Genomic DNA, 110,860 nt, shown 5'->3' with positions numbered 1-110,860 from the left:
CTGCGAGGCGGCATCGAGACCCACCGTCGGTTCATCGAGAAGCCATAGCACGCGCTTCACGGCAACGAGACGCGCCAGCGCCAATCGGCGTTTCTGGCCGGAGGAGAGAAGCCCCGCGGGATAGCCTTCGAGGCGCGTGAGATCGAAGGCGCCGAGCGCCTTGTCCACATCGCCGCCGCCCAGAAACGCCGCCCAGAAATTCAGGTTCTCGCGCACCGTCAGCGCCGTTTTGATCGCTTCGGCATGGGCGATATAATGCGCATGTTGCCCCACGGTGAGATCGGCATTGCCGCCATCGAGCGAAAGCCGGCCGGAGAGCGGCTGGTTGAGGCCGGAGATCAGGCGCAGCAGCGATGACTTGCCCGACCCGTTGGGGCCGGTGAGCGCCAGCATCTCGCCGGGCGCAATCGTGAAACCCACATTCCGGAAAACAACCCGTCCGCCCCGTTCGCAGGCAAGCTGTTCTCCGCGCAAGTTCATGAGAGAAAAGCGTGCCTACATCATATACTGCCCGCCATTGGCGGACAGGGTGGAGCCGGTGATGAAGCTCGCCTGATCGGAAGCGAGGAAGACAACGGCGCGGGCGATCTCATCCGGCTCGCCGAGGCGGCCCACCGGGATCAGCGGCAGGATGCGCTTCTCGATCACCTCGGGGGCGATCTTCTTCACCATCTCGGTGGCGATATAGCCGGGGCAGATGGCGTTGACGGTGATGCCCTTGGCCGCGCCCTCCTGGGCCAGCGCCTTCACGAAGCCGATGTCGCCCGCCTTGGCGGCGGAGTAATTGGCCTGTCCCATCTGGCCTTTCTGGCCGTTGATCGAGGAGATGCAGATGACGCGTCCGAAATTGCGGTCGCGCATGCCGCCCCACACCGGCTGCGTCATGTTGAAAAGCGAGGTGAGGTTGGTGTTGATCACCTCGTTCCACTGGTCCGGCGTCATCTTGTGGAACATCGCATCGCGGGTGATGCCGGCATTGTTGACCAGCACTTCTACTGGTCCCAGATCGGCTTCCACCTGTTTCAGCCCCCCGGCGCAGGCCTCGTAATTCGAGACATCCCATTTATAGACGGATATGCCGGTTTCGGCCTTGAAGGCCGATGCCGCCTCATCATTGCCCGCATAGGTGGCGGCCACCTTGTAGCCCTCTTGCTTCAGCGCCCTTGAAATCGCAGCGCCTATGCCGCGCGACCCGCCTGTGACCACCGCTACGCGTCCCATTGCCTTGTCCTTTCCCCGGTTTTAGGAATTGTTTTCCCGACCATAACAGATCGTTCGCGGGGCGGAAGCCGGAAAAGCTTTTGCGCTGCAGCCAAGGAGAACAATGGCCAATCACCGCCTGTCCCGCATGTCCGGACGCGACCTTCATGAATCGCACCGTGTCTCGACGCCGCTCGAACTTCTTTTCGATCTCACCTTCGCGCTGGCCTTCGGGCTGGCGGGCACGCAGGTGGCGCATGTGCTGGCGGAGGGGCATTTCCTCACCGCCCTTGCGGGCTATGCCTTCGCGGCCTTCGCCATCTGCTGGGCGTGGGTGAATTTCTCTTGGTTCGCCTCCGCCTATGACACCGATGACTGGATTTACCGCATCCTCACCATGATCCAGATGGTGGGCGTGCTGGTGCTGGCGATGGGCCTCAAGCCGGTGTTCGACAGCATCGACCATGGCACGGTGCTCGACAACCGAATCCTCGTCATGGGCTATGTCATCATGCGCCTTGCGCTGGTGGCGCAATGGCTCAGGGCTGCAAAGCAGGATCCCAAGCGCCGGCGCGTGGCAATGACCTATGTGGTGACGCTGCTGATTGCCCAGGTGCTGTGGGTGGTGATCGCGCTGATCGACCTTCCCATAATTCCGACGTTCCTGCTGATGCTGGTGCCCTATGTGATCGAGCTCTCAGGGCCTTTCCTTGCCGAACAGAAAGATGGCGGAACGCCGTGGCATCCCCATCACATCGCCGAACGCTATGGGCTTCTCACCATCATCGCGCTGGGCGAATGCGTGATCGGCACGCTGGCCTCCGTCTCGGCCTTTGTCGACAGCGAAGGATGGAACGCCGACGCCATCCTGCTCTGCGTGGCGGGGCTGGGCCTCACTTTCGGCATGTGGTGGATCTATTTCGTGGTGCCGGCCGGCGAACTGCTGCACCGCCACCGCGAGCGTTCCTTCTTCTGGGGCTATTTCCACATGGTGATCTTCGCCGCCATCGCCGCCACCGGGGCGGGGCTGCATGTGGCGGGCCTCTATATCGAGCACGAGGCGCATATCACGGCGGTTGAAACGGTGTTGACCGTGGCGGTGCCGGTGGCGCTTTACGTGGTGTCGCTGTTCATTCTCTACATGCGCCTTACCGCCAGCAACGATCTCTTCCATTTCTATCTTTCGCTGGGCACCATCACCGTGCTGGCGCTGTCGGTCTTGCTCGCCTATCTCGGCGTTCCCATGACCTATTGCCTCATCGCGCTGATGTGCGCGCCCGCCGTGACGGTGCTGGGCTATGAGCTCAGGGGCTACCGCGACGTGGCGCGGGTGACGGGAGAATCCGTACACTGACGAAAAAGGGGCGGCATCACTGCCGCCCCTTTCATGCCCAATTGCGAAGCGTTTACCGCTCCACGCACATGGCAACGCCCATGCCGCCGCCGATGCACAGCGTGGCGAGGCCCTTCTTCGCGTTGCGGCGGCCCATTTCGAACAGCAGCGTGTTGAGCACGCGGGCGCCGCTCGCGCCGATCGGGTGGCCGATGGCGATGGCGCCGCCGTTCACGTTCACGATGTCCGGGTTCCAGCCCATGTCCTTGTTGACCGCACAGGCCTGCGCCGCGAAGGCCTCATTGGCCTCCACGAGATCGAGATCCTCAACCTTCCATCCCGCCTTCTTGAGGGCGGCGCGCGAGGCGGGGATCGGGCCCGTGCCCATGATGGCCGGATCGACGCCGACCGACGCCCATGAGGCAATGCGGGCCATCGGCGTCAGCCCGCGCTTTTCCGCTTCCCTGGCCGACATCAGCAGCACCGCCGCCGCGCCGTCATTGATGCCGCTCGCATTGGCGGCGGTCACCGAGCCGTCCTTGGCGAAGGCGGGCCTGAGCTTGGCAATCGAGTCGAGCGTCACACCCTTCTTGATGTATTCATCGGCATCCACCGTCACGTCGCCCTTGCGGCCGGCAATGGTGACGGGGGTGATCTCGTCCTTGAACTTGCCCGCCGCCTGCGCAGCCTCGGCCTTGTTCTGCGATTTCACCGCGAATTCATCCTGCTGGTCGCGGGTGATCTGCCACTGCCTGGCGACGTTCTCGGCGGTGGTTCCCATGTGATAGCCGTTGAAGGCATCCCACAGACCGTCCTTGATCATCGAGTCGACCATGGCCCAGTCGCCCATCTTCACGCCGTCGCGGAGATGCGCCACATGCGGGGCCTTGCTCATCGATTCCATGCCGCCGGCCGCCACGATCTTTGCGTCTCCGCTGGCGATCTGCTGCATGCCCAACGCCACGGCGCGAAGGCCGGAGCCGCAGAGCTGGTTCATGCCCCAGGCCGGGCTTTCCTTTGGCACCCCGGCATTGATCGCTGCCTGGCGCGCCGGGTTCTGGCCCTGGCCCGCCGCCAGCACCTGGCCCAAAATCACCTCATCCACTTCGCCCGCATCCACCTTGGCGCGCTCCAGCGCGGCCTTGAGCGCCACGGTGCCGAGTGCCGAGGCAGCAAGGCTCGACAGTGCGCCATTGAAGGAGCCCACCGGCGTCCGCGCCGCCGAAACGATCACAATCCCATTGTCCGAACCAGCCATGGCTGTCTCCTGTTCTGATTGCCTTGATGTTCTGATGGCGCCCTCATAGCACCTTTTGTGCGCCGCCACATAGTTACCGGCGGCAAATTTTTGCGCTTGCAATTGTGCAATGCGCAGCGCAGTTTTCGCAGTGCAAATGGCCCCGTTGGGCGTGTTGTGGAGGGCGATCCGTTGAGCGACGAAAAACCGGCCCAGAACGCCGTGGTGATCAAGAAATACGCCAACCGGCGTCTCTACAACACCGCCACCAGCACCTATGTCACGCTCGACGACCTGTCCTCGATGGTGAAATCGGGAACCGATTTCGTGGTGTTCGACGCCAAGACCTCGGAAGACATCACCCGCTCGGTGTTGACCCAGATCATTTTTGAGGAAGAGAACAAGGGCACCAATCTGCTGCCCATCAATTTCCTCCGCCAGCTGATCCGCTTCTACGGCGATTCCATGCAGGCCTTCGTGCCGGGTTTCCTTGAGTTCTCGCTGGAAAATCTCGGCAAAGAGCAGGAAAAATTCCGCTCGCAGCTGATGGAAGCCTGGGGGGCCGATCCCTTCAAGGCCATGCAGGACCAGGCGGCGCGCAACATGTCGATGTTCAGCGATGCCATGCGGGTGTTCAATCCCTTCGCCTCCACCATGGGCGGCGGGGGATTTCCGGGCACGGCTTCAAAGCCTGCCGCTGCTCCGGCGAAAGACGATCTGCAGGCGCTGAAGGATCAGCTTTCCGCCATGCAGCAGAAGATCGATACGCTCGCCAGCAAATAGCCTCAGCCGGTTTTCCTGTCGGTCACCAGGTCGGCAAGACTCGGTTCAGGCGGGGCTGAGCGGCGGAAGGCATTGTCCAGCGCCGTGATGGCGGCCCTGAGCTTGCCGATTTCGCCGGAAATGGCGTTCTCGAAAACGTCGGCGGGGGCAGGCTCTGCGGCAAGCTCCGGCACCTGCTTTTCTTCAACCGGCGCGGCAGCGGGCTTTTCCGGGTGCCGGTCCATTGCCGGTTCATCCCATGGCGCATCGAGCAGCGCTTCGCCGAAGAAGTTGCCCTGCATAAAATCGACGCCCCAGCCTTTCAGCAGGTCGGCGTCCTCCTCCGTCTCAACCCATTCCGCCACCGTCTCGAGGCCGAAGGTCTTCGCCATATCGATCAGTGAACGGACGAAATACTGGTTGTCGGGGTTGTTGACGAGATCGCGGCAGAACTCGCCGTCGAGCTTGAGGATATTGACCGGCAGTTGCCGGAGATGGCGGAACGATGTGTAGCCCGCGCCGAAATCGTCGATGGCGACGGAACAGCCCAGTTCCCGCAACTCCTCCACGAAACGCCGGGTTTCGGACAGGTCGCTCAGCGCCACGGTTTCGGTGATCTCGATGATCAGCCTCGGGGTCACGTCGCGATTGGCTGAGAGCAGGCGGGTGATTTCGGGATACCAGCGCGGATCGGTGGCCGTGGTGCCAGAAAGATTGAGCGACAGGCGGGCCGCGGGATGCTGTTGCAGGGTGGCGATCGACATCTGCACCACGGCGCGATCAATCAGGCGCACGAGGCCCAGCTTCTCGGCAATGGGAATCAGATGCGCGGCGGCGATCACCTCGCCCGCCGTGTCGGTCATGCGCAGCAATGCCTCGTGAAACACCGGGCGGCCCGACGGCGAGACCACGGGCTGAAAGGCGAGGCGGAAACGGTTGTCCTTCAGGCAGTGCACGATCTCGGTGGCGCTATGGGCATTGAGTTTCCGCTCGCTGCTGCGTTCATAAGAGGGGCGGTAAATGACATAGCCGTCCGAGGGCAGGCGGCGCGCTTCGGTCAGCGCCTCCTCGGCGCGGGCAATGGCGCTGTTCACATCCTCGGCATGTTTCGGCAGCACCAGGCCGCCGATCGACAGCAGCACCCAGACGGGGCCATGGCTGGTGTCGATCACGCCCTCGCGCGCCACGTTCATAAAGCGTTCGGCGGCGATGGCGATGTCTTCGTCGCTGCACTGGTTGAGGATCAGCCCAAACTTGGCGCCGGAGTAGCGCGCAATCGCGTCGCCGGTGCGCACCACGTCGCGCAGCTTGCGGGCGATGGCGACGACGACCTCGTCCGCGACGTCAAAGCCATAGGCCTCATTGACGATGCCGAGATTGTTGATGGCGGCGATCAGGAAGGCGCAGGAGCCTTCCTCATGCTGGGCCACATCCATGGCCTCGCCCAAGGCTTCGGCCATGCGTCCGCGATTCATCATGCCGGTCAGCGGGTCGCAGTTGCCGAGAAACAGCAGATGCTGGTCATGGCGGTGGCGCTCGTCGATGCGGCGCACGGTGCCGCGCACTTCCGCCGGGCGGCCTTCCACGCCGGCAAACCAGGTGCCGTGGTCCTCGACCCAGATGCCCGGCGTGCCGCGCCCGTCGGGCGTCAGTTTGTATTCGATGCGGAACATCACGCCCACGCCATCGTCGATGGCCTGCGAGCGCATCACGGTGTCGTAGCGGCTGGTGAAATTGTCATTGTCGAGCAGCGCCGCATAGGCCTTGCCCGAGGCGATTTTCGCCGGCTCGCAGCCCAGGACGTCCGCCGCATTGGCCGACCAGGTGATCTCGTCGGTGGCGATGAGCCAGCGATAGGCGGCAGCGCCCGCCGCGGACAGCACTTCCTCAAGCGGCGCCGGCATCGCCTGCTGCTGCTCTTCAACAGCCGCCGAAACGGAAAGGCTGTCCGGCGTCATGCTGAAAGGGTCCTGATCTTCAAACTGGCTCACAAAGCCTCCGGTCGGCAAACGTCAAAATACGCGTCCGGAAAAGACGCGGCGGATCATTCTTTTCTACCCGCCGCGCCTTAAGAAATATAGGAACGACAATGATTAACGGCCGCTTCAAAATCCCAGTGCAATGCCATCTTTCCGGCCATCCGATCCGCCGGTCAGCATGCCCGAGGCTGAATCAATCATCACGGCCTGGCCGCCGCCCAGCGGGCGTTCGGCGGTCACAATGTGATGGCCCAGCGCGGCAAGGCCCGCGCGCACCGGCTGTGGCATTCCCTGTTCCACCGTCACCTTGCCGTCCATGGGCAGGTAACGTGGCCAATCGATCGCCTCCTGCGGGTCCATGCCATAGACGAGATGGTTCACCATCACCGTCATGTGGCCCATGGGCTGGTAGTCGCCGCCCATCACGCCGAAGCTCGCCGTCACCCTCCCGTTCTTGCGCGCCATGCCGGGGATGATGGTGTGGAGCGGGCGCTTGCCCGGCCCGATGCAATTGGGGTGGCGGGGATCGGTGACGAAACATGCGCCGCGGTTCTGCAGCGCGAAGCCCGCCTTTGGCAGCACGATGCAGGAGCCGAAACTCTCATAAACCGAATTGATGAAGGAGATGGCGAGGCGGTTCCTGTCGACCACCGAGAGGTAGATGGTATCGGTCTGTTCCATGCGCGGGCTGATCCGGCTGGCGTGATTCATATTCACCTGCGCCGCCAGACGCTCCGTGGTCTTGTGCGACAGCAGCTCCGCCACCGGCACTTCGGCGAAGGCGGGATCGGCGATGTGGCGGTTGCGGATGGCCCAGGCCTGCTTCATCGCTTCGATCTCGATGTGGTGGCGCTCGGGGCTTTCCGCATCATGGCGGCCGATCTCCAGCGCCGCACAGATGTTGAGCGCCACAAGGGCGGTGAGGCCCTGGCCATTGGGCGGAATTTCGAGAATTTCCGAGCCTGCGAAGGCTGTGGCGATGGGCTCCACCCAATCGCTGCGGGTGGCGGCGAAGTCTTCCTTGGTGAGAAGCGAGCCGCGCTTGGCGAGATGCGCCACGGCTTCTTCCGCAATGGCGCCTTCGTAGAAGGCATCACGGCCCTCGCGGGCGATGAGGCGCAGGGTCCTGGCCAGCGCCGGATAGGCCATGATCTCGCCCACGCGGGGAGCCCTGCCGTCTTTGAGAAAATGCAGGCGTCCGCCTTCATCGGCGGCGAGCAGCGCCTCCGCGTCCGGCCAGTCATAGGCGACGCGCGGCGTAATGGGCACGCCGGTTTCGGCCAGCGCAATGGCAGGCGCCAGGCAATCGCCGAGGCTCATCGTACCATGGCGGTTCAGGAGCGCGTCCCAGGCGTCGATGGTGCCCGGCACGGTCACGGAGTGAATGCCGCGTTCGGCGATTTCTGTGAGGCCCGCGTGCTTCAGCCAATCGGCATCGGCGCGGGAGGAGGCGCGGCCCGAGCCGTTCAGCCCTTCAACCCTTCCATCGGGCAGGCCCGCCAGCACGAAACAGTCGCCGCCGATTCCCGTCATGGCCGGTTCCACCACGCAGAGCACGGCGGAGGCGGTGACCGCCGCATCGGCAGCATTGCCACCCGCCCGCAGCACGTCCAGCGCGGCGAGCGTGGCCAGAGGACAGGAGGTGGCGGCCATGGCGGATTGTGCATAGGCGGCCGAGCGGCCGGGGAGCTGGAAGTTTCTCATGCCGTCATTCTCCCCGTGCCAATTTCTCTCAAACCTGTCGCAACCAGCATGGCCCGGCAGGGGTCAATCAGGCAAGAAGCGCCTCACGCCGATGGACAGCGGCAGGCGGTTTTGCTAGTTCCTGCCGGGAATAAATTTTTCATATGGGGAAGGATATCCTGAGATGACCGTCAAGAGCGACATCGAGATTGCACGCGAAGCGAAGATGAAACCGATCATGGAGATCGGCAAAGGCCTTGGCATTCCCGAGAAGGACCTGATCCCCTATGGCCACACCAAGGCCAAGGTGGCGCTCTCCTATATCGACACGCTGAAGGCCAAGAAGAACGGCAAGCTCATCCTCGTTACCGCCATCAACCCGACGCCGGCCGGCGAAGGCAAGACCACCACCACGGTGGGCCTGGGCGACGGCCTCAACAAGATCGGCAAGAAGGCCATCGTGGCGCTGCGCGAACCCTCGCTCGGCCCCTGCTTCGGCATGAAGGGGGGTGCTGCCGGCGGCGGCTATGCGCAAATCGTGCCGATGGAAGACATCAACCTCCACTTCACCGGCGATTTCCACGCCATCACTGCCGCGCACAACCTGCTCTCGGCGATGATCGACAACCACATCTACTGGGGCAATGAGCTGAACATCGACACGCGGCGCGTGGCATGGCGCCGGGTGATGGACATGAACGACCGGGCGCTGCGCGAAATCGTCTGCTCGCTGGGCGGCGTCGCCAATGGCTATCCGCGCGAGGCGGGCTTTGACATCACGGTGGCCTCCGAGATCATGGCCATCCTCTGCCTCTCGACGTCGATCGAGGATCTGGAGCGCCGCATCAACCAGATCGTCATCGGCTACAAGAAGGACAAGACGCCGGTGCTGGCGAAAGACATCAAGGCGGCGGGCGCCATGGTGGTGCTGCTCAAGGATGCGCTGCAGCCCAACCTCGTGCAGACGCTCGAAAACAATCCGGCCTTCGTGCATGGCGGCCCCTTCGCCAACATCGCCCATGGCTGCAACTCCGTGATGGCCACGCAGACGGCGCTGAAGCTCGCCGACTATGTGGTGACGGAAGCGGGCTTCGGCGCCGACCTGGGCGCTGAAAAATTCTTCGACATCAAGTGCCGCAAGGCGGGGCTCACGCCTTCCGCCGCGGTGATCGTGGCGACCATCCGGGCGCTCAAGATGCATGGCGGTGTGGCCAAGGACGATCTCAAGAAGGAAAACATCGAGGCCCTCAAGAAGGGCTGCGCCAATCTTGGCCGCCATCTCGAGAACATGAAGAAGTTCGGCGTGCCAATCGCCGTCGCCGTCAACCACTTCATCACCGACACCGATGCGGAAGTGCAGGTCATCAAGGATTTCTGCAAGGAGCACGGTGTTGAGGCCTTCAAGTGCACGCACTGGGCCGAAGGCTCGAAGGGCACCGAGGCGCTGGCCGCCCATGTCGTGACGCTGGCCGAGAAGGGCGCGCAGTTCAAGCCGATCTATGGCGAAGAGATGCCGCTGTTCGAGAAGGTCCGCACCATCGCCCGCGAAATCTACCGCGCCGACGATGTGGTGGCCGACAAGAGCGTGCGCGACCAGCTCAAGGCTTGGGAGGCCATGGGCTATGGCAAGTTCCCGATCTGCGTGGCCAAGACGCAATATTCCTTCACCACCGATCCCAACATGAAGGGCGCGCCCACCAACCACGTGGTGCCGATCCGCGAGGTGAGGCTTTCGGCGGGCGCCGAATTCATCGTGGTGGTCTGCGGCGACATCATGACGATGCCCGGCCTTCCCAAGGTGCCGTCGGCGGAAGTCATCGGCCTCGACGCCAAGGGCCAGATCGCCGGGCTGTTCTGATTTTACTTTTCGAGCCCACGCGGTATGCTTCCGGTCGAGGAGCGATCGCGTGGGCAATTTTTATGTGCACTTCACGGCCGAAACCACGGACCGTGATATGGTCGAGCAATTGCTTGCAGGCCGCAACAGCTGTTATTTTCAGTCTGGCCGCTATATCGTGATTGCCGATGAGCTGGCCGATTCCCAGCTTGATTTTGCCGTCATCGCCTTAGCGCAGTATCTGTCCGCTCATCTCAATACGCCAGTGCTGGCCGTTCGCAATCATGACGACGATATTCTGGACTATTGGCTCTATGGCCACGGCTCGTTGCTTGACCGCTATGATTCCACGCCCAATTATTTTGAGAAAACAGCCGATTCAGATTTGCCACTTGGCGGCAACGCCTCTGTTCTCTGCCTCACTTATGGCTGCGAAAAGAGCGGCGCAGTCGAGCATGTCCTGCGCGCGGATTCGGACCACTATCTGCTGGCGTTCAAGCGGCACAGGGATTTGGCCAAACTTCTCGAACTGCCGGAGGGGTCCGTGGGGTTCTGCTACCGTTATGCCCAGGAGAGGAGCCTTCCCAAGACGATCAAGCAAGAGGATGTCGTCTTCATCAAGAAATAAATTTTGCCCAAGCCGGAAAGTTGCTTGAGCAAACCCATTGAGGAGAATTGATTATGGCCGATACCGTGTTCCGCTTTCCCGCCCCGGGGCCCGATCCCGTCACCGCCGATCTCGACGGCTGGAAGAAGGTCGAGGGCAATCCCACCATGAAGACCTGGGTGCAGCACACCTCAGCCGATGGCGGCGTGATCTCAGGCACCTGGGAGGCCACGCCCGGCACATGGCATGCGACCTATGATGCCTATGAATTCGTGCATCTGATGGAAGGCGAGATCGTCATCACGCAGGATGGCGGCAAGCCCGTCACCGTGAAGCCGGGTGACGGTTTCGTCGTTGAAAAGGGCTTCGCGGGCACATGGAAGATCGTCAAGCCGGTGCGCAAGCATTTCTGCATCAAGCTGTAGGGTTTTCCCGGTCAATGGGCTTGCGCAACAGCGCGTGGCCCTTGCTGGCCGCCCATGACAATCTTGCCATGCAGCGCTTCTCGAACAGATGCCAGGTGAAATAGCCAATCGCCGTGGCGATGGCGAGCGCCGTGAGGAGCGATGGCCAGAAGCCGGGAATAAGCAGGATGCAGAACTGCTGCACCGGCCAGCCATAAATATACATGCCATAGGAAGCATCGCCTCCCTTCGCGAAGAAGGCGAAGATGGCCAGCGATCCAAGCGGGATGACGATCAGGGCCAGCGTCAGGCCGTTCAGCGCGCTGTCGACGGGCATGAGATATTTGACCGCGGCACAGGCCAGAAGGCCTAAAGCCAGAAGTGCCGGGGCATGAGGCGCAAGCCTTTGCCAGAACAGGGCCAGCAGCGCACCGCTGAAGAAGAAGCAGGCCAGCCGGCTGTGCTGATAGAGATCGAAGGCGCGGTAATGAAAATTTGAGCCCATTGCATAAGGCAGGCTGGCCAGCGCCAGCAAGGCGATCATCGCGGCGGCCAGCCAGTGCCGCTGCCTGAAAATCCAGAACAGGCAAAACAGCAGGATATACATGTGGATTTCGGCGGGCAGACTCCACAGCGGCCGGTTCACGTCGGGATAGCGTGACTGCTGGAACACGCCGGGGATCACATAGTCCACGTCGCGGATGAACATGAGGAGATTGCGCGCCACATATTTCAGATGGTCCTTCCAGTGCCCGTAATTGGCGAAGAACACCATGGTCACCAGCGACGTGCTGAGGAGCGCGGCCAGCAGGTTGGGATAAACCCGCAAGATGCGGGCGAGAAAGAAGCGGATGGGATCGCGCGTGCGCTGGAGCGACAGGCAGATCAGAAAACCGCTGAGCGTGAAGAACACTTCCACCGCCAGCTTGCCGAAATCCTCGCCATAGACGGGAACCGGCGGTTCGGCGAAGCCCGAGATCGCGAAGTGATGGCTGACGATCACCGCCGCGGCGGCGCAGAAGCGCAGCAGGTCATAGCTGTTCGCCCGCCGCTTCTGATCGGTTGCGGAAGTCCCGTCACTCATGGCGTTGCGGATTTACGGAGAATCGCGGGTGTCAGCACGGGTGCGATGATGAAACAACGCCCGCTCTGCATCAACATTCAAGTGCCGGGTCAGGCTGGTGTCTGAAGAGCGGTAGCGACCCGCGTGAAGGTTTGCATGAGCTGGCGGCGCAATGCTGAATCTTTGGTGGTTTTTGCCAGCGCCATGTCCATGCAGGCGAGCCATGACTGCGATTCGATAGGGCTGATCTTTAAGTGTTCGTGCATCTTGCGCACGTTGGAATGACGGAATTGTTCGGCATAAAGCTGCGGACCGCCCAGAAAGCCCGACAGGAACAGGAACTGGGCATGGCGCGCGTGGGCAATACCGTTCCCTTCATTGTGCAGAAGCACCAGCGGCGCGCCTTCAGGGGCCGTCTCGACGAGATCATAAAAGGTCTCGACAAGCCGCCGCACGCCCTCAGCGCCGCCCAGGCGGTCATAGGGTGTCTGGAATTGCGCCTCGCCCATGAAAATTCTCCCGACAGCCACATTAGGCCCGGCGCTGCACGAATTTCAGGCTGAACTGCCGCATGCGACACCGTGCCGGAGAACCGGCAGCGGCAATCGTGCAATCCCGCGCCAGGCATTGACCAAGTCTTATGCAGAAATGGCATGAAACGGGGGTAAAGTCGGCCGGAATTCCAGATTTTGACCATTGAAACGGCAGTGCAGCATCCGATTTCATCATGATGAACGGAATGTAAACGGTTGAAAAATTTCACCGAATTATAGGTATGCAAAAATTGCATTTCTCATTTTGTTGCAGCGCACCTAGATTGTGCGGTGCAAAAGCAACCAAAGACCCGTCAATCCAAAGGGGAATGACAATGTTGAACTCTCTGAAGTCCCGTTACAGCCGCTGGCAGCGTTATGCCCGCACCGTCGCCGAACTCGATGGCCTGAGCAATCGCGATCTGGCCGATCTCGGCATCAACCGTGTGGATATTCCGCGCCTCGCCCGCCAGGCCGTTCAGGGATGATCCTGTTCTCCGGCCTTGCTGAGCTGATCGAGCGCGGCCGCCGGATGCGGGCCTATACAAAAGCCCGCAACGAAGCCGAGGCGATGACGGACGCGGATCTCGCGGACGCCGGCCTCAAGCGCTGGCAGCTGGGTCATGTGACCCGCGTCAGGGTGCTGCGCTAAGCCCGCATCACCGTCAGTCGAATTCACGAAACCCGGCGGCAAAACCGCCGGGTTCGTTATTTTCAAGCCTTATTTCGGCTCCTTGTGGCCGCCGAATTCAAACCGCATGGCGGAGAGGAGTTTCTCGGCGAAGGTATGATCGCGGCGCGAGCGGAACCTCGTGAACACCGCCGCCGACAAAACTTCCGCCGGCACCGCCTGTTCGATCGCCGCCTCCACCGTCCAGCGGCCTTCGCCGGAATCCGCAACCTCGCCCGAGAAGGCGTCGAGCTTTGGGTCCTTCGCCAGCGCGATGGCCTGCAGGTCCAGCAGCCAGGAGGAGATCACGCTGCCGCGCCGCCACACCTCGGCCAGATCGCCGATGTTGAAGCTGTAGCGCTGGCCTTCGGGAATCGCCGGGTCGTCGCGCGTCTGGAGAATGTTGAAGCCTTCGGCATAGGCCTGCATCAGGCCGTATTCGATGCCGTTGTGCACCATCTTGGCGAAGTGACCGGAGCCAACCGGCCCGCAATGCATATAGCCATTGGCGACACGCGGATCGCTTTTCTCGCGGCCCGGCGTTTCGGGGATCGTGCCCTTGCCCGGCGCCAGCGTGGCGAAGATTGGATCAAGATGGTCGACGGCCCATTTGTCGCCGCCGATCATCATGCAATAGCCGCGCTCCAGCCCCCACACGCCGCCCGACGTTCCGACATCGAGGAAGCTGATGCCATGGCCCTTCAGCATCTCGCCATGCGCCACGTCATTCTTGAAGAAGCTGTTGCCGCCGTCGATCAGGATGTCGCCTTTGGAGAGAAGGCCAGACATGGTGGCGATGGCGTCGTCGGTGATCTTGCCGGAGGGAAGCATCAGCCATACGGCGCGCGGCGGCTTCAGCGCCTTCACCAGCGCCTCGACGGAGGCAACACCCTTGCCGCCATCGGCTTCCACGGCGGCGATGGCCTTGGGATCGCGGTCATACACCACGCAGGAATGGCCGCCCTGCATGAGGCGGCGCGCGATGTTGGCGCCCATGCGCCCCAGTCCGATGATGCCGATTTCCATGATGTCTTCCTGCTCCTGCGGTTGTGCTGCCGGTTGGTGCCGCATCATGCGCGAAAACCACTGTCATCCAGAAGCGAAATCCGCCATGCGATCACAGTTGCGTGGGCCAATGCCCTGTGTTACGCACGCCCGCGCGGCGGGGCGGGGGCTCCGGAAGCGCAATACCAGACCTTTGCTTGAACCGGTGCGAAAGAGAACCCGTGGCAACCACAGACCAGACAGTTTCAGGCGTAACCGGCCGCTATGCGCAGGCCCTTTTCGATCTCGCAGGCGAGGAAAATGGCGTTGAGCGCATCGGCGCTGAACTCGCCAGCCTGAAGCAGGCTCTCCTCGACTCTCCCGAACTTTCGCGCATGGTGCGCTCGCCCACCTTCAAGGTGGCCGACCAGACGGCGGCGCTCGACGCCATCGCCGCCAAGGCCAAGATCGCCGGCACCACGCTGAATTTCCTCCGCCTCATCGCCAGGAACCGCAGGCTGTCGCAGCTCTCCGGCATGATCTCCGCCTTCGAGACGCTGGCCGCCACCGCCAAGGGCGAGATGACGGCCGATGTCGTTTCGGCGGAAAAGCTCTCCGCCCAGCAGATCAAGGACCTCAAGGCCGCGCTCAAGGACACCACCGGCCGTGACGTGACGCTGAATGCCTCGGTCGACAAGTCGCTGCTCGGCGGCCTCGTCGTCCGCATGGGCTCGCGCATGATGGACAATTCACTCAAGACGAAACTCGCAAATCTCAAGATCGCCATGAAGGGAACCGCCTGATGGACATTCGCGCCGCTGAAATTTCGGCCATTCTGAAAAAGCAGATCAAGGACTTCGGCAAGGACGCCGAAGTTTCGGAAATCGGCCAGGTGCTGTCGGTCGGCGACGGCATCGCCCGTGTCTACGGCCTTGACAATGTGCAGGCCGGCGAGATGGTGGAATTCCCGGGCGGCATCCGCGGCATGGCGCTGAACCTCGAAACCGACAATGTCGGCATTGTGATCTTCGGCTCCGACCGCGACATCAAGGAAGGCGACACCGTCAAGCGCACCGGCGCCATCGTCGAAGTGCCGGTGGGCAAGGAATTGCTCGGCCGTGTGGTCGATCCGCTCGGCAACCCCATCGACGGCAAGGGGCCCATCAAGGCCAAGCAGCGCCAGCGCGTGGACGTGAAGGCGCCCGGCATCATTCCGCGAAAGTCCGTGCATGAGCCGATGTCGACCGGCCTCAAGGCTGTCGACGCGCTGATCCCCATCGGCCGCGGCCAGCGCGAACTCGTCATCGGCGACCGCCAGACCGGCAAGACTGCCATCATCCTCGACACCATCCTCAATCAGAAGCCCATTCATCTGGCCGGCCCCGAGAAGGACAAGCTCTACTGCGTCTATGTGGCCTGCGGCCAGAAGCGCTCGACGGTGGCGCAGTTCGTGAAGACGCTGGAAGACAATGGCGCGCTGGAATATTCGATCGTCGTCGCTGCCACGGCATCCGACCCCGCACCGCTCCAGTATCTGGCGCCCTTCACCGGCTGCACGATGGGCGAATATTTCCGCGACAACGGCATGCATGCGCTGATCGGCTATGACGATCTTTCCAAGCAGGCCGTGGCCTACCGCCAGATGTCGCTGCTGCTGCGCCGCCCGCCGGGCCGCGAAGCCTATCCGGGCGACGTGTTCTACCTGCACAGCCGCCTGCTCGAACGCGCCGCCAAGCTTAACGATACGATGGGCGCGGGCTCGCTCACCGCGCTTCCCGTCATCGAGACGCAGGCCAACGACGTGTCGGCCTATATCCCCACCAACGTCATCTCGATCACCGACGGCCAGATCTTCCTTGAAACCGATCTGTTCTACCAGGGCATCCGCCCGGCGGTGAACGTCGGCCTCTCGGTGTCGCGCGTCGGTTCTTCGGCGCAGACCAAGGCGATGAAGCAGGTGGCCGGCAAGATCAAGGGCGAGCTCGCGCAGTACCGCGAAATGGCGGCATTCGCGCAGTTCGGCTCCGACCTCGACGCCGCCACGCAGCGCCTCTTGAACCGCGGCGCGCGCCTCACCGAACTGCTCAAGCAGCCGCAGTTCTCGCCGCTCAAGACGGAAGAGCAGGTGGTGGTGATTTATGCCGGCGTGAACGGCTATCTCGACGCGCTGCCGGTCTCGAAGGTGCGCGCCTTCGAGGATGGCCTGCTGCGCAACGTGCGCGACAAGCATGCCGATATTCTGGATGCCATCCGCACAGAGAAGGCGATCTCCGACACCACCATGCCCAAGCTCAAGGCGGCGGTTGACGCCTTCGCGAAGAGCTTCGCGTAACATGGCCTCACTCAAGGACCTCCGCAACCGGATCGCCTCGGTCAAGGCGACGCGCAAGATCACCAAGGCCATGCAGATGGTGGCGGCGGCGAAGCTGCGCCGCGCCCAGGAAGCGGCGGTAGCGGCGCGTCCCTATTCCGAGCGCATGGCGAGCGTGCTCGCCAATCTCTCCGGCGCCATGCACGGGCAGGCGGGTGCACCCCGCCTTCTCGCCGGCACGGGTGACGACAATGACCACCTGCTGATCGTCTGCACCGCCGAGCGCGGCCTGTGCGGCGGCTTCAACTCCTCGATCGCCAAGCTGGCGCGCGAACATGCCGACCGGCTGATCGCCCAGGGCAAGACCGTCAAGATCATGACGGTGGGCAAGAAGGGCAATGACGCGCTGAAGCGCCTCTATGGCAAATATATCGTGGAGGCCATCGACTTCCGCGGCCAGAAGAATGTGACGTTCGCCGATGCGCAGAAGGTGGCGCAGCGGGTGCTCGACATGTTCGCCGACATGCAATTCGACGTGGCGACGCTGTTCTTCGCCGAATTCAAGTCGGTGATCTCGCAGAAGCCCACGGCGCTGCAGATCATCCCGGCGGCGGTTGAAGACGCGAAGCCCGCCGAGCTTGGCGGCGCTGTCTATGAGGCCGAGCCCGAGGAAACAGAAATCCTCGCCGATCTCATGCCGCGCAACATCGCGGTGCAGATCTTCCGGGCGCTGCTCGAAAACGCCGCCTCCGAACAGGGCGCGCGCATGAGCGCCATGGACAACGCCACGCGCAACGCCGGTGAAATGATCAACAAGCTGTCGATCAAGTACAACCGGCAGCGGCAGGCGCAGATCACCAAGGAACTCATCGAAATCATTTCGGGCGCCGAGGCGCTCTAAACGAACGGCAAGGGATCAGAACTCATGGCAAAGAAAGCAGCTTCCAGCGCGGTTGGCCGCATCACGCAGGTGACGGGCGCCGTCGTCGACGTCGCCTTCGATGGCGGCCTGCCGGAAATTCTCAACGCGCTCGAGACCGACAATGGCGGCAACCGCCTCGTCCTCGAAGTGGCGCAGCATCTGGGCGAGAACACCGTGCGCACCATCGCCATGGACTCGACCGAAGGCCTGGTGCGCGGCCAGCCGGTCACCAATACGGGTTCGCCCATCATGGTGCCGGTGGGCGATGAAACGCTGGGCCGCATCATGAATGTCATCGGCCAGCCGGTGGACGAAGCGGGCCCCATCAAGGGCGCGGCGATGCGCGCCATCCACCAGCCCGCCCCCGATTTCGTCGAGCAGTCGACGGAAGCGGAAATCCTCGTGACGGGCATCAAGGTCGTCGACCTTCTGGCGCCTTACGCCAAGGGCGGCAAGATCGGCCTGTTCGGCGGCGCCGGCGTGGGCAAGACCGTGCTCATCATGGAACTCATCAACAACATCGCCAAGACGCATGGCGGCTACTCGGTGTTCGCGGGCGTCGGCGAGCGTACCCGCGAAGGCAACGACCTCTATCACGAGATGATCGAGTCGGGCGTGAACAAGGACCCGAAGGAGGGCAGCATCGCCGGCTCCAAGGCGGCCCTCGTCTACGGCCAGATGAACGAGCCGCCGGGTGCGCGCATGCGCGTGGCGCTGTCGGGCCTCACGGTTGCCGAGCATTTCCGCGACCAGGGCCAGGACGTTCTGTTCTTCGTCGACAACATCTTCCGCTTCACGCAGGCCGGTTCCGAAGTGTCGGCGCTCCTGGGCCGCATTCCCTCCGCCGTGGGCTATCAACCGACGCTCGCCACCGACATGGGCGCGCTGCAGGAACGCATCACCACCACCACCAAGGGCTCGATCACCTCGGTGCAGGCCATCTACGTGCCCGCCGACGACCTTACTGACCCGGCCCCCGCCACCTCCTTCGCGCATCTTGACGCCACCACCACGCTGTCGCGCTCGATTGCCGAAAAGGGCATCTATCCGGCGGTGGACCCGCTCGACTCGACGTCGCGCATGATGGACCCGCGCATCGTCGGCGAAGAGCACTATAGCGTCGCCCGCCAGGTGCAGCAGATCCTCCAGCGCTACAAGGCGCTGCAGGACATCATCGCCATTCTGGGCATGGACGAGCTTTCGGAAGAGGACAAGATGACGGTGGCGCGCGCCCGCAAGATCGAGCGCTTCATGTCGCAGCCGTTTGACGTGGCCGCCGTGTTCACCGGCTCGTCGGGCGTGCAGGTCAAGCTTGAAGACACCATCAAGGGCTTCAAGGGCCTCTGCAACGGCGACTATGACCATCTGCCGGAACCCGCCTTCTACATGGTGGGCACCATCGAGCAGGCGATCGAGAAGGCGCAGCGCCTCGCCGCCGAGGCGGCGTAACGATGGCCGGCCTTCACTTTGAACTGGTGAGCCCGGTGAGGCTTCTGTTCTCGGGCGATGTCGACCAGGTGATCATACCCGGCACGGAAGGCGAGATGACCATTCTCGCCAGCCACGCACCGGTGCTGTCGACGCTGAAGCCCGGCGTCGTCACGGTGCAGGCGCAGGGCCAGGCGGACCAGCGCATCTTCGTGCGCGGCGGCTTTGCCGAAGTGAACCCGGCGGGCCTCACGGTTCTGGCCGAAGTGGCGATCCCGATGAGCGAGCTTGATGCCGGAGCGCTTGCCGCGCAGATCAAGAACGCCGAGGACGACGTCGCCGACGCGCGCTCCGATGAATCGCGTCGCAAGGCTGCCGAGAACGTGGCGCATCTGAAGGAACTCCAGGCGGCGCTCTGAGATCATCCGCCTGCGGAATAAAAGCCCGCCCGTCACACGGCGGGCTTTTTATTGACTCTTCAAGCACGGCTGACGGCGAATTGACTTCGCCTTTTCTTCTTCCTACCATGCGCCGATGACGGCGGAACACACTCCCGAAACCTATCCCTATCCCCCGCGCAATCCGTGGGGGCTGGTTGCCATCGCCCTCCTGCTGGGACCGGCATCTCTCATGTTGTGGCTGGGGCGCTGGCGGCTCGCGCTGGTCTATCTGCTGGCCGAGTTCGCGTGGTTCGCCGCCTACATCTTCGCTTTGCTCAAGGGAATTGATCCAGTTCTTTTGCTTGGCGTTGCCGGGGCCGAATGGATTTTCATCGGCGCGGCGTGGCTTCCCAAGATTATCGGCCTCTTGCATGGGCTGCAAATCCGCACCACCGCTGTGCAGCGCCCCTGGTATTCGCGGTGGTATGTGGCTTTTCCCGCCGCTTTCCTAGCCGCGTTGCTTGTTGCGTTCTTTATCCGCACGTTCCTGTTTCAACCCTTCAACATCCCCTCGGCCAGCAATGAACCAAGCCTCATGGTTGGCGACTATGTGCTGGTCTCGAAGCGCGCCTATGGGCCGGGGCATCCACCGCAGCGTGGGGACATTGCGGTATTCCGGCATCCCCACGATCCGAAGATCGACTACGTGAAGCGCGTGATCGGCCTGCCCGGTGACCGCATCAAGATGATCGGCGGCGTTCTGAATATCAATGGCGTGCCGGTGAAGATGGAGCCGGTCACGCTGCCTGACGTGTTCAAGACCGAGAGCACCGAAACATTCTTCCGCGAGACGTTGCCCGGCGGGCCATCCTATGCCATCGCCAATCTGACGGACGAGGGCGGGGCTGACAACACGCCGGAATTTCTCGTACCTCCCGGGCAATATTTCGTGATGGGCGACAACCGCGATAACTCACAGGACAGCCGCTACATGGAACTGGGCATGATCCCGGAAGAAAACTTCATCGGCCCTGTCGTGCTGCTGTGGTGGAACAGCGAGGGTGTGCCGCTCACCGGGCGCGAGGGTGAACTCCGAAAATAAAAAACCCACGGAAATCGCTTTCCGTGGGCCTTTGTTCAATCTTGCAGGGGCTTAACCCTCGGCGCGCGAACCCTTGGCGGAGACCTGCTGCATCCATGAGGGCTTGCCGCCGTTGCTGCGCTTCGGCGCGCCCGAACCGCCATTGGGGCGGTTGTTGCCGCCGCCGTGATTGCGGTTGCCGCCCTCAGCCTTCGGGCCACCCTTGAAGCCGGGCTGGCCGCGGTGCGGGCGCTTCTGGCCCTGCGGCTTGCCCGAGGGCTTGCCGCCCTTGCCGCCCATGGGATTCCAGCCATGGTTGGGGGCGAGCTGCGGCACGTTCTTCATGGCCAGCTCATGCTCCATCACCGGCACCGCCTGACGGATGGTGCGTTCGATGTCACGCAGCAGCGGGCGCTCTTCCGGCGTGCAGAAGGCGATGGCCGTGCCTTCCGCCCCGGCGCGCGCCGTGCGGCCAATGCGATGCACGTAGCTTTCCGGCACGAAGGGCAAGTCGTAGTTCACCACATGGCTCACCGCATCCACGTCGATGCCGCGCGCCGCAATGTCGGTGGCGACGAGAGCGAGGATCTTGCCGTTCTTGAAACCGGCCAGTGCGCGCTCGCGGTTGTTCTGGCTCTTGTTGCCGTGGATGGCGGCGGCGGAGAAGCCGGCGTTGGAGAGGTGCTTCATCACCTTGTCGGCGCCGTGCTTGGTGCGCGTGAAGATCAGGGTGCGCGTCATGTTGTTGTTCTTGAGCAGTTCGCTCAGGAGTTTCGCCTTGTTGGCAGGTTCGACATGGATGACGCTCTGGTTCACGCGCTCGGCCGTGGTGGCAACCGGGGCCACTTCAACACGCACGGGATCGGTGAGAAGGCCAGCGGCCAAGCCTGCGATCTCCTTCGGCATGGTGGCCGAGAAGAACAGGTTCTGGCGCTCCTTCGGCAGCATGCCGGTGATCTTGCGGATGGCGTGGATGAATCCGAGATCGAGCATCTGGTCCACTTCATCGAGCACGAAAATCTCGACATTGGCCAACGTCACGGCGCGGCGTTCGATCAAATCCACCAGGCGGCCCGGCGTGGCGACCAGCACGTCAATGCCGCCGCGCAGGATGTCGATCTGCTTGCCCAGCGATACGCCGCCAAACACCACGGCGCGCGAAATCTTCAGGTTGCGGCCATAGGCCTTGAAGCTGTCGCCGATCTGGGCGGCCAGCTCGCGGGTGGGAGACAGGATGAGGGCGCGGCAGGTGCCCTTGGCGGCCCGCTTTCCGTCGGCGCTCAGGCGCTGCAGGATGGGCAGCGCGAAGGCCGCCGTCTTGCCGGTGCCGGTCTGGGCGATGCCCAAGAGGTCGCGGCCCGCCAGAAGCTCGGGGATGGCGCGGGCCTGGATGGGAGTGGGGGCTTCATAGCCTTCCGAGGCCAGTGCCTTGAGAAGGGGGTCGATGAGATTCAGTTCAGCAAAAGTCGTCACTATAGTCTTTCATTTCGGAACAATGGGAGCAGCGCAAGCCTGTCCGAAGCGGCCACGCGCGATGATTCGCACGCTGGCCTGGGCTCAAGCGCTGAAACCTTCCCACGTGACAGGAATGTTCGGGATTTCGCGGCTGGCCGGACGGGCTGCACCTTGCGTGCGCCTCACGTCGTCAATGGATGACCGGCCGCGATGTGCGCCATATGGGCGTGTTGCGGTGCAATGTCAACTGGCTGCCGTGACAAGGCCCGGCAAATCCGCCATCTCCGCGAAGATGGCGCGCGCACCCGCCGCCTTCAGCTTCATGCCGTGTTCCTCTGGATGCGCCCAGGTGCCGGTGAAGCCCAGCACCGTGCATCCGGCGCGCACTGCCGCCGTCACGCCGGTCACGCTGTCTTCCACGACAAGGCACTCCTGCGGCGCGACACTCATGCGCCGTGCCGTTTCGATGAACACGTCCGGCGCGGGTTTGCCGTGTTTCACATCCTCAAAGGAGACGATGCGGCTGCCGAAGAAAGGTTCAAGCCCGGTGATCGCCAGCGCCACGCGCACGCGCTCCGCCGGGCTGTTGGAGGCGCAACTGTAAGGGGCGCGGTTGATGGCTGTCAGCGCCTCATGTACGCCCGGCACGGCGCGCAGTTGGGTGGCATAGAGGTCAAGCAGGCGGCGGTCCTTCTCCGCCGAGGCGGACGTGGGAAAGCGCGTGCCGGTTTCGGCCTCGACCTCGGCAATCATGGCGGCAAAGGTCTTGCCCACAAATCGGCGGTGCGCTTCGGCCACGCTCATCGCAACGCCATGCTCGGCGAGGATCGCCACATCGAGCTGCATCGACAGCGCCTCGCTGTCGACGAGCACGCCGTCGCAATCGAAAATGATATGTTTAAACATCACGCGCCCAGATGACGGAAGTCGCGGATCACTTTTTTATACACCTCGCGCTTGAAGGGCACGATGATATCGAGAATGTCATCCATCTTCGCCCAGCGCCACTGGTCGAACTCCTGCTTGTGGCCGGGCGGCGCAAGGTTGATCTCGCTGTCGTCGCCGGTGAATTGCAGCGCGAACCATTTCTGCGTCTGGCCGCGGTACTTGCCGTTCCAGCTCTTGCCGATCAAATGGGCGGGAAGATCGTAATTGTACCAGCGCGGCGCTTCGGCGATGACATGGGCGGAGGTCACGGCGGTTTCCTCGGCGAGTTCGCGCAGCACGGCATCTTGCGGATTTTCGCCCTTGTCGATGCCGCCCTGCGGCATCTGCCACCAGTGCCCCTTGCCCTCGTCATTCTGCTTGTCGAAACGGCGACCGATCCACACGAGGCCCTGCGCGTTCAGCAGCATCACGCCCACGCAGGGGCGGTATTGGGTAATCGCGTCCGGTTTCGCCATCAGCTCATGCGGCCCCTGTAAACCGCGCTGATCGGCACCAGCACGATGCCCTTGCTTTGCAATTGCTTGGCCCAGTCCGCCACCGCATCGATGGTCACGTCGAGGCCCGCGCCCGTGCCGACCGCAATGCCGTTCTGCTTGGCCGCCGCTTCAAGCTCTCCCAGCCTGGCGGTGATGGCGGCGGGATCGGGATCGGCGTCGATGACAAGTTGCGCCTTGGCAAATTTCACGCCCGTCGCCTTGGCGGTGACGAGAGCCGTGCTGACGGCGGAGCCCTGGTCTTCCAGGAACAGGAGACCGCGCGCATTCAGCTCCTGCATGACGGGCTGCAGGCTTTTCGCGTCAGCGAGGAAGCGGGTGCCCATGTAGTTCACGACGCCGGTGTAACCGGCGAAACGGCTCATGTTCCAGCGCAGTGCCTTCAGATTGTCAGCGTCACCCGAAGCCGTCACCAGCGTGTTGGGGCCGGGGTTGTTGCCGGGATAACCCACCGGCTCCATCGGAAGCTGCAACATCACTTCATGGCCCTGGGCACGGGCCCTGTTCACCTGCGTCTGGAGATCGTCGCCATAGGGCGCGAAGCCGAAGGTGATGTCGGCAGGGAGATCATTGGTCGCCTGCGTGGTGAGCTTGGCATTGAGGCCCATGCCGCCCAGCATGATGGCGATCTTGGGCTGGTCGATCGATGTGTAAGCAATCGGCACTGTTTGCGCATAGACGTCTGATGGCCGTTTGCCGCCAGCGCCGATGCGCGGCAGGGGGCCATCGGCGGATTTCTCACTGACGCTGGCGATCGGCGCGGCCTTCAGGGGGCGCTTGCCCACTACGATGATGCTGCTCGCCTCTTGATAGGAAGAAGGATCAATGGCCGGAACCGTTTCGGTGACAGCCGCATCATCAGGCTGAGACGTATCGCCCGTTGCCGTATCATCGGCATCCGCCGTGTCCGGCGCGGGCGTCGTGGATGCCGTTTCCTTCACCACCTCAACCGGCGGTATGATCATGCTGACAACCGGTTCCCCGGCCATCGGATAGGGCAGGCGCGACAGCCAAATGCCGCCAGATACAAAACCCGCCACCGCAAGACCGCTGGCCAGCGCCAACGCGCCGGGGCGCTTTGCCCACAGCCGTTCCTTCAGGCTGCGTTTCCTCAGGGGCTGGCGCAATTCATCGCGGGCCATGACGCTTCAATCCTCATGATTCGACTTCCGCACACATTGGGCGGGCAAGCGTTAATGCGCTGTTAACCATGCAAAACAGAAAGGCCGGGCTTTTGACCCGGCCTTTCCGTCAAATCTTGCGCCTGTCAGTTCGGCGTCGGCGTGGCAACGGCGCTGCCGCCGTTCGCGCCATTGGTGGTGTCCACCGGCTTTACATTGGTGACGACCTTGACGCCGTGCAGGAAGTCGATGGCGGCCTTGAGCTGCACATCCTTCGACTTGTCGTCGGGCACATAGGCCGAGGAGCCGCCGCCTTCATTGCCGCCCGCTTCGTTGGCGAGGTGGCCCTTGAGGCCCGCCTCGCCTTCGGTCGAGACGTTCTTGCCCTGAAGTTCGGGCGGCAGCGGTTCTTCGATCACGATATCGGCGTCAATGCCCTTGGCCTGGATGGAGCGGCCGGACGGCGTGTAATAACGCGCCGTGGTGAGGCGCAGAGCGCCTTGTCCCGGCATCGGGATGATGGTCTGCACCGAGCCCTTGCCGAAGCTCCGCGTGCCAATCAGCGTGGCACGCTTCTGGTCCTGCAACGCGCCAGCGACGATTTCGGACGCCGAGGCCGAGCCGCCGTTGATCAGCACCACCACCGGCTTGCCGTGGCCCATGTCGCCCTTCTGCGCCGTGAAGCGCTGGGTTTCATCGGCATGGCGGCCGCGCGTCGAAACGATCTCGCCCTTGTCGAGGAAGGTATCGGATACCGAGATCGCCTGATCGAGCAGGCCGCCCGGATCGTTGCGGAGGTCGATGATATAGCCCTTCACCTTGTCGCCAAGCTGCTTGTCGAAGTCGGCCATCGCCTTGTCGAGGCCGTCCTGCGTCTGCTGCGAGAAGGAGGAAATGCGGATATAGCCGATGTCGCCGCTTTCGACATTGTACTTCACCGACTGCACCTTGATGCGGTCGCGCACCAGCTTCTGGTCGAAGGGATCGGCATTGCCGCGCTGGATGGTGAGGGTGATGGGCGCGCCCACGGCGCCGCGCATCTTGTCCACGGCATCGTTGAGGTTCATGCCCTGCACCTGCGCGCCGTCGATCTTGACGATCAGGTCATTGGCCTGCAGGCCAGCCTTGGCGGCGGGCGAACCATCAATTGGGGAAACGACCTTCACCAAGCCGTTCTCCATGGTGACCTCGATGCCGAGGCCGCCGAACTCGCCATTGGTCTGAACGCTCATGTCCTCATACTGCTTGGCGTTCATGTAGGAGGAGTGCGGGTCGAGCGAGGCCAGCATGCCGTTGATGGCGGCCTCGATCATGTCCTGCTCGTTGGGCTGTTCCACATAGTCCGAACGCACGCGGTCGAACACATCGCCGAACAGGTTCAGCGCCTTGTAGGTGTCGGCATTGGAGGCGGCATCGGCGGTGCCGAAGGCATGCCAGAGCACGCTGGCCGAAACGGCGCCTGCCAGAACCAGTCCAATGCTGCGATACTGTGACTTCACTTTCATCCTCGTGCCTCTTTCATGCCGCCGATCCACCATGGACCCGAATCGATAGCGTCGCTGTTGTTACGGAACTCTATATACAGGACAGGTCTCTTGTCCTGCATGACATCACCCAAAAGTGTGACCGAAGAGGGGCCGGATCCCATGTGGCCGACAGGTTCGCCCGCCCGCAGGAATTCGCCCGTCACCGCCGTCACATTATCGAGCCCGGCCAGCAGGATATGATATCCGCCCCCCGGATTCAGAATTAAAACCTGTCCATAGGACCGGAACGGCCCGGCAAACTCCACATGGCCGTCAGCCGGGGCCGTGACCTCGGCTCCGGTGCGGGTGGCGATGGCCAGGCCATGCAGCGTGCCCCCCAGCCCGTCATCGTCGCCGAAGCGGCGCAGGATGGCCCCCTGCGCGGGAAAGGCCAGCTTACCATGGGCATCGGCAAAGGCCAGGCGCGGCTGCTGAAGGGCGGCTTCTCGGGCTTTCTTCGCGGCATCGGCGGCGGCAAGGCGGGCGGCTTCTTCCGCCTGCGCCTTCTTGCGGGCGGCGTCGAGGCTGGCCATTAGCTGCTGCATGCTCTTGGCCCGGCTGGCGAGGTCGGCGGCGCGTTTCTGCTCATCCGCCAGTTGGGCGTTGCCGGAAGCGACAAGCTGTTTCTTGGCGAGGATCAAATCCTGCAGGTCGCGGCTGTCGGATTCAAGCGCGGCGATTTCCTGGGTGATGGCGGTCTTGCGCGTCTGGATGGAGGTTTTCAGATCTTCCAGCCGCTGCAGGTCGGCCACCAGCCTGTCGGCTTCGCCCCTCAGTTCCGGCACGATGGTGCCGAACATCATGGCACCGCGCAGCGCCGAGAGCACGTCATTGGGGTCGACCACAAGTGCGGGCGGCGGGTTCTGCTCCAGCCGCTGCAAGCCGGCCAGAAGCTCGGACAGCACATCCTGCTTTTCCGCCAGCCTCGCCATGATCACCACCTGCTCCTTGTGGAGCTTGAGGAGATCGGCCTCGCTGCCGGTGATCGAGGCTTCCGCCGCCTGCACTTTGGCCGAGATGGCGATGAGCTTGCTGGAAATTTCTTCCTGCGCCGCCTGCGCGGCGGCGACATCGGCGGCCAGTTTCTGCTGGTTGGCACGCGACTGGTCGAGCTGCTCTTCCACCTTCGACAGGTCACCCGTCACGTCCGCGTCCTGGGCCAGGGCGGCGGAGGCGAACAGCAGCGCCAATGCGGCAGCGGCAAACGCGGGCGGGCGGCAGTGAAGCATTGAAACCAGTGTTATCGGCGGTGAGTGGTGGAATTGCGGCCCGATTCCGGGTGAGGGATCATTAACCACAATTGTCACCGGGGCGTTAACGGCCCTATCTTGCGGCCCGGGGGGCGCCATGCTGATTTCACTGCTGCTCGGTATCGGATTTATTGCCGGAACGATCCTGCTCATGCTGGGCGTTTATTGGGTTACGCGGCGCGCGGCAGGCGAAAGCCACGACAGCCACACGCGCGACCTCGCAGGCTCGGTGATGACCCGCGTCGCTACCTTGCACGGACTGATCCTGGCGCTGGTCTTCGCGCAGGAAATGGTGGGCTATGTGCAGGTGCGGAGCATCAGCATCAATGAGGCCGATGCGGTCGCTGATGTCTATTATGACGCGGGCCGTTATGGCGGCAATTCCGCCAAAACGATTCAGGACGCGCTCTATTCCTATGCGTCGCTTGCGGTCAGCCCGGAATGGCAGCAACTGGGCGCCACCGGAGATCTGTCGCAGGAGGCGTGGAATGCGTGGGACAAGGCCTATGATCAGGTGCTCGATCTCGCGCCCGCGTCCCCGCGCGAGGCGAGCCTCCGCGATCACATGCTGCAGCAGATCCACCAGATATCCACGGCTCGCGTGGCGCGCGGCAATCAGGATGACGAATCTATCAGCGGCCTGTTCTGGCTCGCGGCCATCGCCGGGGTGGTGTTCATCGCCATCGCCTACCACTCCTATCCGCCCACGAGGCACAATCTTGCCTTCATCGCCATCCTCGGCGCCTATACCGGCATCATCCTGTTCTTCATCTATGCCTTCTCCAACCCGTTCAGCGAACCCGGCGCGCTGAAGCCACACGCCTTTGAAAAGCTGCTGCTGGAGCTCAGCCAGTCCCGCTCCGGCTGATGCAAACGTCTTGCCGCGCGGGGCGAGTTGACTGATGGTGTGGCTGTGATTCGCTTATGGGTTGCCGCGTGAAAGTTCTGGCACAGGCCGCCGTCCTGATGCTTGTGGCGCTCGCCTCGGCGCAAGCGGTGCAGGCGCAATCCTGCAGCTTCGATTTCACCGACATCAATTTCGGCACCGTCACGCCGCCGCTGGGCACCGCCTTTGATTCCACCGGCACCTTCACCGCCACCTGCACCGGCACGCGCAACAGGGTGGTGCGGGTGTGTCCCAACATCGGCTCGGGCACCGGCAACAACAATGCATCGGCCAGCGAGCGCTACATGCTCAACGGCGCGACGCAGATGAAATATAATTTCTATCAGGATGCCGCGCGCATCACGGTGTGGGGATCGTTTGTCTGGCCCTATGCGCCCACCGCGCCGACCATCGACATCACCATCGGCACGTCCGGTTCAGGCACGGCCAGCGCCACTGTCTATGCGCGTGTGTTTCCCGGTCAGCCGGCGTTGCCGCCCGGCACCTATCAGTCGAATTTCAGCGGCAATCACACGCTGGTGGCCTTCCAGTACCGCAACACGGTGGCGCAAAGCTGCGATACCATCAATACCACCAATGGCGTCACCACGCCATTTCTGGCCAGCGCGGTGGTCGCGCCCTCATGCTCCATCTCCGCCACAGTGCTCGATTTCGGCCAGGCCTCATCGACGGGCGTGGCGATCGACGGCAGCAACACAATTTCCGTCACCTGCACCTCCGGCACGCCCTATACCATCGCGCTCAATGGCGGGCTTGCCAATGCCACCAATCCGGCGCAGCGCCGCATGACGGCCACCGGCACCACCGATTACGTGCAGTATGGCATCTACCGCGACGCGGCGCGCAGCCTCGCTTGGGGCAGCGCATCCGGCACCACGGTGTCCGGCACCGGCACCGGTTCGGCGCAGAGCTTCACCGGCTATGGGCGCACCACCGCGCAGGCCACGCCTGTGCCGCGCGATTATTCCGATACGGTGGTGGCGACCGTCACCTACTGAGCGCGGCAAGGGCGCATTTACAGGCAGGCCACCGGCCCTGCCGCCGCCTGCCCGTCCGCCGATGGCGTATATTGAAATTGCGCCGTGCAGTCGCCGGTGGAGAGATGCACGGTGATGCTGTTGTGGCCTTCCGCGCCGGTGACATAGACCTCGCCGTCATAGCCCACGACAAAGCTGTCGCCCTGGTTGTTGAGCAGCGCTTCCGATCCGGCGGGGATTGCCTTCCCGTCGGGCCCTGTGAGCGTGACGATCACGCCCGCCATGTCGGTCTTGACGCCGAAATCGACGACGACGCCCGCGCCGTCTCCCGGCACCACGATCTGTTCGGTGGAGCTTGCCTCGGCGTCGAGCGGAAGATCATTCACGTCGATGGCGATCCTGTTTTTCTGGAAGGAGCGCAGGCCGGGCAGCAGCAGCTTGCCGTCACCGCGGGTTTTCCCGGCGTAGCGGTTCTCGTAGCTCACTCCCACGCCCGGGGTCCGCGTATCAACCACCGCGAAGGAATCCATGATCGTGTCGCTGGCAAAGACGCTGTCGTCGGCCACCACGAAGGCGCCGGAGAAGCTGGCGTTGCCCGACACCTGTTTTCCGCCCTGATAGATCGAACCATCGGCCACGCCCACGCTGGTGCGGTAGGATGCCCCGGCGGTGGTCGATTGCGCATCACCCTGCTGGCGGTTCACGCGCCAGCCGTAGTCGCCCGCGTCCACGCCCAGCGGGCGATAGGCATCGGCGGTGGCGTAGATGCTGTGATTGGTGACCGACATGCCGCCCGACATCATCGTCCTGGCGCCCAGCGGCCAGGACACGCCCACATAGCCGCCGAAATCATGGTCATCCTGGGTGTCGTAATAGGCGGAGGCGAAAAGCGTTGGCCCGAAGTCGAAGGTCTTGGTGGCGCTGCCGCTGATGAGATAGGAGACCTTTCCATCGCCATCCTCCTGGTGGATGAAGCTCAGGCCAAGGCCGGTGTTGTAATCGGGAAGGCTGTAGCCGATCGACACCTGGTCCAGCGCCTTCGGCACATCGCTGTAAAAGGGAAGATCGGGATCGGGCGCGCGGGTGGCGGCGGCAATATCCCAATAGGTGCCGAGCGTGCGCGATGTCGACGCGTTGAGCGCCAGGCGGCCATATTGGGCACTCCACGACGCATACATGAGCAGGCCCTTGTCGCCGTCATGGGCGCTGGCCGATACCGCACCGCTGAACAGCCCGAACTCTCGCGCGCTCGCCACCGCGCCCACGCCCGCGTTCACGAGATCGAACATCGCCTCCCCATGGGCCTCGCCCGTCACGGCATCGGTCACGCCATAGCGGGCGCTGCCGGAAAAGGCGGGATTGCGGTCATAGTCGAACGACTCCGTTCCATAGTTGCGGCGCGCGAGACCCAGATCGGCGGAATAGTCGAGCAGCCCTTTGGCAAGCAGTTCCGGCGAGGTGAAGAAATCGGCCTCCGTCGCCACCTGCCGTCCCGAGGCATCGGTCAGCACCATGCGCGCCGTGCCGGAATTGGTGAACACCGGCAGGTTGTCGATGCTGAAGGGACCGGGCTGGACGTCGGCGGAATAGGTGCGGATATTGTCCTGATAGACTTCGAGCGTCGAGGGCACGGCGGCGGAGCCCGAGAGATGCGGCAGCGGCATGGTGATGAGGTCTGGCCTCAGCCCGAAGTTCCGTTCGATCTGCCCGCCGCCCATGCGTACCGGCCTTGTCCAGCGCAGGCCGCCGCTGATGATGTCGCCCAGCCGGTAGGAGAGCATGCGCTGCTGGTCGGAATAGGCCCAGGTCGTGTCAAGCCTGAGCGCCTTCACGTCATCGAAGGCGGTGGTGCCGAGCAGGCCCGACTGCCTGAGCGTGCCGAAGCGCGAGAAGGCTCTCGCATCCAGCGTCACGTTGGCGCCGCTGAAATCCGCATCCTCGCCGGGAATATCGTAATTGCCGGCGCCGAAGGCGGTGTAGTTCACCAGGAGGCCAGTGCCCGGCGATGCCCTGGCAAAATCATCCGCAAACGGATTGTTTCCCAGTGATTTGGCGATGCGCGAGGAATTGGGAAGCTCAAGCGCGATCGATTGCGTGTCGGGATCGTAGACATAGGAGAGGCCGGGGATGGTGTTGAGCTGGATGATGTCGCCGGGCGGGCCATCCGGCACCGCCACGCCAAGCTCCTTCAGCTCGCTGCGCGGTGAGGCCATATGGCCATCCGGCATCTGCCGGAACGCGGCGATGAGATTGGACGGATAGCCGTTGATCCTGACGTCGAGCTGCAGGTCGGTTCCCTCTGCGCCCGCCGAATCGGCCCGTGCCGGCTGAATGGCCAGCAGCAGGACGATCAGCAGGCAGACAAGGACCTTACTTTGCAGCAGCCAGTTTGGCCGTCGCCTTGATTGGTCCATTGTCTCCCTCGGCGCTCACGGAAACTGTGGTGCCAGGTGAAAATTTCGCGGTATTCTTGATGGTCCAGATTTTGTCGGCGCCCTGCAGCACATAGCCCGCGAGCCCTGAGCTCAGCGTGATGGTCTTGCCGCCATTGTCGATATGCAGGTTGGCGAGGCGGACGTGGCGGCCGCCGCTGTTGGCGGCCTTGAGCGTGATCTGGCTGCCCGCGGCTGACGCGCTCCAGGCGAGCGCGGGCGGAGAGGCGGCAGCGCCGGTAAAGAAGACGGGAAGCGAGTAACGCAGCGAAATGCCGACGCCGACGTTCGATTCCGTGGCGTTCTTCGGCAGTTCATCCACCACGAGGCGATAGGCCTCTTCCTGCGGCACCAGCGATTTCACCAGCCGCACGATGCGCACGACATTTTTCGCGCCGGGCGCGAGCTTCAGGAAGGGCGGGCTGGCCACCACTTCCTTGGTCGGGGTCAGCACATCCTGCCCGTTCACTTGGGTCCATTTATAGACCCGGATCTGCGAGGTGATGGCATCCGTGCCGGAATTTTCAAGCGTGAGGGATGAGGTCGCTCCCGGCGCCGCCACCTGGATGCTGACGGGGGAGACCGACAGCGAGGAGGCGCGAGCCATGGCCGGCGTCAAGCCAATCACGGCAGCAAACAGGAGAACGGCGGTCCGGGAACGCATCATCTTAGCCTCAAGCCTCAGAACACGACGTAGACGGTACGGCTGTCCGAGTAGTTGCCCGGCGACGGCGTGTTCTGCGCGTCCACGGTGCCCTTCATCGTGAAGGTCTGGTCGGCGCCCGAGCCCACGCCGGTGGGCGTGGTGGTGAAGGCGATCTTGTAGGTGATCGATTCGAGCAGCTTGCTCATGCTGCCGGAATAGGTCGTGGTCGCCAGCAGCGGATCGGTGACGTTGGAGAGCGACAGCGAATAGGCCGTCGTCTTGGTGCAGCGCACCGTCACCGTCGAGTTGGCGGTTTCCGTGCCGGCGATAATCGTCGTATCCGGGAAGTTGATGTCGCCGGCCGAAATATTGCAGCCCGCGACGATCTTGATCTTCGAGGAAAAGTTGGCGCCGACGTTGGCGGCCATGGCGGGGCCCGCCATGGCAAGAACGGCAGCCGCAGCCGCCGGGAGAATATACTTACGCATGGGATTACCTTTGTTTGTGTTGCCGTTGGTCGAGCCGCCACCCGCAGCACGCATCATCTGCATGTGCTTTTGATTGCTCCACGTAATGTAGCTAAGTGATTCAAATTTAAATCGAAGTGCAGAAACATTCTTAAACCTGCAATAAGCAGGCGTCCGATTCTGAATCACATTCCAAAATCATTGAATCGATTCAAATATTTGAATCGCTCGCCCGGAATGGCCAGGCCGCGGCGGCTTACCAACTAAATTTCACAACTGCACATAAAACGCTGCGTCAGGCGCGGTGATACGGATGATTCACCATGATGGTCAGGGCGCGGTAGATCTGCTCGTACAGCATCACGCGGGCCAGCCGGTGCGGCCATGTCATGGCGCCGAGCGAGAGGAGAAGGTCCGCGCTGTCACGCGTCGCCTGCGCATGGCCGTCCGGCCCGCCGATCAGGAAGGCAACATCCGGCGTGCCGTTTTCAAGGTGACGGCGGAGCATGGTGGCAAAGGCCGGACTGGTGAGAGTCTGCCCGCGCTCGTCGAGCACGATGGTGAATGTCTGGGGCTTCAGCGCCTGCATGAAGAAGCGCGCCTCGTCTTCCATGCGCGCCAAGGGCGTGGACTGTTGCGATTCCGCCTGGTCGGAAACCGTGAAGCGGGTGATCCCTGCCTTGCGGCCCAGCGCCTCGGCGCGCTCGCGGTAGGTGTCGGCAAGAGTTCTTTTCCGGCCCCGCCTTCAGCCTGCCGATGGCGAGAACGGAAAGGCGCACGGCGTCAGACGGCCAGGCGTTCCTGCGGCGCGTGTTCCGACCACAGCTTCTCGAGATTGTAGAAACCGCGCACTTCGGGCCGGAAGACATGGACGATCACGTCGCCCGCATCAAGGACGATCCAGTCGCACTGCGGCATGCCGTCAACGCGGAGATTGGTATAGCCCTGCGCCTTCAGCTTCTCGATGAGCTGGTCGGCGATGGCGCCGACATGGCGGTTCGAGCGGCCCGAGGCCACCACCATGTCATCGGCGATGGCGCCCTTGCCATTGAGGCTGATGGTGACGATCTCCTCCGCCTTGGCGTCGTCAAGCTGCGCCAGCACGGCGGCCAGAAGGCCGGGTTTCACCTGCTTTTTGGGTTTTACGGCCTTGCGCGGCTTTGGCGCGGCTGGCCTGGCGGACCTGGCCGGAGCGGCGTTGGCCTTGGCTGCCGGTTTTTTGGCAGGCTTCTTCGCCGGTTTGGCCGCGGATTTTGCCTTCGCCGCGCTCTTACGCGCAGCGGTTTTCTTCGCTGGAGCTTTCAGGGGTGTGATCCTTTTGTAGCACGCAGATCTTCATGCAGACTGCTGGTCATGTCCCAATGGCTGACGGCCCAAAATACGGGGTTTGGCCCCCTCATTCAAGAGGCAGCGGATGAAGATGCGATGACGGCTTTCCGCCCCTTCCGGATGGCGGTCGAACTCTCGGGGCGGAGCGGCATGGGAATGAAGCACCAGGCGGGGGGCGGCGTTGTCACCAGCCGGGGTGCTAGATGCACGGGAATCTGGAACTGGTCGAGCCGTGTCGCGGCAGGGCCGCCCAAGGCACGCAGCGAATAGCCGGGCCTCGCCAAAATTGCCATCGGCAGGCGTTCGGCAATCTCCACCCAATTGTGCCAGTGGTGGAAGCTCGCAAAACTGTCCGCGCCCATGATCCACACGAAATGGCCGCGCCGCAAAACCGGCTCCAGTTTCCTCAGCGTCTCCGCCGTGGTGCGCGTTCCCAATTGCTGTTCGATGTCGGTCACGACAAAGCGGGGATGGCAGGCGACGGCGCGGGTGGCCGCCATGCGGGTGGCGTAAGCGCCGGTCTCTCGCGCGTCCTTCAGTGGATTCTGCGGCGAGACCAGCCACCACACCCAGTCGAGCTTCAGCGTCTTCAGGGCATAGAGCGCCACCATGTAATGGCCGCGGTGGGCGGGGTTGAAGGAGCCGCCGAACAGGCCGATCCGCTGCCCGTCGCCGAAGGCGGGAGGATGGATCATCATTTCTTCCTTCTCCCCTTGCGGGAGAAGGTCCGGCGAGGCCGGGGATGAGGGGGTGGTGGCCGCCGGAGCGACCCCTCATCCGTCGCTTCGCGCCACCTTCTCCCGCAGGGGGAGAAGGGTGAAGAGGCATTTCTCACGGCCGCACCTGCCCGGTGCCGCGGATCTGGTATTTGAAGGTGGTGAGCTGTTCGAGGCCGACAGGCCCCCGCGCATGCAGCTTGCCGGTGGCAATGCCGATCTCGGCGCCGAAGCCGAATTCGCCGCCATCGGCGAATTGCGTCGAGGCATTGTGCAGCACGATGGCGCTGTCCACCTCGCGGAGGAATTTCTCCGCCGTTGCTTCATCCGCCGTCACGATCGAGTCGGTGTGCTGCGAGCCGTAACGGGCGATATGGGCAACGGCACCATCCACGCCATCCACCACGCCCAGCGTCACGATGGCGTCGAGATATTCGGTGGACCAGTCTTCCTCCGCGGCCGGCGTCACGCGAGGGTCCGCCTCTTGTGCCACCCTATCGCCGCGCACCGCGCAGCCGGCATCGATCAGTGTACGGATGATGGGCTTCAGGAATCCGGGCGCGGCGCGGTCGATCAGGATGGTTTCCGCCGCCCCGCAAATGCCGGTGCGGCGCATCTTGGCATTGAGGACGATTTTTTCGGCCATCTGAAGGTCGGCGGCCTTGTCGACATAGACATGGCAGATGCCTTCGAGATGGCTGAACACCGGCACGCGCGCATCATTCTGCACCCGCGCGACGAGGCTTTTTCCTCCGCGCGGCACGATCAGATCAATCGTGCCGTTCAAGCCTTCGAGCATCAACCCCACGCTGGCGCGGTCCGAATCGGGCACCATCTGGATCGCCGTCTCGGGCAGGCCCGCCTCCCGCAGGCCCTGCTGCAGGCAGGCGACAATCGCGGCAGAGGTGCGGAAGCCGTCGGAGCCGCCGCGCAAGATCGCCGCATTGCCGGATTTCATGCACAGCGCGCCCGCATCCGCCGTCACATTGGGGCGGCTTTCATAGATGATGCCGATGACGCCGATGGGAACCCGCAGGCGCGAGATGGCCATGCCATTGGGCCTCGTCCATTCGGTCATTATCTCGCCCACGGGGTCGGGCAGGGCGGCGATGTCTTCCAGCCCCTTGGCCATCGCCTCGATGCGGGCAGGGGTGAGCGTCAGGCGGTCGATGAAGCTGTCTTTCAGGTCTTTCGATGCTGCGGCGCTGATGTCCTTGACGTTTTCTTCGCCAATGTGCGCCGCACGGCCACGGATCGCCGCCGCCATGGCCTTGAGCGCATGGTTCTTCTGGTCTGCCGGGGCGAGTGCCAGCGCCTTCGCGGCCTTGCGCGCCTCAGCGCCCAAGGCCAGCATGGCATCGCGGTTGCCGGTGGTCATGTTCATGCCCGTTCCCCGCCCATCAGCACCATGTCGTCGCGGTGCACAAGTTCATCGCGCCCCCGGAAGCCCAGCACCTTTTCGATCTCCGCCGTCTTGAGGCCGGCGATCTTCAGCGCATCGCCCGCGTCATAGGTCACGAGGCCACGGGCGATTTCGCGGCCCTTGGCCGTCATGATGCTCACCGTGTCGCCGCGCGCGAAAGCCCCTTCAATGCGCCGCACACCGGCGGGCAGAAGGCTTTTGCCGCGCGACAATGCTTCCACAGCGCCTTCATCAACGACGAGATGGCCAATGGGTTGCAGCGTCCCGGCGATCCAGCGTTTCCTTGATTGGAGCGCCGAGGCATTGGCGAGAAACCATGTGCAGCGCCCGCCATCCAGCACGCGCTTGAGCGGATGCATCTCATGGCCAGACGCAATCACCATGTTGCAGCCCGCCCCGAGCGCGATCTTGCCTGCCTCGATCTTGGTGATCATGCCGCCCGAGCCCACACCCGAGACGGGCTTTCCCGCCATGGCCTCGATCTCCGGCGTGATGTCCTTCACCTCGGGCAGGAATTCCGCGCCCTTCTTTCCCGGAGGGGCCGTATAAAGCCCGTCGATGTCGGAGAGCAGCACAAGGCAATCGGCGGAGATCATCGAGGCGACGCGCGCCGCCAGCCGGTCATTGTCTCCGTAGCGGATTTCCGATGTCGCCACCGTGTCATTCTCGTTGATGACCGGCACCGCCCCCTGCGCCAGAAGCGTTGACAGCGTGGCGCGGGCATTGAGGTGCCGGCGGCGTTCCTCGGTGTCGGTCAGCGTCACCAGCACCTGCGCCGCCACAATGTTCCGTGTGCGGAGGGTTTCCGCCCAGGCCTGCGCCAGGGTGATTTGCCCCACGGCGGCGGCGGCCTGGCTCTGCTCCAGCTTCAGCTTTCCCTTGGCCAATCCCAAGGTGCGCCGCCCCAGTGCGATGGCGCCCGAGGAGACGACCACCACTTCGGTGCCGCGCACCCGCGCATCGGCAATGTCATCCACCAAAGACGCCAGCCATGAGGCCTTGATGGCCCCCGTCTTCTGATCGACGAGCAGCGCCGAGCCGATCTTGACGACGATGCGGCGGGCCTTGGCGAGCCTTGAAATCACGGCCGCCACTCCCCGCTCGACATGCCGGGCTCGTCGGCGGGCCTGCCCTTGCGGCGCGCCGTCTCGATCACCGTCAGCAACTGCTTCATCGCGTCATCGACGCCCGCCTGCGTGGCGCCCGACAGCAAGAGCGGCGTCTTCCGCGCCCGGCGCTTGAAGTCCTTCAGCTTGGCATCGATTTCATCCGTGGGCAGAAGATCGATCTTGTTGAAGGCGATGATCTCGGGCTTCTCCGCCAGGGCCGGGCTATAGGCTTTGAGTTCCTTGCGGATGATGCGGTAGTCCTTCACCGGGTCGGCGGAGGTCACGTCGATCAGGTGCAACAGCACGGCGCAGCGTTCGACGTGGCCTAAGAAGCGCGTGCCAAGCCCATGGCCTTCATGCGCGCCTTCGATGAGGCCGGGAATATCGGCCAGCACGAAGCTCGATCCCGCCGCCCGCACCACGCCCAGTTGCGGATGAAGGGTGGTGAAGGGATAGTCGGCAATCTTGGGCTTGGCTGCCGAGACCGCCGCCAGCATCGTCGATTTCCCGGCATTGGGAAGCCCGACGAGTCCTGCATCGGCGATGAGCTTGAGCCTCAGCCAGATCCAGCGTTCCTCCGCGTCCTGCCCCGGATTGGCATGGCGCGGCGCGCGGTTGGTGGCGGATTTGAAATAGGCATTGCCGAAGCCGCCATTGCCGCCTTTCGCCACGCGCACGCGGTCGCCCGCCTTGGCCAGATCGGCAATCAGCGTCTCGTTGTCGTCCTCGAAAATCTGCGTGCCCGCCGGCACTTTCAGGATCACGTCGGGCGTATTGGCGCCGGCGCGCTGGCGGCCCATGCCGTGGCCGCCGGTCGTGGCCTTGAAATGCTGCTGGTAGCGATAGTCGATCAGCGTGTTGAGGCCGTCCACCGCCTCCACCCACACATCACCGCCCTTGCCGCCGTCGCCGCCGTCGGGCCCGCCCATCTCGATGAATTTTTCACGGTGGAACGAGACGGCACCGGCACCACCGGCGCCCGAGCGCACATAAACCTTGGCCTGGTCGAGAAATTTCATGATGCGCTCTCTCTAACCTCTTGCGTTGCCCATGCGCAACAGGCGAGGGGCTGCCTTTCCCTGCAACAATATCCTCTCATTGAGAACACATTTGGCCTGTTTACCGCCAGTCCTCACGCGATGACCGGCGCCCGCGTGAAGTTGAAATTGCGCCTCACGCCCGATGGGCGGCGCATTGTCCGTGTCAAGAAGGGGATATACATGAAGACGACTTTGCTTGCAGGGCTTGCCGCCCTGGGATTGACTGTTGCCGTGCAAACTATACCGGCGGAAGCCCGCTGCGCCGATACGGACAGCTGCCGGATCATCTCCAAACAGGCTCCGGCCAAGCTCCAGCGCGGCAAGGTGCGCGTGGCGTCGGCGGGCAGGCTTCACCGCAGCAGCAAAATGTCCAGCGCCGCGCTGCGCATTCCGGCGGTGTCGCGCCAGTCCGAAGGGGCGGTGACCCAGATGATCAAGGATGCGGCGCCCCGCTATGGCGTTCCCACCTGGTTCGCGCTCCGCATCGCGCGCGTTGAATCGGGCTTCAACCCCCGTGCGCGCGGCACGCATGGCGAACTCGGCGTGTTCCAGATGAAGTGCCAGACCGCCCATTCCATCGGCTATCGCGGCTCCTGCGCCGGGCTTCTCGATGCGCGCACCGGCGTTGATGTGGGGCTCCGCCATCTGGCCCTGGCGCTCAAGGCATCGGGCGGCGATCTCCGCCTTGCGGCGTCCAAGCACAATGGCGGCCTTGGCCGCAAAAGCCTGGTGCCCCGCTACGTGGCCGAAGTGTTCTGATTTCAGTTTCCTTCTCCCCCTGCGGGAGAAGGTGGCGCGCAGCGCCGGATGAGGGGTCGCGCTGACGGCTGCCGCCCACCCCCTCATCCATCTCGCGCTGCCGCGCGATACACCTTCCCCCGCGAGGGGGGAAGGAAGAAACATTTTCATCTTTGCAAACTCCCAAAAACAAAACGGAGAGGTGGTATCCCACCTCTCCGTTTTTCTGTTTGCCTGCCGGATCCCGTGGGACGCGGCGGCATATGTCGGGAGCCCGCCGTTACTCCGCGGCGACGGCCGGGACGACGGACACGGTCTGCCGGTCGCCCTTGGTCTTGCGGAAGGTCACCACGCCCGCCACGGTGGCGAAGATGGTGTGATCGCGGCCGAGGCCAACGCCGGTGCCGGGATGCACCTTGGTGCCGCGCTGGCGCACGATGATGTTGCCGGGGATGACGGCTTCGCCGCCGAAATGCTTGACGCCGAGACGGCGGCCCGCCGTATCGCGCCCGTTGCGGGATGAACCGCCTGCTTTCTTATGTGCCATGACGAGTTCTCCTATTCTTCCTTGGCGCGGGCCTTGTCGACCTTGGCGCGCGGCGGCTTGCCGGCGGCCAGTTCTCCAGCCTGCTCGATCCATTCTTCACGGGCCACGCGGCCCTTCTGCTTCAGATGCGCTTCAACCTTGGCCACATCGTCGGGCGTCCAGGCGGCGATCTGAGCGAAGGTGGTGTAGCCCAGCTCATGCAGGCCCTGCTCCATCTTGGGGCCGACGCCGCCGATCAGCGAAATGTCGTCACCCTTCACGCCGCCTACCGGGGCGGCGAGCGGCGCCGGAGCCGCGGCTTCCGCCTTCTTGGGCGCTGCGGCCTTCTTCGACGGCTTGGCGCCGCCGGTGAGAATCTCGCGGATGGTCACCGAGGTCAGGTCCTGGCGGTGGCCATTGCGGCGGCGGTAATGCTTGCGGCGGCGCTTCTTGAAAATGATGATGTGGGGGCCGCGGTCCTGCGAGGCGATCTCGCCCACGACAGTCGCGCCCGACACGAGAGGCGCTCCGATCTCGACCGAACCGCCATTCGAGACCATCAGCACGTCGGTGAATTCGATCTGGTCGCCGGGGTTGCCCACCAGGCGCTCGATCTGGATTTTCTGGTCGGCCGCAACGCGATACTGCTTGCCGCCCGTCTTGATGACTGCGTACATTCCGTTCTTCCTTCTTGTCCCGCGCCCTTTGGCGCCGCCGGGAACCCGATGATCCGGCGGGCTTCAAGTGCCTGACATGGCAGGCGAAATTGGGTTGCCTGGGGCAGCGCAATACCAGCGGAGGGCATAAGCCCTTCCGCAGGATTGGTGGGAGTTAGGGGAAACGCCCCCAAAAGTCAAGGAAAGCCCCCGAAAAAGCCTGCCTCTTGCAAGTAAACAAAAGGAATGATGATGATAGGGCCATGATCGTGCGCCGCCTCCTGACAATCGCGTGCCTGATGTTTTCGCTGTTCGCCGTGGCGCAGGCCGCAGGGGCAGCCACGCAGGCGCCCCTGTCGCGGGTGCTGCTGGTTCAGGGCACAAAATGCGGCACGGCCTGCCCGCGCTGGATTTATGTCACCGGCCCCATCTCCTTCGACACGCAGAACAGCCTTCGCCTGATACTCAGCAGGATCGGGTGGACGAAACCGCCCGTCGTCTTCAACAGCAGCGGCGGCGACATGGATGCGGCCATGGTGATCGGCCGCATGCTCCGAGACCAGAACCTGATTTCCATCGCGGCGCCGGTCAAATTCTCGGGCTGTGATCCTTCGGCAGCGGCGGATTGCCGCGATCACGACACACAGGACAATCCCTATCGCGGCCAGGTGATGGACAAGGGCGCGCTCTGTTCAGGCTCTTGCCTGCTGGCGCTGGCGGGTGGTGAAACGCGGCTTGCGGGGCGCGGCGCCTTCACTCTCCCAAGCCTGGCGGACCCGGCCTTTGGTCAATCTGCTTCGGCGTCGCCCGAAAAGCATCGCGTCGCATTGTTCGGCTATCTGGTGAGCATGGGCCTGCCGGGACAGATTCTCGACCGGGTTACGGCGGGCAAGGCGGGCGCGCTCACGTCAGCGGAATTGAGCAGCCTTGCGATCATCACCGGCAAGGCTGTTCCTTCCTCGCGGCTGTCGCCTGCCGTCTGCAAGGCGAAGGACAAGCCTTCCTATTGCATCGCAGGCCCGGCCAAACCCGCCAAGCCCGCCGTGGAAGCGACGCCGGACTACATGCAGCCGATGATCGCCACCATCGTGCGGTCCAGCGAAAAGGGCTGCGAACCCACCTGCCCGGAATGGATCCAGCTTGAAGGCGAGATCAGGCCGCAGTCTCCGGCGGTTTTCCGCAAGGCGCTGGCGAAGGCGGCCAAGCTGCAACTTCCCGTGCTGGTGCGCTCGCCGGGCGGCGATGTGCGCGCCGCCATGGAGATCGGCCGCCTTATCCGCCAGCGCAAGCTCGATGTGGCGGTGGGCTGGACCTATTATGACGGCTGCAATCCGCGCGATCAGGCCTGCGTGCTGCCCAAGCCGCAGCAGGGCGTCTATCGGGGCACGGTCTATTCCATGCAAGCCTTCTGCGAATCCGCCTGCCCGCTGATCCTCGCCTCCGGGCAACGGCGGCTGGCGGGCTATCCGTCCTCCGTGGGCGTGCATCAGATTCTCACCACCTGGCACCAGGAGCGGATTTTCTACCGGGTGCAATACCGCATCGTGAACGGCAAGAAGAAAGAGGTGAGCCGCACCATCGTGTCGCGCAAGCCCACCAAATCCTATACGACGACGGGTTTCTACAAGGGGCTGCGCAAGGAACTGACGGTCTATCTCACGGGCATGGGCGTTTCCACGCAATTGCTGGACGACATGGAATTGGCGCCACCAAGCTCGATCCATGAATTGCCCATCGCCCGGCGCACTGAACTCAAGCTCGCCACCGGGTTTGAAAGCGCCGCCGAACTCACGTCCAACAAGATCTGCGCCGCCGCACCTCCGGCCGCCAATTGCATCGCGGCACAATAAAAAAACGCCCGCGACGGATCGCGGGCGGTTTCAACATTCAATGATGGATTTTATGCCGCCTTGGCAAAGGCCGGGTGGGCAATCGCCTTGCCGGCATCGTCAATCGCCTTCTGCTTCTGCTCGGGGCTCACCGCCACGCCTTCAGCGCGGACAAATTCGATGTCGGTAATGCCGAGGAAGCCGAACACGGCGCGGAGATAGGGCTCCTGATGGTCGATGGCGGCGAGGCCGTTCTCGGCGTTGTAGAATCCGCCGCGCGAGGAGACGACAATCACCTTCTTGCCGCCCGCCAGCCCTTCGGGGCCTTTCTCGGTATAACGGAAGGTCTTGCCGCGCACGGCGATGCGGTCGATCCACGCCTTGAGCTGGCTGGGGATCGAGAAATTATACATGGGCGCTCCCACCACCACGACATCGGCGGCGAGGAATTCGTCCAGCGCTTCGGCACCGGCGGCCACGTCCTTCTTGAGGCCGGCATCGAGGCCAGCGGCATTGCCGCCCAGATGATCGGCGGTTAGATGGCCAAGGGGGGCGGAAGCCAGATCGCGATAGGTGACAGTGAGGCCGGAGTTGCGGGCCTTCCACTGGTCCACCACGGCGGCGGAGAGCTGGCGGGTCACCGAATTGCCGCCGAGAATGCCGGAATCGACATGGAGAAGGTTCATGGGCGTGTCCTTTCATAATCTGTAATCTTGTAAGTGACTATTTAAATCAGCGCCAATCCAGCGATAAGATGGTATTTTCGGAACTCATTGTTTCCTGATTGGAGCTAATTGGTGCAAGATCTGAATGACTACGCCTTCTTCGCGGCTGTTGTGAACCATGGCGGCTTTGCCGCCGCTGCGCGGGCGCTGAATGTGCCGAAGTCGCGCATTTCCAAGCATATCGCCCATCTGGAGGAGCGGCTGGGGGTGCGGCTGATCGAGCGCACGACACGGAAATTCCGGGTCACCGAACTGGGCGAAGCCTTCCATGCCCGCTGCGAGATCGTGCTGGCGGGGGCGGAGGAGGCGGAAGCGGTGGCGGCGCAGGCGCGCGCCGAACCGCAGGGCCTGCTGCGCGTCGCCTGTCCCATCAATATGGTGAGCCCGGTGATGGAGCAGGTGCTGCCGCCCTTCATGCTCGCCCATCCGAAGGTACGGGTGCAGCTTCTCGTCTCCAACCGGCGGGTGGATGTGATCGACGAGCGGATCGACGTGGCGCTGCGCGTCCGCACCAGCCTCACGAGCGATCCGGGGCTGATCGTGCGCCAGCTCGGCAACAGCCGCCTGGTGCTTGTGGCCAGTCCCGGCTTTGCCACGTCACATGCGGGCGCATTGACCTTCGAGGGCATTGGCCGGCTTCCGACTTTGTGGATCGACGGGGGCGATGAGACGGCGCACTGGCGTCTCACCAACGCGGAAGGTGAAAACCATGACATCCGCCACCGCCCGGTTCTGGCCTCGGGCGATTTCAACCTGCTGATGAGAGCGGCGGTCAGGGGCCTCGGCGTGGCGCTGCTGCCGGAGGAACAATGCGCCGCGGCGATCGAAGCCGGAGCATTGGTGCGGCTTTTGCCCGACTGGGCTGCGACCAACGGCATCGTGCATCTGGTCTTCGCGTCAAAGCGCGGATTGTTGCCCGCCGCCCGCGCCCTGATCGACCATCTGGCGCGTGAAATTCCCGCCGTCATGCGCCAGTGCCGGGAGACGCGCCGCTGAAATGGCTTGGCAGGGCAGGCGGCCTCATGATGTCATGGCGCGCCGGGCGGAGATCAAAGATGCGCCGTGTCCTGTCGTGCCTGCTGTTTCTTGTCGCCGCGCTGACCGCCGAAGCTTCAGCGCGGGTGGACACGCTGCAACAGCCGATGAAGGTCGTGCTGGTGCGGAGCAACGAACCGGGCTGCGAACCCTCCTGCCCCGAATGGATCATGGCGGAAGGAAGGATCGGGCCCGCCACGGCGCAGGCCTTCGTCGACATGGTGATCAAGGCGCGGCAGCGGATGAGAGGGGCCAAGCCGCCGGTCATCCTGCGCTCGCCGGGCGGCACCATCCTGTCCGCCTTGCAGATCGGCAGTTTCCTGCGCGCCCAGGGCCTCGACGTGGGGGTCGGCACCACTGCCTATGAAGGCTGTGCGCCGTTCTCCACGGGCTGCACGCTGCCCCCCTCCAGCGATGGCGTCTATCGCGGGCGGCTCACCGTCGCGCCCTCCTATTGCCTGTCGGCCTGCCCGCTGATCCTTGCCGCCGGAAAGACACGGCTGGCCGGGGCCGATGCAACGGTCGGCGTCCACCATTGGGGTTTTGAAACCGGAAACGGGCGGATCAGCGATGACAAGGGCCCCAACGGAGACGCGTGGGACGGGGTGATGCGGCGGATGATCACCGATTATCTCGAAGGCCTTGGCAATGCCCGGGAGATCGAGCCGCTCATGGAAACAACCCCGTTTTCCACGCTTCACGTGTTCAGCAGGCAAGAGCGGAGAAAAATCGGCCTCGTCACCGGCGATGCGGCGGCGCGCTCGCTCACCGCCGCTTCAACCTGCGGCACCGCAGCGGGCGTCGGGCGCTGCGTCCTGCCGGGCGATACGGACTCCTATCGCGCCTCGCTGCTGTCGAGCGGCGTGGCCCCCTATGATCCCCCCATGACGTTCACGGTCACGCGCGCCTCCGGCCCCGCCTGCGAGCCGGTGTGCCCGCAATGGATTTCAGCAAGGGGAGCCATCCGGCCCGAAACGCCCAGGCAGTTTCTCGGTGTGCTCGGGCAGCCGGGCATGGCCAAGCTGCCGCTGGTCGTCGATTCGCCCGGCGGCGATCTCGATGCGGCGCTGGCGCTCGGGCGGCTCGTTCATGCGCGCGGGATGGATGTGATGGTGGCGGGAACCAGCTTTGCCGGATGTGCCGATGCCGTTGCGCCGTGCCCTGCCGCCGCCATCAGGCGGGGCGCCTATCGCGGCGAGGTCCGGGCGCCTGCTGAGGGGTGCCGCGGCGTCTGCGTGCTGGTGCTGGCGGCAGGGCGGCAACGGGCGGTGGAAGAACACACCCTGCTGCGGCTTCACAATCCGCAGCGCTACGTGTCGCGCGCCGCCCAGGGGCCTGCCGCCGATGCGATCAGGGCCTATCTGGCGGAGGTGGGCGCAAGCGGCGGGATTTTTGCCTCCGCCAGCTCTATTGCCGCCGGAGATGAAAAAGTGCTGACGGCGCAGGATGCGCTGCCCCTCGGCCTCGTCTCGCGGGATGAGAGCGTTCAGGCGCTGCTGGCGCCCAAAGCCTGTGGGCAAAAGCCCAGGCCCGGCTTCTGCGTCAGGCGGCGGTGACAGCTCATGCACTGCGCGAATCACCTCGCGTGGCGCATGAAGCGCCTGCCAAACAGGATGAAGGCCGGGGCCGCCCGGAAAACAGAGTCACGCCAGAGTCTTGCGGGTGCCTGTTGGCACGCCGCGCGAATCTTCAGGCGTGGCGGTTTTCCTTCTGCACAAACAGCATCACGATCACCGACACGACGGTCATGCCCAGCAGGGTCACGAACAGGGGCCGCTGGAGGCCGGGATCGAGCGGAAGCTGCACACCCTGAAGCAGCCAGTTCGACAGCATCGAGCCGATGAACATGGCGGAGATGTTGAAGGGCAGCGTGACATTCCCCAGGCTGCCGGTGAAGCGGCTGAGGATCAGGCCGCCAAGTATGGCGCAGATATAGGGAATAGGCAGCGATTCCGCCGGCAGTTTTGAAACCGGCGCGACTGTTGGAATGAGGGAATTCAGCGATGACAGGATGTCTTCGAGCATTGTTTCCTCCCCGCTACAACCGCAGGTCAGCAAAATATGCCACCGGATTCGTTAAAATCCGAATGATGTTTGGTGGCATCGTCAACCCGCCGTTACCGCTTTCGGAACAATTTTAAACAGCGCGCAGTGGCGTTCGCATTGACCCCGCAATGTGCCACCCCTACGGTTCAAGTCTCAGCAGGGAGGCGGTGCGTGGGAACCTGGGGCAGCGGCAGTTTCGAGAACGATGATGCGGCGGATTTCACGGTGGAGTTCGAATCCGAAGGGTTGCTGGCGCTTCATGACGCGCTCGATATCGAGGACGGCGATTATCTTGAGGCGCCGGTCGCCCAGCGCGCCATCGCCGCCGCTGAACTGGTGGCCATGGCCGAGCGGGGCGATTCCGAAGACGATGCGATTTCGCCCGAGCTTTATGACGCGTTGCAGCGCCACGCTTCGGAGATCATTCCGGCGCTCGCCGAACTCAAGGAACTCTCGCTTGCAGCACTCAAGAAAGCGGAGGCGGAGAACTCGGAGCTGAAGCAGCTCTGGGAGGAAGATGACGCGAGCGAATGGATGGCGGCCATGGCCGGTCTCCGCCAGCGTCTTTCCCGCCCCACCCGGCGGCGATAACAGGCGTCAGGTGCCTTTCGGCCCCGGCGCCTCATCGGCCTGCACGTCATGGCGCGCGCGGTGGACGATCAGCACACGGTTCAGTTCGCCGCCCAAAATCAGCACCAGCGCCGACAGGTAGATGAAGAACATCACCGCGAAGACGCCTGACAGCGACGCGTAGGTCAGGGCGAAAGTGTTGAAGCGCTGGAGGTAGTAGGAAAACACCTCCGACAGGATCATCCACACCACGACCGTCACCAGAACGCCCGGCAGCAGTTCGAGCATGCGCGGCGGGCTGGCCGGCAGCACGCGGTGGCACACGGTCAGCGCGACGGTGAGAAGCACGATGGCGATCGGATAGCGCCACACGTCGAAGGCGGCGAGGCGCGATCCGAGATCGGGGGAATGGTCATCGATGAAATTGATGAGAACCGGCGCGAAGACGATGAGGGTGGCGAAGATCAGCAGCACGGCGGCGGCGGCGATCACGAACAGGATGTTCTGCAGGTAGAGCCACCAGAAGGGCCGCGTGTCCTTCAGATTATAGGCGCGGTTCAAACCCACCCGCACGCTGTCGACGCCCGAGGTGGCGCTCCAGATGGTGATCAGCGCCGACACGCTCAGAAGCCCGGTGCGCGGCACGGTGAGGATGGAGCGGATTTCCGGCGCGAAAGGATGGACGAGCTGTTCGGGTGCCACGCTCAGAAGATAGTTCACCACCCCCTGCGCCAGTTCGTCGGAACCCAGGAAACCTGCCAGCGCGGTGAGGAAGATGAGGAACGGAAAGATCGAGAACACGGTGCGAAAGGCGATATTGCCGGCCAGCGGTATCGCTTCATCGGCAAACAGGCGCTGGATGGCCTCGAGTCCCAGGCGGATGATGTTGGCGCGGCTTTCCTTCATGTCAGGCCAGCCATAGACGGTGTCGCGCGCGAGGCCAAGCCTCGGAGGCAGGGCGGCCATGCGGTTCAAAGATTTGGCTCGCGGAATCCTGCGGGGGCGGGCAAGGAGGCGGAATGACGAAATCTTCTCCGCTGCTCAACCTGCTCGCCCCCGCGCTCTTCGTGTTCATGTGGGCAACGGGCTTCGTGGTTGCAAGGCTTTCCGCGCCGCATGTCGAGCCGCTCACCTTTCTGGCCATCCGCTTTCCCATCGCCGGGCTGGCCTTCCTGCTGATCGCCCTGGCGCTGAAAGCGCCGTGGCCTGCCGCGCGCGAGGCCCGCCACGCGGCCATTGCCGGAGCCTTCCTGCATGGCGGCTATCTCGGCCCCATCTATTGGGCGGTGGCGCATGGCATGCCGGCGGGCGTGTCGGCGCTGATCGTCGGGTTGCAGCCGCTCATCACCGCACCGCTGGCGAGTTCGGTTCTGGGCGAACGCATCGGCTGGCGCCACTGGGCCGGGCTGGTGGTCGGCATAATAGGCGTCGCGCTGGTGATATCGCCCAAGCTCAACTTCACGGCGCTGACGGGCATCACGCCCTTGACCGTGGCGTGGAACGTATTCGGCGCCTTCTCGATCTCCTTCGGCACCGTCTACCAGAAGCGCCATGCCTCGGGCCTTCACGTGGCGAGCGGCGGCTTCTGGCAATATGCAGGGGCCAGTATTGTAGTGATTATAGGCGCTCTGTGTACGGAGCATTTCGGCTTCGACGGCAGCTTCAATGCGTGGTTCGCGCTGGGATGGTCGGTGATCGTGTTGTCGCTCGGCGCCATCAGCCTGCTGATGCTGCTGATCCGCCATGGCGACGTCAGCCGCGTGTCGGGGCTGATCTTTCTCGTTCCGGGCGTCGCCGCCATCATGGCCTATCTGCTGTTCGGCGAAACGCTGACGGCGGTGCAGATCACCGGCATGATCGTCTGCGCCGCCGCCGTGCTGGTGGTGACGCGGAAAAGCGTCAGGCCGTGACGGTTTCGCCGCGGCGAATGCGTTCCACCGTGGCGCGGGCGCGGGCGCGGTGCGCCTCGGTGATGTGGCGCGTCACCAGGCTGAAGGCGGTCATCAGCACCGCCATGTCGTCGGTGAAGCCCAGGCCGACGATGAAATCCGGCACGGCATCGAAGGGCATGATGAAATAGGCGAGCGCGGCCAAAAGAATGGCCTTGGCCTTGAGCGGAGTCGCGGAATCGAAGGCGGCATAATAGCCCGCCACCACTTCGCTGGCCATCGGCAGCGATGCGAGCACGCGCGCCAGCTTCGGGAAGAAGCCGCGTTTCACCTTCTCTTCGTTACGGGTCACAACCATGGGAAGCTGCACTCCATCACCGCTCAGATCGGGCAGGTAAATGGTGGCCATGGCGATTCCTTTCAAGAGCTAGCGGTGCGAAAGCCAGAGCGCGCCCATGAGCACGATGATGGCCACGAACTGCAGCATCACCCGCCAGCGCATCAGCTTTTGCGAGCGGTTGGGCGAGCCGCCGCGCATCATGTTCCAAAGCCCTGCGAACAAAACGCACACCACGGCGGCCACGGCGATATAGGTCAAGTAGATCATCAGTCGGATGCCTTGTCGAGAATGTTGTCCAGCATACGCTGGGGCAAAATGCGGCGGGCGAGCGCCATGTAATGCGTGGGCTTCGTCACATAATAGCGCGCTCTCGGAGTGGCGCTCTCCACCGCATGCACGAGTTTTTCCAGAACCGCCTCGGGCCCCAGCTTGTAGCGCCCGGAGCCGCCGCGGCCAAGCCTGGCGCGCTGTTTCTCATAGGCCTTCTTATAATGCGACCCTGTTTCGTCCACGTTGCGGTCAAACGCCGCGAGCGAGTGTTCGACGAAGCGGCTTCTGATCGGCCCCGGCTCGATCAGCGACACGAAAATGCCGGTGCCGCGCAATTCCAGCCGCATGGTGTCGGCCATCGCCTCCACCGCGAATTTGGAGGCGTTGTAGGGTCCCCGCCATTTCAGCGCCACCAGCCCCAGCACCGAAGAACAATGCACGATGCGGCCAGAGCCATTGGCGCGCATCAGGGGCAGGCAATCGCGGGTGAGTTGATGCCAGCCGAAGACATTGCAGGCGAACTGTTCTTCCAGAACCTCGCGGCGGATGTCCTCGAGCGCGCCCGGCTGGCCATAGGCGCCATTGTTGAACAGCGCGTCGAGCTTGCCGCCGCTACGCCTTGAGACTTCCGCCGCCAAGGCCGCAACACTGTCGCGGTCGGCATAATCGAGCGGCAGGGCTTCAAGCCCTTCCGTTTCGAGGCGTTTCAGGTCGTCATCTTTCCGCGCCGTGGCAAACACCCGCCAGCCTCGGGCCTTCATGCCAAGTGCGGCCGCATAGCCGATGCCGGAGGAACAGCCGGTGATGAGAATGGAGCGATTCGCCATACCTGCCTTTTATCCGATCCCCGATCATCGCGCCTGCGGTGAAAGCGCCTGCCATGCTGCTGACAATTCCTGTCAAAACCTCTGCTAGACCGGCAAGCGAGGGAGAAACACCATGGGCATTGCCGCTTTCGAAACCCATTCCGTGCGGATGGAAGAAATCTATCATCTCCGCTTTCAGGCGCCGGAAGAGGATGTGGACCGCATCATGGATGCAGTGGTGGCGCGGGCGCCCCTCACCATGGGCCCTTATGACAGCAATGCCTGGGCAACGGCGCCGGGCGTCGAGCGTTACCGGCCGCTTGAAGGGGCCGCGGCGGGAGCCGAGCGTGAGTTGCGCAAGCGGCCCGGCGTGGTGGAGGTAAGCTTCCAGCTGCCGCGCGATCCGGCTCTGCTTGCGCTGGTGATCGAGGATATTTTTCAGGTGCATTCCTATCAGGAGCCGCCGATCATCGTCACCGAGGCGCTGGCCAGCCGCTCGAAGGGGCTGGATGACAGCGCCAATCCCAACCGCTGGTGGAACACCGTGGGCGACTGGAAAAAGAAGGCATGAACGGCAAAGCTTCGTCTTACCAGCTTGGCCTCATTCTGGTCACGGCCTCCGCCGTCGTGTGGAGCACGGCAGGGCTGTTTACCCGCATTATCGTAGCCGATACGGCAACGGTAGTGTTCTGGCGCGGGATATTCAGCGCCATCGGCATCGCGGCCATGGCCTACTGTGTCTATGGCCGCCCTGCCTTTCAAAAGCTGCCATTCGCAGCTTGGGTTTACGCCGTGCTTTCCGGTTTTGGCATGATCACCTTCGTTATGGCATTTCGCTATACCAGCGTGGCGCATGTGGCGATCATCTACGCGGCGGTACCGTTCATTGCGGGTGCCGCCGCTTGGCTGCTGATCGGCGAACGCATCGGCATCCGCTCCATCATCGCCTCTTCCGCTGCGTTTCTTGGCGTGATCGTCATGGTGGGATTGGGGAATGACGGAAAACTCTTCGGAGATTTTCTCGCCCTGCTGATGACCTTTGCATTGGCTGGCATGATGATTGTGGGGCGCCGCCATAGGGATATTCCAATGCTGCCAGCGGCAGCCCTTTCGGCGCTAATCGGGAGCTTGGGTGTTTTACCTTTTGCCCATGTGAGCAATGTGACGCCGCATGACTGGGTATGGCTTGCCGGCTTTGGCCTCTTCAATTCAGCCATCGGATTAGGCCTCTTCACACTAGGGTCGCAACGCATTCCTCCTGCCGAAACCGGGCTAATCGGTGCGCTCGACGTACCGCTTGCGCCGCTTTGGATATGGATGGTTTTCGGAGACATACCGGCCTTGGCCACATTCATTGGCGGGGGCATCGTGCTTGTGGCGGTGATCTTCCACTTGAGTGGGAGCTTGCGGAATTCTTCGGCCCTCTAGGCCCGCCCCATTTGGGCCTTGATCGTCCCGCATTTCAGCGCTTGGATTTTTGCCGCTGCCGGAGATATGGTCCGCCGATGATTCCCGCTGTCCGCACCGGGCTTGCCGCCCTGTCCACCCTCGCCCTCGTTGGCTGTGCCTGCACAAACGCGCATGCGCAAACCTCGACGGAGCCGACGCTGCTCGGCCAGTTCGAGGGCTGGGCCGCCTATACCTACAAGGCCAAAGACACCAAGGTCTGCTATATTTCGGCGCGCCCCAAATCCAGCGATCCCAAGACGGCGAAGCGCGATCCCGCCTTCTTTCTCGTTACCAACATGCCGGGCCGCAAGGTGAAGGGCGAGATTTCAACCATTATCGGCTATGCCTTCAAGAAGGATTCGAACGCCACCCTGAAGATTGACGATGCCTCCTTCACGCTGTTCACCAATGCCGATGGCGCCTGGGCCGACACGGCGCAGACGGAAAAGAAGATCGTGACGGCCATGAAGGGCGGCAAGCTGCTCACCCTCAAGGGCACGTCGTGGAAAGGCACCTCGACCACCGACATCTATGCGCTGGATGGCGTGGGGCAGGCGCTGGCCAAGATCGACGACGCCTGCAAGTAAGATGTTCCGCCTGCTGACTTTTCTCGCCGCCTTGCTTCTGACGGCGGCTTCCGCCGTGGCGGAAGGCCCATGTGCCCCCATGTCCTTCGGCTCCGGCAGCTATACGGTGTGCCGCTTCGATTTGCGGGCGTCGCCGCTGGCGCTGTACGACCTCGATGAAACGGGCGAGCCCTATGGCAGCTTCTCGGCCCTTGCCGCCTCGCTCGCATCATCGGGAAAGACGCTCAGCTTCGCCATGAACGCCGGCATGTATGACGATGCGCAGAAGCCCATCGGCCTCTATGTCGAGGACGGCCAACAGCTCAAGAAGGTGAACCGGCGCGCGGGTGCTGGCAATTTTCACCTCAAGCCCAATGGCATTTTCTGGATCGATGGCCCCAAAGGCGGGGTGACCGAAACCGAGGCCTTCATCAGTTCCGGCCTCAAGCCCCGCTATGCCACGCAGTCCGGCCCCATGCTGGTGATCGACGGAGAGATCCATCCCAAATTCTCCGCCGAAGGCACGTCGATGAAGATTCGCAATGGCGTGGGCGCGGTGGACGGTCACACCATTGTCTTCGCCATCAGCGAAAGCCCCGTCACCTTCCATGATTTCGCGGCACTGTTCCGTGACGGGCTTGGCTGCCGCAATGCGCTGTTCCTCGATGGCTCGGTGTCGAGCCTCTATGACGCCGCAAACTCGCGCAACGACCGCTTCATGCCGCTGGGGCCCATCGTCGGGCTGGCGCGCTAGACGCCCGATCCCCATATCTTCGCAAATCCGGCCCATCTGTGCTAAGGCCCCGCCCATGACGACCCTGCTCAATACGCTGGGGAATGAAGCCCCGCGCTATATTCCCAATGATCCCCGCCCCACACTCCTGGGCCTCACCCGCGTGGAACTGGCGGAGGCTTTGGCGCGGGTGGGCGTGCCCGAGAAGCAGCGCCGCATGCGGGCCGGGCAGATCTGGCACTGGCTCTATCATCGCGGCGTCACCGAATTTTCCGCCATGACCAACATCGCCCGCGAGCTGCGCGAGAGGCTGGACGAAACCTTCATCATCGGCCGTCCTGATATCGTGACAGAACAGGTTTCTTCCGACGGCACGCGCAAATGGCTGCTCAGGCTTGCGCCAGATGAGCGCGGCGCGCGCCAGGAAGTTGAGATGGTCTATATCCCCGAGGAAGACCGGGGCACGCTCTGCATTTCCAGCCAGGTCGGCTGCACGCTCACCTGCAGCTTCTGCCACACCGGCACGCAGAAACTTGTCCGCAATCTCACGGCAGGCGAAATCGTCGGGCAGGTGATGGTGGCGCGCGATGGCCTCAAGGAATGGCCGCAGCAGATCGAGGCGATGGCCAATCCGCCGTCTGGCGGGCGCTATCTCACCAATGTGGTGCTGATGGGCATGGGCGAGCCGCTCTATAATTTCGATAATGTGAAAGCGGCGATGGAGATCGTCAGCGATGGCGAGGGCATCTCGCTGTCGAAGCGCCGCATCACGCTGTCGACGTCGGGCGTGGTGCCCGAGATCGCCCGCGCCGGAGAGGAGATCGGCACCATGCTGGCCATCTCATTGCACGGCACCACGGATGAAATCCGCAACAGGCTCGTTCCCCTCAACAAGAAATATCCGATCAGGGAGCTGCTCGACGCCTGCCGCAACTATCCCGGCGCATCCAATGCGCGGCGCATCACCTTTGAATATGTGATGCTGAAGGGCGTGAACGATACGCCGGAGGATGCACGGCGGCTGGTGAAGCTGCTCGCCGGCATCCCCGCCAAGATCAACCTCATCCCCTTCAACCCGTGGCCCGGCACGCAATATGAGTGCTCCGACTGGGACACCATCGAACGCTTCGCCGCGATCGTGAACAAGGCGGGCTATGCCAGCCCGGTGCGCACGCCCCGCGGCCGCGACATCATGGCCGCCTGCGGGCAGTTGAAGAGCGAGAGCCAGAAGGTGAGGGCAAGGGAACGGCTGGCGGCGGGGGGATAAGAACATGCTGCGGCGCCTGACCTCACGTGCCGCACTGATCGCAATCGCCTTTCTGGCGGCCAATGTTCCGGCCTGCCTCTATCTCACGCTTCACCTGATCATGGCGATGAGCCAGCAAGGCTACGCGCTGCCGGGAGAACCGGGATGGATTGTCCTGATTGCCCGCGCCATTGCAATGACGTTTCCCGACTGGCTGTTCTGGATGTGGCCGCTGAAGCTGGTCTTTGTGACAGCGGCAGAATTTTTCGCGGTCCGCGCACGATGGTTTTATGCCTGCTGGGGCGTGATTGCCGCGATATGCAGTTTGCCAATCGTCCTTCCCGGCGCGCCCTTCTGGATCGTCTCGCTGCTTGTCATCGGCGTGGGCCTGTTGACGGGCTACATCTACTGGGCCATCGCCGGGAGGCGCGCGGGAGCAGGCTTTGCTCAATCGGCATTCGAACTGAACAGGCCGGGTTGAGCCCTTTTTTATCCCGCCAGCAAGCCCAGCCCGTGGATTGCGGCGGCGTGGCCTTCGGTGATCGACAGGAAGGCGGAAACGATGAGCGTGATCAGGTAGTACATGGGAATCCCCTGGAAGCGGTTATTGCCGCCTTCTGCCATCCGCCCCCTTGATCGGCGCTGAACCGGGCATTCATATGGCGTTCACGCCCAAGGGGAGGATTTCCCTCTCCTTTTCATGTTTGCCTTAATGTTTCGCTAAGGCTTGGCGTCAAAGCGGCGTGCCCTTGCGGCACAGGCTTCCCGCATGATAGGCCCCGCCCGGAAAAGTCTTACCAGGTGCCCCATGTCCAAGCCGAAGATCAAGAAAGTCGTCCTCGCCTATTCGGGAGGGCTCGATACCTCGATCATCCTGAAATGGCTGCAGACCGAATATGGCGCGGAAGTCGTCACCTTCACCGCCGACCTGGGGCAGGGGGGCGAACTGGAGCCCGCCCGCCAGAAGGCCGAGATGCTGGGCATCAAGAACATCTATATCGAGGATGTGCGCGAGGAGTTCGTCAGGGATTTCGTCTTCCCGATGTTCCGCGCCAATGCCGTCTATGAGGGCGTCTATCTGCTCGGCACTTCGATTGCCCGGCCTTTGATCGCCAAGCGCCTCATCGAGATCGCAAAGGAAACCGGGGCGGACGCCATCGCCCACGGCGCCACCGGCAAGGGCAATGACCAGGTGCGCTTCGAGCTCACAGCCTATGCCTTGAACCCCGACATCAAGGTGATCGCACCCTGGCGGGAGTGGAATTTCAAGTCGCGCACCGATCTCATCGAATTCGCCGAGGCGCACCAGATTCCGGTGTCGAAAGACAAGCGCGGCGAAGCGCCCTTCTCGGTCGACGCCAATCTCCTGCACTCCTCCTCGGAAGGCAAGGTGCTGGAAGACCCGTGGGTGGAGCCGCCGCCCTATGTCTACCAGCGCACCATTTCGCCTGAGGACGCGCCCGACACGGCGACGGAGATCGAGATCGAATTCCTGAAAGGCGATCCCATCGCCATCGGCGGCAAGAAGATGTCGCCCGCCACGCTGCTCACCGAGCTGAACCGCCTCGGCCATGACAATGGTATCGGACGGCTCGATCTGGTGGAAAACCGCTTCGTGGGCATGAAGTCGCGCGGCGTCTATGAAACGCCGGGCGGTACGATCCTCCTCACCGCCCACCGCGCCATGGAATCGCTCACGCTCGACCGCGAGGCGGCGCATCTGAAAGACAGCTTCATCTCCAAATATGCCGAGCTCGTTTATTACGGCTTCTGGTTCTCGCCGGAGCGCGAGATGCTGCAGGCGATGGTCGACAAGAGCCAGGAAAACGTCGAAGGCACGGTGCGTCTCAAGCTCTACAAGGGCAATGTCATCGTCGTTGGCCGCAAGTCGCCGAAGTCGCTCTATTCCGATGCGCTCGTCACCTTCGAGGATGACCGCGGCGCCTATGACCAGAAGGACGCGGCCGGCTTCATCCGCCTCAACGCGCTGAGACTTCGCACCCTGGCGGCGCGCAAGCGCAAGGGCTGATCTGTTTCGCCTTCGCGCTGTTCAACGCGCCACCCGCGCGAAGGAACCAATCTTGCGCCAAAGCATTGATGATCGCCTGCGGGGCAGGCTCCCCGTAGAACCCGCAGATATTATCAACGTCCTCCATGGTGGTAAAAATGCTCCAACGGCAAGAGACGGCGTTGCAAGGCGTCGTAACCGACATATTCGCGCACCGGTTCGTCGTTCAGCTGGACGGCAAACGCGTTTTGGCCGATCTCACGCCGAAAGGCGCTGAACGCATCTCGCTCAAGACAGGCGACAAGGTTGAATTGTGGGGAGAAGCGAAGCCATCGGAGATCAAGGTGCAGAGAATTTCAGTTGGCGGGCGCGGCGCGATCGAAATTCCGCATGGCCCTCCGAAGCATGATCATCAGGACGTGTCTTCCGATGCAGCGTTGGCGGGCGTGGCCAGGGCCGGTTTCAAAGCGGTTGGCGAACCCCGCCGCAAGCCCAAGCATTTCGAAATCCTGGCCCGCGATGCGCACGGCAAACATCTCGAGCTCCATGTCGAGTTCGACGGCCATCTGCGCAAGTCAAAGGAAGCCGACAGTGAAAAGTGGTCGGAAGAGCTTCGGCGCGCTGAACGCGTATAGCGATTTGTTCTGACCAGGACGCAATATGCCTAGCAAGCAAACCGCCGGGGCAGATGCCAAGCCGCCCCGGCTCTTTTCCGACCGGACGCTGATTGCCCTGGCGGTCCTGAATTTTTTTCTTGCCGATGCGCGGGATGGCTTGGGTCCGTTCCTGGACGCTTTTCTCGCCACCAATGGCTGGTCCACATTGACGCTCGGTCTCATCGCCACGGTCGGCGGGCTTGTCGGACTTGCGGCAACGCCGTTATGCGGCGCGCTCGTGGACGCCTCGACGTGGAAGCGCGCATTGATCGCCATTCCTGTCATTTTGGTCACCGTCGCGGCGCTGGTCACGCTTCTCGTGCCCAATGTGGCCATCGTCTGGGGTGGCCAGATCGGAACGGCGGTCGTCGGAGCCGTCATAGGACCAGCGCTTGCCGGGCTGACGCTTGGCATCGTCGGAGAAAAATTATTTTCGCAGCAGATCTCCCGCAACGAATTCTGGAACCACGCGGGCAATTTCGCCTCGCTGTTTGCGATCTTTGTGCTGGCCACCCTGTTTGGGCATCAAGGGGTCATTTGGTTGATGGTCGCCACAGCAATCGGCACCCTGCTTGGGGTATTCGCAATTGATCCGAAGCGCATCGATCACAATCAGGCGCGGGGGCTTGCGCATGATGACGGCAAACCCGGCCCATCCGGTTTCAAAACGCTGTTCGAAACCCGGGGGCTGGTTCTGCTGGCGATAGTCCTGCTGGTTTTTCATTGGGGCAACGCGCCCATGAGCAGGCTGATCGCCCAACAGTTTTCAATCGAACTGGGCACGCCATTCCGCACCACCGCGATCATCACCGGCGTTTCACAACTGGCGATGATCGCCTTGGCCGCCCTAACCCCCATGCTGATCCGCCGCCTTGGCCTGGCGCCCGTTTTCATCATCGCCCTTTTGGCGCTGCCAATCCGTGGCGCGCTCGCCGGAAGTTTTTCCGGCTTCTGGGTGGTCTATCCGGTGCAGGCGCTCGACGGCATCGGGGCGGGCCTGCTCGGCATCATCACGCCGGTGGCTGCCGAGCGCCTGCTCGCCGGCACCGGGCGGTTCAATGTCGGGTTTGCCGCCGTCATGACGATGCAGGGAATCGGCGCGTCGTTGAGCAATGTCGTGGCGGGCTGGCTCGTCACCGAAGGCGGATATGGGCTGTCCCACTATGTCGGCGGCGGCGTATCATTTATCGCGCTGGCGCTGTTTCTGGTTTTCCGGAACAGCATTATCAAGCCCGAAAGCAAAGGCCGCGGCGTGGCCAAGGCCTGAAAGGTCACTTCTTCTTTTGGCGGTTCAACTCCGCCGCCGCGCGGATCAATGCCTTGAAAGCCGCAGCATTGATCTTGCCGCCTTCGCGAATGTCGATGGCGCGGCGCGTGTTGCCGTCGAGGCTGGCGTTGAAGACATGCTTGGGATCATCAAGGCTGGCTCCCTTGGCGAAGGTGAGCTTCACCACCGCCTTGTAGGTTTCACCCGTGCAGAGAATGCCGCCGCTTGACCACACCGGCACGCCCCGCCATTTCCACTCCTCCACAACATCTGGAAGAGCCTCATGGATGAGCGCCCTGACCTCTGCCAGCATCTTGCCGCGCCAATCGCCCAGCCCGGCGATCCGCGCATCGATTAATTGGGCGGCGCTCTCCATCTCAGGCCTGCTGCGACTGTGAGCGCCACAGGTCGATGCCGCCATCGGTGGCGTGCCTGTCGATGGCGCTCAACTCCTCCTTCGAGAAATTCAGGGTCTTCAGCGCATCGAGCGAGTCATCGAGCTGCGCCACGGTGCGCGCGCCGATGAGCGCCGAGGTCACGCGCGGGTCGCGCAGCACCCAGGCAATCGCCATCTGCGCGAGAGACTGCCCGCGCTTCTTTGCAATCTCGTTTAGCGCCGTGATACGCGCCAGATTTTCGGGCGACACCATGGCGCCCTTGAGAGAGCCTTCGCGCGCCGCGCGGGCGTCGGCGGGAATGCCGTTCAGATATTTGGACGACAGCATGCCCTGCGCCAGCGGCGAGAAGGCAATGCAGCCGGTGCCCAGTTCGCCCAGCGTATCGAGCAGGCCGCCTTCCACCCAGCGGTTGATCATCGAATAGGAGGGCTGGTGGATAAGCAGCGGCACGCCTTCGGCCCGCAGGATTTTTTCCGCCGCCCGGGTGCGCTCGGGGCCATAGGAGGAGATGCCAACATAGAGCGCCTTGCCTTGCCGCACCATCTGCGCCAGCGCCCCCATGGTCTCTTCCAGAGGCACATCGGGCGTCGGGCGGTGAGAATAGAAGATATCCACATAGTCGAGCTTCATGCGCCGCAGGCTCTGCTCCAGCGAGGCGATCAGATATTTGCGCGAGCCGCCCACGCCATAAGGCCCAGGCCACATGTCCCAGCCTGCCTTGCTGGAAATCACCAGTTCGTCGCGGTAGGGCCGGAAGTCCTTCTCCAGTATGACTCCGAAATTCTCCTCCGCCGAACCGTAGGGCGGGCCGTAATTGTTGGCGAGGTCGAAATGGGTGACGCCCCGGTCAAAGGCCCGGCGCAGCATGGCGCGGCCGGTCTCGAACACATCCGCACCGCCGAAATTCTGCCAGAGACCCAGCGAGATCAGCGGCAGCTTCAGGCCCCACTTGCCGCACGCACGATAGGATGCACCGTCATAGCGCTGGGAATTGGCAAGATACATGAAGGCCTCCGTTGGTTGCGCCGGGGAATAAAGCCCAGCAAGGGCGGTGAATCAATGGAAGCCGGCACACCGCAAGCATCCGTTAAGCACGGTCAGCGGTTTTCCCGTTTCCGCACAGGCCCCTAAGACGACGGAAACAGCGCCCGTGATACGTCTTGCCTGAAAACTGGGCGAATTGGCGGGAATGGCGGGAAACCTCATCGCGAAGCGGGATCTGGGAATGATCCGTGAACGGAAGGATGCGAAGGCGCGGGATGCGTCTCCGGCCCGTTCCCCAGCCGTGTCGCATGGCGCAGTGGTGATCGGCGGCGATTGCGGCGCGCTGGCTGCCGTGCGCAGCCTGGGCCGCAGGCGCATTCCGGTGGGCGTGGTCCGCGGCCTCAATCCGGTTGCGTCCTATTCTCGCTTCGCCAGCTGGGCTGAGGATTGGGATGGCGCGGAGTCTGCCGGCGCGCTCGACCAGTTGATCGCGCTGGCGGAGAAGCGCGGCGCGCTGGACTGGACATTGTTTCCGGCTGGCGATGCCGAGGTGCGGCTCGTCTCGCAAAATCACGCCGAACTGTCGCGCCTCTTCCGCCTCACCGTGCCGCCATGGGAGACGCTGGGCTTCGCCGCCGACAAGCACATGACCTATGCGCGCTGCGCCAGCCTCGGCATTCCGCATCCCCGCACCTATGCCGTGCGCTCGCTTGACGACGCTCGGGCGCTTGACTTCCAGTTTCCGCTCATCGTCAAGCCCGCCGAAAAGCAGGGCGTCAATGCGCTGACCGCCGCCAAGGCCTGGATCATCGCCTCGCGTGAGGACCTCTTGCGCCGCTTCGGCAGGGCCAGCGATCTCGCGGGTGACGCCGGGCTGATCGTGCAGGAGCTGATCCCCGGCGATGATTCCAGCCAGTTCTCGTGGTGTGCCTTGTGCGAAAACGGCGTGCCGCTCGTCACCATGGCGGCCCGGCGCACCCGGCAGACGCCAGCCGGCTTCGGCACCGGAACCTTCGTGGAAAGCATGCTCGACCTGGGCTTCGGCGCCCACGCCGAACGCTTCCTTGCATCAATCAACTACACCGGTCTTGTGGAAATCGAATTCAAGCTCGACCGCCGCGACAACCAGTTCAAGCTCATCGACGTGAACCCCAGGCTCTGGACATGGAACGGTCTGGGCGTTGCGGCCGGTGTTGATTTCGCGGGCGCCGCTTTCGATCTCGCCAATGGCGGTGCGGTGGAAAAAGCCCAGGGCCGCCCCGGAGCGTCGTGGCTCTATGTGGCGCGCGATGCGGGGCAGTCGCTGGCCTCGATCCGCAAGGGCGAGCTGTCATTCGCCGCCTATCTGCGGAGCCTGTTCGGCGCATCGGCCTATGCCACCTTTGCATGGGACGATCCGCTGCCCAGTCTTGTCGACACGCCGCTGGCGCTGTTTCGGCGCGGCAAGCGCAAGGCTTAGCCGTTCTGCCGCATTTCGGCCCTCTCCCCGGTGTTGATCTCAGGCGCACGCTATGGTCTATCCTGCGGGCGAAACCGGGAACCGAACGTGGCGAAGACGATCTACCGCAAGCTGACGATTGCGCTCTGCGTGCTGGCGATGGCCTCGTGCTCAGCCATGGCGGCAGGCCCGTCGCTGCTGTTCGATCCGGCCACCGGCGAGGTGCTATCGCAGGACCGGGCGGGAGAGCCCTGGTATCCCGCCTCGATCACCAAACTGATGACATCCTATCTCATCTTCAAGAAGCTGAAGGCGGGAACGCTGAAGCTCGACCAGAAGATCACCGTCTCCGAAATCGCCCATGAGCAGCCGCCATCCAAGATCGGCGTGCCGGTTGGCAAGACGGTATCGGTCGATTTCGCGCTGCAGGCGCTGCTCGTCTATTCCGCCAATGACATGGCTTATGTTCTGGCGGAGTCCACCGAAACCTGGCCCGACTTCGTGAAGGAGATGAATGCCACCGCCCGCACGCTGGGCATGACGGGCACGCATTTCATGAATCCCAACGGCCTTTTCGAGCCGCGCCATATCTCGACGGCGCGCGACATTGCCGTGCTGGTGTCGGCGCTGGTGTCGGAATTTCCGGAATATGCGCATTACTTCAAGCAGCCCAATGTGGCGGTGGGCAAGAAGCATCTCGCCAACCGCAATTCGCTGCTGCGCAAGATGCCGGAAGCCGATGGCATGAAGACCGGCTTCGTGTGCGATTCAGGCTTCAACCTCGTGGCCACCGCCACGCATGACGGCAGGCGTCTTGCCTCCGTCATTTTCGGCTCGCCCAGCGGCAAGGCGCGCGCCGACCTTGCGCAACTCCTCCTCACCGATGGCTTCACCCGCGCGCCCGATGCAACGCGGCCCAAACTCGCCGGGGTCGCCAACCAGGCCACCGGCGCCATCGTTCCCGCCGACATGGCGCCCGATGTCTGCAAGACCAAGCCGATCACGCTCGCCTATGCCGAGGACATGCAGGACTGGGGCATTTCCTTTGGCACCTATGACACGGCAGCCAAGGCCGACATGGCGCTCCGGGGACGGCTTCTCACATCCTACGGGCTCGATGCGGGTGGCCTTGCCGGCATTCTGGAAATGCCGAACAAGGGCGGCTTCGCGGCGGTTCTCGCCAATCTTGACCAGCAGAAGGGCACGGAGCTCTGCACGCAATACCGCGCCGACAAGGCCCCTTGCGAAGTGCTGAGCCCGCAGGTGTTCCAGCAGATCGCCACGCTGATGCCCAAGCCCAAGTCCAAGGCGGGCAACACCGAGCCGGGCGACGATGACGGCGAAGCCGAAGGCGGCGACGGCAAGTCCAAGCCTCCGGCCAAGAAGCCCTGATCCCCACATGATCAACCGCAACGGTTCCGGCATTGCCTGCGCGCTGGGCGCGGCAACGCTCTATGGCCTCGTTCCCAATGTGGTGCGCGGCGCCTATGACAATGGCGTTCCCGCCATCGAGAGCATCTTCGTGCGCACCTGCCTCGTGGCCGTGTGCTTTGCTGTGCTGGCGATTTTGAACGGCGACAGCTTCCGCATTCCGCGCCCCGCCTGGCCCAGCCTTCTGGGACAAACGCTAGCCACCATCGTCGTGTCGATCGGCTATCTGGCCTCGGTGCAGTTCATTCCCGTGGGCCTCGCGGTCATCATCTTCTACACGTTTCCGGTCATCGTCATGCTCGCGGCGCCCCTGGTCGAAGGTCATTCCCCCGGCATCCTCCGTACACTGATCGCCCTCTTCGCCTTCGGAGGGCTGGCACTTTCGGTGGGGCCGAGCTTCGACAGCCTCGACATGCGCGGCATCCTGCTCGCCGCCGCGGCGGCGCTTGGCTGCGCGCTGCAATGTTTCTCCGGCCGGGCGATCTCGAACTACATGACGCCCGCCGTATTCGGCTCGCTCGTCCATGCCGTCATCTGGGTGCCGATCCTGCTGATCGCCTTGTGGGTGGGCAACGGCACGCTGGCGATCTTCCCCGGCGGATCAGCCAATTCAACCGGCCTTGCCTTCATGGCGGCGGTGGGCGTCGTCTATGTCATCTCCTATATGTTCCACATGCTGTCGCTGCGCTTCGCGCCAGCCTCGGTGGTCGCCCCCTTCTTCAACATGGAGCCGATCGTCGCCACGGCGATCGCCGCCCTGTTCCTGGGTGAGCGGCTGGCCTTGAACCAGTATGTGGGCGGCGGCATGGTGCTGGCCGGCCTTGCCGCCTCAAGCTTCATCGACCAACGGAAACCCGCCTGATGCCGCAACCGCCGATCCCCGTCGCCGTCCTCACCGGTTTTCTCGGCGCCGGAAAAACCACGCTGCTCAATTTCCTGCTCAAGGACCCGTTCCTCGCCGACGCGGCGGTGATCATCAACGAGTTCGGCGATGTGGGGATCGATCATCTCCTCGTCGAGCGCTCGGACGAGAACGTGGTTGAGATGGCGAGCGGCTGCCTGTGCTGCACCATCCGGGGCGACCTGATCGACACCATGCATGATCTCCTCGCACGCCGGGGGCGGGGCGAGATCAAGGCCTTCAACCGCATCATCATCGAAACCACCGGCCTCGCCGATCCCGCGCCCGTGCTTCATGCCGTGATGAGCGATCCGGGGCTTCTCGCCACGTGCCGCCTCGAAGGCGTCATCACCGTGGTCGATGCCTTCAACGGCATGGCGACGCTCGATGCCCATGCGGAAGCGGTGAAGCAGGTGGCGGTGGCCGACCGCATCGTGCTGACGAAGGTCGATCTGCTGGAGGGCCGCGAAGGCGAGGACATGCTCTTCGCCATCATCGCGAGGCTGCGCAAGCTCAACCCGGCGGCGCGTCTTCTCACCACCCACCGCAACGAGGCGACGGCGGAGCGCCTCTTCACCATGGGCCTCTTCGACCCTACGAAGAAAACGCCGGATGTGCAGAACTGGCTGGCGGCGGAAGCCTATGCCACGGGCGAGAAGCGCGGGCGGCGTCATGCCCATCACGGCCATCACCACCACGATCATCACCATGACGTGTCGCGCCATGACGAACACATCCGCTCCTTCAGCTTCACGGAGGCCAACGCCATCAGCCCGCAGGGGCTGGAGCTGTTTCTCGAACTGCTGCGCTCCTATCACGGCGCCAACATGCTGCGCATGAAGGGCATCGTGAAGCTCGCGGATGATCCCTCAAGCCCGGTGGTGCTGCATGGCGTGCAGCATGTGTTCCATCCCCCCGTCCGGCTTGCCGCTTGGCCCGATGCCGATCATCGCACAAGGCTTGTCTTCATCGTGAAGGATATCGAGAAGCCGATGATCGAGGGCCTGTTCAAGGCCTTCACCGACCAGATTTCGGGCGGTGCCGATGCCTTCACCGACACCACCCTTTCCCTCAACAGGTGATCCCATGGCGCCCAAACTCTACGGCCTCAAGAAATGCACGACCTGCCAGAAGGCGGTGACATGGCTCGATGATCACGGCATCGCCAACACGCTGTCCGACGTGCGCGAAACGCCGGTCACCAAAGAGCAGGTGTCGGCATGGTCCAAAGCCGTGGGCGGCTGGGAAAAGCTCATCAACAAGGCCGGCTACACCTGGCGCGGCCTCCCCTCAGCCGAAACCGCGAACCTCACCGAAGCCAAGGCCGTGGCGCTGGCCGTGAAACACCCCTCCCTCATCCGCCGCCCGCTCATCGAACACCGCGACGGCGCGGTCACGGTGGGCTTCGCGAAAAAGGTGCAGGAGATGTTCGGGTAGGAAGGAAGAGCATGGTCAAGCGCATAAAATCACCTCAGGAAAAGAAGACGCTTAGTCTCACCAGGGATTGCCGAAATGTTTACGGGGAGAATGCGAAGGCTTCGCGAAAAAACATTCCACGGTCGAAAGCGCGGAGTCATCGCGGAATTCGCCGGAAAGCCAATCAGGACATTGATGTCATCGCTCAACTTCCCGAGGAACTGGCCGATTCTGTCGAATCAACGCTTTCACTTCCCCGGCTACAAAAACCGAAATGGAAAAAGAAGCCCGATATGCCGCTAGGGATGGTGCTTGTGCGAAAAAAAGAACGGGCGCTCAAGCGCAACAAGAAGTAGCCGAACCAGAATTCCTCCATTGGTTCGAAGAAAGTGAATTCTACATTTCTGATGGCCGGATTAGCCGATCAATACTGATGGAGCGGCAAGATGCTTAAACAGTCATTTTTTCATCTCCCGGCCGTGGCCGCCTTGCTTGTTCTGATGTTGCACATGCCTGCAAAGGCAGAAGAATTATCTGAGGAAATCGAAAAGAGATGTGCGTCATACGATTTGGACGCTCTGAGTGCGCTCAAGCAGAGTAAAGGCGACCAGCAAAAGTTGCAGAATATTGTTGATGTTTATATGAGTGTCAGAGGGGAAGTCTGTGGTTTTGAACGCTCGTATGAATATTGTGCCGCTCTCAATTATCCGTCATGCGTGCTCGTCGTCAATCAGCGAAAGAAGATGAAATAGTCTGCGCCCTGTTCGGTTTCTTTTTGTGAGTTCGATAAATATTTGCCTTTGGTTCGCGGGAAAGCACATACTCCAATCTTCTCCCTCCCCGCGTTGTGGGGAGGGCCGGGGTGGGGCGGCGAGGTATCGGATCATCCTGCAAATGCCGGCCGTTCGCCTGGGCTCACGGCGTTCGGCGGCTTCAATCGCTCCACTGTAGCGATTGATCTGCTCCGCAAACCGCCACCTCACCCCCACCCGTCTCGCGCTGCCGCGCGATCCACCCTCCCCATGCTTGCGCATGGAGAGGGAGAAGAAAAAATCCCTGTCATCCCGGCGACAAGCCGGGGTGACAGGTGAGTGATAAATGCAGCAGATATCGGACATTCCCACGCGAAAGTGCGTTTTCCGTCAGATCAATAATTTCACACATTCATTCATGGCAGTCCGAAGCGAGCCTGATTTCGTTTCAAATGACATATCTTCTGCAATGCATTCGAAGGTGGAATCATGGAACGCAAAAATGAAATGCTGAAACTGCTCATAATAACGAGCATCGAAGGATGGATGCACTGAATTGATACGCTTCACCTCATCGATCCATGTCGAGTTTTTCACATGGAAAATGCCATAAAATGAAAGCCCCTTTGAATACAGCGGATGACCTGCGAGCGCTTCATCATTGGGCGATCCGAATTTAAAAGAGAGAAAATGATCGAAGGCCACAACCGCGATCACGCGTGAATTCTTTGAACGCCGTCGTAGCAATGCGGGAGGAGCAATGGGTTCCGCGGTGTAATAGATCAGGAACAGCTTGTGTTCGTTGCTGACTATGCGCGGTTGCGGCGCTCCGGTGCACAACTGTGGAAAGCCCCGAACTTCGCTCACACAGTCAGCTTCACCTGCTTCCCGATGATCCTTCCGCACTGAATTCCCCTCACCCCCGCGCCAGCGGCCTTGTCATGCAGGTTGGGCCGCCTTCGCCTTTGCGGCAGATGTCGTAGCCCTTGATGACCTCCACCTTCACACCCGCTGCTTTCATGCGGCGTTCGGTTTCGGGGTTGCCCTCCACCATCATGGCGTGGCGGGGGCCAAGGGCCAGCACGTTGCAGCCCATGGTGTCGAACTCTTCCTGCGGCACCTCGAGGAATTTGATGCCGCGCGATTCGAGAAACTCAAGCTGCCGGACAGCCATCAGCGGCGGATAGACCACCGCGAGGTCATGGTCGAGCGGCGACAGGCAGGACATCAGGTGGAATACATCGCTCCTTCCCTTGAAGTGCGGCATGTCGAACCACAGGATTTCAACATCCCCGCCCGCCAGTTCGCCAAGCTGCCTGAGGCCTTCGAGATTGGTGCGGTAGCCCACGCCCGCTAGCAGCGTGTAGCGGTCGATCCACACAAGGTCGCCGCCTTCCACCTTGCCCTCGCCGGTGATCTCCCCGGCAACGGGAATGCCCAGCTTCTCCAGCGCCTGGCCGTTTACATCCGATTCCTTCCGCCGCTGCGGCTTGCCCATGCGCGGCTTCACAAGGCCCTTGGGCGTCACGATCAGCGCGTCATGGGTATAGATCGAATCAAGGGTGAGCCCATCGCCCGCGGGCAGCTTGATGATTTCCGCGCCGCAAGCTTTCAGCACCGCTTCCACGGCGGCATATTCCTTACGCGCATTGGCAAGGTCGGGGCGGGAGTGGAAATTCAAATCCTTCCACTCGGCATCGATCTTCGCATCGCTGGCGAAGGCGGTGTCGACATCGCGCACCGCCACGGTCTTGAGCTTGCCCCAGTTGTTGAACTGTCCGAAATCGAATGTCATGCGCGCCTGATCCTGAATGTGAGTGAGCCCTGGGCTTCCCGCTGGTCCAGCAGCGTGTGGCCCTGTTCGGTGCAGAAATGCGGCATGTCGATTGCCGCCATGGGGTCGGTGGCGATCACCGTGAGAATGCTTCCCGGCGGCATCGCCTTCAGCCGCTTGCCCGCCTTCAGCACAGGAAGCGGGCAGAGCAGGCCGGAGAGATCGAGCGTGGTTTCGGAATGATTTTCGGCCATGATGCGGCTAGAAGCGGTTCCCTGAGACGCGGAGTTACACAATGTCTGAGCTTCTGTCCAAAGCCTCTTTTCAGGGCACTGTCGCGATGCTGCTGGCCAATCCCGACCGGGAGGCTGGGCTGGAGAAGCAGGAGCGTGACGATCTCATGCTGCGCTTCGAAGGCCCCGAGGGCGATTGCCACGGCGGCCTGACGCGGAAATCCGATGTCCGCATGATCAAGCAGTTCAAGCGCGGCACGGAAGTGCGGAATGCCCGCCAGCTTTCGATCCTGTCGGAAGAGGAACTGGCTGAGGTGGCGGCGAAGATGGGCATTCAGGCGGTGAAGCCGGAATGGGTGGGCGCCAATATCGTGACGCGCGGCATTCCCGATCTCACCCTGCTGCCGCCTTCCACGCGGCTTCAATTTCCCAGCGGCGCCATGATCACCATCGACATCGAGAACCTGCCCTGCCGCTACCCGGCGGACATCATCAAGAGCCATAATCCCGATCAGAAGCTGGGCTTCGTCGCTGCTGCCCGCAACAAGCGTGGCGTCGTGGGGTGGGTCGAGGCCGAAGGGCTGATCCGCAGCGGCGATCCCATCACGGTGTGGATTCCGCCGCAGCGGATCTACGCGCACGGATGAAGATCGCCGCCGTCATCATCGCGGGCGGCGCGTCCTCGCGCATGGGGGCGGAGAAACTTCTGCTGCCTGTGGGCCAGAGGCGGATCATCGACCGTCTGCTTTCGATCCTGCCGCAGCCCGTGGCGCTCAATGCCAATGGCGATCCGGCGCGCTTTGCGGGCGTTAGCCTTCCCGTGATTGCGGACAGCATGAAGGACATCGGAACACCATTGGCCGGGCTCCATGCGGCGCTCTTGTGGGGGGAAGCGCAAGATGTGGATGCCGTGCTGACAGTGCCCTCCGATTGCCCGTTCCTGCCTTCAGACCTCGCCGCGCGGCTGTCCGCAGCCGGTGCCCCCGCCGTGGCGGCTTCGGGCGGCGCGGTGCATTATCTCACCGGCCTGTGGCCCGTGACCGCGCGCGCATCGCTTGAGAGCCTGACAGCGCGCGGCGTGCGCCGGGTGCGCGATTGGGTTGAAGCTGTTGATGCAAGAACCGTGGAGTGGGACGCCCGGCCCTTCGATCCCTTCATGAACGTCAACACGCCGGAGGAGCTTGCGGAAGCAAACCGCATCGCGAGTCTCAGTGGCTAGCCCGTCTTCCGCGCCAGGCCCGGCAGGCGCCAGCCGAGATTTGCGCCCAGCGTCGCCAGCACGATGAGCGCCACCCCGGCGAGTTGCACCAGCGTCAGCGGGTGGCGGTAGATGAACCAGTCGAGCAGGATGGCCACGGCGGGATAGACGAAATTCAGGATGGCGATACGGGGCGTGGGCAGCAGCGGGAAGGTGGCATACATTGCTACCATCACCAGGCCGGAATGGATGACGCCGATCCCCGCCAGCCAGGCCCAGGACCGGGCGCTGATCGCCTGATGAAAATCGGCTCCGAAGGCCAGCAGCACAGCGCCCACCGATGCCTGGATCATCATGGTCACCTCGGCCCGCTGGCCGCGAATGGCGCGCACCAGCACCGTCACGCCCACATAGCAGGCCGCCGCCAGCAGGGTGAGGCCCAGGCCCTGAACCCATTGCCCGCCGGTAAAGGCGGGCGCCGCCAAGGCACCGCTGGCCAGCGCCACGCCTGCGAAGGCCAGCACGATCCACGCCAGCTGTTCGACCGTCACCCGTTCGCGCCAGACCAGCCAGCCCGCGAGGATAAGCAGGAAGGGATAGCTTTGAAACACGATGGTGGCCGTGCCGATCGAGGTCATGCGGAAGGCCGCGAAGAGGCACACCCAGCACAGCGCCAGCAGGCAGCCCGCCGCCGCCGCGAAAATGAGGTTGCGCCACATGAAGCCGCCGCCCTTCAAATGGCCAAAAGCCAGATTCCACAGGAACAGGAAGGTGGCCCCAAAGGCGCAGCGCCAGAACACGGTGGTCAGCGGATCGATGCCCGCTTCCACCACGAAGACGCCAACGGTGGCGCTGACCGCCAGCGCCAGGGCCAATTGCAGCGCCGGGTTCCTGAGGGTAGGCGAATTTTCCACGTTCGATTCCTGTTGCGCGCCGGTGTTACGGGCTTGCAGCAGGAGGTTCAAGCATTCGGCTGATCCGTTACGGGGCGGGCTGGTTGGCCTGCCACAGATCCATCAGCCGGTGAAAGGCCGCCGGTTCATGGGTGGTGTAGAGTTGTTTCCACGCTTCGGCGAGTTCCGGCGTCATCGCGCCGACCATCAGCAGCGTTTCAGCGGCGAATTCCACCGGGGCAACGCCGGTTGCCGTGACCAGCATCCCGTCACGCACCACCGCGCGTTGCCGGTAATGGGCCTCGCCGCCATAGCCCGGCGCGAGTTGCTTCAGCAGGCCAAGATCGTTGCTGGTGTGCCCAAGCGTCTCCAGGCATCCGGCGCGCGCCAGCGCCACCGTTGCCGCGCAAATCGCCGCCACGGGCTTGCCCGCCGCAATGCGCTGGCGGGCATTGGCGATGATCGCCGCGTGGCGGCCCTCATTCCACGAATCGCCGCCGCACAGCACCAGCAGATCGCCGTCATCCGCCTTGAGATGGTCCGCCGCCAGGTCCGGCATGACACGAAGCCCGCCGATGCTTCCGGCGGCGGCTCCATCCTCGCTCACATAATAAACCTCCCATGGCGCTTCCGAGAGACCCTCGCCGGAGCGCAGCGTGCCCGCCAGAAATCCCGTTTCCCAGTCGGCGAAGGTTTCGGGTAGATAGACATAGGCGCGTTTGGGCATGACCGTCCTCCGCATTGAAACGTCCATAGTGCCATGTTGGGCATGAGCGTGTGAGGAAAATCCGGTGAAAGCGTGTCAATGAAGATCATCGGCGTCGCCGGGTTCAAGAATGCGGGCAAGACCACGCTGGTGGAACGGCTGGTGCGCGATCTGACCGCGCGCGGCTATCGCATCTGCACCGTGAAGCACGCGCACCACTCCTTCGACATCGACCATGAGGGGCGTGACTCCTTCCGCCACCGCAAGGCCGGCGCGTCCGAAGTGGCCGTCGTGTCGCGCCACCGCTGGGCCATCATCCATGAATCGCGCGGGGAAGAAGAGCCGCCGCTTGCCGCCATCCTCGCCAAGCTGGCGCTGTGTGATCTTGTCATCGTCGAGGGCTACAAGCGCGACGGCCATGACAAGATCGAGGTGCGCAATCTCGCGCTTGATCATCCGCATCTGGCGGGCGATGATCCCACCATCGTCGCCATCGCGGCCAGCGGCCCGGTTGCCGAGGCGCCGGTTCCGGTGTTCAGCCGCGACGATATCGGGGCGCTCGCCGATTTCATCATCACGCACATGGGGCTTTCATGACGCCGGAACAGATCGTGTCCTTCTGGGAGCAGGCGGGAGAGACGCGCTGGTTCACCAGGGATGCAAGTTTTGACGGGGTGCTTGCGGTGCGTTTTGGCGCGGCGCTGAAAGAGGCGCGGGGCGGCGCCTTCGATCATTGGGGGGAGACTCCGGAAGGCGCTTTGGGCCTCATCATCCTGCTCGATCAGGTGTCGCGGAACATCCATCGCGGCAGCCCGTTGTCTTTCGCCGCCGACCAGCGGGCGCTCAGGCTCGCCAAGCAATCAATTATCCGGGGATTTCATCACGCCATGCCCGCACCACGCGCCATGTGGCTGATCATGCCTTATGAACATTCCGAGCAGATCGACGACCAGTGGCGCTGCCTCTCGCTGTTTCAGTCCCTCGGCCTCCATGACATGGCGCATTGGGCGAAGGTGCATCTCGACATCGTCGCAGAGTTCGGCCGCTTCCCGCACCGGAACAAAGTGCTGGGCCGCGTCTCGACGGCGGAGGAACTGGCCTTCCTCGCGGCGGGCGGATTTTCGGGATGACATCTCTTCCCGTTATCGTTTTCATTCTGGTCTATCTCGGCATGGCGGTCGGCACCGTGCCGGGTCTCAGGCTTGACCGCACCGGGGTGGCGCTGATCGGCCTCATCGTGCTGCTGGCGTCCGGTGATCTCAGCATGGCGAAGGCCGGTGCGGCGGTCGACATGCCGACCATCACGCTGCTGTTCGCGCTGATGATCCTCTCGGCGCAGTTTGAAGGCTCGGGCTTCTATGGCCTCGTGGCGGCGAAGATCACCCGCGCCGTCCATGCGCCGAAGCTCTTGCTGGCGGTCATCATCGCCGTCACCGGCATTCTCTCCGCCATCCTCACCAATGATGTCGTGGTCTTTGCCCTGACACCGCTCATCTGCACGGCATTGCTGGCGCAGGGGCTTGATGCGCGGCCCTATCTGGTGGCGCTGGCGGGGGCCGCCAATGCCGGGTCCGCCGCCACGCTGATCGGCAATCCGCAGAACATCCTGCTGGGTCAGGCCGGAGGATTGAGCTTCGGGCGCTACCTGCTGCTGGCCCTGCCGCCCACGCTGGTGGCGCTGGTGTTCGTTTTCCTCGCCGTCATCTGGACATGGCGCGGCAGCCTCGCCGCCACGCCGCATGAGGGCAAAACCGAACAGCCACAGGTGGACCGTTTCCAGCTCGCCAAGGGCATCGTTGCGATCGCGGTATTGATCGGCCTGTTCCTCACGCCCTTCCCGCGCGAGCTCTCGGCGCTTGCCGTGGCGGGCGTGCTCCTCCTGTCGAAGCGCATGTCGTCGCGCGACATGATCGGCGCGGTGGACTGGCATCTGCTGCTGCTGTTCATCTGCCTGTTCGGCGTCACCGCGGCCTTCGCCGAAACCGGGCTGGCGCAGGAGGCGCTGGTCAGCCTCAAGGCGCATGGCCTGTCGCTCGACAGGCTCAGCGTCTTGTCGCCCCTCATGCTCGCGGCCTCCAATACCATCGGCAATGTGCCGACCATCATTCTCATTCTCAAGATCGTGCCCGATCTTTCGCAAGGGGTTCTGGCCGCCATGGCGCTGCTTTCCACCTTCGCGGGCAACCTGCTGCTCACCGGATCGCTGTGCAACATCATCGTGGCGGAGCGCGCCAAGGCCTCAGGCGGGGATTTGAGTTTCATGGATTTCATGCGCTCCGGGATCGTCATGACGCTGTTCGCCATGGCGGCGGCAACCGCCTGGCTGTGGCTCACCGGTTCTGTGCAATTTTAGACTTTACTGCAGTGCACCCTGCGGGTTGACAAGCCCGCCCCGAACCGGGAAACAGGCCCGGGAGCCGGCGGGGTAACCAGGGGATTTGTGAATGCGGGGAATCATTCTGGCGGGGGGCAGCGGAACGCGGCTTTATCCGCTGACGCTCGCCATCTCGAAGCAGCTTCTGCCGGTCTACGACAAGCCGATGATCTATTATCCGCTGTCGGTCCTCATGCTGGCGGGACTGAAGGACATCCTCATCATTTCCACGCCGCATGACCTGCCGCATTTCCGCAACATGCTGGGCGACGGATCGGCCTTCGGCATCAATCTCCAATACGCCGAGCAGCCGCATCCCGGCGGCCTCGCGCAGGCCTTCCTGATCGGCGAAAAATTCCTTGCCGGCGGCCCCGGCGCGCTGGTCCTGGGCGATAACATCTTCCATGGCGAGCAGTTGCAGTCGAAATGCGAGACCGCCGCCGCGCGTAAAAAGGGCGCGACAGTCTTCGCTTATCATGTGTCTGATCCCGAGCGTTACGGCGTCGTCGCCTTCAACCGGGAAGGCGTCGCCACCTCGATCGAGGAAAAGCCGAAGGAGCCCAAATCCAACTGGGCCGTCACCGGGCTTTATTTCTACGACACCGATGTCGTCGAGATCGCCAAGTCCATCAAGCCCAGCCCGCGCGGCGAGCTTGAGATCACCGACGTCAACCGCATCTACCTCGAGCGCGGCGATCTGAACGTCGAGCGCATGGGGCGCGGCTATGCCTGGCTCGACACCGGCACGCATGACAGCCTGCATGATGCGGGCTCTTATATCCGCACCATCGAAACGCGCACCGGCGTCAAGGTCTGCTGCCCGGAAGAGATTGCCTTCAACTGCGGCTATATCGATGAAGAACGGATGCTGAAGCGCGCCGCCGCGCTGGGCAAGACCGAATATGCCGCCTATCTCTGCCGAATCGTGGCGGAGCATGGCAACGAGCCCCGGAGATAGGCCATGCAAGTCCGCGATCTCGGCATGGGCGTCCTCGAAGTCGTGCCGAAGAAATTCGGCGATGCGCGCGGATTCTTCTCCGAAACCTTCCAGCGCCAGAGATTCACCGATGCGGGCATCACGCAGGACTGGATGCAGGACAACCAGTCCTACTCGGCGGAGAAGGGCGTGCTGCGCGGCCTGCATTTCCAGGTCGCACCCGATGCGCAGGACAAGTTGATCCGTGTGCTGAAGGGTTCGATCTTCGATGTGGCGGTGGATATTCGCAAAGCCTCGCCCACCTATCGCACATGGGTGTCGTGCATCCTCTCGGCGGAAAAATTCAACCAGCTTCTCATCCCGAAGGGCTTTGCGCACGGCTTCGTCACGCTCGAGCCCGATGTCGAGGTGCTCTACAAGGTGTCGGCGCCTTATTCGCCCTCCTGTGACCGCGGCATCCGCTGGAACGATCCAACCATCGGCATTGAATGGCCGCTCGATCCCGGCCAGCAGCCGGTGCTTTCGGCAAAGGACGCCGCCGCCCCGCTTCTCGCCGAGGCAGAGAAGGATATCGTGTTTTGAATGGCGCATATGATTCCCCTTCTCCCCTTGCGGGAGAAGGTGGCGCGAAGCGCCGGATGAGGGGTCGCTCCGGCTTCAGCCATCCACCCCCTCATCCGTCTCGCGCTGACGCGCGATCCACCTTCCCCCGCGAGGGGGGAAGGCGAAAAACGCAAAGGCATCCCTTATGAAAATCCTTGTCACCGGCGGCTGCGGATTCATCGGCTCGGCGGTGTGCCGGCATCTCGTCAATGACCTCGGCTTCGATGTCGTCAACGTCGACAAGATGACCTATGCGGCGAGCGAGGGCTCGACGGCGGAACTTGCCGCAAATCCACACTACCGCTTCTACAAGCTCGACATCTGCGACCGCGAAGCGATGCAGAAGGTGATGGAGCGCGAGGGCGTGGATGCCGTCATGCATCTCGCCGCCGAAAGCCATGTCGACCGTTCGATCGATGGCCCCGGCGAATTCATCCAGACCAATATCCTCGGCACCTTCGCTCTGCTGCAGGCGGCGCGCTCCTACCATGCCTCATTGCCGGAGCCGAAGAAATCCGCCTTCCGCTTCCATCATATTTCCACCGATGAGGTGTTCGGAGACCTGCCATTGGATGGCGGCCTCTTCACCGAGGAAACGCCCTATGCGCCGTCCTCGCCCTATTCGGCGTCCAAGGCGTCCTCCGATCATCTCGTCATGGCGTGGCATCACACCTATGGCCTGCCTGTCGTTCTCTCCAACTGCTCCAACAATTATGGCCCGTGGCATTTCCCCGAAAAGCTCATTCCGCTGATGATCATCAACGGAATGGAAGGCAAGGATCTGCCCGTCTATGGCACGGGCGAAAATGTGCGCGACTGGCTGCATGTCGAAGATCATGCGCGGGCCCTGGCGCTTGTCGTCACAAAAGGCCGCGTCGGCCAGTCCTACAATATCGGCGGCCGCAACGAGCGCTCGAACCTGAAGGTGGTCGAAACCATCGCCGACACGCTGGATCAGCTGATGCCGCTCAACGCGGGCAACAGGCGTGGCCTCATCCGTTTCGTGGGCGACCGGCCGGGGCATGATCTCCGCTATGCCATCGACGCCACCAAGATCGAGAATGAGCTGGGCTGGAAGGCGAAGCATAATTTTGACACCGGCCTCCGCAGCACCATCGAATGGTATCTCAACAATGGCGCGTGGTGGCAGCCTTTGCGCGCCGCGCGCTATGCCGGTCAGCGCCTCGGCGGCGGCAAGCCCTGATGCGTATTCTCGTCACCGGCAGGAACGGCCAGGTCGCCACGTCGCTGGTGGAGAAAGCCGCGCAGTCGCCGCATGAGGTCATCGTGGCGGGGCGCCCCGAGCTTGATCTCGAAGACCCGGCCTCTGTCCGCCGCGTCATTATGGACGCAAAGCCAGATCTCGTGGTGAACGCCGCCGCCTATACGGCGGTTGACAAGGCGGAGCAGGATGAGGCGCGCGCCTTCGCCGTCAATGCCACGGGGGCGGGCGCTGCGGCGGAAGCGGCGGCGAAGCTTGCCGTCCCCTTCATTCATCTGTCTACGGATTATGTCTATTCCGGCGACAAGCCGTCTGCCTATGTGGAGACGGATGCCGCGGGGCCGCTTGGCGTCTATGGCCGCTCAAAGCTCGAGGGCGAGGCGGCGGTCAAGGCGGCGCATCCGTCGCCGCTCATTCTTCGCACCGCCTGGGTCTACAGTCCCTTCGGAAACAATTTTGTGAAAACCATGCTGCGGGTTGGTAAAGATAGGCCCGTGCTCAGCGTGGTGGATGATCAACGTGGCAATCCCACCTCGGCACTCGATATCGCCGATGCCATTCTGCGCCTCGCCCGGGAGGCGCGTGACGGCGGCACCTATCATCTCTGCGGCGAGGGCGAGGTGACATGGTGCGGCTTTGCCCGCAATATTTTCGAACTATCAAAAGCATTGGGCGGGCCGTCGCCGGAAGTGAAGGCCATCACCACGGCTGAGTATCCAACCCCTGCGCGCCGGCCCGCTAATTCAAAACTTTCGACGGATTTGTTCGCCAAACGTTTTGGTTTTCGCCTGCGCCCCTGGCATGAGGCCACGGCTGAAACGGTGGAACGGTTATTGACACTTTAGCCTAAAGTCTTTTTGTCCGTCTCTTGCGGATATGTTAAGAAAATGACTCAGGGCGGTGTCTGAACGAGGGGAAGTATTTCGTGGCTGTCTTGCTGCCCGAAATCATCAAGCGTGGAATCAGGGCGAAGCTGGCCAATGCCGCCGCCGCCGCGCGTCTCACCCCGCCGCACAGCCCCTCCGCGGCGCTTTATTTCGCCGACCCGCTGGCGGGCTTCATCGGCACGAGGCTGGACAATTCCGGCCGCCCCATCCGCCGCGTCACGCGCACCATGTTCGTCTCGGGCCGTTGCGCCATCATCATCCGCTATGTTGGTGACCGCGAACTCGGCATTCTCGAGCGCCGCAAGTTCGTCAGGGTCTATCTCGTCATTGATGACAATTTCGGCGCCCTTGATCCGCAGGATGGACTGCCGCCCGACTATCGGCAGCGCCTTCTGGCCTACCGCGACGGGTTCATGCGCAGGCTGATGCCGTTCGTCACCCATGTCGTGGCGCCGTCCGACGATATTCTCTCTCATTACAAGAACAAGATACGCCTCAGGCTCGATCCGGCGCAGTGCCATGGGGCGGGTGGCCTGGCCCATCACCGGCGGCCGCGCGGGCTGGATATCGTGGTCGCCGCCACGCGCTCGCACCTTCAGGATGTGGCGTTCGTCGCCGATGCGGTGGCGGATTTCCTGAAAGCCCGGCCGGATGCCCGGCTCACCACCTTCCTCAACGGCCACGCGCCGCGGGTGCTGCGCAATCTCCCCAATGCCGAACATTTGCCTATGCTGGGCTGGGAGCGCTACCGGGCCTTCGTGGCGGAGAACCGCTTTCATATTGCGCTGGCCCCGGCGCTCGATACGGCGTTCAACCGGGCCCGGTCCTTCAGCCGCGTGCATGATCATGCGGCCTATGGCGCAGCGGGGCTTTACAGCCAGCAGCCGCCGTTCTCCGGGGTAGTCACGCATGGCCAGTCGGGGCTTCTGCTCCACAATGATCCGCAGAGATGGCGCGATGCGCTTCAAACTCTGTCGGAGGGGCACGACAATGCCGAGCGCCTCGCCGCCGGCGGGCAAAATCTGTCGCGCCGGATTGGCAGCCGGGCGCGGGTCAGGAACTTCTGGCTGCGGGAGCTGGAACTTGCTGCCTTCGTCCCCGAGACCTGAAAATTCGTTAATGATTCCAATCCGCCATTGTTGCAAAATGCCCATAGTGTGGGGACTTATCGCAACGCAATGTGGTTAACGCGCGGGTTTGGCTTGTCGATGGCCGGGACCTTGGGTTAAGGAATCCGGGCAAACAAAACGGGCAGCCCCGTGTGGGATGGCAGGCTGTCCGGGGATCAACAGGGGATCCGGCATCAATGCGAGTGAGATTCCTCGCCCAGCTTCTGCTGTGCGGCATGATAACCATGCTTTCCGCCTGTTCCGGCATCCCCGAACCGGGTCCGAAAGAGTCCAAGATCACCGGCAAGGCCGCCGATCTCGCGGGCTTCACGCTGATCGATACGACTGCCGTGAATGTTGCCGATTACCGCGTGCAGCCCATCACCGATTATGCCGGCACGGGCAGCATCGGCACCGCGCCCCGGCTTGTCCTGTCGGCGGGCGACGAAATCCGGGTGAGGATATCCGAAAGCAAGGAAGGCGGGCTCTTTGCGCCGCTCGCCGTGGGCGGAACGGTGTTTGACAATCTCCGCATCGACAATGACGGCACGATCACCCTTCCCTATGCCGGGCGGGTGCGCCTCGCCGGAAGCAGCGTGCCGCAGGCGCAGGAGCGCATCCGTGGCCGCCTCGTCGGCGTCACGTTCGAGCCGCAGGTCTATATCGAGGTCAAATCCGACCATGGCTCCAGCGTGCTGGTGTCGGGGCTCGTCAAAAATCCCGGCCGCCTGTCGATGATGAACGGGGCGCTCACGCTCATGGATGCGCTGGCGCTGGCGGGGGGCACCGAAGGCCAGCCGCACCAGGTCGATGTCATCATCCGGCGCGGCAAGTCGGTGGCGCGTATTCCGCTCTCGGACGTGCAGAACGGCCGCAATGCGCGGCTTGTCGCGGGCGATGAAGTCATCCTCGAGGCCAATGCCAAGGTCTTCAATGCGCTCGGCGCTGTCAAGAAGACAGGCCAGAGCGAATTCACCAAGCTCAATCCGTCGCTCATGGATGCCCTGTCGCAGGTGGGCGGCCTCGACAATACGACCTCCAGCAACACCGGCGTCTTCGTGTTCCGTCTGCATGAGCCGAAAGCGTGGCGCGACGCCAACAACAAGTGGCAGGAAGGCCCGGTCATCTTCAAGTTCGACATGTCGAAGCCCGAGACCATGTTCATCGCCCAGGTGTTCGGCATGCGGCCCGACGACACCATCTATGTGACCAATGCGCCGTCTGTCGAATGGATCAGGTCGCTGCAGCCCATCGCGCTGACGATCTCCACGCTGCGCAACGTCTATGGCACGGCGGTCGTCGTCGATCCCGGCCTCAATTGATCCGCAGGCGGAGCATCATGGGAGGGGTGGCATGACCATCGCGGTGTTCGGCAGCATCAACATGGATGTGACGGCCTATATGCTGCGCCTGCCCGAGCCCGGCGAGACGCTGCATGGCGCCGAATACAAGCTGGGCCTCGGCGGCAAGGGCGCCAATCAGGCCGTTGCGGCGAGGAAGCTCGGCAGCGATGTGCGCTTCATCTGCCGCCTCGGCTCCGACGATTTCGCCAAACCGGCGGCGCGTGAACTCTCCTCTCACGGCGTTGATCTGGGGCTCGTGGCCACGGACGCCCAAGGCGCAACGGGACTCGCCATTATCAATGTCGGGCAGAATGGTGAGAATTACATTTCGCTGATCGGCGGGTCCAATCTCCGCATGGACGGGAGCGATGTCGCGCGGGGCCGTGCGGCGCTGGAACAGGCGAAGGTGCTCCTCGTCCAGTTGGAGGTTCCGCTCGATGCGGCATTGAAGGCAGGGGCGATTGTCCGCGCTCATGGCGGCATCGTCATCCTCGATCCCGCACCCGCCCCCGAGAAGGGCCTTCCCGTCAATGTGCTGGGCCAGGTCGACATCATCACCCCCAACGAGAAAGAGACAGCGCTTCTGCTCGGCTGGCAGCCCGTCACGCCGGAGGATGCGTTCAAGGCTGCGAAGGAATTGCGCGCCAAGGGCGTGGGCACCGCCATCGTGAAGCTGGGCGCCAGGGGCCTCGCCGTCGCGGCACCCGGTGCCGAGGCGATCATCCCGCCCTTCAAGGTCACCGCCATCGACACAGTGGCGGCGGGCGACAGTTTCAACGGCGGCCTCGCCCATGCGCTGGAACGGGGCATGCCGATCCTTGAGGCGGCGCGTTTCGCCGCCGCCTGCGGGGCGCTCTCGACGACGAAGAAAGGTGCCGCCGCCGCGGCTCCCACGCGTACCGAGGTCGAGGCCTTCCTCGCCTCCGCCTAGTTCGGAATGCGCATGGTCAGCGTGCCGTCCACCACGAGGTTGGCGCCGGAGATGAAGCTGGCGCGTTTGCTTGAGAGATAGATCACGGCGTCGGCGATCTCCTCCGGCCTTGCCATTCGGCCAAAGGGATTGGCCTTGAGATTGGCGGCAAAGACCTCGGGCTCATCCACTTCCACGCGATGCCAGAAGCCGCCCTTGAAATAGGTGGTGCCCGGCGACACGAGATTGGCGCGGATGCCTTTCTCCGCCACATGGCGGGCCAAAGATTTCACATAGAAGAACAGCGCCGCCTTCATCGCGCCATAGGAGACGGAGTCATAGCCATAATCCTCGGAGCCCGATATCGAGGAGATGGCAACGATCGAGCCCGCCCCCGATTTCGCCAGATGCGGGAGCGCCGCCTCGCAGGCGTTGCGGGTGTGCATGAGGTCGATGCGGAAGGCGCCTTGAAACGCGTCCTCGCCCGAGCCCGATGCCAGCGCGCTGGCATTCGCCACAAGGCAATCGAGCCCGCCCAGCGCGTCCGCCACCTCATTCACGAAGGCCGCCAGTTCAGCGCTGTCGCCCACATCGAGTGCGCGCCCGAAGACCTTCACGCCCGCCGCCTCCAGCGCCTTCATCGTCTCAGCAACCTCTGCCGCATTGCGCGCGCAAAGCGCCACATCGGCCCCTTCCGCCGCGAAGCCGAAGGCGATGGCGCGGCCGATGCCTTTCGTGCCGCCGGTCACAAGAGCGCGGCGTCCCTTCAATCCCAGGTCCATCTCAGGTGATCTTCACGTTTGCCGGGTCCCAGCCCTTGGGTTCCGGAAATTGCGGGTTCATCTCTTCCAGCGTCTCGCGCACGATGCGGGCGATGGCGGCATTGCGCACCCAGTTGCGGTCGGCGGGGATCACATGCCATGGCGCATGATCGGTGGAGCATCTGGTGATCGCCGTTTCATAGGCGGCCATGTAATCGTCCCAGAGCGCCCGGTCCTCGAGATCCGCGGGGTTGAACTTCCAGCGCTTCTCCGGCGTCGCCACGCGGTCGCGCAGGCGCTCGGCCTGTTCGTCCTTCGAAATGTTCAGCATGAATTTCAGGATGCGCGTGCCGTTGTTGCTCAGCATCTTTTCAAAATGGTTGATCTCGTCATAGCGTTTCTCGATCGCCTCGGGGCTGGCCAGCTTCTTCACCTTCACCACCAGCACGTCCTCGTAATGCGAGCGGTTGAACACGCCGATGAAGCCCTTGGCGGGCACCGCCTGATGCACGCGCCAGAGATAGTCATGCGCAAGCTCCAGCGGCGTCGGCCCCTTGAAGGAGGTGTTGGTCACGCCGATGGGGCCGCAGGTGTTGAACACCGCGCGCACCGTGCCATCCTTGCCGGAACAGTCGATGCCCTGCAGCACCACTAGAAGCGCGTGCTTGTCCTCGGCATAGAGCCGGTTTTGCAGGGCGTCGATCTTCAGCGCGTCCTGTTCGATGTCGGCCTTCGCCTCGTCCTTGTCCCTGAAGGCGGAGGCATCGCGGGGGTCACATTTCGAAAGCTTGAAGGGCTTGCCCGGCGTGGCGATGAACTGCTGCGCGAAAGATTTGTTGTCGGCCATGCGATACCTCTTTTTACTGCTCCCAAGCGTGGACCAGTGCCCTCTTGATTGCAAGGGACCTTGGGCCTAACCCTTTGGCTCCAGAACAGGATTCTTCTTATCGTGAGCATCTCCAACAAGGCGCAGATGGCCGCCGCCGCCTACCGCCTTCCCGCCCTCGACCAGGATTTTCTGCTCGGCGACAGCACGCGGGGCCTGCGCTTTCATCTCGAATACCAGAAGGCGGAAGAGCATCTGCGTGCCTGGGGCGTTGCTTCCACTGTCGTTGTCTTTGGCTCGGCGCGGGTGCGCGAGGGTGACGGCCACGGCTGGTATGAGGCGGCGCGGGAATTTGGCCGCATCTGTTCCGAAAACGGCGGCGCGAAGATCAGCGATCATGGCCCCCGCCACAATGTCATCGCCACCGGCGGCGGCCCCGGCATCATGGAAGCCGCAAATCGCGGTGCTGCCGATGTGGGCGCGCCCTCGGTGGGTTTCAACATCACGCTCCCGCATGAGCAGGAACCCAACGCCTATTCCACGCCCGATCTCACTTTTCTGTTTCACTACTTCGCCATGCGCAAGATGCACTTCGCGATGCGCGCGGCGGCGCTCGTCGTGTTTCCCGGCGGCTTCGGCACCATGGACGAGTTGTTTGAACTTCTAACCCTCCGCCAGACGCGCAAGATGGATCAGGAGCTGCCGGTGGTGCTTTATGATTCGAAATTCTGGAACACGGCGGTGAACTTCCGGCACTTCGTCGAGACCGGCATGTGCAACGCCGCCGATCTCGATCTGTTCGGCTTCGCCGATACGCCGCAGCAGGCGTGGGATGAAATCCTGCGCCGCGGCCTCAAGATTCCGCAGGAGGAAAGCTGATGTCTGTGCGTCTCCATTTTCACGGCGCGGCCCGCACGGTCACCGGCTCGTGCTATCTGCTCGAGACGGAGAAGGCGCGCGTGCTCATCGATTGCGGCATGTTCCAGGGGTCCAAGACCGAGCGCGACCTGAACTTCCGGCCTTTCCCCTTCGATCCCGCCACGCTCGATGCCATGCTCCTCACCCACGCGCATATCGATCACACCGGCGTCATCCCCAAGCTTGGCAAGCATGGATTCAAGAAGAAGATCCATGCCACCGAACCCACCATCGCGCTATGCGGCGTCATGCTGCCGGACTCAGGCTATATTCAGGAAAGCGACGCGAGACTCCAGAACGAGCGCAACCGCAAGCGCGGCCTTCCGGAAGTTGAGCCGCTTTACACGCTGGAAGATGCGCAGGCCGTGCAGCAATATTTCAGCCCCGTCGCCTATGAAACATGGATCGAGCCAGCCGCCGGAATCCGCGCCCGCTGGTGGAATGCCGGCCATCTCCTGGGCTCCGCCTCAATCGAGGTGGAAGTAGCGCGTGACGGCCGGCCGCCGCTCCGCATTCTGTTCTCCGGCGACATTGGTCCCGAGTTCAAGATGCTGGAGCCTGATCCCACCGCGCCGCAGAATTTCGATATCGTCATTTGCGAGTCGACCTATGGCGGGCGTGACCGGTTCGAGCGTTCCGAGGATGCACGGCGCGACATTCTCGCCAAGGAGGTGAGCGATGCGGCGGCCCGCAAGGGTGCGCTGTTGATCCCCTCCTTCGCGGTGGAGCGCACGCAGGAAATTGTCACCGATCTCGTCAAGCTCATGGACGCGCAGCGCATCCCGCAGGGCCAGATCTTTATCGACTCGCCGCTGGCGTCAAAGGCCACCGCCATCTTTGTCAAGCATGCGAAACTTCTGGAGCATGGTGACGAGCTCGCCCATGCTTTCTCCTCGCCCTTCGTCAAGGCCACCGAAAGCGTTGAAGACAGCAAGGCGCTGGCGCGCTTCACGGGCTTCCGCATCATCGTCGCGGCATCGGGCATGTGCGAGGCCGGGCGCATCCGCCATCACCTCAAGAACCATCTCTGGCAGAATTCCACAACCGTTCTGCTGGCGGGCTTCCAGGCCGAGGGCACGCTGGGCCGCATCCTCGAAAGCGGCGCAAAAGCCGTCACCATCACGGGCGAGGACATCGCGGTGAAGGCGGCGATCCGCAAGATCGAGGATTATTCCGGCCATGCCGACGGGCCGGAGCTGGTGGAATGGGTGAAGAAGCGCCTGCCCATCGGCCACACGCTGTTCCTCACCCATGGCGAGGAAGAGGCGCAGATCGCCATGCAGGACGATCTGAAAGGCATCGGCGTGCCCGGCGATTGCATCATCCGCCCGAAGCTCGATGACGTCTATGACATCGGCGGCGATGCCTGTTCGCTGCTGGTGGCGGAATCAAAGCCGCGCATGGATCCCAACGCTGTTGCGGCGCGCGACTCGAACAATGATCTCGCCGCCCTCCTGCTCGACATTCAGGACGAAGTCGGCAAGGCCGCCGACGAAAAGGGCAAGGCCGCCGTCATCCGCAAACTCCGCCGCGCCATGCTTCCCGATCCATCCGGCGGCGACGGCAGCCGCCGCCGTCCCCCCGTCTCCGGCCCCTCCCGCCGCAGCAGAGGGTTTGATGAGGGGTGAGGGGCGTCTTGCGAAATGGTCCGGTGGACCATTTCGAGCCCCGAACGCCGCGAGTCCAAGCGAGCGTCCGGGTGGCGGCCAGTCTTCCTCTCCCGCGAGCGGGAGAGGAAGGGACCCGTTGCGGAGCAACGGGGAGGTGAGGGGCCAATGGATGTTTTGGCAATGGCCAAATGTCGATATTGGAAAATCTCCTGGCCCCAAGTACAAAAATGGAATATCCATTCCATTCTCGATGTAGCCTCATCCGTCATCAGGCCCGGCGATTTGGAACTATTTCGCACCAATTTTTTCCAACTGCGTTCCCAAACCAGTGAAGTTGGGTGCTTTCCGAACTTGACGGAGCCGATCCCGGCTGTCCGCTGCAATATCACCCTCGACATCGCGGCGGGGCGCTTTCAGAAATTGACAGAGTCAGTTTCCTTGACGGGGTGGTCTGTGTTGAAGTGTTCGGTGGGGCTTTTTCAGAAATTGACAGAGTCAATCTCCCACTCCTCATTTTGGCATCCCGACACCATGCAAAACACAACGATTTTGCAACATTTCTGCATCCGTTTGCATCGCTTTTGCATCTCCAATGCGCATGCATGACGCCGCCCCGCCGCGCGACTTTGCGGCCTTCCGGGCGAGGCTGGCGGAGCGTGCGCAAGGGTTGCCGAAGCGGTTGGGGCAGATCGCCCGGTTCGCGCTGGAGCAGCCGGACGAGATCGCCTTCGGCACCGCCGCTACCGTTGCGAAGCAGGCGGGCGTCCAGCCCTCGACGCTGGTGCGGTTCGCGCAGGCGCTGGGCTATCAGGGCTTCTCGGATTTGCAGGAGGTGTTCCGGGGCAGGCTGCGCGGCGGCATGCCCTCCTATGACGAGCGCATCGCCCATCTCCGCGAACATGCGCAGGCGGCGTCCAAGCCCGGCGTCATCTTCCATGGCTTCACCGAAGCGGCGGAGAAATCGCTTCAGGCCCTGCGCGAGGCGCTTGATCCGGCAACGCTCGACCGGGCGGTTGAACGTTTGGCCGGTGCCGGAACCATCCACCTGATCGGGCTGCGGCGCTCCTTCCCCATCGCCTCCTGCATGGCCTATGCCTTCGGAAAGCTCGGTGTACGGAGTGTATTGGTCGACGCGGTGGGCGGCCTCGCGGCGGAGCAGATGGGGTTTGCCACGAAGGCGGACGCGGTGCTGGCCATCAGCTTCACGCCCTATGCCAGCGAAACGCTGGCCCTCGCGCGCGATGCGGCATCACACGGCGTTCCCGTCATCGCCATCACCGACAGCCCGTTTTCGCCGCTGGCGCAGACGGCCAACCTCACGCTCGAAGTGGCCGAGGCCAACTTTGAAGGATTCCGCTCGCTGGCCGCCACTTTCGCGCTGGCCATGACGCTCGCCGTCGCCGTCGCCGAACGGCGGCGCGGCGGCTGACACATTCTCAATTCCGTCATTCCAGCGACGGCGGGAATCCCGCTTCGACGCCGCACATCTGCCGCATTAAAGCGGGGCCCCCGCCTCCGCGGGGGTGACGAAAGTTGGGACCGGGCCGTTGCCGGTGAAACCTACTCTATCCCGTGCTTCTCGCCGAACAGCAGGATCAGCATGGTCTTGTTGATGAGGTTGAGCAGGATGGCGAACAGGATCAGGCCCAGCAGCATTGTCACCGCCGCCACCATGCGGCCGCCGACGGTGACCGGGAACATGTCGCCATAGCCCGTCGTCGTCATGGTGGTAATGCTCCACCACATGGCGGCAGGGATCGAGGTATAGAACCGCTTGTCCTCCGGGATGGGATCGCCGGTGAGCGGATCGGTCGGCATATAGGTTGCGGGCGTCTGGCCGGCGGGCGTCGCGGCATTGATCGCCTGCTGTTCCGCCTGCATCACATCGGCATCGTAGAGATGGCCTTCGACGAAATACATGGCGGTGCTGGACAGCATCAGCGTGGCGAAGAAGACGATACAATAGATCTTGAGATTGGCGGCAAGCGGATTGGTTTCATGGCGTTCTGCGCCCTCGGCCTGATCCGCCGCGGCACGGGCTAGTTTCAGCACGCGGAGCGCGCGGGCCACACGCAGCAGGCGGATAACCTTGGTGCTCCTCACCGCCGTGAGATTGAACAGCATCAGATAGGACGGCAGCACCGAGATCAGGTCGATGAAGCCCCAGAAGCTGAAGAGATAGCGCCACGGGTTCGGCGCGAAGGCGATGTTGGCCGCCGCGTCGACGGTGAAGAAGGCGACGGAAATCCACTCCGCCCAGTCGAACCAGACCGCATAGGCATCCTGATAGGACTGCACGCTTTCCAGCACCAGCGCGGCGCAGGAGAAGAAGATGAAGCCCATCACCACATCGTGCCAGATGCGGTATCCACGGACATGCGGATCGGTGAAGATGGGACGCAGTTTCTCGAGCATCGCCATCCGGGATAAAGGGCGCGGCGCGGCTTGGGCACCCGGTAACGAAAATTTAATGTGAAGGCATTGTCAGGCGAGTTTCACCGGCTTTCCCGTCTGCCAGCTGGTGGTTGCGGCATCGGCCAGTTTCTGCGCCTGCAAGCCGTCAAACCCGTTGGGCCTCGCCGAGACGCCCTTTGCCAGCCCGTCGATGAAGGCCTTCACCTCATTGGCGTAGGCCTCGACATAGCGTTCGGTGAAGAAGTGCAGAACCGGGTCGCCCATGATGCCCTTTTCGTTGGCCAGCTCCACCGTGGTGTTCTGGATGTTCCGTGCGCTGAGCATGCCCTTTGAGCCGTGGACCTCGACGCGCTGGTCATAGCCATAGGTGGCGCGGCGCGAATTGGTGATGACGGCGATCTTGCCCGACGCCGTCTGCATCTGCACCGCTGCCGTATCGACGTCACCCGCCTTGCCGATCGCCGGATCGACCAGCGCCGCGCCCAGCGCCTGCACCGTCACGAATTCCTCGCCGACCAGAAAGCGCGCCATATCGAAGTCGTGGATCATCATGTCGCGATAGAGTCCGCCGGAGCTTTTGACGTAATCGACCGGCGGCGGGGCGGGATCGCGGCTGATGACGGTGACGAGTTCGACATCGCCGACATCGCCCTTCCGGATGCGCTGCTCGATGCTGGCGAAGTTCGGATCGAATCTCCGGTTGAAGCCGATCATCAGATTGGTGCCGTTCTGCTCGACGACCTTGAGGCAGGCCTTGATGCGCTCGACCGACATGCTCACCGGTTTCTCGCACAGCACCGCCTTGCCCGCTTCCGAGCCCGCCTCGATCAGGTCGGCATGGGTGGGTGTGGGCGTGGCGATGAGGATCGCGTCCACGTCCTTCGCCTTGATGATGTCTTCAACCGAAGCAACCTTGGCGCCGACCTCTGCCGCCAGCTCCGCCGCGGCCTGTGCATTGGCGTCCGCCAGATAGGCGACCCGGGCCTGTTTCGAGCCGGCGATGGTGCGGGCATGAACCTTGCCGATGCGCCCCGCGCCCAGCACTCCGAAACTGATCATGTGTCTTCTCCAGGTGATGCAAACAGCGCCAATGCGGTTGCGTAAGGGTTGCCAAATCGTAGGTGTAAGATGCCAAAACTGATGCTGAATCTGGCATGGCAAATTGACTCAATCAATCTCTCCAGAATTTTTTGAGCCTGCAAAATGCGGATATGAATTTTCCGATGCCATTCCGAGGGTGATGCAAACAGCGCCAATCCGGTTGCAAAAGGGTGCATTCTGGTTGCCAAATCGCAGGTGTACGATGCCAAAAGTGATGCTGAATCCGGCGTGGTAAATTGACTCTGTCAATCTCTCCAGAATTTTTGAGCCTGCAAAGTGCTGGTGGGATCCGGCTGCAAAAGTGTGCATTCTGGTTGCCAAATCGCAGGTGTACGATGCCAAAACCGGCATCGCAAATTGACTCTGTCGATCTCCAGGAATGGAATATACGTTCCATATTGACTTTTCAATAGAATTATTGTTTCGTTCTTGAAAGAGAGAAAATGAATGGGAGAAGCCGTGATGGATCTTGATGTCATCACCATTGGCCGGTCGTCGGTCGATCTCTACGGGCAGCAGATCGGATCACGGCTGGAGGATGTGGCGTCCTTCGCGAAATCGGTGGGCGGCTGCCCGGCGAACATCGCCATCGGCACGGCGCGGCTGGGACTCAGAAGCGGCATCGTCACGCGGGTGGGTGACGAACAGATGGGGCGCTTCATCAAGGAGCAGATGGCGCGCGAAGGCGTGGCACTGGACGGCATCACCACCGACCCGGCCCGTTTCACCGCGCTGGTGCTGCTGTCGGTTGAGAACGACAAGACCTTTCCGCTGATCTTCTACCGTGACAACTGCGCCGATGGCGCGATGACGGAAGTGGATATCGACGAGGCCTTCATCGCCCGCGCCCAATCCGTGCTGGTGACGGGCACGCATTTCTCGAGGCCCAACCTCGATGCCGCGCAGCGCAAGGCCATGAAGATCGCCCGCCATCTTGGCCGCAATGTGATCCTCGATATCGATTACCGCCCGAACCTCTGGGGCCTTGCGGGCTTGGGCGCGGGCGAGGAGCGCTATATCAAGTCGGATCGCGTGTCGGACCATATCAAGACCATCCTGCCGGACTGCGATCTGATCGTCGGCACGGAAGAGGAAGTGCACATTGCGGCGGGCAGCGAGGACACGCTTGAGGCGCTGAAGATCATCCGCGCGCTGTCGAAAGCGGTGATCGTGCTGAAGCGCGGGCCGATGGGCTGCGTTGTTTATCCCGGCGCCATTCCCGATGCGCTGGACAAGGGAATCGTGGGCAAGGGATTTCCCATCGAGGTTTATAATGTGCTGGGGGCGGGCGATGCCTTCATGTCGGGTTTCCTGAGAGGCTGGCTGAAGGGCGAGGCGCTGGAAACTTCCGCCACATGGGCCAATGCCTGCGGAGCCTTCGCGGTGTCGCGGCTTCTGTGTTCGCCGGAAATTCCGACTTGGGACGAATTGCAATTCTTCCTGAAGCACGGCAGCCCGCACAAGGCGCTGCGCCGGGATGAGGCCATCAACCATGTGCATTGGGCGACGACGCGGCGGGCGCAGCCTTCGACGCTGATGGCGCTGGCCATCGACCACCGCATGCAGCTTGAGGAGATGGCCGACAAGGCCGGTGCGCCGCGCGGGAAGATTGCCGATTTCAAGCGGCTGGCTATTCAGGCGATCGGCAAGGTGTCGGGCGGCAAGGCAGGCTTCGGCACGCTGCTGGACGATACATATGGCCGCGAGGCGTTGTTCGACGCGGCGAAGCTGGGATTGTGGATCGGCAGGCCATTGGAAAAGCCCGGGTCACGGCCGCTGCAATTCGAGTTCACGCAGGATGTGGGGTCGCGCCTCGTGGAATGGCCGGTGACACACACCATCAAATGCCTTGCCTTCTATCATCCCGATGATCCGGCGGACCTCAAGGCGGAACAGGCGCAGAAACTGCGCACGCTTTATGAGGCGGCCCGCAAGGTGGGGCGCGAGCTGCTGGTGGAAATCATTGCCGGCAAGAATGGCGCGCTCCAGGATGACACCATCGCGCGGGCGCTGGAGGAACTCTATGCACTCGGCATCAAGCCCGACTGGTGGAAGCTGGAGCCGCAGCTGACGGCTGACGCGTGGCGGAACATCAGCGCGGTGATTGAACAGAACGATCCCTATTGCCGGGGCATCGTGCTGCTGGGCCTCGACGCGCCGGAAGCGGACCTTGCCAAGGCCTTCGCGCTGACCAGGGGCCAGGGCATGGTGAAAGGCTTTGCGGTGGGGCGCACGATCTTCAGCGATGCCGCGCGCGCGTGGCTCTCAGGCAAAATGAACGATGCCGCGGCCATCGACGACATGGCGGAGCGCTTCGGCAATCTGGTAAGCATCTGGGCAACAGCGCAGGCTTAAGGCGCGGCAAGACTTTGGGAGCGGCATGATGAGCAAGACCCTTCGCCTGACAGCGGCGCAAGCCATGACGAAATTCCTGACCCGGCAGATGACCGTGGTGGACGGCAAGACGGTGCCGCTCTTCGCAGGCATGTGGGCGATCTTCGGCCATGGCAATGTGGCGGGCCTCGGCGAGGCGCTATTTCAGGTGCGCGACGAACTGCCGACCTATCGCGGCCAGAACGAGCAGACCATGGCCCATGCGGCGGTTGCCTATGCCAAGGGCATGCGGCGCAGGCGGATGATGGCCTGCACCACCTCCATCGGCCCCGGCGCCATCAACATGGTGACGGCGGCGGCGGTGGCGCATGTGGACCGGCTGCCGGTGCTGCTGGTGCCGGGCGACATTTTCGCCAGCCGGAGGCCCGACCCGGTGCTGCAGCAGGCCGAGAATTTCGGCGATGGTACCGTTTCGGTGAATGACTGCTTCAAGCCGGTGTCGCGCTATTTTGACCGCATCATGCGGCCGGAGCAGCTGATCCCGGCGCTGAACCGCGCCATGGCCGTGCTGACCGATCCCGCCGAATGCGGGCCGGTGACGCTGGCCTTCTGCCAGGACGTGCAGGCGGAGGCCTATGACTATCCCGAAAGCTTCTTCGCAGAGCGCGTGTGGACGCAGCGCCGCGCGCGGCCCGACGAGGATGAGCTGGCGCAGGCCGTCCGTGTACTGAGGGATTCCAAGAAACCGGTGATCGTGGCGGGCGGCGGCGTGCTGTTCTCCGAAGCCTCCGCCACGCTGGCCGATTTCGCCAAGCGGCTTGGCATCCCCGTGGTAGAGACTCAAGGCGGAAAATCATCGCTGCCGTTTCTCGATCCGCTCAACATGGGATCGGTCGGGGTGACCGGAACCGGGGCTTCCAACGCCATGTGCGAGGAAGCGGATGTGGTGCTGGCGGTGGGCACGCGCCTGCAGGATTTCACCACCGGCTCCTGGGCGCTGTTTGAAAATCCGAAGCGGCAGATCATCGGCCTCAACACGCAAGCGTTCGATGCCACCAAGCACCGCGCGCTGCCGCTGGTGGCCGATGCGAAGGTGGGGCTGGAGGAACTCTCCGCCAACTTGGCGGGGTGGGCCGCACCCGCGGCATGGACCGAGGGGGCGAAGCGGGCGCGCACCCAATGGATCGCCGAGGCCGATACATATACGGCGGCGAGCAATGCCGAACTTCCCTCCGATGCGCAGGTGATCGGCAGCGTGCAGCGGGCGCTGGGGCGCGAGGTCTCTATGATCTGCGCCTCGGGCGGGCTTCCCGGCGAATTGCACAAGCTGTGGCAGGCGAGCTATCCCTCCTCCTATCACCTCGAATATGGCTTCTCCTGTATGGGCTATGAAATTGCCGGCGGGCTGGGCCTGAAGATGGCGCATCCCGATCGCGAGGTCGTGGTGATGGTGGGCGACGGCTCCTACATGATGGCCAATTCGGAACTGGCGACGGCGGTGATGCTGGGCCTCAAGATCACCGTGGTGCTGCTGGACAATCGCGGCTTCGGCTGCATCAACCGGCTGCAGCATGCGACGGGCGGCGAGCGCTTCAACAATTTATACGAATACAACACGCTGCAGAAAGTGCCTCCTTCAATTGACTTCGTGGCGCATGCGCGAAGCATGGGGGCGGAGGCACACAAGGCCTCCTCGCTTGCCGAACTGGAGCGGCTCCTGAAGGCGCAACAGGGAACCAAGGCGCCGACGGTGATCGTGATCGACACCGATCCGATGATCTCCACCGATGCAGGCGGCCATTGGTGGGAGGTGGCGGTGCCGGAAGTTTCGGTGAGGCCGCAGGTGCGCGAGGCGCGCAAGGCCTATGAAGCGGCGCTGCAGAAGCAGCGCGTGGGAGACTGAGCATGGCCGATCTCAAAATTCATCCGTTGGCTGACAATGGCCGTATCGTGCATGTGACGCCCCAGAGCGCGCGGTGGACCTATGTGGGCTTCGATCTCTGGAAGCTGAAGGCGGGTGAAGAGGCAAAGGGTGGCGAACAGGGGCGTGAGGTGTGCCTGGTGTTCATCTCAGGCAAAGGCCATGTGACGGCGGGGAGGCAGGATTTCGGCGTGCTGGGCGAACGCCTGTCACCCTTCGACGGCAAGCCGTGGTCCGTCTATGTGCCTCCGGGCGAGAAGTGGCGGGTGACGGCGCAAGGCGATCTGACGCTGGCGGTGTGTTCAGCGCCGGGGCAGGGCACGCTTCCGCCCCGGGTGATCGGCCCTGATGCGCTCCATCAGGAAACGCGGGGCAAGGGCTCCAACACGCGGCATGTGACCAACATCATCCCGGAATGGGAGCCGGCGGAAAGCCTGTTGGTGGTGGAGGTGATCACGCCGGGGGGATGCACCTCCTCCTATCCGCCGCACAAGCATGACGAGGACAATCTCCCGCACGAGTCGCTCCTGGAGGAAACCTATTATCACCGGCTGAACCCGCCGCAGGGCTTCGCCTTCCAGCGCGTCTATACCGATGACCGCTCGCTCGACGAGGCGATGGCGGTGGAAGATGGCGACGTGACGCTGGTGCCAAAAGGCTATCACCCCTGCGCCACCACGCATGGCTATGATCTTTACTATCTCAATGTCATGGCGGGGCCGAAGCGCACGTGGAAATTCCACAATGCGAAAGAGCATGAGTGGCTGCTGAAAGCGTAACTAGACGGCCTTCAGGGTCTGGCGGTATTTCTCGGCGTCCCAGTTGAGCAGGCGGCCGATGTCGCTGGCGGTGAGGCTGACGAGCGGATCTTGCGGCTCGACGCGGCGCATGACATCGGCGAGGCAGCGGCCCATGGGTTCGATGGCGGGCTTGGCATCCTTGCGCAGCAGCACGCCCTTGCCGGGAATAGCGACCAGCGGCGCGCCTGATGCGATGTCCGTCGCCACGCCGACGCCCAAGAACACCACATGGTCGGGGTAGAACACCGCCTTTTCACCGCGCGGCAGGGCGAGATCGTCGGTGGCAAGCGCATGAGTTTCGGGATCAGGGGCGGGGAGATAATCCGTACCCTGAGCAAGCTCGGCGAGGGCTTTCATGTCGGCGGGTTTCGCGGCGCGGACGGGGCGCTTCAGCAGGGCGATGATACGGTCGAGCAGGGCTTCGGCGGCGGGGACGTTTTCTGCCGCGACGACGAGGCCGTGATTGCCGAGCACCAGCACATCGACGCCGGGCCTGAGCCGCGCCTGGATGGCGGCGGCCAACTCAAGGCCGGGTCTCGCATAGGGTACGAAGGCATAATTGACGCCTTTCAGCTTTTCCGCGAGGCGCTCCTCGGCATCGGCGCGGATGGCCCAGGCAATGGTGTTGACGCAATGAACGTGGACGACGACGCGCTGCGGCATCAAGGCGTGGACGGTGGTTTCAATCGAGGGGCGAAGGCCTGCGGCATTCAGATCGGTGCGCAGAAAGGCGGTGCAGGTTTCGCAGGCCGGATCGTTCTTCGCCAGCGCCGCCATCAGGGCGGGGTGATCGACGGGCACGAAAATGTCCTTCGCCACGGCATCCTTCAGCCATGTGCCGGAGGCCTTGATCCACATGACGCCATCGGTCTTGAGCGAGGTGTTGCCGCCCGCCGCCTGCACGCGCAGGGGATCGCTTCCGGCCTTGGCGGAGAGAGTTTTCAGCTGTTCGAGTTCGACCATGTGAAGGCATCCATGAGATAATCGGGCTGGGGGTTGAGCGTTGCGGGATCGTGGCCGGCGGACACGCCGGTCATCACGAGAAGCGTGGAGAAGCCTGCAGCGCGGCCGCCCGCCACGTCATGCTCTGCACTGTCGCCGATGCAGAGGATGCGCTGCGGATTGCCGATGAGTTTGGCGGCGTGCCGGTAGATTGAAGGGTAGGGCTTGCCGATCCATGTGACCGTGCCGCCCATTTCCCGATAGAGCGCCGCGATGGCGCCGGGGGCGGGCTGGAGGCCCGAGGGCGTGAGCATCAGCCTGTCGGGATTGCAGCAGATCGCAGGCAGCGTGAGGCCGGTGAGGAGCTTGCGATACTCCGCAAGCGAGGTGCGGGGCGCGTTGCTGCCGAGAATGAGGATGGCTTCGGCATCATGCGGGTTGTTCACGAATTCAATGCCGGTGAAGCCATAATCATCGCCGTCACGGCCAATGAGAAAGGCTTTCTTTATGTTCAATGACTGATAGGCGACTTCGCCGGAACTCACCGTATCGACGAAATCGCCGCGCGGCACGCCCATTTTGACGAGACGTTCGGTATTGGCGGCGGCGCGCTTGCCGGAATTGGTCATTACGGCGACGGGAATGCCGCGTCCGCGCAATTCGCTCAGTATACGGAGGGTTCCGGAATAAAGCTTCTGGCCGTCATGGATGACGCCGAACTGGTCAATCAGCATGCCGCCGAAATCTCCGGCGATGCCGCTCAGGCCGTCAATTCGCATGGCCGATGCCGCGCCAGGCCAGGCGCGCCGTGCCGACGGCGGCATGTTCGCTCAAGGGCTGTTTTTCGGGAACGCCGAGCTTCGCGAGCCTGATCTTCGTCCAGGCGGCATTGGAGGCGCCGCCGCCGGCGCTGCGGATCGACGCCAGAGGCGATGCGCCAAGCTCGGCGAGGCGCTTGTAGCCCAGGGCCTCGACAGCGGAGATGCCTTCGAGAATGGCCTGCAGGAATTTGGCATCGTCGGAGGGCCTTGGCGTGAGGCGCGGCGGATAGGAGGGATCATTGATGGGGAAACGCTCGCCCGGCTCGGTCAGGGGATAATAGTCGAGGCCGGTGGGATGCGACGGATCGAGCTTCGGCGTGAGGCGGTCCAATTCTTCTTTCGGGAAATATTTGCCGATGACGCCGCCGCCCACATTCGACGCGCCGCCCGCCAGCCACTGATCGCCGATGCGGTGACTGTAGATGCCATATTGGGGCGCGAAGACGGGTTTCGCCGACAGGAGCTTGAGGGTGAGCGTGGTGCCGAGCGAGGTGACACCATCGCCATCTTCCGACGCGCCCGCAGGCGAGGAAGGCGGCGCAGCCATCGGTGGTGCCCGCGACAATCGCCACATCGCGCGGGAGTTGGAACCTGTCCGCGACGTCGGCAAGGATCGTGCCGGTGCGCGTGCCTGCGGGCACCACCTCCGGAAACAGCTTCACGTCAAAGCCGGTCTTGGCGATCCAGGCCGGCCATTGACGGGCCACCGGATCGTAACCCGATTTCAGCGCGTTGTTTTCGTCCGTCACGTCGAAGCGGCCGGAAAATTTTCCGGCCAGCCAGTCCGCCTGATGCAGGATGCGGGTGGCGGACGCGCGAATGCGGCAGGGCGCGGGCGAGCGGCGACGTTGCGCCAAGGGCTGCCGTTTCGTGCGGCGCGCTGGCGGCGACCAGCGCAATGTCAGGCTGTTCCGCCACATCATTGTACATGGAGGCGAGGCCAAGCGGGCTGCCGTCCGCCGCGATGGGAAGAATGGTGCCGGAGGTGCCGTCGATGGCGATGGCCCGGACGGTGTTGCCCTTGAGGTTGAGCTTCGCGAAGGCTGCTTCCAGCGGCCTGCCACCAGAGAGAGGAATCCTGCAGGCGGCGAACGCCATCGGCAATCGGATTGTTGATGGCTGAGGTGGCGAGCGTCAGCAGCTCGTTGCGGACGGAAGTGGCGGCGATGCGGACGCCGGAGGTGCCGATATCGATGCCGAGGACGCAATCAGCCATTGTCTTTCTCCGCCCGTGCCAGAATCCGAGCGCGCCGTCTGCTCGTCGGTGACGGCGACATGCACCATACCACCCTTCATGGCGCCGAGCATGGCTTCCGCCTTCGGCCGCCCGCCCGAAGCCAGCATGACGCAGGGAATGCGCGACAGGCGCTCAAGGTCCAGCGCCACGACGCGGGCATTCAGGGGGTGATCGACGACGCGGCCGTTGACATCGATCCACCTTGCGCAAATGTCGCCCACGGCGCCGGCGAGGCGCAGTTCATCGACATCCTTGCGGGTGACGAGGCCGACGCGCGACATGGTGTTGGTGTAGGTGAGTTCGCCCACCGACACGAGGGCGAGATCGACATTGGCGGCGCGCTCGAACACCTCGCGCAGCATGGGCTGGGCCATCAGCACATCGCGCGTCGTCTCGGTGTCGGTGAGGGTGGGGGCGGCAACATAGAAACACTGGGCATCGAGGAGATCGGCCAGATGCGAGGCCGTTTCATGCGGGTTCATGGCGGCGCCGCGGGTGAGGCCGCCCATCATCGAGACCACCGACAGATGCGGCAGCGAGCGCCGCGGCACGGAATGGAGCGACAGCCTGAGCGTGCGGCCCCAGCCGACGCCGACCGACAATCCATCCTTCAGGCGCTGGGTCAAGGCGGCACCTGCGGCCGTGCCGATGACATGGGGAATGAAAGCCGGATCGGGCGGAGTGGGAACGACGATCGCCTCCTGCAAGCCGAAACGCTGGCAGAGCCGGGTTTCCAGCTCCACGCATTCGGCCAGCCTGCCGGTGATGGTGATCTGCACCAGGCCCGCGATCGCGCGCCTCTGCCAGCAGGCGGTTGACGCGGATGCGGTTGAGGCCGAGCTTCTTGCCCACCTGGTCCTGGGTGAGGCCGGCCACAAAATAATACCACGCCGCGCGGGTGGCCTGCTGCTCGTCCCTGTCGAGGGTGAGGGCGGCAGCAAGGCCTTCAGCATCCGCCTGCGGGTCGCGGTCCATGGCGCCTATCCTTGCGGATGAAGATCAGCCCACGGAATAACAAGCGGCGCGTCATTGACGAGGGCATCAAGCAATGCGCGGGTGAGCGGAACCTTGGCGGGGTTGAGCGTGCCTTCCTTCATCATGGCGCGGAGGCTCGAGGCCACGGCAATGCCAAGTTCGGCGCCTTCGATGGTGTCGCCCTTCATCGGGCCTTCCTTCGTCTGCCTGTAGGTGAGGCCGCGGCCGAGATTGTTGCCCAGCCTGGAGTTGCGCCCGGCCTGGCAGGTGACATAGAGATCGCCCGCGCCCGGCATGCCCCAGACGCTCTTCGCCGTGCCGCCCAGCGCCAGCGTAATCTCCATCAATTCGGTGATGGCCTGATCGAAAAGGATGGCGGCGGCATTGTGGTTGAAGGCGTTGTTGTCGGTGGGCGGCAATTTTTCACGATGGCCCGCCGCCCAGCCCACGGCGATGGCGAAGAAATTCTTGAAGGCCGCGCAGACCTCGACGCCAATGACATCGGGCGAAGGGCGGGGATGATAATAGCCCGTCTCCAGCGTCCGGCAGAGGTTGGCCGCCAGCTTCGGGTCATGCGAGGTGATGACGGTGCCGGTGTTGCGCTTCACGGCGAGTTCGCCGGCGATGCAGGGGCCGCCGATGGCGGCAACGGGAAGATCGAAGCCCTTGCGCCGCTTGACCTCACGCGCCACGTGATCGGGAAGGGCGGTGAGGGAGGCCGCTTCGGGATACATGCCCTTGGTGATCATCACCACAGGGATAGGGCGGTCCAGCGCTTCACACAGGCGGTCTATGGCCCAGCCAACCCCGGCAGAGGCCACGCCGAGGACAATGAGGTTCGTGTCCGCCGTTACAGCCTTGCCGAAATCACCATGATGAAAGGCGGTGACGCCCTTTGGCATGGCAGTATTGAGCTTCGGGTGACGGCCCGTCGACGTGATTGCGCTGATGATCTCGTCATCCAGATGCGTGCCGACCAGCGACACGGCATGGCCGCCATCGCAGAGCGGCATGCACATGGACGAGCCCATGACGCCCGCGCCCAGAATGACGACAGTGCTCACGCGAGTGACTTTCCGGTTTCGGCGTCAAACAGATGCACCTTGGACAGATCGGGCTTGAGCGGCAGGCTGGAGCCGCGCGTGACATCAAGCCGCTCCTTGGAAATGGCGCAGACTTCCTGATCGCCCACATCGGCATAAATGTGGATTTCAGGGCCCGTCGGCTCGGTGACGCTGACGGTGGAGGAAATGCCTTCGCCGGGATTCAGATGTTCGGGGCGAATGCCGTAGATCACCTTCTGGCCCAATTTGGCTTTCGATCCCTTGGGCAATGGCAGCGTGACGCCGCTGGCGGTGACCACGCCGTTCTTGCCGACTTCGCCCTTCAGCAAATTCATCGACGGCGAGCCGATGAACTCCGCCACGAAGAGATTGGCGGGATGGTCATAGACATCGAGCGGCGTTCCTTCCTGCTCGATATGGCCGTCGCGCATGATGACGATCTTGTCGGCCATGGTCATGGCCTCGATCTGGTCGTGCGTGACGTAGACGGTGGTGGTCTTGAGGCGCTCGTGCAGCTCCTTGATCTCGGTGCGCATCTGCACGCGCAGCTTGGCGTCGAGGTTCGACAGCGGCTCGTCGAACAGGAACACGGCCGGGTTGCGCACGATGGCGCGGCCCATGGCGACGCGCTGGCGCTGGCCGCCCGACAGCTCGCGCGGGTAGCGCTTGAGATAGGGCTCGAGATTCAGGATCTTGGCGGCCCATGCCACCTTCTCGTCGATCTCGCTTTGCGGGCGCTTGGCGAGGAGCAGCGAGAAGCTCATGTTGTCCTTCACCGTCATGTGCGCATAGAGCGCGTAGTTCTGGAACACCATGGCGATGTTGCGGTCTTTCGGGTGCACCTCGTTGACGCGCTTGCCGGCGATGGCGATCTCGCCGCCCGTCACCGATTTCAAGCCCGGCAATCATGCGGAGCAGGGTGGACTTGCCGCAGCCCGAGGGGCCGAGCAGCACCACGAAGGAGCCATCGTCGATGGTGAGGTCAATGCCATGCACGACCTCCACCTCGCCGTAATTCTTGCGGACCTTGTTGACGGTAACCGAAGCCATGTTACTGCTCATCCCTGTTGAGGAAGTCATCGAGAATGCCCGCGTCGTCCGCGAGGTCGAGGAAGGACCAGCGGTTGCGCACGTCGCGGGCGTATTTCATCGCATCGCGCCAGACCTTGCGGGGGAGGCCCAGTTCGGTGGCGGTGGTGGGCCCGCCGGCGGCGGCCAGCGTCTTCTTCATCTCCGCCGGGTCCATCAGCATGGGCCTCAGCTCCTCGCGGAGTTCCGGCCACATGGCGCGCAGCTTTTCGTTGAAGGCTTTGGCGCCCGCGGCATCGAAGGCCTTCTTCTTCGCCTCCGCGTAGCACATGGGGCCGATGGCCGCGCCATAGCGCTGGATGAATTCCTTCTCGGAAATATGGGTGGGGCCGATTTCGGGCGGCTGGTCCATGCTGAGAAGTTCGTGATGCAGGCGGGCGATGGCGAGCGAGGCGACGCCCACCTGCTGGCCATGGGTGGTGCCGGGATGATCTTTTCCCGCGAACATGTCGATCCAGTGCGACACCTGATGCTCGCCCATCGAACCATGATGCGAGATGCCGGTGAAGCACACGCCAAGGCCGCACAGCGTGAGGACGCGATGGAGGTGGCCGTTGGCGGAGACATCATGGGTCTTGAGGCCGGGAGCGGACTTGATCATCGCCGGCTCATCGCCGCCGATCAGCGTATAGGGCACGCTGGAATAGAAGGTGCCGAACAGGCGGTGCGAGGCCCACCATTCGACCTGCGCGGTGGGGCGGCACAGCGAATCGCCAAGGCCCGCCGCCGAGAGCCAGTGCGGCGCGTCGGCTGAGACTTTCAGATCGAGGAAGATGCCGCGCGGCGCGTGGGCGGGCAGCGAGGTCTTGTAGCCATTGGCGAGCGTGACGGAAGCAGTGGAAGCGGCATAGCCGTTCATCGAGGCGGCGGTGCCGAAGGTTGCGTATTTGCGCCCATCCTTGAAGGTGGCGTATTTGCAGGTGTCGGAGAGAACGCCCGAGCCCACGGCGACGACGGCATCGCAATGGCGGGTCTTCTCCTGCACCATGGCGACCGTCGGCTCATCGCAATGGAGATGATCGGGGAGCACGATCTCCTCGATGGCGCCCAGAGCCTTCAGGTGCTTGGCGACACGGCGGCCCATGGCTTCATGGGTGTTGGTGTCGCTGACCACGGCAAGGCGCTTGCCGAGCTTCAAGGGCGCCAGCACATCGGCTTCGCCGCCATCGAGCGATTCCTCGATGCGGATGGTCTCGAAGGGCACGGTGGCGGGCTTGCCGGTGGTGGGGTCTTTCCATTTTCCGGCGACGACCTCGGAGATCAGTTCGTTCCAATCGGTCATGCGCGGCCTCCCTCGGCGAAAGCGCTGAGACGGGCATTCCAGCCCCGGATGGCGGGATAAAGATCGGTATAAATGGCGAGCAACTCCTGATAGCGGGCGGAGGGTTTCGTCCGTGGACGGAAGGTCTTGACGGGTTTTCCGGCCATGGCGGCGGCAGCCTGCGGCACGGTGCTGAACCAGCCGGCGCCCTTTGCCGCGGCGATGGCGGCGCCGAGGGAAGAGGCTTCGACCGTCTCCAGCCGCTTCACGTCGCGGGCCGAGGCATCGGCGAGAATTCTGGCACCAGAGATCGGAGCGGGCGCCGCCGCCGATCGCTACATAATGCTCGAAGGGCTGACCTGATGCTTGTTGCGCCAGATTGGTCATCAGGGACTGTTCGAGCGCCACGCCTTCCATGATGGCACGATAGACATCGCCACGCTTGTGCGAGGAGGTGAGGCCGATCATCACGCCGCGGGTGACGGGATCCCAATAGGGCGTCATCGAGCCCGACCAGTGCGGCATGGCGACAATGCCATTGGCGCCGATCGACGACTGCGCGGCTTCAGCTTCAAGCTCCCTGAAAATGCCGGGATTCTTGACGGGATCGATGTTGAAGAGATTCTCCACCACCCAGTTGACGAGAAAAGTGCCGGTGCGGAGACAGGTTTCGTAAATGTAGCCCTCCTCGCCCACCGCCGTCATGGTGCGGAAGGGCTGGGCGTCGGCATATTGCGTGGCGAAACGGCCGGAGACGCAGGCGGTGCCGATGTTCACATAGGTGCGGCCCGGCACGAAGACATTGGTGCCGGTGCCCGCGCATTGTCCGTCGCCGCCGCCGGCAACGACGGGCGTTCCCGCTTTCAGGCCGGTGCGTTTCGCGGCTTCGGCCGTGACTTCGCCCACCACCTCGCCGGCGCGAAACAGCCTGGGCAATTGATCGCGGGTAAGGCTGACGGCGGACAGCAATTCGTCCGACCAGTCATAGCGGGCCATGTCGATCAGGCCCATGGGATCGGCGGAGGAGACGGAGGTGTGCCAGTTGCCGGTTAGGTCATGCACGAGCACGCCATGCACTTCCGCCGTCTTGGCGGTTTTCTTCCAAATGGCCGGCATGTTTTCGGCGAACCACAGGCAGCGCGAGATGCACGGCGTGATGTCGCGCGGCTTGCCGGAAATGTGGCGCAGGCGGTCGGCGCCGAATTTGGCGGCCAGGGCCTCGGACTGGGCGGGCGCCCGCTCGTCGAGCCACAGCGTGCCGGGGCGGAGCGCGGTTCCCTTCGCGTCGAACTGGGCGAAGCTTTCGCGCTGGTTGGAGATGGCGAGCGCGGCGACGCGCTTCGAATTGATCTTGCGGGTGAGCTGTTTCAGCGCCTTGGCCAGCGAGCCTGTCCAGTCGGACACCTCCTGCTCGAACCAGCCGGGCTTTGGATTGGAGAGCGGAATATTGGCGCGCGACTCGGCCACGGCCTTGCCCCGCCTGTCCCAGGCAATGGCCTTGGTGGCGGTGGTCGAAGAATCAATGCCGATGACGAGATCAGGGGCCATGCAAAATCTTCAGTAGGCGGATAAAAAACGGAGGCGGCGTGAACCGCCTCCGCAAGTTACAGGGAGGATCAGAGGCCGGCGTCGGCGACGCTCTTGTTGATGGCGTCAGCGATGGTGTCCATGCACTTCTTGGCGTCGCCGCCGAAGTCCTGGCCGGTCAGCAGCTTGCCGAGGTTCACCGGGATCTCGTTGTTCGAGAAACCAGCCCACAGCGGCATATCGGGCTCGGAGGCCATGTTGTTGTCGATGATCCACTTCACCATGTCGAGATGGCGGGTGGTGCCGGGGCCGACAACGGCCTTGGCCTTCACACGCGGGTCGGCGAAGGACGAAAGGCGCATGGGCGCGAAGCCGCCAGCCAGCGTGCAGCGCGTCATGATGTCCTTCGAGCAGGCCCACTGCATGAAGATCCAGGCGGCGTCGGGGTTCTTGGAGTACTTCGACAGTGCGAGGATCGAACCGCCCTGGTGGGCATAGTTCGGGATTTCACCGAAGCCCGCGTCAGCCACGGCGCGGAGCGGTTTGCCGACCAGCGGCTTGGCTGGCATCCACAGGCCCTTGACCTTGGAATCATCGGCGTCGAGACCGGGGAAGAACTCATCCCAGGACTGGACGATGGCGGACTGGCCGGACGCCATCATCTGGAACTGGCCGTCCCACGTGGAGTTGGTTGACTCCGGCGGGGCGTTTTTCAGCCATTCCTGATAAAGCTGCAGGCCGGCGATGCCCGCCTCGTCATTGCCCGAGAACTTCTTGTCCTTGGTGAAGATCGAACCGCCTTCGTTCCAGACCATCTGGGTCCAGTCGCAGTTCAGCGAGTAATGGCCCGACTTGGCCTGCAGGCCCGTGCCATACATGCCGTTGGCCTTTTCCGCCTCGGTGATCTTCTTGATCGCGTCGGTGAATTCGGCGGGCGTGGTTGGAACGGCGATGCCGTGCTTCTCGAGGATGTCTTTGCGGTACATCAGCATGAAGATCGGAATGTCGAAGGGAATGCCGACCCACTTGCCGTCATAGAGGGCGAGACCGTCCACCAGCGGCTTGGAGAAGTCGTCCCAGTCGAAGTTGGGCAGCGCCAGATCCGGCTTGTCCTTGTAGTAGGCGATCGGATCGTAAGTGTCCTGCGAGAAGGTGGCGACCCACGACTGGTCGAGATAGTAGAGGTCGTAGGTGCCGAGCTGGCCCTGCACGTCCTGGGTGGCCTTGGCGAGCACCTGCTCAAGCGGAACGATTTCGATTTCGACCTCGATGCCGGTCGGATCGGTGAATTCCTTCTTGATCTTGTCGAGCACGACGGTCGGGGGCGTGGCTTCCGAGGTATAGCGGATCTTGGTGCCCTTGAACTTGGAGCCGACGTCGGCCAGCCACTTGTTGGTTTCCGCGTCGCCTTCGGCGAAGGCGGGTGTGCCCAGGAGGCTCAGATTGCCGTTGAAGCGGCGGCTGCTGCCCAGCATGCCGGCCGAGAAGGCCGAGAAGCCAACGCCCGCGAGCGCCATCTTCTTCATGAAGTCGCGCTTGGAAATGCGGCGGGCCGCGTAATCCTTCGCCGTATCGGCGATAAAGGTTTTCTTGTCGTAGTCCTTGAAGCTCATCGGTATCCTCCCATGATTGAGCTGTGATCTCGTCCGAAGCCCTACTCCTTCAGGGAGCCAAGGGTGAGGCCTCGAACCAGATGGCGTTGCACGAGCAGGATGAAGATGAAGCCCGGGATCGTGGCGGCTGTGCCCAGCGCCGCGATGAAGCCCCATTCATTGCCCGTGGAAGTGACGAAGGTTTGGATCTTGACCGGAACCGTGCGGATGTCCGAGGTGAGGAACAGCGCCAGCAGGAATTCCGTCCAGGAGAAAATAAAGCACAGGACCGCCGCCGCCGCGACGCCGCCCCTGACCATGGGCAGGACAATGCGGCGGAAGGTTTGCCCGCGCGTTGCGCCGTCGATCATCGCCGCCTCGTCCACATCCTTCGGCACGTCGTCGAAGAAGGATTTCATCAGGAGAACGGCGATGGGCAGGTTCATCAGCGCATAGATGAGGATGAGGCCGAGATAACCCATGAGGCGGCCATTGCGGTCGAGCAGGCCGACCGTGTTGTAGATGCCGACCAGCGGAATGAGAATGGCGATGGGCGGCATGAAGCGCTGGCCCAAAACCCAGTTGAGGAAGGCATTGCGGCCGCGGAAGGCCATGCGCGACAGGGCATAGGCGGCGAGCACGGCGATCGACACCGTCAAAGCCGTGGCGCCGACCGAGATGACGATGCTGTCCATGATGGAATAGCGGGAATCATAGGCGCTGCCGCCCGCCACGCCCATGCCGATGCCCTGGTCGATGGCGAGTTCGGAGCGCGAGCGGCCAAGCAGCGTCACGGCGTAGTTGATGAGGGTGGGCACGAAGTCGAACCACACCACGCGGTCCTTGTCGAACATCGCATAGGTGGGCTTGATGGAGGTGAGCGCCCACCAGAAGATCGGGAACATGAAGAGCGCGGTGACGAGCACGGCCGCCGCATCGCGCAGGATTTGCCAGGGGCGCGAAAGTTCCATCAGAGCTTCACCTTGAAGATGCGCATGAAGAGGGTGGAGATGACGATCACCAGCACCAGCGTGACCATGGCGATGGTGGAGGCATAGGGGAAATCGGCGTTGCCGAAATAAATGCGGCCGGAATAGGAGGTGAGGGTTTCAGTGGCGGTGCCCGGCCCCGAGTCCGTCATCACCTTCACATAGTCGAAGGCGCGGAAGAGATCGATGCCGCGAATGAGGACGGCAATGGCGATCACCTTCGACATCATCGGCAGGGTGAGCTTGAAGAAAGCCTGCACGGGCGTCGCGCCATCGATAGCGGCGGCCTCGAACGGCTCCTTGGGAAGGGAGCGCAGGCCCGCCAGCATGATCAACACCATGAAGGGCGTCCATTGCCAGATTTCGGCCAGCAGAACGCCCGCCATGGCGGTGGAGCTTTGGCCCAGCATGGAATAGCCGGTGGGGAAAATGCCCAATGCGATAAGCCCGCGGCTCAGGACGCCGAAAGAGCCGTTGAGCATCAGCAGGAACATCATGCCGGTGACGGCGGGCGGAATGACGAGCGGCAGCGTCATCATGGCGCGCAGCACGCCATAGCCCTTGCGGTCGGAATCAAGGAGCAGGGCGATCAGCATGCCGAGCACAAGCTGGAACACCAGCGCCACGCCCGTGTAGACCAGCGTATTGAACAGCGCGTTCCACACGCGGTCATCGGCGAAAAGCTTGCTCCAGTTATAGGTGGGCGCGAATTGCAGCTTGCGGGTGACGGGGTGCTTGCGTTCCAGCGTGAGCCAGATGGCGTAGAACAGCGGAAAAATGCCGAACACGATCATCAGGGCGGATGCAGGCAGCAGCCATGGAAACGGATGTTCGGAGGTCAGCCAGCGCGGCAGCCACGGCTTTTGCGGCGCAGAATCCGAAACCGCCACGGACATTCCGAAACCTCCCAAAATGCCATGGGTTTTGACCCATGGATAACATTTGTTATTTTCGAATTACAAAAGTTCAGACGCTTCTAGTAGGGGCGCTGCAACCGCCGAGTCAATGTACAAAGCTGTTATGTGCGGCGCAAAAATGTTGTGCGCCGCAACAACTTACAGCGTGTGGAAGCGCGCATCGGTCTGATCGAGGCGCTTGCGGATTTGCGTGACGATCATCGAATCGTCGGGCACGCAGTTATCATAGGTGAGCAGTTCGCCAGCCTTCACGGGCTTGACGATTTTGGCGCCTTCCGCGAGGCCCAATGGCACGCCATTGCTGCTGCGGGCTTCCGCCGCCGTCATGGCCCAGGCGCGGTATTCGGTCTCGCCGATCTTGCCGAGCGTCTCGCCTGCCTTGAGATCGCGCTTAGCCAGCGTCACGGCCTCGGCCACCGGCTGTTCCAGCGGCACCATGTCGGCCTGCCTGTGAACCACGGCGCGGGCAGCGGAGAGCGGCACTTCAAGGCTGGTCAAATGATAGGGGCGGAAGATCGTGAAATAGGGGCCCTTGCCCACTTTCAGATCAATCATGCGTTCCAGCACGCGTGAGTGATCGGTGCCGACGATGCAGAAGACGCCGGGGGCGACGCCCTTGCCGATCGAATAATCGACGCAGCCTTTCTTCGACAGCACGCCGCCATCGGATTTGGGGATCAGCACATCGGCCAGTTGTTCGCGGGTGGCGGCGGGGCCGTGCATGCCGGGAACATCGGGCATCAGGCCGGTGCAATTGGCGATGGCCGTCATCTCGATCATGGTCTTGGAACCGTCGACGAATTCGACGAGCATGCGCGCATTCATGTTGCGCGCCTTTGCTTCCGCTTCATATTCAGCGGGCACGGCATCGAATTTCAGCGGATTGTTCTTGCCCTTGCCGGCGCAGACAATCTCGAGCCCCAGGGATTGCGCGAAGCCGATGATTTCGAGCGCTGCCGCCGGTTCATCGCCCGCAGCCCCGGTATAGACGACGCCCGCCTTCTTCGCTTCGGCATGGAGGTGGCGGCCGATGGTGATGTCGGCCTCGACGTTCAGCATTACCACATGCTTGCCATGGGCAATGGCATCAAGTGCAAAGAGCGTGCCGATGTTGGGATTGCCGGTCGCGTCGATCACCACGTCGATGAGGTTCGCGGCGGCGAGCGCCTTGATGTCATCGGTGATGGCGATCCTGTCCTGACGGATCGCATCGTCAATGGCATTGGCCGACGAGGTGCGGACGAGCTTTTCCTCCGGGTGGCCCGCGAGGGTGCAGGCGTTCAACGCCGAAGGCGCGCGCAATTCCGAGATGGCGCCCAGCCGCAAGCCCGGCATGCGGGCCAGCTGCACCACCATGTCGGTGCCCATCTGGCCCGCGCCCGCGAGGCCTACAGTAACAGGACGTCCCGCCGCGGCGCGGGCGCGGAGTTCCGCGACAAGCGGCGAGACGTTGGCGATCATTTGTGCTTGTGGCCCTTGTGCTTGCCCTTGGACTTTTCCTTCGGCGTATCGCGGCGGGTGGGAGCCGAGACGGCATGGGCCTCGTTCTTGCCCAGCTCATTGCTCTGCTTGCCATAGGTCTTGAAGCGGGCGAGCACGGTTTTCATCTGCGCGTCGCTGAGAATGACGGGTTCGCCTGCCTGCAGCGCCGCCCAATATTGCTTGGCCAGCGTTTCGACCTCACCGGCGCGCCACAGCGCCTTTTCGAGATTGTTGCCGAAGACGATCTGGCCGTGGTTGCCGAGCAGACAGGCGGAACGGTCTTCCATGGCTTTGAGCATGACGGTGGAGAGTTCGGGGGTGCCGAATTCGGCATAGTCCGAGCAGCGGATGTTGGTGCCGCCGCCAATGCCGATCATATAGTGGAAGGGCGGAATGTCCTTCCGGAGGCAGGCAAGTGCTGTGGCATAGATCGAATGGGTGTGGACGATCGCCTCCGCCTCGGGGCGGTGCTTGAAGATGTCGAGATGCATGCGCCATTCGGTGGAGGGCAGATAGTCGCCGCGGTAGCCGCCATCGAGATCCATTTCCACGATGTGCTCGGGTTTCATATGGTGATAGGGCACGCCCGAGGCGGTGATGAGGAAGCCTTCGTCAGTGCGGGCGCTGATGTTGCCGGAGGTGCCCTGGTTGATGCCCTCCTCATTCATCTTGAGACAGGTGGCGATGATCTCCTTGCGGAGGTCGAGAAATTTCAGCTTGGCCATGGGGCACTCCGATGCGGTTCACGAATTTCGCTGGAGGCTATAGCGCCAAGCGCCGTCATCGTCCACAAGGCCTGTTCTGCGATTGACGCAGGTCTCCGCCTTGCGCAATCTCCGCCGCCCACAGGACTGAACCGATGCCTCACGACATGCCCCGCGGAATAGCCGTCGCCGACGTCGGCTATACCAATGTGAAAGTGATCCTCTTTTCACCCGAGGGAAAGCCGGTGGCGGAGCGCAAGGCCCTGAGCCGGCATATCGAGGGCCCGCCCTACCGCCATATCGATCCGGAGCCGATGACCGATCTGCTGCGCCGGGCGCTGCCGGAGCTTGATGCGATCCTTCCCGTTGACGTTGTGGTGCCGTGCGCGCATGGCGCGGCGCTGGCCTGCCTCGACGCGCAAGGCCATCTGGCGCTGCCGGTGATGGATTATACTTCCGAGGCGCCGGACAACATCGTGGCCGATTACAAGAAGATCATGCCGCCGTTTTCGGAAAGCTTCTGCCCGCTGCTGCCGATGACCATCACCCACGGGCTTCAGCTTTACTGGCAGCAGCGCTGCTTTCCCGAAGGCTTCGTGAAGATCACAACAGTGATCCCGTGGATTCAATATGTGGGCTATGTGCTGAGCGGAAAGGCGGTGACGGAGATCACCAGCATGTCGTGCCAGACGCATCTCGTCGACGTGGCGCATGGCGGGCCATCCTCGCTGGCGAAGCGGCAGGGCTGGGCCAAATTCTTTCCGCCCTTCGCCAAGGCTTGGGCGGAAATCGGCAAGCTGAAGCCGGAGTTTCGGCCTGCGGGGTTTCGCGGGCGCGGAGCTGTTTTGGCGGGGATTCACGATTCAACCGGCAACTACATGCGCTACCGGGCGGCGGGGCTTTCGGACTTCACGCTGCTCTCCAGCGGCACATGGACGATCTGCTTTGACACGGCAACGACGGTGGACCAGCTTCGGGAAGAGTATGACACGTCCACCAACACCGATATTTTCGGGCGCAATGTCGCCACCTCGCGGTTTTTCGGCGGCAAGGAATATGAAGTGCTGGCGGGCGGCGCGGCGGATGCCGCGCCATCGCTTGCAGCGGTGCGCGATCTGGTGGCGAAGGGCGTGATGGCATTGCCATCCTTCACCGGGTCGCCCGGGCCGATGCCCGGCACGGCGCATCGCGGAAAGATCATCGGCGCGCTTTCGGGGAGCAAGGAGGAGAGGGCCTCGCTTGCTTCGCTCTATTGCGCGCTGATGGTTTCGGAACAGCTCGACCATGTGGGCTCGCGCCATGACATCATCGTGGACGGGCCGCTCTCCACCAATCAAATATTCCTCGGCGTACTGGCGGCGCTGCGGGCACCGCAGGCCGTCAAGGCCTCCGATCTCCGCGACGGCACCACGGCGGGCGCCGCCTGCCTGGCGCTGATCCGCGATGGACGCTTGCCGAACATCGGCCTGACGCTGAAACCGGTTGCGCCTGCCGAGATCACGGGCCTCAAGGCCTATCAGGCGGAATGGAAGGAGAATGCCCATGCGAATCGCGGCTAGTTTTCTTGCCCTGCTCCTGCTCGCAACGCCCGCCGCGGCGTTTGATTGCGGCAAGGCCAAAACGCGCATCGAAAAGGCGATCTGCGCCAACCCGCAGCTCAAGGCGGCGGATGACGCGATGGGTGAGGCCTATAGTGACGCCAAGGCGCTTTCTTCCGATGCCGAGAAGAAGATGCTGGCGCGCTCGCAGAAGCGCTGGATCGCCAGCCGCGACGAGGCCTGCAACGAACAGGCGCAGGCGGAATTGCCGGGGTGCCTCGCGGAAGAAACCTCAAACCGCATCGGCGACCTTGCGCCCAAGGCCGAACAGGGGCCGGGCTATGAGGGCAAGCTGATGCCGGTGTTCGTGGCGCAGGACGGGGCCAGGGGCGTCTATGACATCGACGTGGTGGCGATGCGCTTTGTCGACGCAAAGACGGAAGCGGAGAAGGCGTTCAACGCCTATGCGGCGAAAATGGTGAAGGACTCACCGCTGGGCAAGCAGGCTGACGTGGCGGATCAGGAAAATCTCGCGCTGCAATCGACGCTGAAGCTCACCTATGCCTCGCCGCGTCTGATTTCGGCGCAGCAGACATTTTATGAAGACGGCGGCGGCGCGCATGGCAATGGCGGGGTTGAGAACCTGAACCTCGACATGGAGAAGGGCCAGGCGCTGGCGCTCGCCGATATCCTGCCGCAGGCGGTCGTTGGAGAGTTGCGCAAAAAATGCAAGGACCAGATCATCGCGCAGAAGAAAGAGCATGACGGCGAGTATGATCCGTCAACGGATGATTTTCTCAAGGACGAGGTGATTGCCGAACATATCGGCGATCTCAGCCGCTGGTCGCTGACGGAGAAGGAAGCCACCGTCAGTTTCGATTCCTATGCGATCGGCGCCTATGCGGAGGGCACGTTCGACTGCGTGTTTCCGATGGCCGACCTCAAGGCCATGGCGCTTCCCGGCGCACCGTTGCCATAAGGAGAACGCCATGTTCGACCACGTCGGATTTTCGACCGCGCAATATGGGGTGATGAAAGCCTTTTACGGGAAGGCGCTGGCCCCGCTCGGCATCACGGCGTTGTGGGAGATTACGGCCGATCAGACGGGCGGCGAATCCTTCTGCGGCTTTGGGCGTGAGCGGCCGCAATTGTGGATCGGCACCGGCAGGCAGCACCAGCCTGGCATTCACATTGCCTTTACCACGGAGAGCCGGGCGCTGGTGGATGCCTTTTATACCGCGGCGATCGCGGCGGGCGGCAGGGACAATGGCAAGCCGGGCCTTCGCCCCCATTATCATCCCGATTATTACGGGGCTTTCGTGCTTGATCCCGATGGCCACAACATTGAAGCGGTGTGCCACAAGTCGGACTCGTCTGCTTAATTATTTTGCAGCAAGTCTCAGGCAAAGTTGGTCTCGTATCACGAGAGACTGTGCCATGCGTTTGAGTTCCGCGAGTGACGGCGCCGTGCCTGATTTCACCGTGACCTGTGCGGGCTATCGCGCATCGCGCCGCAAAGGGACGGGAGCCTTGTCCTTCATTATCGAGGACAAGCTGCTCGCCGAACTGTGCGAAAGTGATCTCAACGAAAGCTGGCAGGCGGCGCAGGATCTGGACGATGACGACGCGCGCGAACTGTCGCGTTCGGCGGGCGAGCATCTGATTGAACTTCTCGATGCCGGGCTTGGGGCGATCGATCTCAGCGAAGCGGTGACCGACGCGGCGGTGGTGTTCCTGCTGGCGATGCGGCGTTATGGCGTGGCCGATCCAAAGCGGATTCCCGCCTGCAGCGTGATGTGGCATGGACAGGGCGCGTATGAGCGTGTTGTTCTGGGGGCATGAAAACCAGAACACCTGACCAGGTTCCACCCGTTTCCGCTCCTGATTATGGCCGTAGCCTGCGCGGCATCGGCTTCAACCTTCTTGTCACGGATGTGGCGCGGAGCGTGAGGTTTTGCACCGAAGTGCTGGGCGCCACGCCGTTTTATCATGACAGCGATTTTGCCATCCTGCGTCTCAACGGCGGCGAGTTCATGCTGCATGCCGACCACACCTATCAGAACAACCCGGTGTCAGGGCTGGTACAGGGCATCACGGGCCGTGGTGCGGGCGTTGAACTGCGCATCTATGGCGCCCATCCCGACCGGGCGGAACAGGCCGCACGGTCAGGCGGGTGGACAGTGCTTTCGGGCAGCCTCGACAAGCCGCATGGCCTCCGCGAATGCGTGATCCTTGACGATGATGGCTATGCCTGGGTTCCGGGCATGGGGATCAAGGGATAGCTCCGGGGATCGAGCGCCGCCGACATCAGCGCCTGGGCCTCGTGCCATGTTTCATCGAAGAGCGACATGGGCGTGGGGAAGGCCGGCGCGATGTGGCCCGTGACCTTTCCTTCCTCGACCTCCAGCCTAGCCCCGAATTTACCGGCCAGGCTCCTCATGCTGCCGTTCTCGCGCAGGCAGATCATCCACAATTCGCTGATGCCGCGATTCTGCGCGGCGGTGAGTATGCGGTCCATCAGCCTTGTGCCGACGCCCTGATGCTGGATGTGTTTTTCAACCGTGAAGGCGGCTTCGGCGACGGGGCCCTGGCCGGGCGGCAGCGGCCGCAATTCGGCGGCGGCGTGAATCTCGCGGCCATCGAAGGCGCCAAAGATCAGCGTGCCCAATTCGCCCGCCGTATCGGCATGGGCGTCAAGGAATGCGTCATTGACGGCGCGGCCGAATCGCAATTCGCGCGTTTCGGAATCGAGCCGCTTCAGGTGGCGGCGGAAGGCCGGAAAATCGAGCGGCCAAAGTTTGCGGACCACATAGTGGTCCGGGTCAACAGGGGGCATGGATCACCTCGGGATGATTCTTGTATACGCCGGGCATGAAGATTATGGTGCATTGCACAAAAATCAAGGGCGCCCGGTGCCG

Annotated in this window: 117 protein-coding genes and 1 pseudogene (1 of these 118 cut by a window edge); 62 read left to right on the top strand and 56 right to left on the bottom strand. The window is 63.0% G+C overall.

Annotated elements, in window-relative coordinates:
• On the bottom strand, positions 1–480 hold the 5' portion of the coding sequence (gene ccmA, locus QM694_RS12685; protein ID WP_415007296.1) for a heme ABC exporter ATP-binding protein CcmA. The gene continues 120 nt to the left of window position 1, outside the view; 480 of the gene's 600 nt are visible here — the first part of the coding sequence; its start codon is at positions 478–480; the stop codon falls past the left edge of the window.
• A gap of 15 nt (positions 481–495) precedes the next feature.
• On the bottom strand, positions 496–1,221 hold the full coding sequence (gene phbB, locus QM694_RS12680; RefSeq protein ID WP_415007295.1) for an acetoacetyl-CoA reductase: 726 nt from the start codon (positions 1,219–1,221) through the stop codon (positions 496–498).
• A 103-nt stretch (positions 1,222–1,324) separates the two neighbouring features.
• On the opposite strand from phbB, the gene QM694_RS12675 reads away from it, so the two are divergent.
• Positions 1,325–2,554, top strand: coding sequence for a low temperature requirement protein A (locus QM694_RS12675; protein ID WP_415007294.1), 1,230 nt, complete (start codon positions 1,325–1,327; stop codon positions 2,552–2,554).
• Positions 2,555–2,606: 52 nt separating this feature from the next.
• Here the strand turns inward: QM694_RS12675 and QM694_RS12670 are convergent, their stop codons facing one another.
• Positions 2,607–3,791 (bottom strand): acetyl-CoA C-acetyltransferase, encoded by a 1,185-nt coding sequence (locus tag QM694_RS12670; protein ID WP_415007293.1) that lies wholly within the window; start codon positions 3,789–3,791, stop codon positions 2,607–2,609.
• A gap of 171 nt (positions 3,792–3,962) precedes the next feature.
• Between QM694_RS12670 and phaR the strand changes: the two genes are divergently transcribed.
• Entirely contained in the window at positions 3,963–4,553 is a 591-nt protein-coding gene (phaR, locus tag QM694_RS12665; protein WP_415007292.1) for a polyhydroxyalkanoate synthesis repressor PhaR, read from the top strand.
• Between the two features lie 2 nt (positions 4,554–4,555).
• Here phaR and QM694_RS12660 read toward each other — a convergent pair whose 3' ends face one another.
• Together QM694_RS12660 and QM694_RS12655 are read right to left on the bottom strand one after the other, a co-directional pair.
• Positions 4,556–6,523 carry a putative bifunctional diguanylate cyclase/phosphodiesterase gene (locus QM694_RS12660; RefSeq protein WP_415007291.1) on the bottom strand — a complete coding sequence of 656 codons (1,968 nt, stop codon included), beginning with the start codon at positions 6,521–6,523 and terminating at the stop codon, positions 4,556–4,558.
• A 114-nt stretch (positions 6,524–6,637) separates the two neighbouring features.
• Complete coding sequence (locus QM694_RS12655; protein ID WP_415007290.1) at positions 6,638–8,215, bottom strand: gamma-glutamyltransferase family protein; 1,578 nt, start codon at positions 8,213–8,215, stop codon at positions 6,638–6,640.
• 163 nt (positions 8,216–8,378) lie between these two features.
• On the opposite strand from QM694_RS12655, the gene QM694_RS12650 reads away from it, so the two are divergent.
• The 3 genes from QM694_RS12650 to QM694_RS12640 are packed head-to-tail and all read left to right on the top strand — an operon-like array spanning position 8,379 to position 11,063.
• Positions 8,379–10,052: a formate--tetrahydrofolate ligase gene (locus QM694_RS12650; protein ID WP_415007289.1), complete on the top strand. Its 1,674-nt coding sequence runs from the start codon at positions 8,379–8,381 to the stop codon at positions 10,050–10,052.
• A gap of 49 nt (positions 10,053–10,101) precedes the next feature.
• Positions 10,102–10,659: a hypothetical protein gene (locus QM694_RS12645; protein WP_415007288.1), complete on the top strand. Its 558-nt coding sequence runs from the start codon at positions 10,102–10,104 to the stop codon at positions 10,657–10,659.
• 53 nt (positions 10,660–10,712) lie between these two features.
• Complete coding sequence (locus QM694_RS12640) at positions 10,713–11,063, top strand: cupin domain-containing protein (RefSeq protein WP_415007287.1); 351 nt, start codon at positions 10,713–10,715, stop codon at positions 11,061–11,063.
• On the opposite strand, the gene QM694_RS12635 is transcribed toward QM694_RS12640, so the two are convergent.
• The gene (locus QM694_RS12635) at positions 11,053–12,126 is read right to left on the bottom strand and encodes an acyltransferase family protein (protein WP_415007286.1); all 1,074 of its coding nucleotides are present in this window, start codon (positions 12,124–12,126) and stop codon (positions 11,053–11,055) included. The genes QM694_RS12640 and QM694_RS12635 overlap by 11 nt on opposite strands.
• A gap of 89 nt (positions 12,127–12,215) precedes the next feature.
• Positions 12,216–12,614, bottom strand: a complete 399-nt coding sequence (locus QM694_RS12630; RefSeq protein ID WP_415007285.1) for a group II truncated hemoglobin — start codon at positions 12,612–12,614, stop codon at positions 12,216–12,218.
• A gap of 359 nt (positions 12,615–12,973) precedes the next feature.
• Here QM694_RS12630 and QM694_RS12625 point away from each other — a divergent pair, with 359 nt between their 5' ends.
• Both QM694_RS12625 and QM694_RS12620 read left to right on the top strand, forming a co-directional pair.
• Positions 12,974–13,126, top strand: a complete 153-nt coding sequence (locus QM694_RS12625) for a DUF1127 domain-containing protein (RefSeq protein WP_415007284.1) — start codon at positions 12,974–12,976, stop codon at positions 13,124–13,126.
• Positions 13,123–13,290 (top strand): hypothetical protein, encoded by a 168-nt coding sequence (locus QM694_RS12620; RefSeq protein ID WP_415007283.1) that lies wholly within the window; start codon positions 13,123–13,125, stop codon positions 13,288–13,290. Before QM694_RS12625 ends, QM694_RS12620 begins: the two co-directional genes overlap by 4 nt.
• A 69-nt stretch (positions 13,291–13,359) precedes the next feature.
• Here QM694_RS12620 and gnd read toward each other — a convergent pair whose 3' ends face one another.
• A complete protein-coding gene (gene gnd, locus QM694_RS12615) occupies positions 13,360–14,382 on the bottom strand; it encodes a phosphogluconate dehydrogenase (NAD(+)-dependent, decarboxylating) (protein ID WP_415007282.1) in 1,023 nt (340 codons plus the stop codon).
• A gap of 152 nt (positions 14,383–14,534) precedes the next feature.
• Here gnd and QM694_RS12610 point away from each other — a divergent pair, with 152 nt between their 5' ends.
• The 6 genes from QM694_RS12610 (at position 14,535) to lepB (ending at position 20,435) form a co-directional block, all read left to right on the top strand.
• Positions 14,535–15,095: a F0F1 ATP synthase subunit delta gene (locus tag QM694_RS12610; RefSeq protein WP_415007281.1), complete on the top strand. Its 561-nt coding sequence runs from the start codon at positions 14,535–14,537 to the stop codon at positions 15,093–15,095.
• The gene (atpA, locus tag QM694_RS12605; RefSeq protein WP_415007280.1) at positions 15,095–16,624 is read left to right on the top strand and encodes a F0F1 ATP synthase subunit alpha; all 1,530 of its coding nucleotides are present in this window, start codon (positions 15,095–15,097) and stop codon (positions 16,622–16,624) included. The genes QM694_RS12610 and atpA overlap by 1 nt, the downstream gene beginning before the upstream one ends.
• Position 16,625: 1 nt before the next feature.
• Positions 16,626–17,504, top strand: coding sequence for a F0F1 ATP synthase subunit gamma (locus QM694_RS12600; RefSeq protein ID WP_415007279.1), 879 nt, complete (start codon positions 16,626–16,628; stop codon positions 17,502–17,504).
• Positions 17,505–17,528: 24 nt separating this feature from the next.
• A complete protein-coding gene (gene atpD, locus QM694_RS12595; RefSeq protein ID WP_415007278.1) occupies positions 17,529–18,974 on the top strand; it encodes a F0F1 ATP synthase subunit beta in 1,446 nt (481 codons plus the stop codon).
• A gap of 2 nt (positions 18,975–18,976) precedes the next feature.
• Entirely contained in the window at positions 18,977–19,372 is a 396-nt protein-coding gene (locus QM694_RS12590; protein ID WP_415007277.1) for a F0F1 ATP synthase subunit epsilon, read from the top strand.
• Between the two features lie 115 nt (positions 19,373–19,487).
• Positions 19,488–20,435: a signal peptidase I gene (lepB, locus tag QM694_RS12585; protein ID WP_415007276.1), complete on the top strand. Its 948-nt coding sequence runs from the start codon at positions 19,488–19,490 to the stop codon at positions 20,433–20,435.
• A gap of 51 nt (positions 20,436–20,486) precedes the next feature.
• Here the strand turns inward: lepB and QM694_RS12580 are convergent, their stop codons facing one another.
• The 6 genes from QM694_RS12580 to QM694_RS12555 form a co-directional block, all read right to left on the bottom strand.
• Entirely contained in the window at positions 20,487–21,887 is a 1,401-nt protein-coding gene (locus QM694_RS12580) for a DEAD/DEAH box helicase (RefSeq protein ID WP_415007275.1), read from the bottom strand.
• A 225-nt stretch (positions 21,888–22,112) separates the two neighbouring features.
• Complete coding sequence (locus QM694_RS12575; RefSeq protein ID WP_415007274.1) at positions 22,113–22,775, bottom strand: HAD family hydrolase; 663 nt, start codon at positions 22,773–22,775, stop codon at positions 22,113–22,115.
• Positions 22,775–23,272, bottom strand: coding sequence for an RNA pyrophosphohydrolase (locus tag QM694_RS12570; RefSeq protein ID WP_415007273.1), 498 nt, complete (start codon positions 23,270–23,272; stop codon positions 22,775–22,777). Before QM694_RS12570 ends, QM694_RS12575 begins: the two co-directional genes overlap by 1 nt.
• On the bottom strand, positions 23,272–24,453 hold the full coding sequence (locus QM694_RS12565; RefSeq protein ID WP_415007272.1) for a divergent polysaccharide deacetylase family protein: 1,182 nt from the start codon (positions 24,451–24,453) through the stop codon (positions 23,272–23,274). The genes QM694_RS12570 and QM694_RS12565 overlap by 1 nt, the downstream gene beginning before the upstream one ends.
• A 125-nt stretch (positions 24,454–24,578) precedes the next feature.
• Positions 24,579–25,937 (bottom strand): S41 family peptidase, encoded by a 1,359-nt coding sequence (locus QM694_RS12560; protein ID WP_415007271.1) that lies wholly within the window; start codon positions 25,935–25,937, stop codon positions 24,579–24,581.
• Positions 25,934–27,187, bottom strand: a complete 1,254-nt coding sequence (locus QM694_RS12555) for a murein hydrolase activator EnvC family protein (protein WP_415007270.1) — start codon at positions 27,185–27,187, stop codon at positions 25,934–25,936. Before QM694_RS12555 ends, QM694_RS12560 begins: the two co-directional genes overlap by 4 nt.
• A 118-nt stretch (positions 27,188–27,305) precedes the next feature.
• Here QM694_RS12555 and QM694_RS12550 point away from each other — a divergent pair, with 118 nt between their 5' ends.
• Both QM694_RS12550 and QM694_RS12545 read left to right on the top strand, forming a co-directional pair.
• Positions 27,306–28,076, top strand: a complete 771-nt coding sequence (locus tag QM694_RS12550; protein ID WP_415007269.1) for a hypothetical protein — start codon at positions 27,306–27,308, stop codon at positions 28,074–28,076.
• Positions 28,077–28,144: 68 nt separating this feature from the next.
• Positions 28,145–29,113, top strand: a complete 969-nt coding sequence (locus QM694_RS12545; protein WP_415007268.1) for a spore coat U domain-containing protein — start codon at positions 28,145–28,147, stop codon at positions 29,111–29,113.
• A 17-nt stretch (positions 29,114–29,130) separates the two neighbouring features.
• On the opposite strand, the gene QM694_RS12540 is transcribed toward QM694_RS12545, so the two are convergent.
• From QM694_RS12540 to obgE, 9 genes are all read right to left on the bottom strand, one after another.
• The gene (locus tag QM694_RS12540; protein ID WP_415007267.1) at positions 29,131–31,506 is read right to left on the bottom strand and encodes a fimbria/pilus outer membrane usher protein; all 2,376 of its coding nucleotides are present in this window, start codon (positions 31,504–31,506) and stop codon (positions 29,131–29,133) included.
• Positions 31,463–32,191, bottom strand: coding sequence for a molecular chaperone (locus QM694_RS12535; RefSeq protein WP_415007266.1), 729 nt, complete (start codon positions 32,189–32,191; stop codon positions 31,463–31,465). Before QM694_RS12535 ends, QM694_RS12540 begins: the two co-directional genes overlap by 44 nt.
• Before the next feature lie 14 nt (positions 32,192–32,205).
• On the bottom strand, positions 32,206–32,658 hold the full coding sequence (locus tag QM694_RS12530; protein ID WP_415007265.1) for a spore coat protein U domain-containing protein: 453 nt from the start codon (positions 32,656–32,658) through the stop codon (positions 32,206–32,208).
• 274 nt (positions 32,659–32,932) lie between these two features.
• Complete coding sequence (locus QM694_RS12525) at positions 32,933–33,310, bottom strand: 23S rRNA (pseudouridine(1915)-N(3))-methyltransferase RlmH (RefSeq protein WP_415008625.1); 378 nt, start codon at positions 33,308–33,310, stop codon at positions 32,933–32,935.
• Between the two features lie 110 nt (positions 33,311–33,420).
• A complete protein-coding gene (rsfS, locus tag QM694_RS12520) occupies positions 33,421–33,765 on the bottom strand; it encodes a ribosome silencing factor (RefSeq protein ID WP_415007264.1) in 345 nt (114 codons plus the stop codon).
• A 272-nt stretch (positions 33,766–34,037) separates the two neighbouring features.
• Positions 34,038–34,664, bottom strand: a complete 627-nt coding sequence (locus QM694_RS12515; protein ID WP_415007263.1) for a nicotinate-nucleotide adenylyltransferase — start codon at positions 34,662–34,664, stop codon at positions 34,038–34,040.
• Between the two features lie 133 nt (positions 34,665–34,797).
• Positions 34,798–36,066, bottom strand: coding sequence for a glutamate-5-semialdehyde dehydrogenase (locus tag QM694_RS12510; protein ID WP_415007262.1), 1,269 nt, complete (start codon positions 36,064–36,066; stop codon positions 34,798–34,800).
• Positions 36,063–37,190: a glutamate 5-kinase gene (gene proB, locus QM694_RS12505; RefSeq protein ID WP_415007261.1), complete on the bottom strand. Its 1,128-nt coding sequence runs from the start codon at positions 37,188–37,190 to the stop codon at positions 36,063–36,065. Before proB ends, QM694_RS12510 begins: the two co-directional genes overlap by 4 nt.
• A complete protein-coding gene (gene obgE / locus QM694_RS12500; protein ID WP_415007260.1) occupies positions 37,187–38,233 on the bottom strand; it encodes a GTPase ObgE in 1,047 nt (348 codons plus the stop codon). Before obgE ends, proB begins: the two co-directional genes overlap by 4 nt.
• A 201-nt stretch (positions 38,234–38,434) precedes the next feature.
• On the opposite strand from obgE, the gene QM694_RS12495 reads away from it, so the two are divergent.
• The gene (locus tag QM694_RS12495; RefSeq protein WP_415007259.1) at positions 38,435–39,013 is read left to right on the top strand and encodes a transglycosylase SLT domain-containing protein; all 579 of its coding nucleotides are present in this window, start codon (positions 38,435–38,437) and stop codon (positions 39,011–39,013) included.
• A 259-nt stretch (positions 39,014–39,272) separates the two neighbouring features.
• Here the strand turns inward: QM694_RS12495 and rpmA are convergent, their stop codons facing one another.
• Together rpmA and rplU are read right to left on the bottom strand one after the other, a co-directional pair.
• Entirely contained in the window at positions 39,273–39,539 is a 267-nt protein-coding gene (gene rpmA, locus QM694_RS12490; protein ID WP_415007258.1) for a 50S ribosomal protein L27, read from the bottom strand.
• An 11-nt stretch (positions 39,540–39,550) separates the two neighbouring features.
• Positions 39,551–40,195, bottom strand: coding sequence for a 50S ribosomal protein L21 (gene rplU / locus QM694_RS12485; protein WP_415007257.1), 645 nt, complete (start codon positions 40,193–40,195; stop codon positions 39,551–39,553).
• A gap of 242 nt (positions 40,196–40,437) precedes the next feature.
• Here rplU and QM694_RS12480 point away from each other — a divergent pair, with 242 nt between their 5' ends.
• Positions 40,438–42,024, top strand: a complete 1,587-nt coding sequence (locus tag QM694_RS12480; RefSeq protein ID WP_415007256.1) for a hypothetical protein — start codon at positions 40,438–40,440, stop codon at positions 42,022–42,024.
• 50 nt (positions 42,025–42,074) lie between these two features.
• On the opposite strand, the gene QM694_RS12475 is transcribed toward QM694_RS12480, so the two are convergent.
• On the bottom strand, positions 42,075–42,689 hold the full coding sequence (locus QM694_RS12475) for an FMN-dependent NADH-azoreductase (protein WP_415007255.1): 615 nt from the start codon (positions 42,687–42,689) through the stop codon (positions 42,075–42,077).
• A 111-nt stretch (positions 42,690–42,800) separates the two neighbouring features.
• On the opposite strand from QM694_RS12475, the gene QM694_RS12470 reads away from it, so the two are divergent.
• Both QM694_RS12470 and QM694_RS12465 read left to right on the top strand, forming a co-directional pair.
• On the top strand, positions 42,801–43,724 hold the full coding sequence (locus tag QM694_RS12470; RefSeq protein WP_415007254.1) for a LysR family transcriptional regulator: 924 nt from the start codon (positions 42,801–42,803) through the stop codon (positions 43,722–43,724).
• 59 nt (positions 43,725–43,783) lie between these two features.
• A complete protein-coding gene (locus QM694_RS12465) occupies positions 43,784–45,319 on the top strand; it encodes a hypothetical protein (protein WP_415007253.1) in 1,536 nt (511 codons plus the stop codon).
• A 133-nt stretch (positions 45,320–45,452) separates the two neighbouring features.
• Here the strand turns inward: QM694_RS12465 and QM694_RS12460 are convergent, their stop codons facing one another.
• Positions 45,453–45,788, bottom strand: coding sequence for a hypothetical protein (locus tag QM694_RS12460; protein ID WP_415007252.1), 336 nt, complete (start codon positions 45,786–45,788; stop codon positions 45,453–45,455).
• A gap of 192 nt (positions 45,789–45,980) precedes the next feature.
• Here QM694_RS12460 and QM694_RS12455 point away from each other — a divergent pair, with 192 nt between their 5' ends.
• A complete protein-coding gene (locus QM694_RS12455) occupies positions 45,981–46,400 on the top strand; it encodes a DUF4259 domain-containing protein (protein WP_415007251.1) in 420 nt (139 codons plus the stop codon).
• 6 nt (positions 46,401–46,406) lie between these two features.
• Here the strand turns inward: QM694_RS12455 and QM694_RS12450 are convergent, their stop codons facing one another.
• Complete coding sequence (locus tag QM694_RS12450; RefSeq protein ID WP_415007250.1) at positions 46,407–47,345, bottom strand: YihY/virulence factor BrkB family protein; 939 nt, start codon at positions 47,343–47,345, stop codon at positions 46,407–46,409.
• Between the two features lie 53 nt (positions 47,346–47,398).
• Between QM694_RS12450 and QM694_RS12445 the strand changes: the two genes are divergently transcribed.
• Positions 47,399–48,289, top strand: a complete 891-nt coding sequence (locus QM694_RS12445) for a DMT family transporter (RefSeq protein ID WP_415007249.1) — start codon at positions 47,399–47,401, stop codon at positions 48,287–48,289.
• On the opposite strand, the gene QM694_RS12440 is transcribed toward QM694_RS12445, so the two are convergent.
• The 3 genes from QM694_RS12440 to QM694_RS12430 all read right to left on the bottom strand — a co-directional run bounded on the left by QM694_RS12440 (position 48,279) and on the right by QM694_RS12430 (position 49,705).
• Positions 48,279–48,626 carry a YkvA family protein gene (locus QM694_RS12440; RefSeq protein ID WP_415008624.1) on the bottom strand — a complete coding sequence of 116 codons (348 nt, stop codon included), beginning with the start codon at positions 48,624–48,626 and terminating at the stop codon, positions 48,279–48,281. The two genes, QM694_RS12445 and QM694_RS12440, sit on opposite strands and share 11 nt — an antisense overlap.
• Before the next feature lie 69 nt (positions 48,627–48,695).
• The gene (locus tag QM694_RS12435) at positions 48,696–48,875 is read right to left on the bottom strand and encodes a twin transmembrane helix small protein (RefSeq protein WP_415007248.1); all 180 of its coding nucleotides are present in this window, start codon (positions 48,873–48,875) and stop codon (positions 48,696–48,698) included.
• Positions 48,875–49,705 carry an SDR family oxidoreductase gene (locus QM694_RS12430; protein WP_415007247.1) on the bottom strand — a complete coding sequence of 277 codons (831 nt, stop codon included), beginning with the start codon at positions 49,703–49,705 and terminating at the stop codon, positions 48,875–48,877. Before QM694_RS12430 ends, QM694_RS12435 begins: the two co-directional genes overlap by 1 nt.
• Before the next feature lie 112 nt (positions 49,706–49,817).
• On the opposite strand from QM694_RS12430, the gene QM694_RS12425 reads away from it, so the two are divergent.
• The 9 genes from QM694_RS12425 to QM694_RS12385 all read left to right on the top strand — a co-directional run bounded on the left by QM694_RS12425 (position 49,818) and on the right by QM694_RS12385 (position 57,609).
• Positions 49,818–50,255, top strand: a complete 438-nt coding sequence (locus QM694_RS12425) for a hypothetical protein (protein ID WP_415007246.1) — start codon at positions 49,818–49,820, stop codon at positions 50,253–50,255.
• Entirely contained in the window at positions 50,252–51,112 is an 861-nt protein-coding gene (locus QM694_RS12420; RefSeq protein WP_415007245.1) for a DMT family transporter, read from the top strand. Before QM694_RS12425 ends, QM694_RS12420 begins: the two co-directional genes overlap by 4 nt.
• Positions 51,113–51,189: 77 nt before the next feature.
• A complete protein-coding gene (locus QM694_RS12415) occupies positions 51,190–51,720 on the top strand; it encodes an invasion associated locus B family protein (protein ID WP_415007244.1) in 531 nt (176 codons plus the stop codon).
• 1 nt (position 51,721) lies between these two features.
• Positions 51,722–52,453: a phosphodiester glycosidase family protein gene (locus QM694_RS12410; RefSeq protein WP_415007243.1), complete on the top strand. Its 732-nt coding sequence runs from the start codon at positions 51,722–51,724 to the stop codon at positions 52,451–52,453.
• A 55-nt stretch (positions 52,454–52,508) separates the two neighbouring features.
• The gene (gene rlmN, locus QM694_RS12405; RefSeq protein ID WP_415007242.1) at positions 52,509–53,699 is read left to right on the top strand and encodes a 23S rRNA (adenine(2503)-C(2))-methyltransferase RlmN; all 1,191 of its coding nucleotides are present in this window, start codon (positions 52,509–52,511) and stop codon (positions 53,697–53,699) included.
• Between the two features lie 4 nt (positions 53,700–53,703).
• On the top strand, positions 53,704–54,159 hold the full coding sequence (locus QM694_RS12400) for a hypothetical protein (protein WP_415007241.1): 456 nt from the start codon (positions 53,704–53,706) through the stop codon (positions 54,157–54,159).
• Between the two features lie 327 nt (positions 54,160–54,486).
• The gene (locus QM694_RS12395; protein WP_415007240.1) at positions 54,487–55,707 is read left to right on the top strand and encodes an argininosuccinate synthase; all 1,221 of its coding nucleotides are present in this window, start codon (positions 54,487–54,489) and stop codon (positions 55,705–55,707) included.
• A gap of 137 nt (positions 55,708–55,844) precedes the next feature.
• A complete protein-coding gene (locus QM694_RS12390) occupies positions 55,845–56,321 on the top strand; it encodes a hypothetical protein (protein WP_415007239.1) in 477 nt (158 codons plus the stop codon).
• A gap of 25 nt (positions 56,322–56,346) precedes the next feature.
• Positions 56,347–57,609 carry an MFS transporter gene (locus QM694_RS12385; protein WP_415007238.1) on the top strand — a complete coding sequence of 421 codons (1,263 nt, stop codon included), beginning with the start codon at positions 56,347–56,349 and terminating at the stop codon, positions 57,607–57,609.
• 4 nt (positions 57,610–57,613) lie between these two features.
• Here the strand turns inward: QM694_RS12385 and QM694_RS12380 are convergent, their stop codons facing one another.
• Together QM694_RS12380 and mgrA are read right to left on the bottom strand one after the other, a co-directional pair.
• On the bottom strand, positions 57,614–57,985 hold the full coding sequence (locus QM694_RS12380) for a DUF1801 domain-containing protein (protein WP_415007237.1): 372 nt from the start codon (positions 57,983–57,985) through the stop codon (positions 57,614–57,616).
• Position 57,986: 1 nt separating this feature from the next.
• Positions 57,987–59,012, bottom strand: a complete 1,026-nt coding sequence (gene mgrA / locus QM694_RS12375) for an L-glyceraldehyde 3-phosphate reductase (RefSeq protein ID WP_415007236.1) — start codon at positions 59,010–59,012, stop codon at positions 57,987–57,989.
• 220 nt (positions 59,013–59,232) lie between these two features.
• Between mgrA and QM694_RS12370 the strand changes: the two genes are divergently transcribed.
• From QM694_RS12370 to QM694_RS12340, 7 genes are all read left to right on the top strand, one after another.
• The gene (locus QM694_RS12370) at positions 59,233–60,450 is read left to right on the top strand and encodes an ATP-grasp domain-containing protein (RefSeq protein WP_415007235.1); all 1,218 of its coding nucleotides are present in this window, start codon (positions 59,233–59,235) and stop codon (positions 60,448–60,450) included.
• Between the two features lie 87 nt (positions 60,451–60,537).
• Positions 60,538–61,821 (top strand): D-alanyl-D-alanine carboxypeptidase family protein, encoded by a 1,284-nt coding sequence (locus QM694_RS12365; RefSeq protein WP_415007234.1) that lies wholly within the window; start codon positions 60,538–60,540, stop codon positions 61,819–61,821.
• Positions 61,822–61,828: 7 nt separating this feature from the next.
• Entirely contained in the window at positions 61,829–62,722 is an 894-nt protein-coding gene (locus QM694_RS12360) for a DMT family transporter (protein WP_415007233.1), read from the top strand.
• Entirely contained in the window at positions 62,722–63,843 is a 1,122-nt protein-coding gene (locus QM694_RS12355) for a CobW family GTP-binding protein (protein WP_415007232.1), read from the top strand. Before QM694_RS12360 ends, QM694_RS12355 begins: the two co-directional genes overlap by 1 nt.
• Positions 63,844–63,847: 4 nt before the next feature.
• Positions 63,848–64,198 carry a Spx/MgsR family RNA polymerase-binding regulatory protein gene (locus QM694_RS12350; RefSeq protein ID WP_415007231.1) on the top strand — a complete coding sequence of 117 codons (351 nt, stop codon included), beginning with the start codon at positions 63,848–63,850 and terminating at the stop codon, positions 64,196–64,198.
• An 11-nt stretch (positions 64,199–64,209) separates the two neighbouring features.
• Entirely contained in the window at positions 64,210–64,533 is a 324-nt protein-coding gene (locus QM694_RS12345) for a hypothetical protein (protein ID WP_415007230.1), read from the top strand.
• A gap of 90 nt (positions 64,534–64,623) precedes the next feature.
• Entirely contained in the window at positions 64,624–64,929 is a 306-nt protein-coding gene (locus tag QM694_RS12340) for a hypothetical protein (RefSeq protein ID WP_415007229.1), read from the top strand.
• A gap of 390 nt (positions 64,930–65,319) precedes the next feature.
• On the opposite strand, the gene QM694_RS12335 is transcribed toward QM694_RS12340, so the two are convergent.
• From QM694_RS12335 to QM694_RS12325, 3 genes are read right to left on the bottom strand one after another with little or no spacing between them, the layout of a single operon-like run.
• Positions 65,320–65,835, bottom strand: coding sequence for a hypothetical protein (locus QM694_RS12335; protein WP_415007228.1), 516 nt, complete (start codon positions 65,833–65,835; stop codon positions 65,320–65,322).
• 10 nt (positions 65,836–65,845) lie between these two features.
• Positions 65,846–66,724 (bottom strand): dimethylarginine dimethylaminohydrolase family protein, encoded by an 879-nt coding sequence (locus tag QM694_RS12330; RefSeq protein ID WP_415007227.1) that lies wholly within the window; start codon positions 66,722–66,724, stop codon positions 65,846–65,848.
• The gene (locus tag QM694_RS12325; protein ID WP_415007226.1) at positions 66,721–66,957 is read right to left on the bottom strand and encodes a sulfurtransferase TusA family protein; all 237 of its coding nucleotides are present in this window, start codon (positions 66,955–66,957) and stop codon (positions 66,721–66,723) included. Before QM694_RS12325 ends, QM694_RS12330 begins: the two co-directional genes overlap by 4 nt.
• A gap of 41 nt (positions 66,958–66,998) precedes the next feature.
• Here QM694_RS12325 and QM694_RS12320 point away from each other — a divergent pair, with 41 nt between their 5' ends.
• Positions 66,999–67,583 carry an MOSC domain-containing protein gene (locus QM694_RS12320; RefSeq protein WP_415007225.1) on the top strand — a complete coding sequence of 195 codons (585 nt, stop codon included), beginning with the start codon at positions 66,999–67,001 and terminating at the stop codon, positions 67,581–67,583.
• Positions 67,580–68,155, top strand: a complete 576-nt coding sequence (locus QM694_RS12315; RefSeq protein WP_415007224.1) for a molybdenum cofactor guanylyltransferase — start codon at positions 67,580–67,582, stop codon at positions 68,153–68,155. Before QM694_RS12320 ends, QM694_RS12315 begins: the two co-directional genes overlap by 4 nt.
• Here the strand turns inward: QM694_RS12315 and QM694_RS12310 are convergent.
• On the bottom strand, positions 68,152–69,048 hold the full coding sequence (locus QM694_RS12310; RefSeq protein ID WP_415007223.1) for a DMT family transporter: 897 nt from the start codon (positions 69,046–69,048) through the stop codon (positions 68,152–68,154). The genes QM694_RS12315 and QM694_RS12310 overlap by 4 nt on opposite strands.
• A 67-nt stretch (positions 69,049–69,115) precedes the next feature.
• Positions 69,116–69,754 carry a type 1 glutamine amidotransferase family protein gene (locus QM694_RS12305; RefSeq protein ID WP_415007222.1) on the bottom strand — a complete coding sequence of 213 codons (639 nt, stop codon included), beginning with the start codon at positions 69,752–69,754 and terminating at the stop codon, positions 69,116–69,118.
• Between the two features lie 72 nt (positions 69,755–69,826).
• Here QM694_RS12305 and mobB point away from each other — a divergent pair, with 72 nt between their 5' ends.
• The 10 genes from mobB to rbsK all read left to right on the top strand — a co-directional run bounded on the left by mobB (position 69,827) and on the right by rbsK (position 79,139).
• Positions 69,827–70,330 (top strand): molybdopterin-guanine dinucleotide biosynthesis protein B, encoded by a 504-nt coding sequence (gene mobB / locus QM694_RS12300; protein ID WP_415007221.1) that lies wholly within the window; start codon positions 69,827–69,829, stop codon positions 70,328–70,330.
• Positions 70,327–70,863, top strand: a complete 537-nt coding sequence (locus QM694_RS12295; protein ID WP_415007220.1) for a DUF924 family protein — start codon at positions 70,327–70,329, stop codon at positions 70,861–70,863. Before mobB ends, QM694_RS12295 begins: the two co-directional genes overlap by 4 nt.
• A complete protein-coding gene (locus QM694_RS12290; RefSeq protein ID WP_415007219.1) occupies positions 70,860–72,086 on the top strand; it encodes an SLC13 family permease in 1,227 nt (408 codons plus the stop codon). The genes QM694_RS12295 and QM694_RS12290 overlap by 4 nt, the downstream gene beginning before the upstream one ends.
• Before the next feature lie 91 nt (positions 72,087–72,177).
• Complete coding sequence (rfbA, locus tag QM694_RS12285) at positions 72,178–73,065, top strand: glucose-1-phosphate thymidylyltransferase RfbA (protein WP_415007218.1); 888 nt, start codon at positions 72,178–72,180, stop codon at positions 73,063–73,065.
• Between the two features lie 3 nt (positions 73,066–73,068).
• Positions 73,069–73,626, top strand: coding sequence for a dTDP-4-dehydrorhamnose 3,5-epimerase (gene rfbC / locus QM694_RS12280; RefSeq protein WP_415007217.1), 558 nt, complete (start codon positions 73,069–73,071; stop codon positions 73,624–73,626).
• A gap of 166 nt (positions 73,627–73,792) precedes the next feature.
• Positions 73,793–74,851 carry a dTDP-glucose 4,6-dehydratase gene (gene rfbB / locus QM694_RS12275; RefSeq protein ID WP_415007216.1) on the top strand — a complete coding sequence of 353 codons (1,059 nt, stop codon included), beginning with the start codon at positions 73,793–73,795 and terminating at the stop codon, positions 74,849–74,851.
• On the top strand, positions 74,851–75,714 hold the full coding sequence (gene rfbD, locus QM694_RS12270) for a dTDP-4-dehydrorhamnose reductase (RefSeq protein ID WP_415007215.1): 864 nt from the start codon (positions 74,851–74,853) through the stop codon (positions 75,712–75,714). The genes rfbB and rfbD overlap by 1 nt, the downstream gene beginning before the upstream one ends.
• A gap of 80 nt (positions 75,715–75,794) precedes the next feature.
• Positions 75,795–76,865, top strand: a complete 1,071-nt coding sequence (locus QM694_RS12265; protein ID WP_415007214.1) for a hypothetical protein — start codon at positions 75,795–75,797, stop codon at positions 76,863–76,865.
• A gap of 197 nt (positions 76,866–77,062) precedes the next feature.
• Positions 77,063–78,187, top strand: coding sequence for a polysaccharide biosynthesis/export family protein (locus QM694_RS12260; protein ID WP_415007213.1), 1,125 nt, complete (start codon positions 77,063–77,065; stop codon positions 78,185–78,187).
• A gap of 31 nt (positions 78,188–78,218) precedes the next feature.
• Complete coding sequence (gene rbsK / locus QM694_RS12255) at positions 78,219–79,139, top strand: ribokinase (protein WP_415007212.1); 921 nt, start codon at positions 78,219–78,221, stop codon at positions 79,137–79,139.
• On the opposite strand, the gene QM694_RS12250 is transcribed toward rbsK, so the two are convergent.
• Both QM694_RS12250 and QM694_RS12245 read right to left on the bottom strand, forming a co-directional pair.
• Positions 79,136–79,900 carry an SDR family NAD(P)-dependent oxidoreductase gene (locus QM694_RS12250; protein ID WP_415007211.1) on the bottom strand — a complete coding sequence of 255 codons (765 nt, stop codon included), beginning with the start codon at positions 79,898–79,900 and terminating at the stop codon, positions 79,136–79,138. The genes rbsK and QM694_RS12250 overlap by 4 nt on opposite strands.
• A gap of 1 nt (position 79,901) precedes the next feature.
• Positions 79,902–80,726, bottom strand: coding sequence for a polyphosphate kinase 2 family protein (locus QM694_RS12245; protein ID WP_415007210.1), 825 nt, complete (start codon positions 80,724–80,726; stop codon positions 79,902–79,904).
• A gap of 126 nt (positions 80,727–80,852) precedes the next feature.
• Between QM694_RS12245 and QM694_RS12240 the strand changes: the two genes are divergently transcribed.
• The 4 genes from QM694_RS12240 to QM694_RS12225 all read left to right on the top strand — a co-directional run bounded on the left by QM694_RS12240 (position 80,853) and on the right by QM694_RS12225 (position 84,662).
• Complete coding sequence (locus QM694_RS12240) at positions 80,853–81,584, top strand: TIGR00730 family Rossman fold protein (RefSeq protein WP_415008623.1); 732 nt, start codon at positions 80,853–80,855, stop codon at positions 81,582–81,584.
• Positions 81,584–83,251 (top strand): MBL fold metallo-hydrolase, encoded by a 1,668-nt coding sequence (locus QM694_RS12235; protein ID WP_415007209.1) that lies wholly within the window; start codon positions 81,584–81,586, stop codon positions 83,249–83,251. The genes QM694_RS12240 and QM694_RS12235 overlap by 1 nt, the downstream gene beginning before the upstream one ends.
• Before the next feature lie 147 nt (positions 83,252–83,398).
• A complete protein-coding gene (locus tag QM694_RS12230; protein ID WP_415007208.1) occupies positions 83,399–83,839 on the top strand; it encodes a hypothetical protein in 441 nt (146 codons plus the stop codon).
• Positions 83,826–84,662, top strand: coding sequence for a MurR/RpiR family transcriptional regulator (locus QM694_RS12225; protein WP_415007207.1), 837 nt, complete (start codon positions 83,826–83,828; stop codon positions 84,660–84,662). Before QM694_RS12230 ends, QM694_RS12225 begins: the two co-directional genes overlap by 14 nt.
• 131 nt (positions 84,663–84,793) lie before the next feature.
• On the opposite strand, the gene QM694_RS12220 is transcribed toward QM694_RS12225, so the two are convergent.
• Complete coding sequence (locus QM694_RS12220; protein WP_415007206.1) at positions 84,794–85,648, bottom strand: ion transporter; 855 nt, start codon at positions 85,646–85,648, stop codon at positions 84,794–84,796.
• A 69-nt stretch (positions 85,649–85,717) separates the two neighbouring features.
• On the bottom strand, positions 85,718–86,707 hold the full coding sequence (gene iolG, locus QM694_RS12215; protein ID WP_415007205.1) for an inositol 2-dehydrogenase: 990 nt from the start codon (positions 86,705–86,707) through the stop codon (positions 85,718–85,720).
• A gap of 489 nt (positions 86,708–87,196) precedes the next feature.
• Between iolG and QM694_RS12210 the strand changes: the two genes are divergently transcribed.
• Genes QM694_RS12210 through iolB form a run of 3 tightly spaced genes read left to right on the top strand, consistent with a single transcriptional unit; the run spans position 87,197 to position 91,783 of the window.
• Entirely contained in the window at positions 87,197–89,104 is a 1,908-nt protein-coding gene (locus QM694_RS12210) for a bifunctional 5-dehydro-2-deoxygluconokinase/5-dehydro-2-deoxyphosphogluconate aldolase (protein WP_415007204.1), read from the top strand.
• Between the two features lie 25 nt (positions 89,105–89,129).
• Positions 89,130–90,986, top strand: a complete 1,857-nt coding sequence (gene iolD / locus QM694_RS12205) for a 3D-(3,5/4)-trihydroxycyclohexane-1,2-dione acylhydrolase (decyclizing) (RefSeq protein ID WP_415007203.1) — start codon at positions 89,130–89,132, stop codon at positions 90,984–90,986.
• A 2-nt stretch (positions 90,987–90,988) separates the two neighbouring features.
• A complete protein-coding gene (iolB, locus tag QM694_RS12200; protein WP_415007202.1) occupies positions 90,989–91,783 on the top strand; it encodes a 5-deoxy-glucuronate isomerase in 795 nt (264 codons plus the stop codon).
• Here the strand turns inward: iolB and QM694_RS12195 are convergent, their stop codons facing one another.
• The 5 genes from QM694_RS12195 to QM694_RS12175 form a co-directional block, all read right to left on the bottom strand.
• Positions 91,784–92,767, bottom strand: coding sequence for a class II aldolase/adducin family protein (locus QM694_RS12195; protein WP_415007201.1), 984 nt, complete (start codon positions 92,765–92,767; stop codon positions 91,784–91,786).
• Entirely contained in the window at positions 92,746–93,525 is a 780-nt protein-coding gene (locus tag QM694_RS12190; RefSeq protein WP_415007200.1) for a TIGR01459 family HAD-type hydrolase, read from the bottom strand. The genes QM694_RS12195 and QM694_RS12190 overlap by 22 nt, the downstream gene beginning before the upstream one ends.
• Entirely contained in the window at positions 93,515–94,114 is a 600-nt protein-coding gene (locus tag QM694_RS12185) for an FGGY-family carbohydrate kinase (RefSeq protein ID WP_415007199.1), read from the bottom strand. Before QM694_RS12185 ends, QM694_RS12190 begins: the two co-directional genes overlap by 11 nt.
• Positions 94,115–94,230: 116 nt before the next feature.
• A complete protein-coding gene (locus QM694_RS12180) occupies positions 94,231–94,665 on the bottom strand; it encodes a hypothetical protein (protein WP_415007198.1) in 435 nt (144 codons plus the stop codon).
• A gap of 36 nt (positions 94,666–94,701) precedes the next feature.
• Positions 94,702–95,583, bottom strand: a complete 882-nt coding sequence (locus QM694_RS12175) for a sugar-binding transcriptional regulator (protein WP_415007197.1) — start codon at positions 95,581–95,583, stop codon at positions 94,702–94,704.
• On the opposite strand from QM694_RS12175, the gene QM694_RS12170 reads away from it, so the two are divergent.
• Positions 95,570–95,800 (top strand): hypothetical protein, encoded by a 231-nt coding sequence (locus QM694_RS12170; protein WP_415007196.1) that lies wholly within the window; start codon positions 95,570–95,572, stop codon positions 95,798–95,800. The two genes, QM694_RS12175 and QM694_RS12170, sit on opposite strands and share 14 nt — an antisense overlap.
• Here the strand turns inward: QM694_RS12170 and QM694_RS12165 are convergent.
• The 8 genes and pseudogenes from QM694_RS12165 to QM694_RS12130 form a co-directional block, all read right to left on the bottom strand.
• Entirely contained in the window at positions 95,785–96,843 is a 1,059-nt protein-coding gene (locus tag QM694_RS12165) for a hypothetical protein (RefSeq protein ID WP_415007195.1), read from the bottom strand. The two genes, QM694_RS12170 and QM694_RS12165, sit on opposite strands and share 16 nt — an antisense overlap.
• Positions 96,840–97,893: pseudogene (locus QM694_RS12160) on the bottom strand (ABC transporter ATP-binding protein). Before QM694_RS12160 ends, QM694_RS12165 begins: the two are co-directional and overlap by 4 nt.
• A gap of 1 nt (position 97,894) precedes the next feature.
• Entirely contained in the window at positions 97,895–100,741 is a 2,847-nt protein-coding gene (locus QM694_RS12155) for an iron-containing alcohol dehydrogenase (protein WP_415007194.1), read from the bottom strand.
• 68 nt (positions 100,742–100,809) lie between these two features.
• The gene (locus QM694_RS12150) at positions 100,810–102,333 is read right to left on the bottom strand and encodes an ABC transporter substrate-binding protein (RefSeq protein WP_415007193.1); all 1,524 of its coding nucleotides are present in this window, start codon (positions 102,331–102,333) and stop codon (positions 100,810–100,812) included.
• Positions 102,334–102,374: 41 nt separating this feature from the next.
• A complete protein-coding gene (locus QM694_RS12145) occupies positions 102,375–103,283 on the bottom strand; it encodes a carbohydrate ABC transporter permease (protein ID WP_415007192.1) in 909 nt (302 codons plus the stop codon).
• Positions 103,283–104,197: a carbohydrate ABC transporter permease gene (locus QM694_RS12140; RefSeq protein WP_415007191.1), complete on the bottom strand. Its 915-nt coding sequence runs from the start codon at positions 104,195–104,197 to the stop codon at positions 103,283–103,285. Before QM694_RS12140 ends, QM694_RS12145 begins: the two co-directional genes overlap by 1 nt.
• 159 nt (positions 104,198–104,356) lie before the next feature.
• Positions 104,357–105,679, bottom strand: coding sequence for an NAD(P)H-dependent oxidoreductase (locus tag QM694_RS12135; RefSeq protein ID WP_415007190.1), 1,323 nt, complete (start codon positions 105,677–105,679; stop codon positions 104,357–104,359).
• Entirely contained in the window at positions 105,676–106,425 is a 750-nt protein-coding gene (locus tag QM694_RS12130) for a class II aldolase/adducin family protein (RefSeq protein WP_415007189.1), read from the bottom strand. The genes QM694_RS12135 and QM694_RS12130 overlap by 4 nt, the downstream gene beginning before the upstream one ends.
• A 134-nt stretch (positions 106,426–106,559) precedes the next feature.
• On the opposite strand from QM694_RS12130, the gene QM694_RS12125 reads away from it, so the two are divergent.
• The 5 genes from QM694_RS12125 to QM694_RS12105 are packed head-to-tail and all read left to right on the top strand — an operon-like array spanning position 106,560 to position 110,224.
• Positions 106,560–107,963, top strand: a complete 1,404-nt coding sequence (locus QM694_RS12125) for an FGGY-family carbohydrate kinase (protein ID WP_415007188.1) — start codon at positions 106,560–106,562, stop codon at positions 107,961–107,963.
• Positions 107,947–108,921 carry a DUF3298 domain-containing protein gene (locus tag QM694_RS12120; protein WP_415007187.1) on the top strand — a complete coding sequence of 325 codons (975 nt, stop codon included), beginning with the start codon at positions 107,947–107,949 and terminating at the stop codon, positions 108,919–108,921. Before QM694_RS12125 ends, QM694_RS12120 begins: the two co-directional genes overlap by 17 nt.
• Positions 108,922–108,931: 10 nt before the next feature.
• Positions 108,932–109,324, top strand: coding sequence for a VOC family protein (locus QM694_RS12115; protein WP_415007186.1), 393 nt, complete (start codon positions 108,932–108,934; stop codon positions 109,322–109,324).
• Between the two features lie 55 nt (positions 109,325–109,379).
• Positions 109,380–109,784: a hypothetical protein gene (locus QM694_RS12110; RefSeq protein WP_415007185.1), complete on the top strand. Its 405-nt coding sequence runs from the start codon at positions 109,380–109,382 to the stop codon at positions 109,782–109,784.
• Positions 109,781–110,224, top strand: a complete 444-nt coding sequence (locus QM694_RS12105; RefSeq protein WP_415007184.1) for a hypothetical protein — start codon at positions 109,781–109,783, stop codon at positions 110,222–110,224. The genes QM694_RS12110 and QM694_RS12105 overlap by 4 nt, the downstream gene beginning before the upstream one ends.
• On the opposite strand, the gene QM694_RS12100 is transcribed toward QM694_RS12105, so the two are convergent.
• Positions 110,188–110,778 (bottom strand): GNAT family N-acetyltransferase, encoded by a 591-nt coding sequence (locus tag QM694_RS12100; RefSeq protein WP_415007183.1) that lies wholly within the window; start codon positions 110,776–110,778, stop codon positions 110,188–110,190. The two genes, QM694_RS12105 and QM694_RS12100, sit on opposite strands and share 37 nt — an antisense overlap.
• Positions 110,779–110,860: the final 82 nt, after the last annotated feature.

The organism is Aestuariivirga sp., from assembly GCF_047602625.1.
In the GTDB taxonomy this organism is placed as follows: domain Bacteria; phylum Pseudomonadota; class Alphaproteobacteria; order Rhizobiales; family Aestuariivirgaceae; genus Aestuariivirga.
Note: the sequence above shows the minus strand (reverse complement) of the source record. Positions and strands in the feature narration are given on the sequence as shown.

Coding starts and splice junctions, on each gene's coding strand:
- phbB (WP_415007295.1), bottom strand. CDS start 1,221: ATGGGACGCGTAGCGGTGGTCACAGGCGGGTCGCGCGGCATAGGCGCT.
- QM694_RS12675 (WP_415007294.1), top strand. CDS start 1,325: ATGGCCAATCACCGCCTGTCCCGCATGTCCGGACGCGACCTTCATGAA.
- QM694_RS12670 (WP_415007293.1), bottom strand. CDS start 3,791: ATGGCTGGTTCGGACAATGGGATTGTGATCGTTTCGGCGGCGCGGACG.
- QM694_RS12655 (WP_415007290.1), bottom strand. CDS start 8,215: ATGAGAAACTTCCAGCTCCCCGGCCGCTCGGCCGCCTATGCACAATCC.
- QM694_RS12650 (WP_415007289.1), top strand. CDS start 8,379: ATGACCGTCAAGAGCGACATCGAGATTGCACGCGAAGCGAAGATGAAA.
- QM694_RS12640 (WP_415007287.1), top strand. CDS start 10,713: ATGGCCGATACCGTGTTCCGCTTTCCCGCCCCGGGGCCCGATCCCGTC.
- QM694_RS12635 (WP_415007286.1), bottom strand. CDS start 12,126: ATGAGTGACGGGACTTCCGCAACCGATCAGAAGCGGCGGGCGAACAGC.
- QM694_RS12630 (WP_415007285.1), bottom strand. CDS start 12,614: ATGGGCGAGGCGCAATTCCAGACACCCTATGACCGCCTGGGCGGCGCT.
- QM694_RS12625 (WP_415007284.1), top strand. CDS start 12,974: ATGTTGAACTCTCTGAAGTCCCGTTACAGCCGCTGGCAGCGTTATGCC.
- QM694_RS12620 (WP_415007283.1), top strand. CDS start 13,123: ATGATCCTGTTCTCCGGCCTTGCTGAGCTGATCGAGCGCGGCCGCCGG.
- gnd (WP_415007282.1), bottom strand. CDS start 14,382: ATGATGCGGCACCAACCGGCAGCACAACCGCAGGAGCAGGAAGACATC.
- atpA (WP_415007280.1), top strand. CDS start 15,095: ATGGACATTCGCGCCGCTGAAATTTCGGCCATTCTGAAAAAGCAGATC.
- QM694_RS12600 (WP_415007279.1), top strand. CDS start 16,626: ATGGCCTCACTCAAGGACCTCCGCAACCGGATCGCCTCGGTCAAGGCG.
- atpD (WP_415007278.1), top strand. CDS start 17,529: ATGGCAAAGAAAGCAGCTTCCAGCGCGGTTGGCCGCATCACGCAGGTG.
- QM694_RS12590 (WP_415007277.1), top strand. CDS start 18,977: ATGGCCGGCCTTCACTTTGAACTGGTGAGCCCGGTGAGGCTTCTGTTC.
- lepB (WP_415007276.1), top strand. CDS start 19,488: ATGACGGCGGAACACACTCCCGAAACCTATCCCTATCCCCCGCGCAAT.
- QM694_RS12575 (WP_415007274.1), bottom strand. CDS start 22,775: ATGTTTAAACATATCATTTTCGATTGCGACGGCGTGCTCGTCGACAGC.
- QM694_RS12570 (WP_415007273.1), bottom strand. CDS start 23,272: ATGGCGAAACCGGACGCGATTACCCAATACCGCCCCTGCGTGGGCGTG.
- QM694_RS12565 (WP_415007272.1), bottom strand. CDS start 24,453: ATGGCCCGCGATGAATTGCGCCAGCCCCTGAGGAAACGCAGCCTGAAG.
- QM694_RS12560 (WP_415007271.1), bottom strand. CDS start 25,937: ATGAAAGTGAAGTCACAGTATCGCAGCATTGGACTGGTTCTGGCAGGC.
- QM694_RS12555 (WP_415007270.1), bottom strand. CDS start 27,187: ATGCTTCACTGCCGCCCGCCCGCGTTTGCCGCTGCCGCATTGGCGCTG.
- QM694_RS12550 (WP_415007269.1), top strand. CDS start 27,306: ATGCTGATTTCACTGCTGCTCGGTATCGGATTTATTGCCGGAACGATC.
- QM694_RS12540 (WP_415007267.1), bottom strand. CDS start 31,506: ATGGACCAATCAAGGCGACGGCCAAACTGGCTGCTGCAAAGTAAGGTC.
- QM694_RS12535 (WP_415007266.1), bottom strand. CDS start 32,191: ATGATGCGTTCCCGGACCGCCGTTCTCCTGTTTGCTGCCGTGATTGGC.
- QM694_RS12530 (WP_415007265.1), bottom strand. CDS start 32,658: ATGCGTAAGTATATTCTCCCGGCGGCTGCGGCTGCCGTTCTTGCCATG.
- QM694_RS12515 (WP_415007263.1), bottom strand. CDS start 34,664: ATGATGATCCATCCTCCCGCCTTCGGCGACGGGCAGCGGATCGGCCTG.
- QM694_RS12510 (WP_415007262.1), bottom strand. CDS start 36,066: ATGAACATGACCACCGGCAACCGCGATGCCATGCTGGCCTTGGGCGCT.
- obgE (WP_415007260.1), bottom strand. CDS start 38,233: ATGAAATTTCTCGACCAGGCCAAGGTTTATGTGCGCTCGGGCGCCGGT.
- QM694_RS12495 (WP_415007259.1), top strand. CDS start 38,435: ATGAAGACGACTTTGCTTGCAGGGCTTGCCGCCCTGGGATTGACTGTT.
- rpmA (WP_415007258.1), bottom strand. CDS start 39,539: ATGGCACATAAGAAAGCAGGCGGTTCATCCCGCAACGGGCGCGATACG.
- rplU (WP_415007257.1), bottom strand. CDS start 40,195: ATGTACGCAGTCATCAAGACGGGCGGCAAGCAGTATCGCGTTGCGGCC.
- QM694_RS12480 (WP_415007256.1), top strand. CDS start 40,438: ATGATCGTGCGCCGCCTCCTGACAATCGCGTGCCTGATGTTTTCGCTG.
- QM694_RS12475 (WP_415007255.1), bottom strand. CDS start 42,689: ATGAACCTTCTCCATGTCGATTCCGGCATTCTCGGCGGCAATTCGGTG.
- QM694_RS12465 (WP_415007253.1), top strand. CDS start 43,784: ATGCGCCGTGTCCTGTCGTGCCTGCTGTTTCTTGTCGCCGCGCTGACC.
- QM694_RS12460 (WP_415007252.1), bottom strand. CDS start 45,788: ATGCTCGAAGACATCCTGTCATCGCTGAATTCCCTCATTCCAACAGTC.
- QM694_RS12450 (WP_415007250.1), bottom strand. CDS start 47,345: ATGGCCGCCCTGCCTCCGAGGCTTGGCCTCGCGCGCGACACCGTCTAT.
- QM694_RS12445 (WP_415007249.1), top strand. CDS start 47,399: ATGACGAAATCTTCTCCGCTGCTCAACCTGCTCGCCCCCGCGCTCTTC.
- QM694_RS12440 (WP_415008624.1), bottom strand. CDS start 48,626: ATGGTTGTGACCCGTAACGAAGAGAAGGTGAAACGCGGCTTCTTCCCG.
- QM694_RS12435 (WP_415007248.1), bottom strand. CDS start 48,875: ATGATCTACTTGACCTATATCGCCGTGGCCGCCGTGGTGTGCGTTTTG.
- QM694_RS12430 (WP_415007247.1), bottom strand. CDS start 49,705: ATGGCGAATCGCTCCATTCTCATCACCGGCTGTTCCTCCGGCATCGGC.
- QM694_RS12425 (WP_415007246.1), top strand. CDS start 49,818: ATGGGCATTGCCGCTTTCGAAACCCATTCCGTGCGGATGGAAGAAATC.
- QM694_RS12420 (WP_415007245.1), top strand. CDS start 50,252: ATGAACGGCAAAGCTTCGTCTTACCAGCTTGGCCTCATTCTGGTCACG.
- QM694_RS12415 (WP_415007244.1), top strand. CDS start 51,190: ATGATTCCCGCTGTCCGCACCGGGCTTGCCGCCCTGTCCACCCTCGCC.
- QM694_RS12410 (WP_415007243.1), top strand. CDS start 51,722: ATGTTCCGCCTGCTGACTTTTCTCGCCGCCTTGCTTCTGACGGCGGCT.
- rlmN (WP_415007242.1), top strand. CDS start 52,509: ATGACGACCCTGCTCAATACGCTGGGGAATGAAGCCCCGCGCTATATT.
- QM694_RS12400 (WP_415007241.1), top strand. CDS start 53,704: ATGCTGCGGCGCCTGACCTCACGTGCCGCACTGATCGCAATCGCCTTT.
- QM694_RS12395 (WP_415007240.1), top strand. CDS start 54,487: ATGTCCAAGCCGAAGATCAAGAAAGTCGTCCTCGCCTATTCGGGAGGG.
- QM694_RS12390 (WP_415007239.1), top strand. CDS start 55,845: ATGCTCCAACGGCAAGAGACGGCGTTGCAAGGCGTCGTAACCGACATA.
- QM694_RS12385 (WP_415007238.1), top strand. CDS start 56,347: ATGCCTAGCAAGCAAACCGCCGGGGCAGATGCCAAGCCGCCCCGGCTC.
- QM694_RS12380 (WP_415007237.1), bottom strand. CDS start 57,985: ATGGAGAGCGCCGCCCAATTAATCGATGCGCGGATCGCCGGGCTGGGC.
- mgrA (WP_415007236.1), bottom strand. CDS start 59,012: ATGTATCTTGCCAATTCCCAGCGCTATGACGGTGCATCCTATCGTGCG.
- QM694_RS12370 (WP_415007235.1), top strand. CDS start 59,233: ATGATCCGTGAACGGAAGGATGCGAAGGCGCGGGATGCGTCTCCGGCC.
- QM694_RS12360 (WP_415007233.1), top strand. CDS start 61,829: ATGATCAACCGCAACGGTTCCGGCATTGCCTGCGCGCTGGGCGCGGCA.
- QM694_RS12355 (WP_415007232.1), top strand. CDS start 62,722: ATGCCGCAACCGCCGATCCCCGTCGCCGTCCTCACCGGTTTTCTCGGC.
- QM694_RS12350 (WP_415007231.1), top strand. CDS start 63,848: ATGGCGCCCAAACTCTACGGCCTCAAGAAATGCACGACCTGCCAGAAG.
- QM694_RS12345 (WP_415007230.1), top strand. CDS start 64,210: ATGGTCAAGCGCATAAAATCACCTCAGGAAAAGAAGACGCTTAGTCTC.
- QM694_RS12340 (WP_415007229.1), top strand. CDS start 64,624: ATGCTTAAACAGTCATTTTTTCATCTCCCGGCCGTGGCCGCCTTGCTT.
- QM694_RS12330 (WP_415007227.1), bottom strand. CDS start 66,724: ATGACATTCGATTTCGGACAGTTCAACAACTGGGGCAAGCTCAAGACC.
- QM694_RS12325 (WP_415007226.1), bottom strand. CDS start 66,957: ATGGCCGAAAATCATTCCGAAACCACGCTCGATCTCTCCGGCCTGCTC.
- QM694_RS12320 (WP_415007225.1), top strand. CDS start 66,999: ATGTCTGAGCTTCTGTCCAAAGCCTCTTTTCAGGGCACTGTCGCGATG.
- QM694_RS12315 (WP_415007224.1), top strand. CDS start 67,580: ATGAAGATCGCCGCCGTCATCATCGCGGGCGGCGCGTCCTCGCGCATG.
- QM694_RS12305 (WP_415007222.1), bottom strand. CDS start 69,754: ATGCCCAAACGCGCCTATGTCTATCTACCCGAAACCTTCGCCGACTGG.
- QM694_RS12295 (WP_415007220.1), top strand. CDS start 70,327: ATGACGCCGGAACAGATCGTGTCCTTCTGGGAGCAGGCGGGAGAGACG.
- QM694_RS12290 (WP_415007219.1), top strand. CDS start 70,860: ATGACATCTCTTCCCGTTATCGTTTTCATTCTGGTCTATCTCGGCATG.
- rfbA (WP_415007218.1), top strand. CDS start 72,178: ATGCGGGGAATCATTCTGGCGGGGGGCAGCGGAACGCGGCTTTATCCG.
- rfbC (WP_415007217.1), top strand. CDS start 73,069: ATGCAAGTCCGCGATCTCGGCATGGGCGTCCTCGAAGTCGTGCCGAAG.
- rfbB (WP_415007216.1), top strand. CDS start 73,793: ATGAAAATCCTTGTCACCGGCGGCTGCGGATTCATCGGCTCGGCGGTG.
- rfbD (WP_415007215.1), top strand. CDS start 74,851: ATGCGTATTCTCGTCACCGGCAGGAACGGCCAGGTCGCCACGTCGCTG.
- QM694_RS12260 (WP_415007213.1), top strand. CDS start 77,063: ATGCGAGTGAGATTCCTCGCCCAGCTTCTGCTGTGCGGCATGATAACC.
- rbsK (WP_415007212.1), top strand. CDS start 78,219: ATGACCATCGCGGTGTTCGGCAGCATCAACATGGATGTGACGGCCTAT.
- QM694_RS12250 (WP_415007211.1), bottom strand. CDS start 79,900: ATGGACCTGGGATTGAAGGGACGCCGCGCTCTTGTGACCGGCGGCACG.
- QM694_RS12245 (WP_415007210.1), bottom strand. CDS start 80,726: ATGGCCGACAACAAATCTTTCGCGCAGCAGTTCATCGCCACGCCGGGC.
- QM694_RS12240 (WP_415008623.1), top strand. CDS start 80,853: ATGGCCGCCGCCGCCTACCGCCTTCCCGCCCTCGACCAGGATTTTCTG.
- QM694_RS12235 (WP_415007209.1), top strand. CDS start 81,584: ATGTCTGTGCGTCTCCATTTTCACGGCGCGGCCCGCACGGTCACCGGC.
- QM694_RS12230 (WP_415007208.1), top strand. CDS start 83,399: ATGGATGTTTTGGCAATGGCCAAATGTCGATATTGGAAAATCTCCTGG.
- QM694_RS12225 (WP_415007207.1), top strand. CDS start 83,826: ATGCGCATGCATGACGCCGCCCCGCCGCGCGACTTTGCGGCCTTCCGG.
- QM694_RS12220 (WP_415007206.1), bottom strand. CDS start 85,648: ATGCTCGAGAAACTGCGTCCCATCTTCACCGATCCGCATGTCCGTGGA.
- iolG (WP_415007205.1), bottom strand. CDS start 86,707: ATGATCAGTTTCGGAGTGCTGGGCGCGGGGCGCATCGGCAAGGTTCAT.
- QM694_RS12210 (WP_415007204.1), top strand. CDS start 87,197: ATGGGAGAAGCCGTGATGGATCTTGATGTCATCACCATTGGCCGGTCG.
- iolD (WP_415007203.1), top strand. CDS start 89,130: ATGATGAGCAAGACCCTTCGCCTGACAGCGGCGCAAGCCATGACGAAA.
- iolB (WP_415007202.1), top strand. CDS start 90,989: ATGGCCGATCTCAAAATTCATCCGTTGGCTGACAATGGCCGTATCGTG.
- QM694_RS12195 (WP_415007201.1), bottom strand. CDS start 92,767: ATGGTCGAACTCGAACAGCTGAAAACTCTCTCCGCCAAGGCCGGAAGC.
- QM694_RS12190 (WP_415007200.1), bottom strand. CDS start 93,525: ATGCGAATTGACGGCCTGAGCGGCATCGCCGGAGATTTCGGCGGCATG.
- QM694_RS12185 (WP_415007199.1), bottom strand. CDS start 94,114: ATGGCTGCGCCGCCTTCCTCGCCTGCGGGCGCGTCGGAAGATGGCGAT.
- QM694_RS12180 (WP_415007198.1), bottom strand. CDS start 94,665: ATGGCGTTCGCCGCCTGCAGGATTCCTCTCTCTGGTGGCAGGCCGCTG.
- QM694_RS12170 (WP_415007196.1), top strand. CDS start 95,570: ATGGTGATCTGCACCAGGCCCGCGATCGCGCGCCTCTGCCAGCAGGCG.
- QM694_RS12155 (WP_415007194.1), bottom strand. CDS start 100,741: ATGGCCCCTGATCTCGTCATCGGCATTGATTCTTCGACCACCGCCACC.
- QM694_RS12150 (WP_415007193.1), bottom strand. CDS start 102,333: ATGAGCTTCAAGGACTACGACAAGAAAACCTTTATCGCCGATACGGCG.
- QM694_RS12145 (WP_415007192.1), bottom strand. CDS start 103,283: ATGGAACTTTCGCGCCCCTGGCAAATCCTGCGCGATGCGGCGGCCGTG.
- QM694_RS12140 (WP_415007191.1), bottom strand. CDS start 104,197: ATGTCCGTGGCGGTTTCGGATTCTGCGCCGCAAAAGCCGTGGCTGCCG.
- QM694_RS12135 (WP_415007190.1), bottom strand. CDS start 105,679: ATGATCGCCAACGTCTCGCCGCTTGTCGCGGAACTCCGCGCCCGCGCC.
- QM694_RS12130 (WP_415007189.1), bottom strand. CDS start 106,425: ATGGCCAAGCTGAAATTTCTCGACCTCCGCAAGGAGATCATCGCCACC.
- QM694_RS12125 (WP_415007188.1), top strand. CDS start 106,560: ATGCCTCACGACATGCCCCGCGGAATAGCCGTCGCCGACGTCGGCTAT.
- QM694_RS12120 (WP_415007187.1), top strand. CDS start 107,947: ATGCGAATCGCGGCTAGTTTTCTTGCCCTGCTCCTGCTCGCAACGCCC.
- QM694_RS12115 (WP_415007186.1), top strand. CDS start 108,932: ATGTTCGACCACGTCGGATTTTCGACCGCGCAATATGGGGTGATGAAA.
- QM694_RS12110 (WP_415007185.1), top strand. CDS start 109,380: ATGCGTTTGAGTTCCGCGAGTGACGGCGCCGTGCCTGATTTCACCGTG.
- QM694_RS12105 (WP_415007184.1), top strand. CDS start 109,781: ATGAAAACCAGAACACCTGACCAGGTTCCACCCGTTTCCGCTCCTGAT.
- QM694_RS12100 (WP_415007183.1), bottom strand. CDS start 110,778: ATGCCCCCTGTTGACCCGGACCACTATGTGGTCCGCAAACTTTGGCCG.